Consider the following 115,343-nt stretch of genomic DNA (forward strand, 5'->3'; position numbering starts at 1 on the left):
AGCCGATATCCGGATCTTCGACAGCGAGCCGGCGCGCGCCGAAAAGCTGGCGGCCCTGCTCGCCCCGCGCGGCGGTGCCCGCGTTGTCGCCAGCGTCGAGGAGGCGCTCGATGGTGCGACCGGCCTCGTCAACGGCACGCCGGTCGGCATGCTGCCGAACCGGGACACGCCGGTGCCGGCGGGACTGCTCCGGGCCAATCTGTGGGTCGCCGACGCCGTCTATTCGCCGCTGATCACGCCGCTGCTTGCCGCAGCGCGAGAGAAAAGCGCCCGGATCATGACCGGCCGCGAGCTCGCGATCTACCAGGCCGCCGACGCCTTCGAACTGTTCACCGGCCTTGCCCCATCCACCGAGATCATGGGAGAGGCTTTCGACGCCGTGATGGCTGCGCGCAGCGCAGCCTATCAGGCAGCTTGAGGCGAAGCGGCCGGCACAAGGCCGCTTGCAAGATTTGAAACGGGAGGAGAGGACGATGAAATCAACGCTATTGGTGGGCGCGCTGCTCACCGCCATGACCGCAACGAGCGCCCTTGCCCAGGCGATCAAGCTCGCCAACGTCGCCGAGCTCTCGGGCGGCGGCGCCACCGTCGGCACCAATTGGAAGAACGGCATCGACCTCGCGATCGAGGAGATCAACGCCAAGGGCGGCGTGCTCGGCCGCAAGCTGGAGGTCACCCACGCCGACTCGCAGTCCAACCCGGGCGTCGCGCGCGCCCAGGTGCAGAAGGCACTCGACGCCGAGCCCTATGTGCTGCTCGGGCCCGGCTATTCCGGCTCCGTGAAGGTCACCGCGCCGCTCGCGGCCGAAGCCGGCATCGCGCAGATCATGGGCGGCGAGGCCGCCGAGCTGACGCAGACCGGAAACAAATTCCTGTTCCGCACCTCCTTCGGCCAGCAATCCTCGATGCCGAAAGTCGCCAAGTACATCCACGACGAGATGAAGGCGAAGACGGTTGCGGTGGTCTGGGTCAATAACGATTTCGGCCGCGGCGGGCGCGACGTCGTGGTCAAGGAGCTCGACCGGCTCGGCTCCAAGGTGGTCGCCGACCTCTCGACCGAAGCTGGCCAGGCTGATTTCGCCGCCGACGTCGGCAAGATCAAGGCTGCCAATCCCGACGCCGTGTTCGTCTATCTGAACGAAGAAGAGAGCGCGCGCATCCTCAAGGAGCTGAAGCGCCAGGGCGTCACCGCGCCGCTGATGGGCGAGACCACGCTGATCGGCCAGAAGGTGATCGAGCTCGCGGGCGATGCCGCAAACGGCGCCCGCGGCCATGTCGGCCTCACCACGGATGCGCCGGTCGACCTGATCAAGGCGTTCCGCGAGAAGTTCTCCAAGAAGTACAATTACGTCCCTGACCACAACGGCCTGAAGGGCTATCTCGCGGTCTACATGGTGAAGGCCACCACCGAGAAGATGGGCAAGGTCGATCCGAAGAAGTTCGCCGACACGCTGCACGGCCTCACCATCAAGGCCGCGGACGAGCCGGGCATCCTGATGGACGTCACCTTCAGCGAGACCGGCGACATCGACCGCCAGAGCTTCCTGGTCGAGGTGGTCGAAGGCAAGCAGGTCGTGAAGCAGGTGCTGCCGAAAGTGAAGTGATCTTCGCCTCTCCCCGCGTGCGGGGAGAGGTTGTCGACCATGCATTTTGATAGAGCGGAGCGAGCGCCGCTTCCTTCGAGACGACCGCTTTCAGCGGTCTCCTCAGGATGAGGCTGCTGCGGAGCGCGTGGTCCCGCAACCGCGTACTCCGCCCTCATCCTGAGGGCCCTCCGCAGGCGGGCGTCTCGAATGACGTGCCGCGACGAAGCTGTCGCAAGCCGTTGGTCGCAGCGGGCTGGGAGAGGAGTCGAAAGAGGTTTACCATGTCCAATCTGTTCGATCTTCTGGTCGCGGGACTTGCCACCGGCGCGATCTATGCGCTGGTCGCGGTCGGCTTCACGTTGCTGTGGCAGACTTCGCAGACCATCAATTTCGCGCAAGGCGAGTTCGTGATGCTGCCGGCGTTCCTGATGCTGGCGGCGATGCATGTCGGCGCGCCGTTCTGGCTCGCGATCATTCTCGGCATCCTCCTGTCGATGATCCTGCTCGGCCTCGCCTTCAAGCTGCTGCTGGTGGATCCGATGATGCGCCACGGCGTGCTGCCGCTCGCGATCGCGACGATGGCGCTGGCGATCGGCATCAAGGAATCCGTCAAGCAATTCTTCAGCGCCGAGGCCCAGCCCTTTCCATCGATCGTGCCGACCGGCGACGTCTCCATTCTCGGCCATGCGGTGTCGCTGCAAAGCATCGGCGTGCTCGTCGTCGCCATCCTCGCCGTGGTCGGCCTGACCACGCTGCTCAACCGCACCTCGCTCGGCCACCAGATGCAGGCCGCCGCGCAGAACCCGACGGTGGCGCGCATCATCGGCGTGCCGGTCGAGCGCATGATCATGCTGACCTTCCTGATCAACGCCTTCCTGGTCGCGCTGGCTTCGCTTTTGATCACGCCGATCTACCTCGCGAAGTTCTCGTCCGGCGAGGTGCTCGGCCAGGCCGCCTTCATCGCCGCGATCGTCGGCGGCTTCAACCAGGTGCGTGGCGCGATCGCCGGCGGCCTCCTGATCGGCGTGCTCGACAATCTCGCCGCCGCCTATGTCTCGACGCAGTATCGCGCCGCCGTGCCGATGCTGTTCCTGATCGCCGTCATCCTGTTCCGGCCGCAGGGCTTGCTCGGCCGCGCCGAGGAGCGCACCGTATGAGCGGCTTCGCCAGACCCCTGAAGATCGCGCTCGGTCTTGCTGTCATCGCCGCGCTGATCATCGTCCCCATGAACTTCAACCGCTATGGCCTGTTCATCCTGAGCCAATGGGCGGTGATGAGCATCGCGGCGATGGGGCTCAACCTCACGCTCGGCTATGCCGGCCAGGTTTCGCTGGCGCAAGGCGCGTTCGTCGGCATCGGAGCTTATGCCTCCGCAATCATGACCACGCATGGCTGGCCGCTGCCGGCAGCGATTCTGGTCGCGATCGTCCTGAGCTTTGCGATCGGCTGGGTGCTCGGCTATCCCGCGCTGCGCGTGCAGCACCACTATCTCGCCTTCGTCACGCTCGCGTTCTCCACGCTCGCCTTCCTGGTGTTCCGCAACGAGAGTTGGCTCACCGGCGGCATCTACGGCATCTCCAACATTCCGCGCCCCCACGTCTTCGGGTTCGCGACCAACAGACCGCTGCCGTTCTACTATGTCTGCCTCGGCTCGCTCGCGATCGTCTCGCTGGCGGTGTGGTGGCTGATCCGTTCGCCCTGGGGCCGCGCCTTCATGGCGCTGCGCGAGAATCCCTTGCGCGCGCAGTCCCTCGGCGTCGACACCCGTCGCTACACGTTGATGGCGTTTGCGATCGGCTCCGCGCTCGGCGGCGTCGCCGGTGCGCTCTACGCGCCGCTGACACAATATATCGACCCTGTTCCCTTCAACCTCTCGCTCTCGCTCGACCTGCTGATGATGGTGATCGTCGGCGGCGCCGGCTTCTATTTCGGCCCATTCCTGGGCGCGATGATCGCGGTGCTGCTGCCGGAATGGCTGCGCTTCACCGACGGCTATTATCTGATGCTCTATGCGGTCGCCGTGATGCTGCTCCTGATCTGGTCGCCGACCGGCATTCTGGGAATCCTCGACCGTTACCTCGCGGAGCGCCGCACCAAGGCGGCCTCCGCGCTGCGCGCCGTCGCTAAATCCCGCCTGGAGACGGCACAATGAGCGCGGTCCTCGAGGTCACCGACATCAAGAAGAATTTCGGCGGCATCAGCGCCGTCGACGGCGTCTCCTTCGACGTCCGCGAGGGCGAGATCCTCGGCCTGATCGGTCCGAATGGCTGCGGCAAGTCCACCCTGTTCAACTGCATCCTCGGCCAGCTCACCCCCAGTGGCGGCGAGGTCAAGCTCGACGGCAGGCTGGTCACGGGATTGCGCCCCGCCGAACTCAACAAGCTCGGAGTCAGCCGCACCTTCCAGCTGCTGCAGGTGTTCCCAAAACTCTCGGTGCGCGAGAACTTGATCCTCGCCGGACAGGAGCACCAGGGCAACATGGCCTCGCGCCTCGTCGGCCGCTCCGATGCGGGGCTGACCGAGGCCGCCAACCAGATGATCGGCTTCTTCAAGCTCGACCATCTCGCCGACGAGCCGGCCGGCGGCCTCTCCTACGGCCAGCAGAAGCTGCTCGACGCCGCCATGGCCTTCATGGGCGGTCCGCGCCTCGTGCTGCTCGACGAGCCCGCGGGCGGCGTCAATCCGTCGATGCTGGCCGACCTCAAGGACCGCCTGGTCGCGATCAACCGCGAGAAGAACGCGACCTTCGTAGTCATCGAGCACAATATGGAATTCGTGATGTCGCTGTGCTCGCGCGTGATGGTCATGGCGGAGGGCAAGGTGCTGGCAATGGGACGGCCTGACGAGGTCCGCAAGAACCCCGCCGTGATCGAAGCCTATCTCGGACATTAGGAGCGAGTGATGAGCGATCCGATCCTCTCGGTCCACAATCTCGTCGGCGGCTACGGCAAGATGACGATCCTGAACGGGACGAATTTCGCTGTGCCGCAGGCGACCATCACCACCATCATCGGCCCGAACGGCGCCGGCAAGTCCACGGTGTTCAAGGCGATCTTCGGCCTCTTGAAGCTGCGCGAGGGCAAGATCAGCTTCGCGGGCCGCGATGTCACCAACTTCAGCCAACGCGCGTTGCTCAATGCCGGCATCTGCTACGTACCGCAGGGCCGCAACATCTTTCCCGAGCTGTCGGTGCGCCACAATATCGAGCTCGGCGGCGTCGCCGCCGGCAAGGGCCTCGACCTGCCCAGGCGGATCGAAGCCGCGCTGGATCTGTTCCCGGCACTGCGGCGCAAGTCGACGCAACAGGCCTCTACGCTCTCGGGCGGCGAGCAGAAACAGCTCGAGATTGCGCGCTCGCTGCTGCTCGAACCCAAGCTGGTTCTCATCGACGAGCCCTCGATCGGGCTGTCGCCGCTGATGGTGCAGCAGACCTTCGACATCCTCAAGAGCCTGCGCAACCGCGGCGTTACGATCCTGATGATCGAGCAGAACGCACGCTCGGCGCTGGAGATCTCCGACATCGGCATCGTGCTCGAGCTCGGCCAGACCCGCATGGTCGACGACGCCAAGCGCATCCTGAACGATCCCCGCATCGGGCAGCTGTTCCTGGGCGGCGCCATGGAGGAGAGCGCGGCATGAACAAGCGTTCGATCGCCACCGTCTCCCTCTCGGGCGCGCTCGACGAAAAGCTCCGCGCCATCGCCGCCGCCGGCTTCGACCAGGTCGAGATATTCGAGAACGATTTGCTGTCGTTCGGCGCGGGCCCGCGCGACATCGCAAGGCTCTGCAAGGATCTCAGTCTCGAAATCTGCGCATTCCAGCCGTTTCGCGATTTCGAGGGCATGCCCGAGCCGCAGCGTGCACGCAATTTTGCCCGCGCGGAGCGGAAGTTCGACCTGATGCAGGAGCTTGGCACGGATCTGTTGCTGATCTGCTCCAACGTTTCGCCCGCCTCGCTCGGCGGGATCGACCGCGCCGCCGACGATTTTCGCGAGCTCGGCGAGCGCGCCGCGAAGCGTGGCTTGCGCGTCGGCTACGAGGCGCTGGCCTGGGGCCGCCATGTCAACGACTACCGCGATGCCTGGGAGATCGTGCGGCGCGCCGACCATCCCGCGATCGGAATCATCCTCGACAGTTTTCACGCGCTGGCGCCTAGCTTTCCGACCCGCGCCATGGCCTCGATCCCCGCCGACAAGATCTTCCTGGTCCAGCTTGCTGACGCGCCGAAGCTGGAGCTCGACATCCTGTCGTGGAGCCGGCACTTCCGCTCCTTCCCCGGCCAGGGCGATCTGCCGGTCGGCGAGTTCATGGCGGCGATCGCGGCGACCGGCTATGCCGGGCCGCTGTCGCTGGAGATCTTCAACGACCAGTTCCGCGCCGGCTCGGCCGCGCAGACCGCGGTGGACGGCCTGCGCTCGCTGATCCTGCTGGAGGACCAGCTTGCGCCGGATTGGCCCAAGCTCGTCCGCGAACCGCTGGCCCCAAGGGCCGGAAGCCACGGGACCGGCTTCGTCGAGTTCGCGGTCAACGAGACCAAGGCCGGCGAGCTCGCCCGCCTGTTCGCGCAGCTCGGTTTCCGCAGGAGCGGCAAGCACCGCAGCAAGGCGGTGGAGCGCTGGTCGCAAGGCAAGGTCGAGCTCGTCATCAATTGCGAGAGCGGCGGCTTTGCCCATTCGCATTACGTGACGCACGGCCCGGGCGTCTGCGCGATCGCGCTCGACGTCGACAATGCAGGCCTTGCCATGCAGCGGGCCGAGGCGCTGAAGGCCCGCACCTTCTACCAGCCGGTCGGGCCGGGCGAGCTGGAGATCCCCGCGATCCACGGCGTCGGCGGCAGCCTGCTCTATTTCCTGGATCAGGCAGGCAAAAACTGGGACACCGATTTCGAACCTGTTGCGAGCGACGCCAGCGGCGATGCGCTGCTCGCGGTCGATCACATCGCGCAGTCGATGCCCTATGACGAGATGCTGTCCTGGCTGTTGTTCTACACCGGCATTCTCGACCTGACGCGGCTACCGCAGATGGAGATCGCCGACCCCAGAGGCCTCGTGCAGAGCCAGGCCGTCGTCAACGGCGACCAGAGCCTGCGCTTCGTGCTCAACGGCTCCTCTGCCAACCGCACTTTGCCGTCGCGCTTCATCTCCGAGTTCTTCGGCTCGGGCGTCCAGCACGTCGCGTTCGCGTGCCGGGACATCTTTGCAGCGGTCGGGCAGATGCGCCAGCGCGGTGCGGATTTCCTGGATATCCCTGGCAATTACTACGACGACATCGAAGCCAAATACGACCTCGCGCCCGAGCTGATGGCGCAGCTGCGCGCCAACCACATCCTCTACGACCGCGAGGGCGACGGCGAATTCTTCCAGGTCTACACCCACATCTTCGACGAGCGCTTCTTCTTCGAGATCGTCGAGCGGAGGAACTATCAGGGTTTTGGCGCGGCCAATGCCGGCATCAGGCTCGCCGCGCAAGCCCGCGAGGTGCGCCCCGCCAGTGTGCCGCGGGTGTAGGGACCTCTCTCTCCGCGTCGTCATTGCGAGGAGCCCTTGCGACGAAGCAATCCAGAGTCTTTGCGCGGAGGGATTCTGGATTGCTTCGCTTCGCTCGCAATGACGATGTGGCGAGCGGTTGCGAACCCAACTTCTCTCGTCCCGCGGAGAGTCCCCGTCACCTCAACCCTCTCCCCGCAAGCGCGCTTGCGGGGAGAGGAGGAGGTTCAGCTCACTTCATCTTGCATTTCTCGTGGAAACGATCCTGGTCGTTCTCCACGATGGTGGCGACGGTCTTCAGCGCGAGCTGGCCTTCGGAATCCTTGACCACGTCCTGGAGATAGAAGCTCTGCACCGGGATGTGGTTCTTGCCGAACTTGAACGCACCGCGCAGCGACTTGAAGTTGGCCTTTTCCATCTCGGCCCGCATCGCGTCCTTCTTGCTGGTGTCGCCCTTCACCGCGACCACCGCGCTGTTGATGAGCTGGGCCGCGTCATAGGACTGCGCGCCGTAATAGGTTGGACGCAGGCCAGTGTACTTCTTGCGGTAGTCGGCGACGAAGCGCTTGTTCTGCTCGTTGGGGAGGTCGTTGACCCATTCCTGCGCGCCGGGCACCCCTAACGCGTTCTCCTTCTGGAGCGGCAGCGACAGCTCGTCGATGGTGAAGGCGGTGTAGAGCGGCATCGTGCTCTTCAGGCCGGCCTGGGCGTATTGATTGAGGAACTGCACCCCGGCAGCTCCCGGATAGAACACGAAGATCGACTCGGCTCCGGAGGCGCGCGCCTTGGAGAGCTCGGCCGAGAAGTCGAGCTGGCTCGGCCAGACCGTGTACTCCTCGCCCTTCACCTCGCCCTTGAAGGTGCTCTTCAGGCCCGCGAGCATATCCTTGCCGGCCGCGTAGTTCGGGCCGATCAGGAACACGCTCTTGACGCCCTTCTGGTTCATGTAGAGGCCCATCGCCTGCGGCGTCTGGTCGTTCTGCCAGGAGGTCGAGAACACGTAAGGCGAGCACAGCTCGCCCGCGAGCTGCGAGGGACCGGCATTGGCCGAGATCAGGAAGGTCTGCGAGTCCACCGCGGTCTTCAGCGAGGCCAGCAGCACGTTCGACCAGATGTAGCCGACGATGAAATCGACCTTGTCGGACTGCACCAGCTTCTCGGTCTTCTGCTTGCCGACGTCGGGCTTCTGCCCGTCGTCCTCGTAGATCACCTCGACCGGCTTGCCGTCCATCTTGCGGCCGAGATGATCGAGCGCGAGCTCGAAGGAGTTGCGCATGTCGTTGCCGATCACGGCGGTCGGACCGCTGAAGGTCGAAACGAAGCCGATCTTGATAGTGTCGCCGGCGGATGCCGGGCCTGCCAGCACCAGCGCCGCTGCGCCCGCCAGCCAGAATGCCGTCCTCATAACCACTCCCCTCCTTATTATTGGTCCCGGAAAACGGGGTGATTGCCGCCCCGGGCCTCTCTATTGAACGCAAAATCTATCGCGCCGCCAATGGCTCAGCGACCGTGCCTGCACCATATTTCGCCCCAATCGGCGATGGCAAGAAATATAATTCTACTTACTTCGACCAAGGCTGCGGCGCTTTTTCGCGCTGGATCGATATGTCCCGCCTATGCGCCCATTGGTGACGGCTATTGGACCGCGGCCCCTAATCCGCACTTAAATGAGCAGGCACAGCAGCGAGATTCGAGAGCGCACCATGACCGCTAAACCACACCGCGTCGTCATCGTCGGGGCCGGCTTTGGCGGCCTGGAGACGGCCTATAGGCTCGCGGGCGCACCGGTCGAGATCACGCTGATCGACCGCCGCAACCACCATCTGTTCCAGCCGCTGCTCTACCAGGTCGCGACCGCTTCGCTCGCGACCAGCGAGATCGCCTGGCCGATCCGCCATCTGATGCGCGACCGGCGCGAGGTGACGACGCTGTTTGCGACCGTGAGCGGCGTCGATGCCGACAGGCGCTGCGTGCTGATCGACGACGGCAGCGAGGTGCCCTACGACACCCTCGTGCTCGCCACCGGCGCGCGGCACGCCTATTTCGGCCATGACGAATGGGAGGCATGGGCGCCGGGCCTGAAGACGCTGGAGGACGCGACCACGCTCCGCCGTCACATCCTGGTGGCGTTCGAGCGCGCCGAGCGCGAGACGGATCCCGCGCGGCGCGCGGCGCGGCTGACTTTCGTCATCGTCGGTGCCGGTCCAACCGGCGTCGAGCTCGCCGGCACCATCGCCGAGATGGCGCATCACACCCTGCCCGCCGACTTCCGCAACATCGACACGACGAAGGCGCGCGTGGTGCTGATCGAAGCAGGCCCGCGCGTGCTCGCGGGTTTCGCCGATGATCTCTCCGCTTACGCGCAGGCTTCGCTGGAAAAGATCGGCGTCGAGGTCGTACTCGGGCAGGCCGTGACCGAGATCAATCGCGAGGGCGTGGTGTTCGGCGGCAAGCTGCTCGAGGCAAAGACACGGATCTGGGCCGCCGGCGTGCGCGCCTCGCCCGCTGCGGAATGGCTGGGCGCGCCAAGTGATCGCGCCGGGCGCGTGCAGGTCGAGGCCGACCTGACGATTCCCGGCCATCCCGAGATCTTTGCGATCGGCGATACCGTCAGCATCAATGCCTGGGACGGCAAGCCCGTGCCCGGCATCGCACCAGCGGCGAAACAACAGGGCCGCCACGTCGCCGAGACCATCAAGGCGCGGCTCCGTGGACAGACCAAGGGCGCATTCCGCTACAAGCACGCCGGCAGCCTCGCGCAGATCGGCAAGCGGCTCGCGGTGATCGATTTCGGCAAGGTCAAGCTGCGCGGCACCATCGCGTGGTGGATCTGGGGCATCGCCCACATCTACTTCCTGATCGGCCTCCGCCACCGCCTCAGCGTTGCCTTGAGCTGGCTCTGGATCTACGCGCGGGATCAGCGCGCGGCGAGGTTGATCACACAGGGATCAAGCAAGGTGGTGTGACGATGCTATCGTGTCCCAAACGCGGCGCGGCATGCAATGACGCGACGCAGAGCCGGGCCCCAGAAGTTCTGGGCCCCGGCTCTGCAGCGCAGCGCTCCGCGCCGCACTGCGTCCGGGGCACGAGCCCCTACTTCACCAGTTCGCACCCACCTTCCGCGAGCGGACGAAATGCCTGGTCCGCGGGGATCGTCGAGACCAGCTTGTAATAGTCGTACGGATATTTCGACTCGTCCGGCTTCTTCACCTCGAACAGGTACATCGGGTGGATGACGCGGCCGTCCTGGCGGATGGCAGTGTCGCCGAACAGCTTGTCCTTGCCCTTGAACTTCTTCATCTCGGGCACGACGTTCTTGGCGTTGTCGCTGCCGGTGGCGGCGACAGCGTTGAGATAAGCGAGCGTGGAGGCATAGACGCCCGCCTGGTTGCCGCTCGGCATCTTGCCGTTCATGCCGGGACGCGCGGCGAAGCGTTTCGCGAACGCGCGAGTGTCCTCGTTCATGTCCCAGTAGAAGGCTTCCATGAGCTGAAGGCCCTGAGCGACCTTGATGCCCATGCCGTGAACGTCGTTGATGAAGAGCAGGAAGGCGACGAGCTTCTGGCCGCTCTGCTGAATGCCGAACTCAGCGGCCTGCTTCACCGCGTTGATGGTGTCGCCACCGGCATTGGCAAGGCCGATCACCTGCGCCTTCGAGCTCTGCGCCTGCAGCAGGAAGGACGCGAAATCGGAGGTGCCGAGCGGATGCTTGGACGAGCCCAGCACCTTGCCGCCATGTCCCTCGATGTATTTCTGCGCCTCCGCCTCGATACCCTTGCCGAGCGCGTAGTCGACCGTCAGGAAATACCAATCCTTGCCGCCGCGCGACATCATCGCGGCCGCCGTGGTGTTGCCGGTGGCCCAGGCGTCGTTGACCCATTGGATGGTGTTGGGCGAGCAGGCCTTGCCGGTGAGATCCGAGCTCGCGGTCGACGACGCCAGGAAGGTCATGCGGCTGTCGCGCAGCAGTGAATTGATGGAGAGGCCGACGGCCGAGTTCGGCACATCCACGATGGCATCGACTCCCTCGACATCGAGCCATTTGCGCGCGATCGCATTACCGACATCGGCCTTGTTCTGGTGGTCGGCATAAACGATCTCGACCTTGATGCCCTTGCCGCCGCCGTTGAAATCCTCCGCCGCCATGCGCGCGGCCTCGACCGAGCCCATGCCGTTGGTGTCCTGGAAGATGCCGGAGATGTCGTTGAGCACGCCGACGCGCACGACGTTGTCGGATATCTGGGCGCTCGCCGCGCTGGTCATCAGGCTCGCAGCCAGTGCGAGCGTCCACTTCAGTTGCTTCATCATTCCCTCCCCTGTTGGATGTGTTGCCACGCCGATCGTTGCCGGTGCAGTTCGGACGTCACTAGCCGCTTTAGACTTTTCGCTTCAGACTTGCCGCTCCGGTAATCGCAACACGAGCCCGTCGAGCGCAGGCGTGAGGTGGATCTGGCAGGATAGCCGGCTGTTCGGCAGCCGCTCGCTTGCAGTGCCGTCGAGCAGCGCATCCTCGTCGTCGGCGATGTCGGGCAGGCGTGCGAGCCAGGCGTCGTCGACATAGACGTGACAGGTCGCACACATGGCGTTGCCGCCGCATTCGGCGAGAATGCCGTCGAGGCCGTGGCGCGTTGCGGCCTGCATGGCGCTCTCGCCGTCGATGGCCTCGACGCGGTCGGACTTGCCGCCCGGATGGATGAACGTAATGGCAGGCATGAAACTCCTCGTCAGGCCGGGGTGATGGTGACAGGCAGGCTATCGAGCCCGCGCAGCGTGTTGTTGAAGCGGCGCTTCGGCTCGCCCGTGATCTCGATCTTCGCAATGCGCCGCGCCAGCGCCGTCAGCATCACCTCGCCTTCGAGACGGGCGACGAGCTGGCCAACGCACATGTGAATGCCGGAGCCGAAGCCGACATGGCCGGAGGTGCGGCGGCTGATGTCGTAGTTGTCGGGCTTGTCCCAGCGGCGGGGATCGCGATTGGCGGCAGCGAGGAACATCAGCACCTTTTCGCCCTCACCTATTCTGGCACCTGAAAGCTCGACCTCCCGTGTCGTGGTGCGGAAGAAGGTCTGTACCGGGCTTTCGAAGCGCACGGCTTCCTCGAAGGCGCCGCGCGCGAGCGAAAGATCGTCGCGCAGGCGCTGCCATTGATCCGGAAAGCGCGCGAGGCAGTACACCGCGGCGCCGATACCGTTGACGGTGGTGTCGAGGCCGGCGGACAGCAGCGACCGCACCAGCAACGGCGCTTCGGTAGCTGTGATGGCTCCCTCGTCGACTTGCGCATGGATGCAGGCGCCGAAGCCGCCGGGCGCAAGATTTTCGCGCTGGCACTGCTCGGCGACATAGGCCTGGTGCGGCGCCGAGCGCTCGATCGCCTCCTGGCGCAACTGGTTGGGCGGACCGAACGCGTTGAACACCACGCTCGCATAGGGAATCAAATGCTCGCGCCCCTCCGGCTTCAGCCCAAGCGCATCCGGAAAGATCGAGAGCGGATAGGCTTCGGCAAGATCAGTGATCGCATCGAAGCTGCGCGTCTCCAGCAGCGCATCGACCCGCGCCTCGGCTGCGGCGGCGAAGCGGTCACGAACCTGCTTCATCACGGTCGGCGACAGCACTTTCGACAGCACGGCCCGGGTGCGAGTGTGCGCGGGGGGATCGGCTTCGAGGATGAGGCTCGGCGGCCGCCACGGTGTCTCCTTCTTGAAGTCGGAGAGGCCGACGCCGCGGCTGGAGCAGAAGGTCGCGGGATCGTTCAGCACGGCGTGGACCTCGGCATATCGCGCCACGCCGTAAACATTCCATTTGTCGAGATAGACCACCGGCCCGGCCTCCCGCAGCAGCCCGTGCGTGGGATAGGGGTCGGCAAAAAAGCTCATCGCGAAGGGATCGACGTCGAGATGCGGGACGGACGCGACACCGGTTGATTCGGGGGAGCCGGATGCGGTCATGGGAGACCTCTTTCATTTTGATCTTGTGAAAGGGCGGCGCATGCCCTTAGCTCACGGAGCCCGCCGCGAGCCAGAAGCCCGACATGCCCGTGCCTTCGACCAGATCCCGTCCTAAAGCTGCGCCCGCTGACACGGGACCGACGCTCGACCTTGATCGTTACGTCCCGGCGTTCGTCACCTTCATCGCCAACAAGCTCTCGAACAGCGCGACCGCGTTCTATCAGCGTGAGTTCGGCGTCAACGTCACGGAATGGCGGATCATGTCGCTGCTCGCGATCGAACCCGGCATTCCCGCCTCGCGCATCTGCCAGGTCATCGGCTTCGACAAGGGACCGGTGAGCCGGACGCTCGCCGGGCTCGAGAAGCGCGGGCTGGTCGCGATCCGCACCGATCCGAACGATGGCCGCACCCATTCGATCTCGCTCACCGCGAAGGGCCGCACCACCCATGACAAGGTGATCGCCGCCGCGCTCGAGCGCGAGCGGCGCCTGTTGTCCTGCCTCAGCAAGGACGAGCGCGAGGTGCTGATCGACCTGCTGCGCCGGCTGCACGAAAATCTCGGCGCGGTGACCGGCAGCACCGAGACCTGACGGACCGCGCGCGGCGCGCCACCCCCCGTCATTCCCAGTCATGCGCCGGTTTTTGCCGGCGGCACCCCTTCTGCCGTGCATTGCTTCCTCCAGAAAAGAACGCAGCGGTTCGCCCGCCGTCATCTCTGTCTGGAACGGTTCGCACAAATTAGTTGCTTAGGCAACAAAAGAATCGGCAAGATAATGCGGCAGGATTGTTGGCCCAATCCAGTTCCATCCTCATGTCCCGGACGCGGCGCGGCATGAAATGACGCGACGCAGAGCCGGGATCCAGCGGCGACGAGCACAATGAGAGATAGGCCCCGGCTCTGCAGCACATCACTGCGTGCTGCGCTGCGTCCGGGGCACGAGAGCCGTTAGGGCGCCACGGTTACAACCCGATCCACTCACCCGACGCATCATCATTCAACCGCCCCATCGCATCGGCGCGGCGCGTCAGCACGGCGCGCTGGTTGATGTAGCCCTTGTCGGTGATCTCGCCGCCGTCGACGGAGGCCGGCTCCGCCAGCAGCAGCGCGCGTGTGGCGTGGCCGGAGGAATTGCCACTCTGCTGCTTGAGCTTCACCAGACCCTGTGCGATCGCCGACCTGACCTTGTCATGCGCCAGCACCTCGCTCACAGCTGCCGCCTCCGGCAAACCGGCATGAGCGCGGCAAGCGGCGATATTCGGGAACACCAGGAAGCGGACCTCGTCGCCACCATGACCGGCGACGACGATGTCTTGCGCGAGCGGCGCCAGCGCAGCGATGCCGGCGACACGCAACGTGCCGACGCTGACCCAGGTGCCGGAATTGAGCTTGAAGTCCTCCGCGACGCGGCCATCGAAGAACAGGCCGCGCTCCGGCCTGTCCGGATCGGCAAGCTTCACGGCGTCACCGATGAGATAGAAACCCTCTTCGTCGAACGCTTGCCTGGTCAGCTCCGGCGCCTTCCAGTAGCCCGGCGTGACGTTGGGCCCACGCACGCGCACCTCCAGCTTGTCGCCGGAGGGGACGAGCTTGAGCTCCGTGCCGGGAATCGGCACGCCGATATTGCCCGAGCGTTCCGCGAGAAAGTGGCAATCGGTCGCGAGCGGGGACGTCTCGGTCGAGCCCCAAGCCGAGACCATCGGTAGCGGCCGGCCGACGGTCTCGATGGACAGCTGCTCCAGCGCATCCCAGAGATTTTGCGGCAATGCCGCACCGGCATAGAAGGCGAACTTCACCTCGCCGAAGAAGCGGCGGCGCAGTTCCTCATCGCCGCGCAGCGCCGCGATCAGCATGTCGAAGCCGCGCGGTACGTTGAAATAGACCGTCGGCATCACGCTTTTCAGGTTGGCGAGCGAGGTCGCGAACAGGCCGGGAGCAGGCTTGCCGCCGTCGATATAGAGCGAGCCGCCGTTGCGCAGCACGAGGTTGAAATTGTGGTTGGCGCCGAAGGTGTGGCTCCAGGGCAGCCAATCCAGGATCACGAGATTGCCGCGGCCCGGCGCGAGAAACGTCCAGGTCTGCGCCTTGGCTTGTTGACTGGACGTCAGCATGCGCTGGGTGTTGATGACCGCCTTCGGCGTGCCGGTCGAGCCCGAGGTGAACAGGAATTTCGCGATTGTGTCCGGTGTTATCGCGGCGAAGGCCTTTGCGACGTCAGGCGTCTCTGGCGTTGCCGCAAGGGTGCGGAAGGCAAGCGCATCGGCGTCGTCGTCATGGCCGCTGACGATCTGCGCATTGTGCAGCGGCTTGATCGCGGCCAGCGCCGAGGCGAAAGGTTTGATCGCGGAAACATAGATCGCGCCCGGTTCGAGCAGCGAAATCATGCTCTTCAGCTTGTCGAAATCTTTCGACATCAGCGAATAGGCCGGCGAGATCGCAGCCGAGGGCACGCCGACATGCTGCGCGGCGAGCGCGAGCAGCGCGTGATCGATGCTGTTGTCGGAGAGGATCGCGAGCGGGCGCGTGGCGCTGAGGCCCTGCGCGAGGATCCAGGAGGCCGCCCCACGCACCTGCCGCAGCGCCTGCGCATAGGTGACGGTGGTCCACGGCGCTTCGGCAGCACCGCGCTCGGCGAGAAAGATTGCATCAGGCGTTTCCCGCGCCCATTGCTCAAGCCAGTCGCCGATGCAGCGTGCACTCTCGCCGAGCGGCTCGGGTGAGCGCAGCACGATGCTGCCGTCGGCGCGGTGCTCCGCGATGGTCCTCGGCGTTGCGAACAGGCCTGCAACGTCACCGCGTGACGCGGGTGTCATGGTTTCCTCCTCGCCCGGAATCCGGATCGGCCGCAGCCTCGTTTCGGGCTGCTTCGGCCATAATGTTGGGCATGACAATTGTTGTCGTCAACAACAATCTTTTGTCCGACCCGCCAAGGCGCTAAGGTCGCGCCAAGGGAGACACGATGTGACAAGCAGCGCAGCCCAGCCGTCCCCACGCAAGCGCGCCGTCAACGGGAAGGCACCGCGGAATGACACCGACGAGGTCGGCCTCGACGCGCTGGTCGGGCACGCCGGCTATGCGGTGCGCCGCTTCCAGATCTGGATCTTCCAGGATTTCATCAAGACGCTCGCCGAGGTCGAAATCCGGCCGACGCAATATTCGGTGCTGACGGTGATCGGCGCCAATCCCGGCCTGTCGCAGATGGCGGTGGCCAAGCGCCTCGGCATCGAACGCGCCCGGCTGGTGCATCTGCTCGACAGCCTCGAGCAGCGCAAATATGTCAAGCGGATCAAGTCGAAGACCGACCGGCGCTCACACGCGCTGCACCTCACGGCGCAAGGTGAGACGGCGCTCGCCAGGTTCAAGCATCTCGCCGCCGAGCACGAGCGGAATGTCGAGGCCAGGATCGGCCGGGAGAACCGGCAGCACCTGCTCCGGATCCTCGCCGACTTCACTTGATACGTCCTGCTTATAATTTAGGCAGCTACCTGAGACGAGCCCTTGAGCTCGGTGTTAGCGGCTTCACCAAGCCACTGATTCCGCGAAGATATTGTGATCACCCAACGAATCTCACAACTGTACACAATGGCACATCGCTTGCTTCAATTCCGGTGAGGACATGAGGCCGGAGTTTTGTCGCCATGGGGGCTGAGCAGCCTGAAACGATCGCCGCGATTGTGGCCGCGCATCGCGCGGGCACGCTGACGCCAGCGCAGACGGTCGCGCGGACCTATCAGCGCATCCGCGATCGCAACGATCCCGCCATCTTCATCAGCCTGCGCGACGAGACGGATGCGATCGCGGAGGCCGAGAGGCTTGCGACGCGTGCGGATGCCGCGAGCCTGCCGCTCTATGGCGTCCCGGTCGCGGTGAAGGACAATATCGACGCGCTGGGCTTTCCGACCACTGCGGCCTGCCCGGCCTTCTCCTACACACCGACGCGCGATGCCACCGCCGTGGCGCGCCTGCGCGCCGCCGGCGCCATCATCATCGGCAAGACCAATCTCGACCAGTTCGCGACCGGCCTCGTTGGCGTGCGCTCGCCTTACGGCATTCCCAGGAATTCGATCCGCGACGATCTCATTCCCGGCGGCTCGAGCTCGGGCTCTGCGGTCGCTGTCGGCGCAGGGCTGGTACCGCTCGCGCTCGGCACCGACACCGCCGGCAGCGGCCGCGTGCCGGCCATGCTCAACAACATCGTCGGGCTGAAGCCGAGCCTCGGCATGATCTCGACCACAGGCCTCGTGCCGGCGTGCCGCACGCTCGACTGCATCTCAGTGTTTGCCTTGACGATCGATGACGCCTCGCTTGCGCTGTCGGTAATGGCAGGCCCCGACGAGGCCGATCCGTTCTCGCGCGAGCGGCCGCTTCAGCCGATCACGCTGTTCCCCCAGAACTTGCGCCTCGGCGTGCCCAGGAGCGGACAGCTGATCTTCTTCGGCGACAAGAAGGCGGAAGCCGCCTATGCCGATGCGCTGAAGCGCTGGGCGGCGCTTGGCGCCACACTGGTCGAATTCGACCTCGAGCCGTTCTACGAGACGGCGCGGCTGCTCTATGAAGGGCCGTGGGTGGCCGAGCGATATCTCGTGATCAAGGATCTGCTCGCGTCCGCACCTGAAGCGATCCATCCAGTGACGCGCGAGATCACGGCGGCCGGCGCGCGGCTGACCGCTCCAGACACCTTCTCGGCGCTTTATCGTCTGCAGGGCCTGCGCAAGATCGCCGAGCGGACCTTTACCGATATCGACGCGCTGGTGCTGCCGACGGCGCCGACCGCCTATACGACCGCGCAGGTGCTGGCCAATCCGATCGAGCTCAACAGCCGGCTCGGCACCTACACCAATTTCGTCAACCTGCTCGACCTCTGCGGTCTTGCGGTGCCGGCGTCGATGCGCGCGGACGGCATTCCGTTCGGCATCACGCTGCTCGCGCCCGCAGGACACGACGCGTTGCTCGCCAGCATCGGCCGCGTGTTCCATGCCGATACGAAGCTGAGCCTTGGCGCCAAGGGCGCGGAGCAGGCACCGCTCGCGCCGCTTCCCGCAAGCAGCAGTGACGAGATCCCGATTGCAGTGGTCGGCGCGCATCTGTCGGGCATGGTGCTGAACCGCGAATTGACGGCACTGAACGGAAGCCTGATCGAGGCGACGAGAACCGCGCCGGACTACAAGCTCTATGCGCTCAACACCACGCCGCCGAAGCCGGGCATGCTGCGCGTCGAAACCGGCAAGGGCGCCGCCATCGAACTGGAGATCTGGTCGCTGTCGCCGTCGGCCTTCGGCCAATTCGTCAACGCGATCCCCGCGCCGATGGCGATTGGAACGGTGCGGCTTGCGGATGGCCGCAGCGTGAAGGGGTTTCTGGTCGAGCCGGAAGTGCTGGGCGAAGCGCGTGATATCACGGCGTATGGCGGCTGGCGGAAGTATGTGGCGGAAGCTGCCAAGGCGTAAGGTGCCGTAGGGTGGGCAAAGCGTAGCGTGCCCACCACTTCCAACATCGCTTGCGGATGGACGGTGGGCACAGCGCTTCGCGCCTTTGCCCACCCTACGGCACTGCGCGCAGTGCCCTACACCGACACCGCGTAGATCTCGTACTCCCCGCGCACCAGCTCGATATGCGCGCGCATCGCGGCTGCCGCGCCCTGCTTGTCGCCGCGCATGATGGCGACGACGACGCGGTCATGCTCGGCTTGAGACTTGGCGAGACGGCCGAGATTGCGGAACTGGGCGCGGCGGAACGGCTGCACGCGAACGCGTGTCGCCAGCGTGATCTCGGCGATGTAGCCGTTCTGCGATCCGGCATAGATCGCGTTGTGGAAGCGCTCGTTGACCTCGTGAAAACGCTCGGGATTGCCGGCGTAGCTCAGCACCCGCAGCTCCTCGTGGATGGCCTCTAAACCATGCCGCTCCGCGGCCGACATCCGCTCGGCCGCAAGGCCGGCGCACATCGCCTCGAGCTCGGCCATCGCCTCGAACATGCTGGTGAGCCGCTCGATCGAGGGCTGTGCCACCACCGCGCCGCGATGGGCGCGCGCCTCGACGAGACCGCTGGCGACCAGCTGGCGCAGCGCCTCGCGCACCGGCGTGCGGGAGACGCTGAAGCGACGCGCGATGTCGGTCTCATCCAGCGCCGCACCGGGCGCCAGGGTTCCGCGCACGATTTCGTCGGCGAGGTGAAGCCGCAGCTCCTCGGCGCGCGTGACCTTGTGAAGGCTGGGTCGCGCTCGGTCGACCCGTGGCACCACCGGCTCGGCCGGCAGCGTCCCGGGCGGAAGATCGTCAAGCGTCATGCGGTCAGGTCTCTTTCGACTCGTCGATGATGCTGACATGGGCGGCGACGACGCGCCAGCCCTCCGGGAAGCGTATCCAGGTCTGCATCTGCCGGCCGACCTTGCCCGGCGCGGTGTCGCGATAGAACAGGGTGGAGGCCACGGCCGTATCGCGGCCGTAGCTCGATATCACGGTCTTCGCCGTGCGGCGGTTCAGCCCGACCGGCGAGCGGCCGGCGCGGAAGCCCGAAATCGCCTCATAGCCATAGAGGTTCTCGCCGATGCCGTAGCGTATCGTGCGGGGGTCGTTGCGGAAGAGCTCGCCGAGCACGGCGACGTCGTTGCTGACGAGGGCCTGCTCATAGCGGTCGAACGCGGCTTTGACTTCCGCGATCACGTCGGGGAGATCGATCTCCATCTCACAATCCTCTTGGGCCGGGCGCGGCAACGACGCCCATCTGTTCCAATGCATAGGCGACGCGCAGCGCGATGTCCTCGCGCCAGGGCGCGGCGATGATCTGCACGCCGATCGGCAGCGGCTCCAGCGGCACCGGCACCGCCACCACCGGCAGACCGACGAACGAGATCGGCTGGGTGTGGATGCCGATATTGGCGCGCACCGGCAGCTCGACGCCGTCAAGCGTGAAATTCACCTGGCCGAGCTTCGGCGCAGTGCAGGGCGTTGCCGGCGCGATCAGCACGTCGACCGACCTGAAGATCTCGGCGAGCTGGGCGCGATACCAGCGGCGGAATTTCTGGGCGCGGTCGACCAGCGGCGCCGGCACCATGGCGCCCGCGATCAGCCGGTCGCGCACCGCTGGATCGAAATCGTTCGGGCGTTTGCGCAGCCGATCGAGATGCAGCGAAGCGCCTTCCGTCGTGGTGATGACGTAAGCCGCGGCGCGTGCGCGCGAGGCCTCGGGCACGTCGACAACCTTCGTTGCGCCGAGCGCTTTGGCGACACGACTTACCGCCTCGACAGCTTCCGGAAACACGTTCTTCTGGAAGTAGCCCCCGGCAATGGCGATGCGCACATCCGAAACCGGATTGGCGAGCAGCGGCAGCGTCGGCTCCAGCCCGCGCGTCGTGCAAGCGCCGTCGTCGGCATCCGGCCCCTGCATCGCGTCATAGGCGAGCGCGAGGTCGGTGACGGAGCGCGCCAGCGGACCGAGATGATCGAGGCTCGCCACGAACGGAAACGAGCGCGCCCGCGACAGCCGGCCGTAGGTCGGCTTCAGGCCGAAGATGCCGCAGAAGGAGGACGGCACGCGGATCGATCCGTTGGTGTCCGAGCCCAGCGCGATCGGCACCAGCGCGCCGCCGACGGCACTGCCCGAACCGCCGGAGGAGCCGCCGGTCATCCGCGTGGTGTCGTGCGGATTGCGCGAGGGACCGTCATGGACGTTCTCGCCGGTGAAGTCGTAGGCGTATTCGCCCATGTTGAGCGCGCCGACCAGCACGGCGCCGGCGGCCTCCATTTTCTCGATCAGCGTGGCGTCACGCTTGGCGGGTGCGAGATCGCGGTTGATCTTGGAGCCGGCACGCGTGGAGAGGCCCGCTACGTCGAACAGGTTCTTCACGGCGAAGGGCACACCGGCGAGCGGGCCGACGTCCTTTCCCGCCGCGATGTCGGCATCGATCGCCCGCGCTTTCGCGCGGGCACGATCGGCGGTGACGTCGGTGAAGGAATTGAGGACGCTATCATGCTGCTCGATGCGCGCGAGCGCGGCTTCGGTGGCGTCGAGCGCGGACATCTTGCGGTTTGCGACCGCTTTCGCGATCTCGGCAGCATTCATCTCTGGCTTGGCGGTCATGGCAGCATCAGACCGTGAAGATCGGCGCCGGCTCGGTCTCGTCCGGCAGCGGAAATTCGTCGACGAGGCGGGCGAGCCGCAGCGAGACCTCGAGGTTGGCGCGCACCGCGGGCCTCCAGGCGTCCTCGACCGGCAGCGCCAGGGCTTTCGATACGGCGTCGATATAGTCGTCCAGAGGTTCGGCCATCACGCTCTCAAGCTGATCTCAGTGCAATCTTAGTGTGTCTGCAGCGGCGGATGCGGGATCGCCGTCAGCAGTTCCTTGGTGTAATCGTCCTTGGGATCGCTGAGCACCTGCTCGGAAGAGCCCTCCTCGACGATCCGTCCGGTCCGCATCACAATGACACGATCGCACAACAAGCGCACCACATTCAAATCATGCGAGACGAACAGATAGCTCATACCTAGCCGCTGCTTGAGATCCTGCAGCAGGTTGAGCACCACGGCCTGCACCGAGACGTCCAGCGCGGCGGTCGGCTCGTCCAGGATGACGAGCTTTGGATGCAGTGCGATGGCGCGGGCGATGCCGACGCGAGCCTTCTGGCCGCCGGACAACTGATGCGGGAAGCGGTCGAGCAGATTGTGCGGCAGGCCGACCATGGTGGCCAGTTCTTCACAGCGGGCGCGCAGCGCGTCGCGGCCCTTGATGTCATCGAGCTGCAGAATCGGATCGGCGATGGCGCGCGCGGCGGTGAAGCGCGGGTTGAGGCTGTCCGTGGGATCCTGGAACACCATCTGGATACGGCTGCGCTGCGGCAGCCGGGCGAACGACGCAGGCGCGATGCCGGAGATGTCCTCGCCGTCGAACTGGATCAGGCCCGAGGTCTGGTCAAGCAGGCGCATCACCATCATCGACGTCGTCGATTTGCCGCATCCGGACTCCCCGACGAGGCCGACGCTCTCGCCATGGCCGATCGAGAAGCTGATGCCGTCGACGGCGCGGAACACATCCGGCTCCACGGGCGGCTTGCGGCCGAACAGTTTTCCGAGCACGGCGGTGGCGCCCTGACGGGGATATTCCTTCACGAGCTTGTCGACGAGGAGGAGAGGCTTTGATGTGCCGTCCCCCCCGGGCTTGACCCGGGGGTCCGTCGATCGAGAGGAGTCTTGCGAGGCGTGATGGATGGCCGGGTCAAGCCCGGCCATGGCGGCTGAGGGCTGCGCGGCGCCTTCCTCTTCCGGCAGCAGATCCCGCAAGTTCACGCCGAGCCGCGGCGTCGCGCGCATCAGCTTTTTTGTATAGGGGTGCTGCGGGTTCGCGAAAATGTCGGCGGCGTTGGCGGTCTCGACCACGCGGCCCTTCTCCATCACGACGACGCGGTCGCAATAGGCGGCGGCGAGGCCGAGGTCATGCGTGATCAGGATCGTCGACATCGCGCGGCGCTTGGTCAGCTCGACGATCAGATCCATCACTGCCTTCTGCGTGGTGACGTCGAGGCCGGTGGTCGGCTCGTCCGCGATCAGGAGCTGCGGATTGCAGGCGAGCGCGAGCGCGATGACGACGCGCTGGCACATGCCGCCGGACAATTCGAACGGATAGGCGTGGTAGCGCTCGCGCGGACGAGCGATCTTGACCTGCTCCAGCGCCTCGATCGCCTTCTCGCCGTGATCTTTGACCTGGGCCTGCTGCACATGGGTGCGCAGCACGTCCTCGATCTGGTCGCCCACTTTCCGGATCGGGTTGAGCGCGGCGCGCGGGTTCTGGAAGATCATCGAGACCTCGCGGCCGCGCAGGTCGCGCATCTGGTCCTCGGTCGCGGCCTTGACGTCGATGCCGGAGAATATCACCGAGCCCTCGGCGATCTTGCCGGCGCGATCGAGGATGCGCATCACCGCATAGGATGTCACCGACTTGCCGGAACCGGACTCGCCGACGATGGCCAGCGTCTCGCCCTTGGCGACGGAGATGTTGACGTGCTGCACCGCCTTGACGACGCCGCGGCGGGTGGTGAATTCGACCGTGAGATCCCGGACGTCGAGCAGGGGCTGGGCGGTCATGCGGGCCTTCCGGCATTCGCGAGGTCGAAAACAACCCCATGCACAGTAGAGATGGCCCTGAAATTACTGACGAATTTTTGAAGGATCTTTGCAAGCGAGGGAGGCAGCGCCTTCTCACACCCGAAATGCTGGAGTTCGAACCCGACCACCATCACGTCCTCCGCTGGGGATCGACGATGTCGCGCAGGCCGTCGCCGAGGAGGTTGAAGCAGAACACGGCGATCATCAGAGCAAGGCCCGGGAAGAGCGCGATCCACCATTCGCCCGAGACCATGAAGCCGGCGCCCTCGGCAACCATGATGCCCCATTCGGCGGTCGGAGGACGGACCCCGAGGCCGATGAAGGAGAGGCCGGCGGCGTTGAGGATGGCGTAGCCCATGGTCAGCGACATCTGCACGACCATGATCGGCATGATGTTCGGCAAAATGTGCACCAGAAGGATGCGGAATTCGCCGTTGCCCGACAGGCGCGCGGCCTGCACGAAGCCGGCATTGCGGCGGACATTGGCCTCGGCACGTGCGACGCGGGCATAGAGCGGAAAATTCACGATGGCGGTGGCCAGGATGATGTTCTGCACGGTGTTGCCGAGGGCGGCGACGATGCCCATGGCGAGCACGAACAGCGGGAAGGCCATGATGGTGTCGGCGATGCGCCCGACGATGCGGTCGGTCCAGCCGCCGAAATAGCCCGCGGCGATGCCGGCAAGGCCGCCCATCAGGAACACCAGTGCGACCGAGGCGATCGCGATGAAGAAATCCAGCCGCGTTGCGACGATGACGCGACTGAAGATGTCGCGGCCCAACTGGTCGGTGCCAAACCAGTGCGCCGCCGACGGCGGCTTCAGGGTTGCAGCGGTGTCGGACGCGAGCGGATCGTAGGGCACCACGTAGGGACCAAAGATCGCCGCGAACACGATGATCAGGAGCAGCGCGAAGGCAAAGCCCGTGACCTTGTTCTCGCTGAGGACGTAGCGGGTCTGTTCAAGGATCGCGACGAGACCTGAGGTCCGCGCGGGACCGACAGGTTCAACGGCAGGCGCAACGGAGCTCATTTGATCCCCCTAGCCTTCAAGTCTGACGCGCGGATCGATCACGCCGTAGAGGATGTCGATCACGAGGTTGAGCAGTACGTACATCACCGCCATGGTCAGCACGAAGCCTTGCACCGGTGCGAAGTCCGACGAGATCAGCGCCTCGACCGCATAGGAGCCGATGCCGGGCCAGGCGAACACCTTCTCCACCAGCACGTTGGCGCCCAGCAGGAACGAGAACACCATGCTGAGCGTGGTGATGACCGGCAGCATGGCATTGCGGAAGGCGTAGGTGACGATCACGGTCGACGGCGACAGACCGCTGGCCCGGGCCGTTCGCACGAACTCCGATCCGAGCACCGCCAGCATCGAGGCGCGCGTCATGCGTGCGATCGGCGCCAGCGAGAAGATCGCGAGGGTCGTCGCCGGCAAAATAAGCTGGCTCAGCGCCGAGCGGAACGCCTCGACGTCGCGCGCGAGCAGGGTGTCGATCAGATAGAAGCCGGTCACTGTCGGCGGCGCGCTGTAGAACACGTCGAGGCGGCCAAGCGGCGCCGGCGACCAGCCGAGGCGGAAATAGAATACGTAGACCAGCACGAGGCCGGTGAAGAACACGGGCAGCGACACGCCGGCCGTGGTCGTGACGCGGCAGAGATGGTCGATCCATGATCCCGGCCGCGTCGCTGCGAGCACGCCCAGCGGAATGGCGATGACGATCGAGACGAAGAGACCGAGCAGCGTCAGCTCGGCGGAGGCCGGCAGGCGATTGCGGATCTCGGTCGCGACCGGCTGTCCCGTCGTAAGCGAGTTGCCAAAGTCGCCATGGGCGAGATCGTTGGTGTAGCGGAAGAACTGCTCGATCAGCGGCCTGTCGAGCCCGAGCTTCTTGCGGATCTGCTCGACGGCTTCTTTCGTTGCGGCGGGCCCGGCGAAATAGGCAGCGGGATCACCGGGCAGCGCCCGCGTCAGCAGGAAGGTGACGATGACGACGCCGATCAGCGAGGGAATCGCGAACATCAGGCGCTTGCCGATCATTGCTAACACGCGGCGAACTCCTCGTTCCGCTGCTCTCGCGCGAATAGTGAATAGCGAGTGGCAGTGGCGATACGCCCCAGTCGGTGGTCACCATTCGCTACTCCCTATTCGCTACTCGCCTCCCTCACCCCTTCGCCATCGCGCGATAATCCAGCCTCCGGTGGAACCAGTACTGATAGCCCGAGATGTTCTTCTGCATCGCGACGTTGACGAAGGGCTGGTACAGCGGGATGCGCGGGATGTCGGTGAAGGCGAGATCGACGAACCCCTTCACGTCCTTGTCGTAGGCCGTGGTGTCGCCGGTGGCGGCGGCGGTGCGCGCGCCGTCGATCAGCTTGTCCATCTCCGCCGACTTGTAGCTCATGGTGTTGAAGACGGAATTGTTGCCGTGATAGCACCAGTAGAAGAAGTATTCGGGGTAATCGAGCCAGCCCGAGAACACGTTGGTGAAGAGCGGCATCTCCTTCTTATTGAGCTCGGTGCGCCAGTTGGCGCCGGGCACCTTGTTGATGGTGGTCTTGATGCCGAGCTGGGCGAGGCTCTCCTGCACGAGCACGCAGAGCGGCTCGTTGACGCCGGCAAAGTTGAGGTCGAACGAGATCGTGGTCTCGAAGCCGTTGGCGTAGCCGGCCTCCGCCAGCAGCGCCTTCGCCTTCTCCATGTCGGTGTTGTATTTATGGGGCTGCGGCCAGGCGACTTCGGTCGGCTTGTCCTTGGCGGCGCCGAACATCGGGTTCGCGAGCCCGAACAGCACGGCGTCCATGATCTTCTGGTACGGCAGCGCATAGGCCACGGCCTGCCGCACCTTCGGATTGTCGAACGGCGGCTTGGTCACGTTCATGCCGATATACTGGATGCCGTTGGAGAACGGCAGCGACACCACGTTGAGCTTGCTGTTCGCCTTCATCTCCTGGAAATCCTTGAACGGCAGCTCATAGGAAATGTCGGCGTCGCCGCGCTCCAGCAGCGCACGGCGATTGCCGGCCTGCGGCACCATGCGCCAGATCACGCGCTTGATCTTGGGCAGGGGGCCGCCGACCCAATCGTCGTTGCGCTCCATCACGACTTCGGTGCCGGCCGTCCACTTCGTCACCTTGTAGGCGCCGGAGCCCGCGGTCTGCTGCTTGGTGAACTCGAGACCCCACGGATCCTTCTCGCTGGCGTGCTTCTTGACCAGCTCGGAATTGACGACGCAGGGCACGATGACGGCGAGATCGGGAATCGTCAGCTTGTCCTTTTTGAGGAAGTCGACGCGCACGGTGTGGTCGTCGATCACGACGAACTGCTCGGGCTTGGTCAGCGAGCCCGCGCTCATCTGGAAGGTCGGGAAGCCACCGACGCTGACCGCGCGGTCGAGCGACCATTTCACGTCTTTCGCGGTAACAGGCGTGCCGTCGTGGAATTTGGCGTTCTTCTTCAGCTTGAAGGTGACCGACATGTCGTCGATCTTGAAATCCTCGGCGAGCTCGCCCTTGAACTTGTCGCGGTCGTAATAGGGCACGCCGCCGGGGCCGCTCTTCATCTCGTGGCTGATCAGGCGGTCGTAGCAGTTCCAGGACACCTCGTAGCCGGGCACGTTGGTGCCGATGCCGTGGATGTCGAGATTGTTGGGGCCGCCTTCCGAGACGATCAGCAGCGTCTCCGAGCGGGCGTCGGCCTTGGCCGAGGAGATTACGGACGGCACGGCCGGAAGCGCCGCGCCAGCGGCCAATCCGGAAACGGACTTGAGGAAATCGCGGCGCTTCATGAAATAGCTCCAACACAAAGTTTTTGGTTGGAACCGGATTCGCAAGGTTCGTGCCAAGGGTTAAGGGAGCGTTATAATGTCTTTAAGCCACTGATCTCGCTCCATCTTCCCGGCAGATCCCGAAAACCACAAATATGGCCGCGGCTTCAGATTGCATACAAAGATCGGCATTTGCATATAAATTATGCAAGTAAAACTTGTCGCTCATGCGCGAGGCGGCTCAGAATGACCCTTTGAAGAACGACCCGCTGCAGCGGCACCATCGCTGTCATTCCGGGGCGATGCGCAGCATCGAACCCGGAATCCATCGGGCGGCAGTACGCGCGGGACAATGGATTCCGGGCTCGCCGCTTCGCGGCGCCCCGGAATGACGGTACCCCCCAGAGCGCTCAGCTGGCCCAGATCAGCTCCTGCAACTCGATCAGGTCGTTCGCCTGCTCCTGCCAGCCCTCGATACAGATGTGGCTGTTGAGGTCGCTGGCACGGTGCAGCAGCATCAGGGCCATCAGGCGGCGCTTCAGCGCGAAATCGAGACTTCCATAGCCAAAGCCTTCGAGCAGATTCTTCACCCGACCCGGCCGGCCCGCCGCCATGAAGGCGCTGGGGCCAAGCAGATCGTAGTCGCGCCACCCCGCCAGGACGTCGCCGAAGTCGAACAGGCCGGCAAGCGACCATTGGCCGTCATCGCAAGCGAGCAGAAAGTTCTCAGGGATGTATTCGCCGATCAGGATCACCGGCGGCGCATCCATCGGGATCAGCTGTTCCGCGTCACACAGGAGGTCGTCGAGGCCGGCGAGGAATTTGGGCGCGAGGCCGAGACGCGTATGCCGCGCCCTGCAGCCCTGCATCTGCCGACGCATGAAATCGTCCCAGCGCGGCTCGATTCTACCGAGCGCACCGAGCGGGACGCGCTGTACGGAAGCGATGGTCTCGCCGATCTGACGCAGCAGGCGCTCCTTCTGGTCTTCCGGCAGATGCGGCCAGACCTCGGAGCCGAGCGTGCCAGCAAGGCGCGTGATGATCAGGTAGGGCCAGCCGTCGCGCTCACCCTCCGCGACGATCTCGGGGATCGGCAGATGCAGGCGGCCGTTGAGCTGCGTCAGTGAGCCACGCTCGGAGACGAACTGCGCGCGCAAGAGCGGCGGGAATATCTTGAGGATCAGCTTGTCGCCGAGCCCGATCACGAGGTTGGTGCCGGTCGCAAAGACATGCGGCGCGTCGGCGTCGAAGCCGTGGCTGCGCGCGATGTCGAGCGCGATCGGCAGCCATTGCGCGGGCGTGGTGCGGAAGGCGCGGAAGCTTTCCGTATTGGTGAGGTGGGGCAGCGTCATCGACATCGCGACTTTGATTTGCATTGCAGGAGCAGTCTTCCTGCGGCCATCCTTCGAGACGCCCGCCTTGGCGGGCTCCTCAGGATGAGGACGGAGTGTGCGGCAACAATTTCGACAGGCACCGATGCTGCTTAGCCTCATCCTGAGGAGACCGCGTGAGCGGTCGTCTCAAAGGACGAGGCGCACGCTCAGGAGCCTACCGCTCCGGGCTGGCCCGCTCGAACTGGCGGAGGATCTTGTTGCCGCGCTCGACGGCGGAGTTGAGCGCTGATTGCGCGCTCTTCTGGCCGGAGAAGGCCTGCTCCAACTCGTCCTCGATCGCGCCGCGGATCAGCACGAAGGAGCCGAGCCTTATGCCCTTGGAGTTCTCCGTCGGCGGATTGAGCGTGATCTCCTCGAACGAGATCGCCGAGCCCGGATTGCGCTCGTAGAAGCCCTGCGAGCGCGTCAGCTCGAAGGCGGCGCGGGTCACGGGCAGATAGCCGGTGTTCTGGTGCCAGGCGGCCTGCACGCCGGGCTGGGAGAGATAGGCGAAGAACCGGGCCACGCCCTTGTACTCTTCGCGGGGCCGGTCGCGCAGCACCCAGAGCGTGGCGCCGCCGATGATCGAATTTTGCGGCGCGCCCTTCATGTCGGGCCAGTACGGCATCATGCCGTAGCCGATCTCGAATTTCGAATTCGCTCTGATGTCGGCGCGCGTCGCCGAGGAGCCGATGAAAATACCGCATTCGCCCTTCTGGAAGCGCGGCTCGGCCGATTGTCCCCGGCCGCTATAGTCGAACAGCCTGGTCTTCTGCCACTCGCTGAGCGCTGCGATGTGATGCACGAGCGACGGATTGTTGATGGTCAATTCCGCGTCCAGCCCTGCGAAGCCGTTCGCCCGGGTCGCCAGCGGCAGGTTATGGAAGGCAGAAAAATTCTCGACATGGATCCAGGACGGCCAGGACGTGGTGAAGCCGCAAGGCGCGCCGCGATCGCGCAGGCGCTTTGCTGCGGCGCCCAGCTCCGGCCAGGTCTTCGGCGGCACCTCGGGATCGAGGCCGGCGTCGCGGAACATGGTCTTGTTGTAATAGAGAATTGGCGTCGAGGAATTGAACGGGAACGACAACAGATTGCCGGCCGCATCGGTGTAGTAGCCGGAGACGGCGGGAAGGTAGTCGCTGAGCGAGAACGGCTCGCCCTGGTCGCGCATCAGGCTGAACACCGGATAGATCGCGCCCTTGGCCGCGGTCATGGTGGCGGTGGCGACCTCGTTGACCTGGACGATGGCGGGCTGGCTGCGCGAGCGGAAGGCGAAGATCGCCGCCGTCACGGTCTCAGTGTAGTTGCCCTTGTAAGTCGGCACGATCCGGTAGTCGGATTGCGAGGCGTTGAAGTCGGCGGCGAGTTTTTCCAATTGCCGGCCGAGCTCGCCCGACATGGCGTGCCACCACGCGATGTCGGTTGCCGCCTGTGCTTTCGAAATGAATGTGAGGGCTGCGAGGGCAACGACCGGCAAAAGGCGCAATGCTGAAATCACGATGGCTCTTCCGATCTGGCGGCGCTAAACGGCGACCGTCCCTGCTTAAGGCGCGGCCATTGCGGTTTCAACCGCGAATGCGCGCCGGCCGCGCCGCACAATCGATCCCTCGCCGGGAGCCGGGATAGCCTTCCATCAACCATCTGCTAGATTGCGTTGAACCTTTTCCTTCCGCCATAGACTCCACCACTGAGGGGTTGAGTGTGCCAGTGCTGAGCCGTGCCGAACTCTCGCGGACCGGGGTGATCTTCGTCGCGCTTTTGTTGACCGTCTGGACGACGGGCGCCCTCGCACGCGAATTTCGCGCCGCCGACACCCAGGCCGAGGATTATCCGACCGTCCAGGCGCTGCGCTACATGGGCGCCCTGATCGCCGAGCGCACCGGCGGCCGGCACGAGATCAAGGTGTTCCACTCCCGCCAGCTCGGCGAGGAAAAGGAGACCATCGAGCAAACCCGGGTCGGCGCCATCGACCTCAACCGGACCAACGTCGCCCTGATCGGCAATTTCGTCCCGGCGATGAACGTGCTGGCGATGCCGTTCCTGTTCCGGTCCATCGAGCACATGCAGAAGGTGCTGGACGGGCCGATCGGCAGCGAGATCCTCGGCAGCTTCGAGCCCTATGGCTTCGTCGGGCTCGCCTTCTACGATTCCGGCGCGCGCTCGATCTACAATGGGCTCCGTCCGGTCAGGAACGTCGCGGACCTCAAGGGATTGCGGATCCGGGTGCAGCAGTCGGAGTTGATGAACCAGATGATGCGCTCGCTCGGCGCCGAACCGATCGAGCTGCCCTACGGGCAGGTACTCACCGGGCTTGCCAACCATCTGATCGACGGCGCCGAAAACAACTGGCCATCCTTCGTGACCACAGACCATTACAAGCATGCCGGCCATTACACCCTGACCGCGCACACGATGAGCCCGGAGGTGCTGGTGATCTCGCTGAAGGCCTGGAACAGCCTCTCGGCGGAGGAGCAGACGATCTTCAAGGAGGCCGCGCAGCGCTCGGGCCGATTCATGCGCGAGAAATGGCGCGACCTAGAGGAGCAGTCGCAGCGCAAGGCGGAAGCGGCCGGCGTCACCATCATCAAGGACATCGACCGCAAGCGGTTCGAGGATGCCATGGCTCCGATCTATGCCAAGGCCGCGCGCGATCCGGCGGCGGCCGCGCTGATCGAACGCATTCGCAAGGTGGAGTAGGTCCAGTTGATCGCAGCCGGACATAGCGAGCACGCGGACAGGCCGGCCGGCCCGCTCGGGCGGCTGCGCGCGCGGCTCGTCGGCGTGCTGCGCGCGGTGCCGATCCGCTGGCGCATCCTGTCGATCGCGGCGCTGAACTCCGCCGTGGTGGTGGTGCTGGTCGCCATGATCTGGAACGGCGCCCATGTGCTGGGCTCGGCCTGGGACGACGTGCGCCAGGTGCGCGAATCCGACCGGATCCTGGCGCTATTGGAAAGCGAGACCGGGCGGCTGCAGAACCTGATCCACCGCTACATCAACCAGCCGAGCCCGGACCTGTTCGCCGAGATCCTCCTGCTGCGCGAGGCGGTGCTGGGCACGCTGACCAACCGCGCCACCAAGGACCCGATGCTGTCGGGCTCGGTCGAGGACCTCGAGCGCACCACCGACCGCTTCCTCAACGGCTTCGGCGAGCTGCGCGGCGTGCAGGCAACCATCGCCAAGACCTATGAGGAAGAAGTGCAGGGCCCGGCCAGGGACATGGCGGGCCTCTATTCCATCATCGAAGGCGCCACCGGCCATCGCGACGCGCTGATCTGGCCCTCGCTCGGCAAATCCCGCGAGGCTTTCACCGCGATGCTGGTCGCGGCCAATTCCTACTATCTGTCGCAGTCTGCGGGCGCGGCCGACGACGCCCGACGCCACACCGAGACGATCGAGAAGACCATCCCCGTGATGATTGATCTCGCCGACAACGATCTCCAGAGGATGGCCTTGCGGCGCCTCGGCGCCCGCACCGCTGCGCTGCGCGTCGGTTTCGCAAAACTCTCCGAGCAATTGGCGAGCCGCACCGAGCTGCTCCGCAACACCATCGACGCCAGCCAGGCCGAGGCGATCGGCGCCATCGACGATCTCTCGACCAAGATGCGCCAGCGCGAGCAGAAGGCGCAGGAGACCTTCGACCGCACCCTGGCCGACATTTCCCGCCGCGTGCTGTCGATCGCGGTGATCTTCCTCGGTATCATCCTCACCGCCGGCGTGATGATCGCGCTGTCGATCCGCCTGCCGCTGCAGCAGATCATGACCGCGATGCGCGCGATCACGCTCGGCGACCTCGACCGCGAGGTGCAGGGCACCAAGGCACGCGACGAGGTCGGCGCGATGGCGCGCGCGGTCGAGGTGTTCCGCGAGAACGCGATCGCGAAGCGCCAGACCGAGGACGAGCTGCGCGCGTCGAAGGAGAAGGCGGAGAGTGCGCTGCTCGAGCTCAACGCCGCGCAGCAGAACCTGATCGATGCCGAGCGGCTCGCCGCGCTCGGCGGCCTCGTTGCCGGCGTCGCGCACGAGGTCAACAACCCGATCGGCATCAGCCTGACGGTGGCCTCGAGCTTTGCCCGGCGCACCGAGATCTTCGAAGCCCAGCTCAAGGGCGAGGGCGGGCTGCGGCGCTCGCAGCTGGAGGAGTTCGTGCAATCCTCGCGCGACGCCTCGCAGCAGCTGGTCGCCAATCTCACCCGCGCCGGCGAGCTGATCCAGTCGTTCAAGCAGGTCGCGGTCGACCGCTCCCATGCCGAGCGGCGGCAGTTCAGCTTAAGCGAGGCCACCGACCAGATCATCGCCAGTCTGCGCCCGGTGCTGAAGCGCTCGCCGATCACGCTTCAGGTCGACGTGCCCGAGGGGCTGCTGCTCGACGGCTATCCCGGCTCCTACGGCCAGATCCTGACCAATCTGTTCCTCAATGCCGCCAACCACGCCTTCGCCGACGGCCGGGCCGGCACGATCGCGATCTCGGCGCGGCCGCGCGGGACTGAAGATATCGAGATCAGCTTCGCCGACGACGGGGCCGGCATGACTCCAGACGTGCAGCGCCAGGCCTTTGACCCATTCTTTACCACCCGGCGCAATGAAGGTGGCACGGGACTCGGCCTTCATATCGTCTATAACCTCGTGACCCAGCAGCTGGGCGGCCGCATGATGCTGGAATCCAAGCTGGGACAAGGCACTACTTTTCGCATTATCATGCCCCGCATCGCCAAGGGCGGCGCGCAAAGCACAGAAAGTGACGGGACTTCTCAATGGCCGAACAGGACGATGTCCTCCACCTGATCGACGATACCGGTACCGCGTCGGAGGATGCCAACGCCCGGAAATGGAAGATCGCCGTCATCGACGACGATCCGGCCGTGCATGACGGCACCCGTTTCGCTCTCTCGGATTACAGCCTGAACGGCCAGAGCCTGGAGATCCTGTCGGCCTATTCCGCGGCCGAAGGTCGCAAGCTGATGGCCGAGCACAACGACATCGCCGCCGTGCTGCTCGACGTCATCATGGAGACCGATGTCGCCGGCCTCGAGCTCGTCGAGTTCATCCGCAACGAGATCAAGAACGAGACCGTCCGCATCATCCTGCGCACCGGCCAGCCCGGCCAGGCGCCGGAGCGGCGCGTGATCGTGCAGTACGACATCAACGACTACAAGGCCAAGACCGAGCTCACCGCCGACAAGCTCTTCACCTCGCTGACCGCGGCGCTGCGCTCCTACCAACAGCTCGAGCGCATGGTGCAGACGCGGCGCGGGCTGGAGATCATCATCGACGCGGCCTCGACGCTGTACGACTTCAAGTCGATGCAGCGGCTCGCCGAGGGCGTGCTGACCCAGCTCGCCTCGCTGCTCAACGTCGACTGCGCCGGCATCCTGGTCCTGCGCGACAATGGCGGCATCGATCCCGAGCTCTCGGTGCTCGCCGGCAGCGGCTGCTACAGCCGCTTCATCGGCACCACGACGTCGAAGGCACTCGACCCCGATCTGCGGGCGATGGTGGAGGCGGCGTTCCAGCGCCGCAAGAACGAATTCGCCGACCATCGCAGCGTGATCTATTTGCGCACCGGATCCGGCCGCGAGGTCGTGGTGCTGCTGCAGGCCGAGCGCGAGCTGTCCGAGACCGACCGCTCGCTGGTCGAGATCTTCTCCTCGAGGCTCTCGATCGCCTTCGACAACGTCATCCTCTACCAGCAGCTCCAGGACGCCAACACGCAGCTGGAGGACCGCGTCGCCCAGCGCACCCGTGCCTTGATGCAGGCCAATCGCCGCCTGTCCGCGCAATGGCTGCGGCTACAGCGCGCCAACGGCTTCAAGAACGAGATTTTGGGCACCGTCGCGCACGACCTGAAGAATCCGCTCGGCGTCATCCTCGGCCGCACCGAGATGCTGAAGGAGCTGATCTCGACCGGCGCCTCGGAAAACGGCGTGGTCGCCCAGGTCGACCACATCCGCGACGCCACCAAGCGGCTGACCACGATGGTCGATCACCTGATCTCGGACGCGATGGCGGATGCCTTCGACATCACCATCCGCCGCGAGCCGGTCGACGTCGCGGCCCTCGTCAAGGAGGTCGCCGACGCCAACCAGCCGCTCGCGGTCAACAAGCAGCAGACGATCAGCGTCACCGCGCCGCCCAACATCGTCACCATGTGCGACACAGACCGCATCCGCGAGGCGATCGACAACCTCATCAGCAACGCCATCAAATACTCGCCGATCGGCGGCAAGATCGACGTGGCCGTGACCCATGAGGGCAGCGAAACCATCGTCCGCGTCAGCGACGAGGGCGCCGGCCTGTCGCCGGAGGATCTCGGCCGCCTGTTCGGCCGGTTCCAGCGGCTGTCGGCAAAGCCGACCGCCGGCGAGAGCTCGACGGGGCTTGGGTTATCCATCGTCAAGCGTATTATCGACATGCATGGCGGCGAGGTGACCGCCGACAGCGACGGCCCCGGCAAGGGCTCGACCTTCACCATCACCCTCCCCGCGACCGAAATGCCGACCTAGTGCCATGACCCAAAGCCAGCACATCATGATCGTCGACGACGAGGCCCCGGCCCGGGAGATGGTCGGGGATTACCTCAAGATGCACGGCTTCACCGTGACGCTGTGCGACGGCGGCAAGAGCTTGCGCGCCGCAATCGACGGCAGCATGCCCGACCTCGTCGTGCTCGACCTCAACATGCCCGAGGAAGACGGCCTCTCGATCATCCGCGACCTCAAGAGCCGCATCAACGTGCCCGTGATCATGCTGACGGCGACCGCGAGCCCGATCGATCGCGTGGTCGGGCTCGAGCTCGGCGCCGACGATTACGTGGCCAAACCCTGCGAGCTGCGCGAGCTGATGGCGCGCATCCGTTCGGTGCTGCGCAGAAGTGCGCCGGCCAAGGCGGCCGCGCCGGCGGCTGCCGCTGCGAAATCCGACAAGGACCAATTGGTGCGCTTCGGCACCAAATGGCTCGATCTGGAAGCGCAGGCCCTGCGCGACGACGAGGGCAACGAACATCCGCTGACCGCGTCGGAGTTCGGGCTGCTGAAAGTGTTCGCTGCCAATCCAAAGCGCGTGCTGTCGCGCGAGCGCCTCCTGGAGCTTGCGAATGCGCGCGACGCCGAAGCCTTCGACCGCGCGGTCGATCTCCGCATCATGCGCATCCGCCGCAAGATCGAGCCCGATCCGGCCAAGCCCGCCGTGATCCGCACCATCCGCGGCGGCGGCTATCTGTTCTCGCCGGCGGGCGAGAAGGCGTAAGGGCGCGCGCCACCAACCGCCGTCGTTCCGGGCTCGCTTGGCGCCCCGGGACGACAGCGGTGTATCTGGCGCGACCGAACGCAAGAGCTGGAAAAACGTTCCAGCCCCGCCAAATCCGCACCCCCGCATCTTCCGTACATTGAAATTCCTCGCCTTTTCGCCCCGAATGTTTCGTCGCGGCGATTCCGACGAAACAATTTGGCGGCGCACGAAACCATTTTCTCCTTTTCGTGCAGACGTCCCGAAACGTTGGCTCATTAACACTTTGGCTCAAGGAAACGCCGCTCGGTTGCGGCGCTACGGGGAGCCAAGTCCATGCCGAACGTCATCGCTATCAACGCCCAGGCCAGCCAGAGCATCATTGCCGCTCAGGCGACTTCGGACGACATGCTTCTCGAAAGCATTGCCGGCGGCAACCGGACGTCCATGCACATTCTCTATTGCCGGCACAATGTCCGGGTGTACCGCTTCATCCTGCGCATCGTGCGTGACGCCACCACGGCGGAAGACCTGGTCAGCCAGGTGTTCCTGGACGTGTGGCGGACCGCCGGCCAGTTCCAGGGCCGCTCGCAGGTCTCGACCTGGCTGCTCTCGATCGCCCGCTTCAAGGCCCTGACCGCGATGCGCCAGCGCCGGTTCGAGGACATCGACCAGGAAGACGTGCGCCAGATTCCCGACGATGCCGAGACGCCCGAGACCTCGCTCGACCGCACCGACACGAGCGCCATCCTGCGCGCCTGCGTGCAGAAGCTGTCGCCCGCGCATCGCGAGATCATCACCCTCGTCTACTACCACGAGAAGTCGGTGGAGGAGGTCGGCCAGATCATCGGGATCCCCCAGAGCACGGTGAAGACCCGGATGTTCTACGCCCGCAAGCAGCTCGCCGAATTGCTTAAGGGCTGCGGCGTCGAGCGTTTCGCCGCCTGATCTCAACGAATTCAACGGGATAGGGTTGGCACTCTGACCCTTTCCCCGGACACGGAAGTGTTACCGCCGACGAAACAATTGAAACAAAGCACAACATCAGGCGGAAAAACTTCCCTCCTATAAAGCTCACATACAGTTTCGTTAAACCTCCCAAGGACCTCCAGCGACCCGGACGGGATGCCCCCCCTCCGGGTCGTTTTGTGTTTGGGGCCCGACCGGACGCGACCGCTGGGACACTGTCGCTCCACATCGTCATGGCCGGGCCTTGACCCGGCCATCCACGTCCAGCCCCACGACAAAGAACGTGGATGCCCGGGACAAGCCCGGGCATGACGACCTTTGCAAATTCCCCTCCGTCACGAAGCCGTGACGCTGCGTAACGCGCCGCGCATCCGTTCCGAACTGCCCTCGTGACCTCCTTCACGAGTGCCCCATGCTCGAATTGTTCTTCGCCGTCCTCGCCGGTGTCCTCACCATCGCCGCGCCCTGCACGCTGCCGATGCTGCCAATCCTGCTGGGTGCCTCGATCGGGCGCGCAGGGCATTTGCGCCCGGCGATGATCGCACTCGGCTTCGTCATCTCGTTTTCCGCGACCGCGCTGCTGCTCGGCGCGATCACGCGCTTGTTCGATTTCGATCCGAACGTGCTGCGCGAGGCGGCCGCGATCCTGCTGCTCGGCTTCGGCCTGCTGATGCTGTGGCCGGCGCCGTTCGAATTTCTGTCGATCCGGCTCAATGGCTGGCTCGATTTCGGCAATGCCACCGCCACCCAGCGCGAGGGCGCGCTCGGCGGGCTGGTGCTCGGCACGACGCTCGGCCTGGTCTGGACGCCCTGCGCCGGCCCCGTACTCGGCTCGATCCTGACGCTGGTTGCGACCTCGAAGAACCTGTCATGGGCCGGCACGCTGCTGATCGCTTACGCCATCGGCGCCGCGATCCCGATGCTGGCAATCGCCTATGGCGGACAGGCCGCGACCACGCGGGTCCGCAGCCTCGCCCGGATCTCGCCGCGGCTGCAGCAGGGCTTTGGCGTCGTCGTGATCGCCTTCGCCGCCGCCGCCTATTTCCAATACGACACGCTGATCGTGGCGTGGCTTACCGGCTTCTATCCCACCGGCCAGATCGGCCTGTGATCATCGATCCATTTCACCGGAGGACGCTTCCATGACTTTCAAACTGCTCACCGTGGCCGCCGCACTGATCGGCTTCACCGTCACCGGCGCCGTGATCCCCGGCATCTGCGACGAGGTATCCCGCGCAACACCGCTGCGCGTCGCGGCCGCAAGCCAGGAGAGCGCGCCAGACTTCACCGGCATCAACAATTGGTTCAACTCGAAGCCGCTGAGCATGGCCGATCTCCGTGGCAAGGTCGTGCTGGTCGATTTCTGGACCTATGGCTGCGTCAACTGCGTCAATACGCTGCCGCACGTCACCGAACTCTACGCCAAGTACAAGGACCGGGGTCTCGTCGTGGTCGGCGTGCACACGCCGGAATTTCCGTTCGAACGGTCCGCCTCGAACGTGCAAGCCGCGCTGAAACGCCACGGCATCACCTATCCGGTGGCGCAGGACAATGAGTCCAAGACCTGGAACGCCTACCGCAACCGTTACTGGCCGGCACAATACATCGTCGACCAGAGCGGCAAGATCGTGTTCCAGCACGAAGGCGAAGGCAGCTACGACCAGATCGACCGCACCGTGGCGCGACTGCTGAACGTGAACAGCTGATGCCGCACCGCCTGCGCGCGGCGGCTTCATCTGTCGCGCTTGTTGCTTGACTCCACGGACCCGTCCGTGGAGTTTCGCGGGCGACGGAATCAGCCGCCCGCGATGGACGACGCGACCACCAGCACCGACATCCGCCTTCGTGAAGGCTCCTCGATCGCGCAGCGGCTGATTGTGGCTGGCTGCGCGGCGGCGGTTGCGCTGTGCTTCACGCCGGGCCTGTTCACGCGCGACACCCTGGAAATCATCATCTCGGTGTTGGCGCTGCTGGTGGGGGCGGGATTCGTCGTCGGCATCATGATGGCGCCGGCGGTGGTATGGATCATCACGCCGAACGAGATCCTGATCGGGCAACAGCGTCCGTTCGGAAAGCTCCGCACGCGGGTCGTCCCTAAGGATGACATCAGCGGCTTACAGGTTCCCGGCAGCAAGCGCGTGAAAGCCCGTTTCCAGCTCGCCTTCACGTTGGCCTCCGGGGAACGCCTGACCTCTCCGCCGATCTCCGACGTCACCCATGTGCGCGACACCGTGGCCCGGATCGCCGCGCAATTCGGCGTTGCCAACGTCGAGGCACCCCGCAATCCGCTCGATGCCAGCAATCCGGAGATGCATCTCGGTGAACCGCTCGAGCCGTTTCCCGCGCGCGACATCCGCATCCTTGCGCTGATCGCCGTCGCATTGTGTGCCCTCCCCTATGCCTACAAGCTGTGGCGTGGGCTGCCGCCGAGCCATGTCGAGATCCTGCTGCTGCCGGTCGGCGTGATCGCCGCGTTCGCCGTGTACAGATATGCCAATCTCGTCACGGGCGCCTTCTGGATCATCCGGCCAGGCGATATCCGCGTCGAACGCCTGTGGGGCGACGGCACACCGCGCGCGGACCACATCGAAGGGCGGGTCGTGAAGACGATCACGGTCGAGCGCCGCGGCCGGTCCGAGGACGAGCACTGCATCGTCGTGATCCGGCTACACTCCGGAAAGCGGTTTCGCAGCCCCCGCATCGGCTCGCGGGTCGAAGCCCGCGCCGTGGGGGCCGAGATCGTGCGGCGACTCGGGATTCCCGCGGAGAGCAACAAGATCTAGCTGGGAGCCGCCAGCTCGCCTGTGGCCCATTCTTCGAGACGCCCGCCTGCGGCGGGCCCTCAGGACGAGGGCAGAGTGCGCGGCGGCAATGTCGATGAGCACCGCTGTTTCTCAGCCTCATCCTGAGGAGACCGCACAGCGGTCGTCTCGAAGGACGAGGCGTGCGCTGAGACCCCGCCAAATACCTCTCCCCGCGGGCGCGGCAGGGAGCGCAGCGAACCTGGCCGCCACAATCACTGCTTTTCGCGCCATCCCCCGTTTGTGGCATTGCCGGCTGCACGTCAAAAAACCAAAGCATTCTCGTGACATACCAGAGCGGCGCGCCATCAACTTGCCATGAACTTGCCCCTCAGGTTTGATGGTTCCTGATTGATTTGCGCTGTGGCAGCGGGGAGAGCTTTACATGACGGATTTTCGTCGCCTGACCGGGATGTTTCTGGCCGCGATCGGCCTGACCCTGTCCACACCGCAGGTCTTCGCGCAGCAGCCTGATCGCGGCGACGAGCCGGGCCTGATCGCCGATGACGGCTACCAGCTCGAGCCGGAATGGAAAAAGCAGGTGGTCTACTTCCGCACCACCGAGCCGCCGGGCACGATCATCGTCTCGACCGCCGAACGTCATCTTTATCTGGTGCAGCCCGGCGGGCGCGCGATCCGCTATGGCATCGGCGTCGGCCGCGACGGCTTCCAGTGGCAAGGGCTCGTGACCATCACCAACAAGAAGGAATGGCCGGACTGGACGCCGCCGCCGGAGATGATCCAGCGCCAACCCTATCTGCCGCGCTTCATGGCCGGCGGCCCCGGCAATCCGCTTGGCGCCCGCGCCATGTATCTCGGCACCACCGTCTACCGCATCCACGGCACCAACCGCCCTGATACGATCGGCACCAAGGTCTCCTCGGGCTGCTTCCGCCTCGTCAACGCTGACGTCGCCGATCTCTACGATCGCGTGCCTGTTGGCACCAAGGTGGTCATCCGGCAGAAGCCGGAGCTCTAAAGCCCCCTCCCTTCGACCACACTCCTTTCCTTTTCCCGATTTTTCGAGAGAGCAACATGATGCGCACTTTTCGTGGCGGCCTGCTGATCGGGCTCGCCGTCGCCGTGCTGGTCGCCGTTTCGGCCATCATCTATGAATTCTACGACACCCGCACGCTGAAGCGCACGGTGCGCCGCGGAGAGGTGCTTTGCGGCGTCAACAAGGGCCTGCCGGGCTTCTCGATCCCTGACGACAAGGGCAACTGGACCGGCTTCGACGTCGATTTCTGCCGCGCGGTGGCTGCGGCGATTTTCAACGATCCCGGCAAGGCGAAGTTCGTCGCGCTCGACGCCAATGAGCGTTTCAAAGAGCTGCAGACCCGCAAGGTGGACATCCTCTCGCGCAACACGACCTGGAGCATGGCGCGCGAGCTCGACTACGACCTCTACTTCCCGGCCGTGGCCTATTACGACGGCGTCGGCTTCATGGTGCCGCGTTCGCGCAACAAGGAGACCTCACTGGACCTCGCCGACAGCAAGGTCTGCGTCCAGACCGGGACCACGACGACTCTCAACGTCGCCGACTACTTCCGTGCCAACAACATGAAGTATGAAGAGGTGAAGTTCGACAAGCTCGACGACGTGGTGAAGGCCTACGACAGCGGCAAGTGTGATACGCTGTCGGCCGACGTCTCCCAGCTCTATGCGCTGCGGCTGAACCTGTCGAAGCCCGGCGACCACATGATCCTGCCGGACATGATCTCCAAGGAGCCGCTCGCCCCCGTCGTGCGCCAGCGCGACGACGACTGGATGATGATCGTGAAGTGGACGCTCTACGCCATGATCAACGCCGAGGAGCTCGGCGTCACCTCGGAGAACATCGACGAGGCCCTGAAGTCGAAGAAGCCGGAAGTGATGCGCCTCGTCGGCACCGAAGGCCGTTACGGAGAGCAGCTCGGCCTCACCAAGGACTGGGCCGCCCGCATCATCCGTCATGTCGGCAATTACGGCGAAATGTACGACCGCAACATCGGCGAGAAGTCGAAGCTGAAGATTCCGCGCGGCATGAACCAGCTGTGGAATGCGGGTGGTGTGCAGTACGCGCCGCCGATGCGGTAGGCGACGGTCCATCCGCGGTCATTGCGAGCGAGGGCCCGCGCTCCATCTATCAGCCATGCCCGGGCTTGTCCCGGGCATCCACGTTTTTGCAGCACCTGAGAACGTGGATGGCCGGGACAAGCCCGGCCATGACGGTTCGCGTTGCTGGCCGTAGCCCGGATCGTCTCTGCCGCTTCTCCTCAATACCCCCGCGCGCGCGCCAACTGCTCGGTGTGGTAGTTGGCATCGCCGAACAGCTCCTCGCATACCCGCGCGCGCTTCATGAAGAAGCCGATGTCGAACTGGTCGGTCATGCCCATGCCGCCGTGCATCTGCACGCCTTCCTGCACCGCGCGCGTGGCGGTGGTGCCGGCACGGGCTTTTGCGACGGCGACGCTGGATGCGGCCTTGGCGACGTCGGCATCGAGCGCCTGCAGCGCCTTCATGGTGGCGGCGCGGGTGATCTCGATGTCGACATAGAGCTCGGCGGCGCGGTGCTGCAGCGCCTGGAATTCGCCGATCAGCTTGCCGAACTGCTTGCGGCTCTTCAGGTACTCGACGGTGCGGTTGAAGACTTCGTCGCTGAGCCCCACCATCTCGGCCGCCACCGCGCCGCGGCCGATGTCGAGCACGCCCTCGAGCAGGCCGGCGGCCTGATCGACCTCGCCGAGCACGCCGTCGGCATTGACCTGGACATTGGCGAATTCGATCCGCGCCGCGTTGTGCGCGTCGACCATGATGGTGCGCTCGATCGCAACGCCCTTGGCCTTGGGATCGACCAGGAACAGCGTCAGGCCTTCGCGGTCACCGGCAGAGCCGGAGGTGCGCGCGGCGACGATGAGCAGATCGGCAACGTGACCATCGACGACAAGCGCCTTGGCGCCGGAGAGCTTGAAACCATTGCCGGCGCGCACGGCCTGCAGGCTGGTCTGCAGCGGACGATGCTTTGCGCCTTCGTCGATCGCCAGCGTCGCGAGCAGCGAGCCGCTCGCGATCTTCGGCAGGTATTCCGACTTCTGTACGGCGTTGCCGCCGCGATTCAGGGCGGAAGCCGCGACCACGCTGGTCGCAAGAAAGGGCGACGGCATCAACGTGCGGCCGATCTCTTCCATCACGATTCCGGCTTCGACATAGCCGAGGCCGCTGCCGCCGAACTCTTCCGGGACCAAAAGGCCGGCAAACCCCATCTCGGCGAAGGAGTGCCAGAGCTCTTTCGAGAAGCCAATGCGATCCTTGCTGTCGCGCAAATGGCGCAAATGCGACACCGGCGCCTTGTCGCTGATCAGCCCGCGCGCGCTATCGCGGAGCATCGATTGTTCTTCGGTGAGGACGAGGGCCATGGTGCGTGTTTCCGAACTTCGAAGTTTATCTTGTCTCGTCATTCCGGGATGCGCCGTTAGGCGCAGGCCCGGAATCCATACTCCCGCTCGTGGTTATGGATTCCGGGCTCGCGCTTCGCACGCCCCGGAATGACGGTTGGTGAGAGTGCGGTCCTCACGCCCCCGGCAGATCCAGGATGCGCTTGGCGACGATGCCGAGCATCACCTCCGTCGTACCGCCCTCGATCGAATTGGCCTTGGTGCGCAGCCAGGCGCGCGGACGGGCGCCCTGCTTGGAGCGCTCGCTCTCCCATTCCAACGCATCGACGCCGCCGGCCGACATCAGGATCTCATGGCGGCGCTTGTTGAGCTCGGTGCCGTAATATTTCATCGCCGAGGAGAACGCCGGATGGGCCTGGCCCGCCTTAGCGAGATCGACCGCACGCTCGGCACAGGCGGCGAGTGCAGCTTCGTCGACGTCGAAGCGCGCGATCTGGCCGCGCAGCATGGCATCGTCGAGCTTACCTTGCGCATCGGTGCCGACGGAGTCCGCCGCGATCTGACCCAGCGGGCGGCCGACGCCGCGCTCGCCCATGCCGGAGATCATCGCGCGCTCGTGCTGGAGCAGATATTTTGCGACGTCCCAGCCGCGATTGACCGTGCCGACCACATGCGATTTCGGCACGCGCACGCCGTCGAAGAAGGTTTCGCAGAATGGCGAATAGCCGGAGATCAACAGGATCGGCTTGGTCGAGACGCCTTTCGAGGCCATGTCGAACAGGATGAAACTGATGCCGTCATGCTTCTTCGCGGCAGGATCGGTGCGCACGAGGCAGAAGATCCAGTCGGCGTAGTTGGCATAGGACGTCCAGATCTTCTGGCCGGTGATGATGAAATCGTCGCCGTCGCTTTCGGCGCGGGTCTGGAGCGAAGCGAGATCGGAGCCGGCATTCGGCTCGGAATAGCCCTGACACCAGCGGATCTCGCCCGCGGCGATTTTTGGCAGATGCTCTTTCTTCTGGGCCTCATTGCCGTATTTTAGGAGCGCTGGCCCAAGCATCCAGATGCCAAAGCTCGACAACGGCGGACGCGCGCCGATTTTCGCCATCTCCGCACGCAGCACCTTGTGCTCGGCAGCGCTTAAGCCCCCGCCGCCATATTCCTTAGGCCAATCCGGCACGGTCCAGCCCTTGTCGCGCATGCGCTCGAACCAGATACGCTGCGGCTCGGACGAGAATTTTGCGTTGCGTCCGCCCCAGTAGACGTCGGCATCCGACGTGGCGGGCTTGCGCATTTCCGGTGGGCAATTGGCTTCCAGCCAGGCGCGCGTCTCGTTGCGGAATGTTTCGAGCTCGGCGTTTTCAGTTTCGCTCATGGTCGTTTCCATCATCTAAGTTTGGCAGCGACTCTGGGCCAAGCTCCCGCGGAATTCAACCACTTCCGCGAACCGCATTCGGCTATAGTCGCGGCGACGACGGTGCTTGAAAACAAAGAGGAAACGACCATGCGCCTAACACTTCTTTCGCCTGGCGAAATGAACGAGAGCCAGCGGCAGACCTATGATGAGTCCATTGCCGGCAAGCGCGGCAAGCCGCCGGCGCCGATGATGGCTTGGCTGAGCAGCCCCGAGATGGCGCGGCACGCCACGCGGCTCGGCGAAGTCCTGCGCTTCGACACGATATTTCCCGCCAAGCTATCGGAGATCGCGATCCTGGTGACGGCGCGGCACTGGACTGCCCATTACGAATGGTACGCGCATAAGCGCCTCGCGCTCGCCGGCGGCATGAACCCCGGAATCATCGAGGCGATCCGCGATCGCCGCACGCCCGAATTCGAGGATCCCAAGGGGAAGATGATCTACGATCTCGCGAAGTCGCTGCACGAGGGCCACGGCGTCGAGAAAGGTCTCTACGACGAGGCCGTAAAGCTGCTCAGCGAGCGCGGCGTGGTCGAGGTGATCGGGCTGTGCGGCTATTACACGCTGGTGTCGATGACGCTGAACACGTTCGAGTTCGGACTTCCCGAGGGCGAAGTGTCGGAGCTGGCCTAGCTCCCATCCGGAAACGATGGGTTTCGGGATGGGCGATGGCACCGTCGCGGGACCCTCCATATGTGGAGCTCAGCAACGGAGCATTCACATGTCGCAACACCAGCCTGTCCATGCCGGCACACGGATCGGTCATGTCCATCTCAAGGTCGCCGACCTCGATCGCGCACTCGGCTTCTATTGCGGCGTGCTCGGCTTCGAGCTGATGCAGCGGATGGGCTCGGGCGCGGCCTTCATCGCGGCCGGCGGCTATCATCACCACATCGGGCTCAACACCTGGGAAAGCAAGGGCGGCTCGCCGCCACCGCCGGGCACGACAGGACTGTTCCACACCGCGATCCTCTATCCGACGCGGCCAGCGCTGGCGGATGCGTTGCACCGGGTGCTCACGGCGGGGATCGCGCTGGATGGGGCGAGTGATCACGGCGTCAGCGAGGCGCTGTACTTGCGCGACCCGGATCAGAACGGCGTCGAATTGTATTGGGATAAGCCGCGGGAGCAATGGCCGTTCGGGCCGGATGGGAAGCTTGCGATGTTCACCAAGCGGCTGGATGTGGAGGGGTTGTTGCGGGAGCGGGAAACGTGATGCCGTAGGGCGGATTAGCGGAGCGTAATCCGCCATGCCTCAGCGAATGCGGAGCCAAATTGGCGGATTACGCTTCGCTAATCCGCCCTACGAAACGTTTCCCCCGAACCATGATCAACGCCGCGGCCGCCAGCTCCAGGGCGATGCAGAGATAGAACGGCAGCGCGTAGCCGCCGGACCAATCGCGCAGCGCCCCCACGATTCCCGGGCCGAAGGCGTAGGTGACCTGGTTGATCGCGGTGTTGAGGCTGATCAGCACGCCGAACGAGGCGCTGTCGAACTCCCGCTGCACGATCAGCGACGGCAGCGTGATGAGATTGCCGACAGAGAAGCCGAACAACGCGCAGGCGGCGATCAGCACGTAGTCATTGTGCAGGTTGATGACGACGACAAGCGCCACCGCCTGGCTCAGGAACGACAGCGCCGAGGCCAGCCGCTGGTTGAGGCGGTCGATCACCAGCGAGAACAGCACGCGGCCGATCACGGCCATGGCCGTGAGCACGGCGACGGCGACCGCTGCCCGCTCGCGGCCGATCACGGGATCGAGAAACGAGATCAGGTGCACGATGAAGCCGACCTGCGCGAACAGCACCAAGGCAAAGGCAATCGTCACTGTGAGGAAGCCGACATCACGTAGCGCCCAGGCGCGAATCTGCGTCGACGATTGCGGCCTTGCTTTCGCCGACGCCTTCCAGCCGTGAAGATCCGGCGGGCGCCCGACGAGAAGGAGGATCACCGGCAGCAGCAGCACCAGCATGGCGCCGGCCGTGGCGTACATCGCGCTGGCGAAGCCGATATGGCCGATCAGCATCACCAGCACCGGCACGCCGACGATGCCGCCGAAGCTGGCGCCGTTCAGCGCGAGGCTGATCGCCATGCCGCGCTTGGTGTCGAACCACAGGCTGATCGTGTTGGTGATCATCGCAAGGCTGGTGCCGGCCCAGCCAAAGGCGAGCACGGCATTGGCGAGGTAGAGCTGCCAGGGCTCGCGCACCGCGCCGATCGCGATCGCGGCCGCCGCCATCGCCAGCGTACCGGCGATCAGGCTGAGACGCGGACCGTATTTCCTTACCGCCTCGCCGACGAAGACGACAAGCAGCGCGCCGAACAGATAGAAGAACGTGGTGCCGGCGGAGATCAGCGAGGTGGGCCAGCCCCGCGCGCGCTGGAGCTCGGCGACATAGACGCTCTGCCCGTAGAAGCCGAGCCCCCAGCCGAAGGTCGCCAGCAGGAAGCAGACCGCGACGATGCGCCAGCCTTCGTAGCGGAGGGAGGATTCGTCGATCGGCGCGGTGGCGCGGGGATTGTCGAGCATTTGCGCTGGTCCTTCGTTGCCCCCACGAGCGGCGTGCGTCACGCCCGTCTGTTGATGACGAGCATCATGTAACAACCGTGCGTCCGAAAATCACTTCGACCGCGGTCGAAGCATCAACGTTGCTGACAGGCTCCTGCCAACCTATCGAGCATGATCTTATCGGAAAACCGCTGCACACTTTTCCGGATCATGCGTCAAATCGCATCCGGGAACTCGCCCATCGCCGCGTCGAACCGTTCCTTGCGGCGGCGGGCCCAGGAGGCCAGCGAGAGCACGGCAAGGCCCAGCACGACCGGCGGAAACACTACCATGTTCACCGCGGACCAGCCGTAATTGGCGAGCAGCTGCCCGGAGGAGAACGAGCCGATCGCCATCATGCCGAACACCAGGAAATCGTTGAAGGCCTGGACCTTGTTGCGTTCCTGCGGACGATGCGTCTCCAGCACCAGCGCGGAGGCGCCGATGAAGGAGAAATTCCAGCCCACGCCGAGCACGATCAGCGTCGCCCAGAAATGCATCACGGTGATCCCGGACAGGCCGATGCCGGCGGCGCCGGCCTCCAGCAGCAGGCCTGCGGCCACGACCTTCGGCGCACCGAAGCGCGCGATCAGCGCACCCGTGAAGAAGCTTGGTCCGTACATCGCGACGATGTGCCATTGGATGCCGAAATTGGAATCGGAGACGCTGAGGCCGCACATCTTCATGGCGAGCGGCGCCGACGTCATCACCAAATTCATCATGGGATAGGAGATGACGCCGCACAAAGCGGCTCCGATGAAGCGCGGCTGGGTGACGATGTCGAGCAGCGGCCGTCCGCCATGCAGATCGGCCGGCGCAGGCTTAGGCATGTCGACGCCGGCAACGATGCCCATCGCAGCCAACGCCACCGCGGCCTGCACCAGGAAGCTGAAGGCGAACAGATATGGCTGCCAGACGTCCATGGTCCATTGCACGAGCTGCGGACCGAGCACGCCGGCGAACACACCGCCCGCCATCACCAAGGACACCGCCTTCGGCCGATAAGCCGCGCTGGCGCCGTCGGCGGCGGCGAAGCGATAAGATTGCGCGACTGCGCCGTAGAGACCGCCGAGGAAGGTCGCGATGCAGAACAGCGCGAACGAGCCATGCAGGATCGCGTAGGACCCCAGAAGGCCGGTGAGCATGCCGAGTCCGGTGCCGACGACGAAGGCGGCGCGGCGGCCGAAGCGGCGCGAGATCGCACCTGTTGGCAATGTGCCGGCGGCGAGCCCCAGCACGTACATCGACAGCGGCACGGTCGCGAGCGACATGTCCGGCGCGAGCGTCGCGCCGACGATCGAGCCGGTAGCGAAGATCACGGCCGAGTTGGCTCCGGTCAGCGCCTGCGCGGCGGCGAGGCGCACCACATTGGCGCGCACGCGCGAATCGTCGGTGATTTCGGCGGTTGAGGTGACGTCTGACATCGGCATTTCCGCCCCAAGGGGCTCACGGGGCTTTGTTGATTCCCGGCACTATGGAGGGGCGCGGGAGGGCGAGCAACCGGCGCAAACGGACGCGGGCCATGCCCGTGACGCAATCGGACAAATGATAGCGGGCCGCAGCCTTGACGGCTTGCGCTCGATCAAATCCTATCCGCCGTGCTTTTCGGAGTTTCGCCCATGACCGTCGACGACAGGCCCACGCTCAGCGCTCCCGACGACGATCCCTGGCTCTGGCTGGAGGAGATCGAAGGCACACAGGCGCTCGATTTCGTCACGCGGCAGAATGAGCTGACGTTCGCGGCGTTCGGCGGCAAGGCCTACGAGCACGACCGCGATCTGCTTGCCGCGATCTACGACCGAGCGGACAACATTCCCTATGTCAGCCGGCGCGGCAATGACCTGCACAATCTCTGGAAGGACGCAACCAACCCGCGCGGCCTGTGGCGGCGAACGACGCTTGCCGAGTTTCGCAAAGCCAGTCCAGCGTGGGAGATCATGCTGGATATCGACAAGCTCGCGGCGAGCGAAGGCGAGGACTGGCTGCTGAGCGGAATCGCCAGCGCGCCGGGAAGCTCGCGCGCGATTTTGAGCCTGTCGCGCGGCGGCAGCGATGCGGTGACGCTGCGGGAATTCGATCTCGTGACGAAGAGCTTCGTCGCCGACGGCTTCACGCTTCCGGAAGCCAAGGGCGGCGTCGACTGGCTCGATGCCGACACGCTGCTGCTGTCGAGCGCTCATGGCGAGGGCATGGCCACGAGCTCGGGATATGCGCGCACCGTTCGGCTGTGGCGGCGGGGCCAGCCCGTCGACCAGGCAGAGGTCATCGCGGAGACGGCGGCCGATCACATGGTGATCTATGGCATGGCCGACGACACTGGGCCGGCGCCGCGGGTTTGGATCGTCGACCAGATCGACTTCTTCAATCACGCTGTCTGGCTGCGCGATGCGACGGGCACCATGACGAAGCTCGATCTGCCGACCGGTGTCTGGATGCAGGCCCATGGCGACTGGTTCACAATGAAGCTGCGCAAGGACTGGGCGGCGGGGGGGGCGGACCTACGCCACCGACACCGTGCTCGGTATCTCGCTTTCGGCGTTCCTGAACGGCAATCGCGACTTTGCCGTGCTGTTTGAGCCGGCGCCGCGGCGCGCGCTGCAGGGACTGTTCTGGGCGGCGGGCAAGCTCGTGCTGTCGATCCTCGACGAGCTGCGCCCGCTCTTCGAGATCTGCACGCCATCCGCCAACGGCTGGAGCCGCGCGACGCTTCCCGGCCTGCCGCAGATTGGCGTCGTCGACGTCTGGCCGCTGGATCGGCATGCGAGCGAGAGCAATGGCGACCTGCTTGCCAATGTGCAGGACCCGCTCACGCCGCCTTCGCTGCTGCTGATCGAACGGGCCGTCGCGAGCCCGACCGTGCTGAAGCAGGCGCCGAAGACATTTACCGCCGATGGCCTCGTGGTGACGCAGCATGAGGCGGTCTCGAGCGACGGCGAGCGCATTCCCTATGTGCGGACCGGCCCTGCGGTCGAGAGCGGCGATGCGCCCGTTTACATGAGCGCCTATGGCGGCTTCGCCCACTCGGTGAAGCCGTATTACAACGCTTCGCTCGGCAAGCTGTGGCTGGAGCGGGGCGGCACCATTGTGCAGGCGAATTTGCGCGGCGGCGGCGAGTTCGGCACGCGCTGGCACGATGCCGGGCGGCTGGCCGGCAAGAAGCTGTCGCATGACGATTTCGCGGCCGTCGCGGCCGATCTCGTCCGCCGCGGCGTGACGCGCGCGAAGCGCATCGCCGCGCAGGGCGGATCGAACGGCGGCATCCTCATCACCAACATGCTGGTGCGATATCCTGAGCGGTTCGGCGCGCTGTTCTGCACGATCCCGCTGGTCGACATGCGCCGCTACACCAAGCTGCTCGCGGGCGCGAGCTGGATCGCGGAATATGGCGACCCCGACAAGCCGGAAGACTGGGAGTGGCTGCAGACCTATTCGGCCTATCACAACGTCAAAGCCGGCCAGCCCTATCCGCCGATCCTGATCGCGACGACGCGGCGCGACGACCGCGTCCATCCCGGCCACGCGCGCAAGATGGCCGCCAAGTTGCAAACGATGGGCTACGAAGCCTGGTTCTACGAGCCGGAAGCCGGCGGCCACGGTTACGGCAAGGACAACAAGGAGCGCGCCGGCTTCGAGGTGCTGGGCTATCGGTTCTTGAAGGAGAAGATCGGGTGGACGGATGGCGACTAGCTTTTGCGGCGCGGACGTCTCCACATCGTCGTGGCCGGGCTTGACGATCTCCTAACGCGCAAACACCAGCGTGAGATTGTTCGCAGGCATCTCGATCGTATCGACGAGGCCGAGGCCCGCCGCGCGCGCAAGCGTCTCGACATCGGCGATGTCGCGCACGCCCCAGTCCGGATTGCCCTCGCGCAAGGACGTGTCGAACACGGCGTTGCTGAGCGCGGTGTGCTTGCCGGCTCGCTTGAAGGGGCCGTAGAGGAACAGTTTGCCGTCGGCGCGCAAGTAGCGGCCGGCGCCGGCGAACAGGCCCTCGGCCACGCTCCATGGCGCGATGTGGATAACGTTGGCGCAGAACACGGCGGCAAGACTCGTCGGGCCCTGCCCGCTTCGCATCTCCGGACACCAGTCCGGATCGGTCAGATCGATGCGCAAGGGACTGCGGACATTGGGCAAGCCGGCATGAGCGCGCCAGGCCTCGATGCTCTTGAGGTGGCGCTGGTTGAGGTCGCTCGGCCACCAGGTCAGGCCGGGCGTGTGGCGGGCGAAATGAACCACGTGCTGCCCGGTTCCGCTGCCGAGCTCGACCACGTTGCCGGTCGCGTTGGCGAGATGTTTCTCCAGCGCCGCCCAGATCGGCTCGTGATTGCGATGGAACGCTGGCGCATCGAGCCGCCCATCCGGCTCCACCCGCCCGCCGTCCCTGCCAAATTCGACGACATATTCAGCCAAGTGAGGTCCCCTTGAAAAAACGAGAACGCATTGAAAACAGGATGAGCGCCAAAACGCCCGGAAACAGCCGGCCCCGCGCCCATTGTGCTTGTTCTTGGGCCAAATCGGTCGAACAAATAATCTCTTCAATTGCAATGCGGAAGATATTAACTCCATTTTGCCCGGTGCATAGTCGCGATTGTCAGGCGATGCCCTTTGTGCTTTGGAACGCGTCTATTTTCCACCGTTTGCGACATCACCATATGCTCGGAATGACGCCTTGACTGCCTTGTCCCGGACATCAGTCCTGTTCCTTCTGCTGACCATTGCCGCCGGCCTCGCCAGCCTGGCGCGGGCGCAGTCCGCGGTGGACGAGGGCCGGAAGCTCGCCTTTGACCGCAGCAAGGGCAATTGCCTGACCTGCCACGTCATCAAGGGCGGCGACCTGCCGGGGACGATCGGACCGGAGCTGAAGGACATGACGGCCAGATACCCCGACCGCAACGAGCTGGTCGCGATCATCTTCGACGAGACCAAACGTAATCCGCAGACCGTGATGCCGCCGTTCGGCCGGAACCGGATTTTGACCGACCAGGAGATCAGCGCGATCGTTGATTTCCTGCAAACGCTGTAACGGCCGGCACCCCAGGAGACTTTCGATGACCACGACCACCGGCCTCCTTGCGACACGGCGCCTGATTCTTCAGGGCGCGGCCTCTGTCGCGCTGATCGGCCTTGGCAACCTGCCGTTCGCAGCCAGCCCGGCTCGCGCGGCGGCGAACGACAAATATCCGGAAGAGGCATTCAAGCAGAAGAGCGAGGCCGACGCGATCAAGGCGCTCTACGGCAAGACGGCCGAGCCCTCCGACAAGGTCAAGCTCGATGCGCCGGAGATCGCCGAGAACGGCGGCGTGGTGCCGGTCTCGGTAACGACGACGCTCGACAAGGTGGCCTCGATCTCGTTCTTCGTGGCCGAGAACCCGTTGGCGCTGGCCGCGTCCTACAAGATCGCCGACGGCACGATTCCTGGTGTCGCCAACCGGCTGAAGATGGCCAAGACCACCAAGCTGGTCGCCATCGTCGAAGCCGACGGCAAGCTCTACAGCGCGACCAAGGAAGTGAAGGTCACCGTCGGCGGCTGCGGCGGTTAAGCGAGGCAATTCGACATGGCATCCAGCATTCGCGTGCGCGCAACGTCCAACGGCGACATCACCGAGGTGCAGGCACTGATCCAGCACCCCATGGATACCGGCCTGGTCAAGAATCCCAATGGCGAGCTGATCCCGGCGCACTACATCCAGGAGCTGAAGTTCGAATGTAACGGCAAGGACGTCTTCCTCGCCAATTGGGGCACCGCGGTCTCCAAGGATCCCTACGTCAAGTTCAGCTTCAAGGGCGCCAAGAAGGGCGACGAGCTCAAGATCTCCTGGACCGATAACAAGGGTGGCTCGGACACGACCACCGCGAAAATCGCGTGATGAAGACCCGATCTGCCCTCCTGCTTGGCTCGCTCAGCGCCGCGCTCGTCGCGTTCGCCCTCACCTCTCCGCGCGTGGCCGCGGCCGACAAGGTCGATCCCGCCACCGACGCCAAGGCGTTCCAGAATTTCTTCTTTCAGAAGTTTCCGAACGTGAAGCACGAGGACTTCGTCAACGGTCCTTATTCCATGAACGAGGATCTGAAGCGGCAGTGGCAGGACAAGGAGGAATTCCCGCCCTACGAGTTCGCGCTCGAGGCCGGCAAGGAGATGTTCTCGACCCCGTTCAAGAACGGCAAGACCTACGGCGATTGCTTCCCGAACGGCGGCATCGGCATCCGCCAGAACTATCCGTATTTCGACGAGAAGGAAGGCAAGGTCGTCACGCTGGAGCTCGCGCTGAACCGCTGCCGCGAAGCCAATGGCGAGGCACCCTATTCCTACGTCAAGGACGAGATGGCCTCACTCACCGCCTACATGGCCTACACCTCCCGCGGCAAGCTGATGGACATCAAGATTCCCGATGATCCCCGCGCGCTCGCGGCGTACGAGAACGGCAAGCGCTACTTCTACACCCGCCGCGGCCAGATGAACTTCTCCTGCGCGAGCTGCCATGTGCAGAGCCCGGGCGAGCGCATCCGCGCCGAGATCCTGGCGCCGGCGCTCGGCATCGTCAACGCGATGCCGATCTACCGGTCCGAATGGAGCGGCATGGGCACAACCAGCCGCCGCTTCGTCACCTGCAACAGCCAGACCCGCGCGGTTCCGCTGGAGCCGCAGGCGGACGAATATCGCGACGTCGAATATTTCCTGTCCTATGTCGCCAACGGCCTGCCGATCTCGGGACCGGGAGCACGGCCATGACGCGGACGGCTCTCCTCGCCATGTTGCTCGCGCTGGGCCTCGCGCCGGCGGCACGCGCAGCCACCGAAGCCGACTATAAGGCAGCCTACGCTGCGGCGGAGGCCGCCGCGAAGGAGGCTGCCGGCCTACGCAACCAGTGGACCGTCACCGTCTCGGCGCTGGCGGCGGCCAGGAAGGCGGCCGATGGCAGCGATTTCGACCGCGCGACCGCGGCAGCCAAGGAGGCAGAGGCGCTGGCTAAGGCCTCCATCTTCCAGGCGACATCCGAAAAAGAAGCCTGGAAGGCCATGGAAATCCGCTAAATTGACCGAGCGGGCGAGAAAAATCGCGCTCCAAGTTGCTCTTTGAGCATGATCTTGTCGGAAAACTGCTGCACATTTTGCGCTAAAGGCCCTTAGGGTCTGGACCATGCCTGTGGAACAGTTGCGTTGTCGAGAAGAGGCGCGGAGAATTTGAGATGGCGATCCGCCGCCGCGATTTCCTGAAGAGCGCAGGCCTTGCCGCCGCATCGCTCGGACTGCCGCGGCTCGCGCGCAGCGCCGACACCGCGAGCATCTACGACGTCGAGCGCTTCGGCAATGCGCGCATCCTGCACATCACCGACACGCATGCGCAGCTCAATCCGGTCTATTTTCGCGAGCCCAGCGTCAATATCGGCATCGGCGAGATGGCGGGGCGGCCGCCGCATCTGGTCGGGCGGGCGTTCCTGGAGCGCTTTGGCATCCGCTCCGACAGCGCGGATGCGTATGCCTTCACCTGCTTCGAGTTCGAGAAATCAGCGGGCCGCTTCGGCAAGCTCGGCGGCTTCGCCCATCTGAAGACGCTGATCGATCGCCTGCGCAGTGATGCCGGCGAGAAGCATTCCTTGCTGCTCGACGGCGGCGATCTATGGCAGGGCACGGGGTTAGCCAACGTCACGCAAGGCCGCGACATGGTCGAGGTCGCCAACCTGCTCGGCATCGAGGCCATGACCGGGCATTGGGAGTTCACCTATGGCGAGCAGGCGCTGCGCGACAATCTCGAGCGCTTCAAGGGCGAGTTCCTGGCGCAGAACGTTTTTCTGACTGAGGAGGCGGCATTCAACGACGCCCCCGCCTTCGACAAGTCCAGCGGGCGGGTGTTCAAGCCGTCCATCATCAGGGAGCTCGGCGGACATCGCATCGCGATCGTAGGTCAGGCCTTTCCCTATGTGCCGATCGCCCATCCGAAGCGGTTCACGCCGGACTGGACCTTCGGCATCCGCGAGGAGGAATTGCAGAAGCATGTCGATGCCCTGCGCGGCACCGACAAGGTCGATGCCGTCATCCTGCTCTCGCACAACGGCATGGACGTGGATCTCAAGCTCGCGAGCCGCGTCACCGGCATCGACGTCATCCTGGGCGGCCATAGCCATGACGCCGTACCGCAGCCGATGCCGGTGAAGAACGCCGGCGGCACCACGCTCGTCACCAATGCCGGCTCCAACGGAAAATTTCTTGGCGTGCTCGATCTCGCCATCGGCAAGGGCAAGGTCACCGACGTCAAATATCATCTGCTGCCAGTCTTTTCCGAGTTGCTGAAGCCGGACCCGGCCATGGCCGAGCTGATCGGCCGGCTGCGCGCGCCGCACGTGACCGACTGGTCGGAGAAGATCGCAACGCCCGACCGCCTGCTCTACCGCCGCGGCAATTTCTCCGGCCCCGTCGACGAGCTGATCTGCACGGCGCTGCGCACCGAGCTCGATGCCGAGATCGCGCTGTCGCCGGGCTTCCGCTGGGGCGTGACCGCGCTGTCGGGCCAGGTGCTGACCATGGAGGATCTGCTGGCAGAAACCGCGATCACCTATCCCGAGACCTATGTGCAGGAGATGACCGGCACACAGATCAAGGACGTGCTGGAGGACATCTGCGACAACCTCTTCAACGCCGATCCCTACTACCAGCAGGGTGGCGACATGGTGCGCGCCGGCGGCCTCAGCTACACCTGCACGCCGGACGCTGCGATTGGCAGTCGCATCTCCGAGCTGAAGCTCGGCAACGGCAAGACGCTCGCCGCCAACCACCGCTACAAGGTCGCGGGCTGGGCCTCGGTCAACGGCCAGCACGGCGCGCCGGTGTGGGATGTGGTCGGAAAATATCTGCGCTCGGGCCGGATGATGCCCGAACGGCTCGGCGCCGGCGTTACGCTGAAAGGCGTCGACGGCAATCCGGGCATTGCAGGACAGGGATGATGCGGCTGCCGATCCTATTCGCGCTTCTGCTGGCGCTGCTCACGTGGACGGCGATGCCGCCGGCGCTTGCGCAGCAAGTACCGCTTCAGGACAAGCCGTTTGCCGAGCACAAGGTCGTGCTCCAGCTCTCCGATGGCGATGCGAAGAAGCAGGCGCTGGTGCTCAGCGTCGCCAACAATCTGTTGAAGGCCTACGACCCCGACAAGATCGCGATCGAGGTGGTGGCGTTCGGTCCCGGCATCGACCTGTTGCTATCAGGCAGCGAGCGCCGCAAGCAGGTCGAGAGCCTGATCGCACAGGGCGTGCGCTTCGACATCTGCCTCAACACGGTCGACACGATGGAGCGCGAGACCGGCAAGCGACCGGAGTTCATCCCGGGCGCGACGCCGGTGCAGGTCGGGGTCGGGCAGATCCTGTTCCTGGTGCAGAACGGTTACACATTGGTCCGGCCGTAGGGTTTGGAGCACGACGTTGCCCCTACTCGATGTCATTCCCCGCGAAGGCGGGGAATCCAGTACGCCGCGGCCCCTCCGTATCCCACGACGGCCTCTGGAATACTGGATCGCCCGCCTTCGCGGGCGATGACCGTGCGCAACAACAATCTTCTATATTTTACTAGCCATGCAGCAAAATACTTCTCCTCTGAACCCATATGGTAGTAGAATCGTCGAAACCAGTCTGCGCCGGGTCCCGCCATGATCTTCCGCCAGCTCTTCGACAGCGTTTCGGGCACTTACAGCTATCTTCTGGCCAGCCGCCCCGGCGGCGAGGCGCTGATCCTCGATCCCGTGCTGGAGAAAGTCGATCGCTACTGCCAGCTGCTGCGCGAGCTCGACCTCAAGCTGGTCAAGGCGGTCGACACACATCTGCATGCCGACCACGTCACCGGGCTCGGCGAGCTGCGCGACCGCACCCATTGCATGACCGTGATGGGCGACCAGACCAAGGCCGACGTCGTTGCCATGCGGGTCGCGGACGGCGACAAGGTGACGATCGAAGGCCTGTCGCTCGACGTGATGTACACGCCGGGCCACACCGACGATTCCTACTCCTACCTGATGGGCGACCGCGTCTTCACCGGCGATACGCTGCTGATCCGCGGCACCGGCCGCACCGATTTCCAGAACGGCTCGTCGCGCGCACAGTACGAGTCGATTTTCAACCGCCTGCTCAAGCTGCCGGACGAGACGATGGTCTTCCCGGCGCACGACTACAAGGGCGACACCGTCTCCACCATTGGCGAGGAGAAGCGTTTCAATCCGCGGCTCCAGGTGCGCTCGGTCGACGAATATATCGAGCTGATGGCCAATCTGAAGCTGCCCAATCCGAAGATGATGGATGTCGCAGTGCCCGCCAACATGCATGTCGGCCTGCATCAGGAGGAGCTCGAGAAAGAGGGCCGCGCACTGAGCGCGACCGAGGCGATCCGCATCCTCGGCCGGCCCGACATCCTGCTGGTCGATCTGCGCGAGAGCAACGAGCGGATGAAGCACGGCATGCTCGAAGGCGCGCTGCACACGCCCTATCAATCCGTCGAGGAGAGCCTCAAGCCCGGCGGCATGCTGCGCGAGGTCGCAGCCGCCACCGGCCGCCGCGTCGTGTTCTTCTGCGCCTTCGGTGAACGCTCGGCGATGGCTGTGGCCGCCGCCAAGGCGGCTGGCCTCGCCAACACTGCCCATATCGCTGGCGGCCTCGACGCCTGGAAAAAGGCGGGCGGGCCGGTGCTGCACTGAACGGCTTGCGCCAGATCAGGTCCTGCACATATGTCCCTGATAGGATCGGATGCAGCATCACCATCCGGGAATGATCATGGCCAAGACCGGGAAGCCGAGCGAGCCGCCCAAGATCATCGAGAGGAAGGCGGAAGATAAGACGACGAAGCCTCCGCCGCCGCGCGAGATCGACGACGACGATTACGAAGACGGCGACATTGCAACGCCAAAGCGCGATCGCTATGGCCCGGATGACGAGCCGTTTTGAGGGGGGTGGCGGACGGGTTGAGTTTGACGGCGCCCTGGCGCCCCACCCTCCGCCGTCGTCCTGTCGAAAGCCAGGACGACGATGTACAGGGATAGCGCCCCTTACGCCCCACCCGCGCTACCTGCCATGCGCCTGCGTTCATGGACAAATAACCGCCCTCCCCGATAGTTTGCGCGTCCATCGGGAGTGAAACGGAACTGCAATGGTCGACGTTCTCGCCGCACCGCAGCAAGGCAAGGCGGACAGCGCCCTACGCACGCTGACGGGAATCTCGATCGCGCATTGGGTCAGCCATTTCCATCTGCTGGTGCTGCCGATGCTGTTCCCGTTCCTCAAAGGCCAGCTCGGCGTCGGCTATATCGAGCTCGGCTTCTCACTCACCGTGTTCGCGGTGGTGTCGGGATTGACCCAGGCGCCGACCGGCTATCTCGTCGACCATTATGGCGCGCGGCGCATTCTCTTGGCCGGGCTGGCGCTCGGCGGCTGCGCGCTGATCCTGCTCGGCCTGCATCTCAGTTATGCCTCGCTGATCGCCTGCGCCGTGCTGCTGGGCCTCGCCAACAGCGTCTATCATCCCGCCGATTACGCGATCCTGGCCGAGCACATGGACGAGGCGCGAATGGGCCGCGCCTTCTCGATCCACACCTTTGCCGGCTTTCTCGGCGGCGCGGTCGCACCGGCGATCGTGGCCGCGCTAGTCACGCTGTCCGGCGGCACCGGCGCGCTGATCGCCTCGGGCGCGATCGGTGTCGCCGTGGCGCTGCTGCTGATCGTCATGAACATTCCCGATGCCGGCGCGCACAAGAAGAAGCCCGGCAACGAGAACGCGCCCAAGCAGGCCGTGATCACGCCGGCGCTGATCACCCTGACCGCGCTGTTCATGCTGCTGAGCCTGTCGGTTGCCGGCATCAACAATTTCGGCGTGGTCGCGCTGATGAGCGGCTACGGTGCCTCCTACTCCGCCGCCAACATCGCGCTGACGGCCTTCCTTGGTGCCAGTGCCCTTGGCGTGCTCGCAGGCGGCGTCCTCGCCGACCGGACCGAGCGTCACGGCCAGGTCGCCGCGGCCTGCTTCGCGGTCAATGCGGCGATCGTGCTGCTGATCGCACTGGTCACGCTGCCGGGCTGGGCGCTCACCGCCGCCATGTCGGCCGCGGGCTTCCTCTCCGGGGTGATCGCCCCCTCGCGCGACATGCTGGTGCGCAACGCGGCGCCTGCCGGCGCTGCGGGCCGTGCCTTCGGCATCGTCTCCACCGGCTTCAATCTCGGCGGCATCGTCTCACCGCTGCTGTTCGGCTGGATCATGGATCACAGCGCGCCGCACTGGGTGTTCGGCGCGTCCGTGATCTTCATGGTCGCGACGGTGGTGCTGTCGCCGTTCACGGAGCGGCGGGCACAAGCCAAGACGTAGTTTGACATTCAGGCGGCGTCCCGGCGAAGGAAACAACAACAAACGGGAAGAAACACCATGAGCACTCCTGATCTCGTGATCCGCGGCGGCATCGTCGCGGATGGGCGCGGCGGCGAATTGTTCGAGGCCGACGTCGCCATCATCGGCGGCAGGATCAGCCAAGTGGGGAAGGTCTCGGCCAAAGGAGCAGAGGAGATCGACGCGCGCGGCAAACTTGTGACGCCGGGCTTCGTCGACGTGCACACGCATTATGACGGCCAGGTCACCTGGAGCCAGGACATCACGCCGTCCTCGCAGAACGGCGTCACCACCGCGATCATGGGCAATTGCGGCGTCGGCTTCGCGCCGTGCAAGCCGGCCGATCACACCCGCCTGATCCAGCTGATGGAAGGCGTCGAGGACATTCCCGAGCCGGTGCTGAGCGCCGGCATTCCCTGGGCCTGGGAAAGCTTTCCGGATTACATGGACTGGCTGTCGAAGCGCGATTTCGACATCGATGTCGGCGCGCAGCTGCCGCATGCCGCGCTACGCGTCTACGTCATGGGCGAGCGTGGCGCCCGCCGCGATCCCTCGACCGCGGAGGACAACGCGGCGATGGCGAAGCTCGCCGGCGAGGCGGTGCGCTCCGGTGCGCTCGGCTTCTCGACCTCGCGCACGCTCAATCACCGCACCTCGACCGGCGATTTCACCCCGACCTTGAAGGCGGGCGAGGACGAGCTCACTGCGATCGCCGGTGCGATGCATCGGCAGGGCCGCAGCGTGCTGCAATTCGTGCTGGATCTGTCGACCATCCACGAGGACCTGCCGATGATGCTGCGGGTGGCGGACACAACGAAGTGCCCGATCTCGTTTTCGATCACTCAGAACGACAAGGCGCCGCAGCGCTGGCGCCAGACGCTGGAGGCGATCAATGCCGCCGCGCGGCGCGGCCTCTCCATCACCGCGCAGATCGCGGCGCGCCCCGTGGGTCTGCTGCTCGGGCTCGAACTGTCGCGCAATCCTTTCCAGACCCATCCGAGCTACCAGGCGATCGCGCATCTGCCGTTGCAGGAGCGCCTGGCGCGGCTGCGTCAGAGCGAGGTGCGCAAGGCGATCCTGAGCGAGACGGCGACCGCGACCGACGATCCGCTGTTCTTCCGTCCGAACTACGACAAGATGTTCCTGCTCGGCGATCCCCCCGATTACGAGCAGCCGCCGGAGAACGCGCTCGGGCCGCAGGCGCGCAAGCAGGGACGGCAGCCGGAAGAGCTCGCTTACGACGCGATGCTGTCGGACGACGGCCGCGGCATGCTCTACGTGCCGTTCCTCAACTATGCCGAAGGCAATCTGGATGCGACGCGCGAGATGCTGATCGATCCGCAATCGGTGCCGGGCCTCTCCGACGGCGGCGCGCATTGCGGCATCATCTGCGATGCCAGCTTCCCCACCTACCTGCTGACGCACTGGACGCGCGACCGCAAGCGCGGCGAGAAATTGTCGATCCCGTTCGTGGTGGCGGCGCAGGCGCGCAAGACCGCGCTTTCGGTCGGCCTCACCGATCGTGGCCTGATTGCACCCGGCTACAAGGCCGACGTCAACGTGATCGACTATGACCGGCTGCACCTGCATCCGCCGAAGGTGCACTACGATCTGCCTGTGGGCGGGCGGCGGCTGCTGCAGGACGTCGACGGCTATGACACCACCATCGTGTCCGGGGTGGTGACACGGCGGCAGGGCGAGGCCACGGGCAAGCGGCCGGGGAAGCTGATACGGGGCGCGCAGGGGGTGGCGAACTAGCGCGGCGTCGCCGCTTACCCTCCCCTGGAGGGTAAGACGGAGGCCACTCCTAACTACGTCGGCGATACCGCGCTCTTCATCCGTGCCGCCTGCGCCGTGGCACCGCCCGTCAGCCTGGCGCGTTCGGTGTTCGGCCAGAGCAGCAGGAGGCCGAGCAGGCCGGAGCCGACCATGATCGCGGCGTTGATGGTGAAGCCGGTCATGTAGCCTTCGAGCGTGCTGCTGGCGTGCTGGATCACGGTGCCCATCACGGCGGGCGCGATGATGCCGGAGAGCGTATAGAGCGCGCCGTAGATCGCGAGGATGGCGCCGCGCTGCGAGGCCGGCGTGAACTCGCCGAGCATGGGCGGGCAGACCACATAGATCGCGCCGCACAAGCCGGTGCCGACCACGAGCAAAGTAAGCTGGAGGCCGGCGCCCTGGACGTGCGGCATCATCGCAAGGATCAGGCCGCCGATGACCAGCGGCACGGAGCCGAGCACGCCGCGCGCGACGCGCGTAGTCGCGCCGCGGGCCATCATTAATTGCGAGATCCAGCCGGTGAGCAGCACGATGGTGGCGCCGAAGACCCAGGGCAGAACGGAGATCCAGCCCGCCTGGCTCTGCGAGAAGCCAAGGCCCTTGATGATGAAGGGCGTGAACCAGGTCAGCCCGAGCGACAGCGCCCAATAGGCGCCGAAGGTCGCAGCGACGCAGCCAAGGAAGGTGCGCGAGGTGAGCAGCTGTACGTAGGGAATTTTCGTCTCGCTGACAGCGAGGGCCTGCGTGTCCTCCAGCGGGCCTTCCTTGCCGAGCGCAAGCCAGGCACAGACCCAGATCAGGCCGACGATGCCGAGCGCGCCGAAGGCATAGTGCCAGGAATGGTTGACGATGATCCAGTTCAGCGCCGGCACCGCGATGATGACGCCGAAGGCCGAGCCTTGCGACAGGATCGCGGTCGGCAGCGTGCGCTTCTCGTCGGGGAACCATTTGTAGATCGCGTGCGCGGCGACCGAGAAGGCCGGGCCTTCGCCGGCGCCCAGCACGATGCGGCAGATCAGCAGCGTGGTGAAGGAGACGGTGCCGACCATCGGAAACTGCGTCACCGCCCAGATCACTGCGAGCGCCAGCAGCACCCAGCGCGTCGGCACCTTGTTGACGATGAAGCCGACCACGATGGCGGAGATCGAGAACAGGAAGAAGAACGAGGAGCCGAGCAGGCCGAATTGCTCCGGCGTCAGCTTGAGCTCCGTCATGATCGGCACGCCGGCGAGTCCCACGACGATCTTGTCAGCGAAGTTCACCAGCATGAACAGGAACAGGAGAAAAGTGATCGTCCAGGCGCCCTTCGGCGTTTCGATCGTCTTGCCCGGATTGGGCGTTTCCTGAGCGCTCATCATTCTCCCCGCAGGTCCTTTCGGCACTTTTTTGATTTGGCCGGCTTGGAAGCTAACAACGGCTTCGGGAGCAACGCAACCCGGCATTTCCGGAGCAAGTGTGCTAGCAACACATTCCATCAATTTTGTTCGGCGCCATTCATCGTGCTGAGTATCAAAGATCTCTCAAAGACTTTCGTCTCCGCCGGCGAGCCGGTCCACGTGCTGCGCGGCGTCAATCTCGACCTCGCGGCCGGCGAGCGCGTCGCGCTAACCGGTGAATCTGGCAGCGGCAAGAGCACGCTGCTGCACCTGATCGCAGGGCTCGATGCCGCCGATGGCGGCACGATCCGGCTGGCGGAGGTCGAGGTCACCAAGCTGTCCGATGCCGGACGTGCTGAGCTGCGACGCGATCGGATCGGCCTGGTCTTTCAGCAGTTCAACCTGATCCCGAGCCTGTCGGTTGCGGACAATCTCGCCTTTCAGGCCCGGATCGCAGGCCGGCACGATGCAGCCTGGACCAAGGAGCTGACCGAGCGACTCGGACTCGGCAGCCTGCTCAAGCGTTATCCAGAGCAATTATCAGGTGGACAGCAGCAGCGCGTCGCGATCGGCAGGGCACTGGCGACGAAGCCTGCGCTGCTGCTGGCGGACGAGCCGACCGGCAATCTGGACGAAGCCACCGCCGAGGATGTGCTGGCGCTGACGCGCGACCTCGTCGCCCGCACTGGCTGCGGCTTCCTGATGGTGACGCATAGCCTGCATCTGGCAGCGACGCTCGACCGCCACCTCACCTTGCATGGCGGGCGCATCGCATGAGGCGCGCGCTGTGGATCCTCGCCGTGCTGCTGAGCCATTGGCGGCGCCACAAGATGCAGTTCGCAACGCTGCTGATCGGACTGATCGCGGCGACCGCGCTGTGGAGCGGCGTGCAGGCGATCAACCAGCAGGCCCGCAGCGCCTACGACCGCGCCGCGGCGACGTTTGGCGGCGTGCGCACGGCGATGCTGGTCGCGCCTGATGCGGCGACTTTCTCGCAGGAGCTGTTCGTCAAGCTGAGGCGTGCCGGCTGGCCGGTCTCGCCGGTGCTGGAGGGGCGGGTCCAGATCAACGGGCGCTCGCTGCGGCTGCTCGGCATCGAGCCGGTGACGATGCCGGCGGACGTCGGCGACGCTCCGCGCCTTGGCGCTGCGGATCTGAGCAGCTTTGTGACGTCGCCGGGCCAGACGCTGGTGGCGCGGGAGACGCTGACCGATCTGCACGAGAAGGAAGGCGCGACGCCGGCGATCAGCGATGGCGCAAAACTGCCGCCTCTGCGCGTGCTGCCACAGCTCGTGCCCGGCGTTCTGGTGGTCGATATCGGCGTGGCACAGCGGCTCCTCGACAAGCCGGATCAGCTGTCGCGGCTGCTGATCGGCAAGGCGAAGGGCAAGCCCGCGCCGCTGCAAAGCGTCGTCGGTGAGCAATTGCAGCGGGTCGAGCCCGACGCGGAAACGGAGCTGGAGCGACTCACCGACAGTTTTCACCTCAATCTCACGGCGTTCGGCCTGCTGTCGTTCTTCGTCGGGCTCTTCATCGTCAACTCGGCCGTCGGCCTCGCCTTCGAGCAGCGATTGCCGATGCTGCGTACGCTGCGCGCCTGCGGAGCCTCGGCGCGGCTGGTCAACACCGTGCTGGTCGTCGAGCTGGTCGTGCTGGCGCTGGTCGCCGGGCTGATCGGCCTGGTCTGCGGCTATTTCATCGCGGCCGCGCTGCTGCCTGATGTCGCGGCGTCCCTGCGCGGGCTCTACGGCGCGCAGATTCCGGGGCAGCTCGTGCTGCGGCCTGAATGGTGGCTCGCCGGCATCGGCATCAGCATCGCCGGCGCGCTGGTCGCGGCCGCGACCAGCCTGATCAAGGCGATCAGGATGCCGGTGCTGGCGACTGCGCAACCACGCGCCTGGCAGCAGAGGCAGCACCGCTGGCTGCTTCTGCAAAGTGCTGCCGCATGCGTGGTGTTCGCGGTCGCGCTGCTCTTGTTGCACTATGGACAGACGCTGATCGCAGGCTTTGGCGTACTGGCCGCGCTGATGCTGGGCGCGGCGCTGATCCTGCCGACTTTCCTCGAGATCATCCTCCTCGCAGGCCAGCGCGTGGCGCGAGGGCCGCTCGCGCTGTGGTTCTGGGCCGACAGCCGGCAGCAGCTCTCTGGCCTGTCGCTGGCGCTGATGGCGTTGCTGCTCGCGCTCGCTGTCAATGTCGGGGTCTCCACCATGGTGGAGACGTTCAGCCGGACCTTCATCGGCTGGCTCAATGGACGGCTGGCGCCCGACGTCTACATCAGCGCCGCCGACAATGCGCAAGGCCTTGCGATTCGAAACTGGCTGCGTGAGCGCGGCGAAGTCCAGGCGGTCCTTTCGGGCGGACGTGCCGAAGCGCAAGTCCAGGGACAGCCGGTGGAGCTCCTCGGCCTGCCCGACCATGCGCTTTACCGCGAACGCTGGCCGCTGCTGGAAGCCGCGCCCCGCGCCTGGACCCGGCTCGTGCCAGGAAATGCCGCCTTCATCAGCGAGCAGCTGAGCCGCCGGCTGAATATCCGTCTCGGCGACGTCGTCGCGGTGCCGGCGCCGGGTGGGACCTGGGAGCTCGACATCGTCGGCATCTATGCCGATTACGGCAATCCCAAGGGACAGCTCGCGGTCAATGTCGCAGCGCTGATCCGGCATTTTCCGCAGACGCCACAGACGCGCATCGGCCTGATCGTCGCCAAGGAGAATATCCCCGGCCTGATCGCAGCCTTGCAGAAGCAGTTCGCGCTGGACGACCGCAGCGTCGCCGACCAAGCAACGGTGAAGGCGGAATCGATCCGCATCTTCAACCGCACCTTTGCGGTGACCTCCGCGCTGAATGCGTTCACGCTCGGCGTCGCCGGCATCGCGCTGCTCACCAGCCTGCTGACGCTGGCGAATTCACGCCTGCCGCAGCTCGCGCCGCTGTGGGCAATCGGCCTCACCCGGCCGCGCCTGGCCGCGATCGAGCTGACCAAGACGCTATCGGTCGCACTGTTCACCGCGCTGCTGGCGGTGCCGCTCGGCCTCCTCGTGGCATGGTGCCTCATCGCGATCGTCAACGTGAAGGCGTTCGGCTGGCGGCTGCCGTTCCACGTGTTTCCGCTGCAACTGGTCGAGCTGGTCGCGGTCGCGCTGCTCGCTTCGCTGATCGCCGCGCTGCTGCCGATGATCCGGCTGGCGCGGATGCAGCCAGCGAGCCTCGTCAAGGTGTTCGCCAATGAGCGCTGACGCGATTTCCCGACGTGCATTCGCCGGCGCCCTTGCCGCGCTCGCCCTTTCGCGCCGCGCAGGCGCGCAGGGCTATGCCGGTCTCGGCGCGACCGCCGACGGCTTTGCCAAAGTGACGCCGGGAAAGCTGTTCAGCTTCCCCGGCGATCACGGGCCGCATCCGGAGTTTCGCATCGAGTGGTGGTATCTCACGGCGAATCTCGTCGATTCCAGCGGCGCGGCATGCGGTCTGCAGTGGACGCTGTTCCGCCAAGCGGCCCAGCCGGGGCCGCAAGGCGAAGGCTGGGCCAATCAGCAAGTGTGGATGGGACATGCGGCGGTGACGCGTGCCGACACGCACCGCTTCAGCGAGACATTTTCGCGTGGCGGCGTGGGACAGGCCGGCGTCATAGCCAAGCCGTTCGAGGCCTGGATCGACGCCTGGGAAATGAAGTGCGTCGAGCGCACCGATGATCGCACACTGGCCCCGTTGACACTGAAGGCGTCCGGTGCCGATTTCAGCTACGCGCTGACGCTGGAGACGGAGCGGCCGGTGGTGCTGCAAGGCGACCGCGGCTACAGCCGCAAGTCGGAGCGCGGACAGGCGTCCTACTATTACAGCCAGCCGTTCTACCGCGCGCGCGGCACGCTCAGCATCGACGACAAGGCGGTCGATGTCTCGGGCCAGGCCTGGTTGGACCGCGAATGGAGCAGCCAGCCGCTCGAAGCCGACCAGACCGGTTGGGACTGGCTGTCGCTGCATCTGGCATCCGGCGACAAGCTGATGCTGTACCGGCTGCGGCAGAAGGACGGCCAAAACTATCCGTTCGGCAATTGGATCAGCGCCGCGGGCGACACGCAGATGATTGCGGGCGGCGATATCCAGATGAGTCCCAAGGCGACGGTGGACATTGCGGGGCGCAAAGTGCCGGTGGAATGGCAGATCGCAATTCCCTCGCGATCGTTCTCGATCGCCTGCAAGCCGCTGAATCCGAAGGCCTGGATGGGGACCGGCTTCTCCTATTGGGAAGGGCCGATCAGCTTTGCCGGCACGCATGACGGCGTTGGCTATCTCGAGATGACCGGCTATTGAAGCGCGATCTCTTCGAGGGACTTGCGATGTATCATCTCACCGCTCTCGTCACGCTGCTGGCGATCGCATTTTACTTCTTCACCGCCGTCAACGTGTCGCGCTTGCGCACCAAGACCGGTGTCAAGGTGCCAGCGATGGCGGGACATCCGGATTTCGACCGCGCCTTCCGCATCCAGACGAACACGCTGGAATGGATGCCGATCTTCCTGCCGGCGCTCTGGCTGTTCGCGGCCTATATCGGCGATGCCATGGCCGCCGGCATCGGCGCGGTCTGGATCATCGGCCGCATGGTCTATTTCATCGGCTATTCGCAGGCGGCCGCCAAGCGCGGCACGGGCTTTGCGATCCAGGTCCTCGCTGCGCTTGTCCTGTGGGTCGGTGCACTGGGGGCGGTGGTGTTGCGGCTGGTGAAGTAAACCACGGCATCACACGGCTCGTGTCCCGGGCGCGGTGCAGCGTGGTAACGCTGCGCCGCTGAACCGGGACCGAGTCTGGCCTTCACGCCCGGAGAGGCGTGGGTCCCGGCTCTGCGCAGCAGCGTTTCACGCTGCAGCGCGTCCGGGACACGAGAGCCTCACTTCGTCAGCGGGCAGCCGCTCTCCTTGGCGGTGAAGAAGGCCTTGTCGCCAGGGACGGTGGCGAGCAGCTTGTAATAGTCCCAGGGCTTCTTCGATTCGGAAGGCTTCTTGACCTCGAACAGATACATGTCGTGGACCATGCGGCCGTTCTCGAGCACCTTGCCGCCTTGCGCGAAGTCGTCGTCGACCGGCAGCTCCTTCAGCTTCTTGGCGACGGCATCCGGATCCTTGGTGCCGGCGGCCTTCACCGCCTTGAGATAGCTCAGCGTCGCCGAATAGGTGCCGGCCTGGATCATGTTCGGCATCCGCCCCGTGCGCTTGAGGAAGCGCTCCCCGAGATTGCGCGACCTGTCGTTGACGTCCCAGTAGTAGGCTTCGGTCAGCACCAGGCCCTGCGCGGCCTGCAAGCCGAGGCCGTTGACCTCGGCAAGCGTCATCAGGAGGCCCGCGAGCTTCTGGCCGCCGGCGACGATGCCGAACTCGGAGGCCTGCTTGATCGAGTTGGTGGTGTCGAGGCCGGCATTGGCGAGGCCGACGATCTTCGCCTTCGAGCTCTGCGCCTGGAGCAGGAAGGAGGAGAAGTCCGAGGAGTTGAGCGGCACGCGCACCGAGCCGACCACCTTGCCGCCATTGGCGGTGACGATCTCGCTGGTGTCTTTTTCCAGCGCATAGCCGAAGGCGTAGTCGGCGGTCAGGAAGAACCAGGTGTCGCCGCCGGCCTTGGTCAGCGCACCGCCGGTGCCGACGCCGAGCGCGCGGGTGTCGTAGGCCCAGTGGAAGCCATAGGGCTGGCAGGCATCGCCTGTCAGACGCGAGGTCGCGGCGCCGACGACGATGTCGATCTTCTTCTTTTCCTTGGACAGCTCGTGGATCGCGAGCGCAACCGAGGAGGTCGTCAGCTCCGTGATCATGTCGACGTTCTCGACGTCGTACCAGCGCCGCGCGATCGAGGCGGCGAGATCCGGCTTGTTCTGGTGGTCGGCGGTGACGAGCTCGATCTTCTGGCCGAGCACCTCGCCGCCAAAATCCTCGATGGCCATCTTGGCGGCCTCGACCGACCATTTGCCGCCGTAATCGGCATAGACGCCGGACTGGTCGTTGAGGATGCCGATCTTGACGCCCTGCGCCGAGGCGGGAACCGCAATCAATACGGCTGACGCCGCTGCGGCCCAAAGTGCTGATTTCATATGTTTAACTCCCAGCAGTCTTCTGTGAAATCGCGCGGATAGTAGTGAAGAACCCCGCACGTGCCCATCGATTTCATGTTGGTCGTTAGTATGGAGGGTGGCGCTTAATTCTCGGCTGTCGTTCGGGACAAGCGCGGGCCGATCCGAGACGACGGCGGAGAGTGGTGCGCGATTGTGGCCGTCTGACCGTCGTCACCCTACCGCCGCCGGCTTGTCCCTGCGCCCCTCGGCCAGGTTCCGCACCACCACATAGAAGATCGGCGTGAACAGCAGCCCGAACAGGGTGACGCCGATCATGCCGAAGAACACCGCGACGCCGACCGCCTGTCGCATCTCGGAGCCGGAGCCGCTCGAGATCACCAGCGGCAGCACGCCGAGGATGAAGGCGAAGGACGTCATCAGGATCGGCCGCAGGCGCAGGCGGCAGGCCTCGATCACGGCCTCCAGCCGGGACTTGCCCTCGTTCTCGATGTCGCGCGCGAACTCGACGATCAGGATCGCGTTCTTTGCCGCCAGCCCTACCAGCACGACGAAGCCGATCTGGGTGAGGATGTTGACGTCCTGGCCCATGATACGCACGCCGACGGTGGCGGCCAAGAGGCACATCGGCACGATCAGGATCACCGCGAACGGCAGGGTCCAGCTGCCATATTGTGCGGCGAGCACGAGATAGACGAACAGCACACAGATCGGGAACACGAGCAGACCCGCATTGCCGCCGGTGATTTGCTGATAGGACAGATCGGTCCATTCAAAGGTGAAGCCGCTCGGCAAGGTATCGTTCGCGAGCTGCTTGATGGTGTTGAGCGCGGTGGTCGAGCTGGTGCCCGGCGCGGGCTCGCCCTGCAATTCGGACGCCGCATAGAGATTGTAACGCGCGACGCGGTCGGGGCCCGAGACGTCCTTGAACTCGACCACGCTGCCGAGCATCACCATGTCGCCGGAGGCGTTGCGCGTGCGCAGCCGCGCGAGGTCGCTCGGCTCCTTGCGGTAGGGGAAATCGGCTTGCGCCGTGACGTGATAGGTGCGGCCGAACAGGTTGAAGTCGTTGACATAGTTCGATCCGAAATAGGTCTGGATCGTTTCATTGATGTTTGAGATGGGCACACCGAGCTTCTGCGCCTTGGTGCGGTCGATGTCGACGAAGAGCTGCGGCGTGTTGGCCGAGAACGGCGAGAACACCGTGGGGCCGAGCAGCAAGGGCGATTTGCGCGCCGCGGCGACCAGCTCGTCGGTCGCGGCCGCGAGCATTTCGGGCCCGCGACCCTGGCGATCCTGGATGCGGATGGTGAAGCCGCCGCCGGTGCCGATGCCGGGCACGGCCGGCGGCGGAATCACGATGATGAAGGCGCCCTGGATCGCGGACAGCCGCTTGCGCAGCTCGACCGTGATGGCGTTCGCAGACAATCCCTTCTTCATTCGCGCCTCGGGCTCGTCGAACACCGGAAACAGCGCGGCCGCGTTGCCGGCCTGGGTGCGCGTGGCACCGGAGAAGCCGGCAAAGGCCGCGACGCGGACGATGCCCGGCGTATCCAGCGAGATCCGCTCGATCTCGCGCACGACCTCGGTGGTGCGCGCCAGTGACGCTGCGCCCGGCAATTGCACGGATATGATGACGTAGCCGCGATCCTGCGCGGGGATGAAGCCCTGCGGCGTGGTTACGAGCAGCCAGCCGGCGCTGCCGATCAGAACGACATAAACCAGGAGCATCACGACGGAGTGCCGGATCACAAAATTGGCGAGACTCGCATAACCGTGCGCCAACCGATCGAACACACGGTTGAACACGCCCGTGAACGCATTCCAGCCGCGCGCAATGACATTCCAGGCGGCGGGCGGTCTCTTCTCCTCGTGCGGGGTGAGGATCAGCGATGCCAGTGCCGGCGACAGCGTCAACGAGCAGAAACAGGAGATCGCGGTCGCAACCGCGATCGTGACGGCGAATTGCTGAAAGAACTGCCCGGAAATGCCGCCGAGGAACGCGGTCGGCACGAACACCGCGCAGAGCACGAGCGCAATCGAGACCAGCGCGCCGCCGACCTCTTCCATCGTCTTCAGCGCGGCGTCGCGCCGGCTCATGCCGTGCTCGAGGTGGCGCTCGACATTCTCCACCACGACAATGGCGTCGTCGACCACGATGCCGACGGCGAGCACGAGGCCGAACAGCGTGAGATTGTTGATGGAGAAACCCAGCGCCGCCATCACCGCGAACGTGCCGACCAGCGAGACCGGGATCGCGATGATCGGAATGATCGCCGGCCGCCATCCCTGCAGGAACACCAGCACGACAATCACCACGAGCAGCATGGCCTCGTAGATGGTCTTGATCAGCTCGTGGACGGACTGCGCGATGAACTCGGTCGGGTTGTAGCCGATATTGTAGTCGAGACCCCTGGGGAAGCTCTCCTTGAGCGTCGTCATGGTGTCCGAGATATTCTTGGCCGTCGCGAGCGCGTTCGACCCCGGCCGCTGCGTCACCAGCATGGCAACCGCGGATTTCCGCAGCAGGAAGCTGTTCGTGCTGTAGGACAAGGCCCCGAGCTCGATGCGGGCAACGTCGCGCAGGCGCACGATACGGCCGTCTGAGCCCGCCTTGATCAGGATGTCCTCGAACTGCTTCTGATCCTTCAAGCGGCCCGTGAAGGTGAGGTTCGGCTGGAAGGCGCGGTCGGCGATCGGCGGCTCGGCGATCTGGCCGCCCGCGATCTGCACGTTCTGGGCGCGGATCGCCGCCAGCACCTCGGCCGATGTCAGGCCGAGGTTGGCGATGCGGTCAGGATCGAGCCACAGCCGCATCGAATAGTCGCGCGCGCCGAAGATCTGGATGTCGCCGACACCGTCGAGGCGCAAGAGCTGGTCGCGGACCTGAAGCAGCGCATAGTTGGAGATGTAGAGCTGGTCGAAGGTGTCGTCCGGCGACAGCATGAACACGACCATCAGGATGTCGGGCGAGTTCTTGCGCGTGGTGACGCCGTTGCGCTGCACTTCCTCCGGCAGGCGCGGCTGCGCGATGGCGACGCGGTTCTGCACCAGCACCTGGGCCTTGTCGAGATCGGTGCCGAGCTTGAAGGTGACGGTGATGGTGAGCTGGCCATTCGAGGTGGCCTGGCTGTAGAGATACAGCATGTCCTCGACGCCGTTGATCTCCTGCTCGATCGGAGCTGCAACCGTATCGGACACGGTCTGCGCGGAGGCGCCGGGGTATTGCGTGGTGACGACGACCGTCGGCGGCACCACTTGCGGATATTCGGAGACCGGCAGCGTGGTGTAGGCCAGCGCACCGACGATCAAGAGCACGATCGACAGCACCATCGCCAGGATGGGCTGGTTGATGGAGAGACGGCCAAGATTCATGACTTGCCACCGGCCGGGGCTTGCGCGGTCTGCGGGGCGACCTTGGCGCCGACCCGGGCGCGCTGGATGCCGTTGACGATGACGCGGTCCTCCGCCTTCAAGCCTTCGCGGATCACGCGCAGGCCGTCGTCGAGCGGCCCGAGCACCACGGGACGCGCCTCGACGGTGTCGTCAGGTTTGACCACGAACACGATCTTGCGGGACTGATCGGTCGCGATCGCAGCGTCGGGGATCAGCAGCGCCTCGTAGGGCGCGCTGCCGATCAGACGGACGCGGCCGAACTGGCCGGGCAGGATCGAGAGATCGGTGTTCTTGACCACGGCGCGGCTGCGCAACGTGCCGGTCGAGACGTCGAGGCGGTTGTCGAGGAAGTTAACGGCGCCCTCACGCGACGGCTTGGTTTCGCCTGCCAACGTTACCTGCACCGGATTTGCGGTGTCGCGCGAGCTTGGGCGCCGTCCCTCGAACCATAGCTTGCTGTATTTGATGAAGGTCGCCTCATCCATGTCGAAATAGATGTAGATCGGATCCAGCGTGACGATCGACGTCAGCAATGTCGACGTTCCGCTGTCGCTGCCCTGCACGAGATTGCCGGGGCTGACGAGATGGCGGCTGACGCGGCCGGTCAGCGGCGCCGTGACATGCGTGAACTCGATGTTGAGCTTGGCGGCCTTCAGCGCGCCCTCTGCCTGCTTCTCGGCAGCGTGCGCGGCCTGCAAGGCCTGGCGGCGCTGATCGACGACCTGTTCGGAGACCGCACTGGTCTGCACCAGGCTGAGGCCGCGATCGAGCTCGCGCTTGGCAAGCTCGACCCGGGCGCGCGCGTCGGAGAGCTGCCCTTCCGCCTGCGTCGCCACCGCCTCGAACGGACGCGGGTCGATCACGTAGAGCAGATCGCCCTGACGCACGATGGCGCCGTCCTGGAATTCGACCGAGTTGACGAAGCCGCCGACGCGGGGGCGCACCTGCACCTCCTCGACCGCCTCGAAGCGGCCAGTGTATTCGTCCCAATCGGTGACGGTGCGCTTGACCGGCTGGGCGACAGTGACTGGCGCCGGCGGCGGGGCGGCGGCCTGTGAGGCCGGTTTGTCGCAGCCCGCGAGCGCGAATGCCGCGATGAGGAGCCCGGCCATGGCGCCATGCCGCCACTGGACGAAGTCGTGCTTTTTGACAGGTCGCTCGCTTCCGTCCGGTCCGCCCATCCCTGTCCTCGCATCAAAAGCCGCGGCAAATGCAGGGTACGCGCCTGCTCGCGGGCGACACAAGATGGGCGGCAATGATGAACACTTCAAGACCAATGCGCGTGCAATGCTCCGCCGGGGCGCCTGACCGGATGACGGGTTGACACGACTTGTTCGCCTCTCCTCGCCTGCGGGGGGACGGGCGGAGGAGAAGGAAGGGCGGATCAGCGTCTTCGCACATGACGGGCAAGGCGGCCTCGGCTAGGATACTCCAACAAAAACAAGAGGAATTGTCCGGGGAGGACAGGCGTGCACCAGGGACGTGTCGTTTACGGCGCGATCGAGGAGGTCGTGTTCGGCCATCCCGCAGCCGAGGCCATCGTGGCGCAGATGGACCGGCTGGGAACGCGCCGCGCCTTCCTGATGGTCTCCGGCACGCTCAACCGGCAGACCGACGAGATCACAAAAATCAAGCGGGCGCTCGGCGCACGCTGCGCCGGACTGTTCGACGCGATGCCGGCGCACACGCCGCGCGAAGCGGTGATCGCCGCCACTCGCGCCGCGCGCGAAGTCGACGCCGATCTGATCGTCACCGTCGGCGGCGGCTCCATCACCGACGGCGCCAAGGCGGTGCAGCTCTGCCTTGCCAACGGCATCGACGATATCGAGGGCATCGACCGCATCCGCGTGCACAAGGGCGCCGCGCCGGAGATGAACGCACCGGTCGTGCGGCAGATCAGCGTGCCGACCACGATCGCCGGCGGCGAGTTCAGCGCGATCGCCGGCGTCACCGACCGAGCTGCGCATGTGAAGCAGATGCTGCGGCATCCGCTCACGGTGCCGCGCGCGACCATCCTCGACCCCGCCATCACCGTCCACACGCCGGAATGGCTCTTTCTGTCGACCGGTATCCGCGCCGTCGACCACTGCGTGGAAGCGATCTGCTCGCGCGAGACGCATCCCTATGCCGACGCGCAATCGGTCAAGGGCCTCGCCATGCTCGCTGACGCGCTGCCGCGGGTGAAGGCGGACCCCGCCGATCTCGACGCCCGCATGGACGCGCAGATCGGCACCTGGCTGTCGATGGGTGCGCTTTCGGCCGGCGTCCCCATGGGCGCGAGCCACGGCATCGGCTACGTGCTGGGCGGGGCCTTTGACGTGCCACACGGCTACACCTCCTGCGTCATGCTGCCGGCGGTGATGCGCTGGAACGAGCGCGACAATGCCGAGCGCCAGATGATCGTCGCGGCCGCCATGGGCTATCCCGGCCGGAATGCCGCCGATGTGCTCGATGCCTTCATCCGCTCGCTCGGCATGCCACGCAGCCTCGCCGAGGTCGGCGTGTCGCCGGAGCATTTCGATGGCATTGCGGAACAGGCGATGCGCACGAACTGGATTCCGCGAAATCCGCGCAGGATCGAGGGCCCCGGCGATGTGCGCGAAATTCTGCTTCTTGCCGCATGATCCCAAGCCGGAGGACTGATGTACCCAGGTCAGCATGCCCGCCTACGCCCGCTCCAGCCCGCCTTCGTCATGGCATCGACGGGCGAGGCCGTCACCTATCGCGAGCTGGAGGCGCGCAGTAACCGTCTCGCGCATCTGTTCCGGAAGCACGGCCTGAAGCGGCTCGATCATTACTCGATCTTCATGGAGAACAATGCGCGCTATCTGGAAGCCTGCGGCGCGGGCGAGCGGTCCGGCCTCTACTACACCTGCATCAACTCGTTCCTGACGCCGGGCGAGCTCGCCTATCTCCTGGTCAACAGCCAGTCCAGGATCCTGATCACGTCGGTGGCCAAGCTCGACATCGCGCGCGAGGCGATCCAGGCCTGTCCCGAGGTCAAGCTCTGCATCGTCGCCGATGGCCCCGGCGAGAGCGATCGCATCGTCGGCCTTGCCGAAGTGACCTCCGGCCTGCCGGCGACGCCGATCACCGACGAATGGCTCGGCACTGCCATGCTCTATTCGTCGGGCACGACCGGACGGCCCAAAGGCATTCTGCGGCCGCTGCCCGAGGAGCCGCCGAAGCACAATCTGCCGCTGTTCGATTTCCTGACCAAGCTCTGGCACTATCGCGAGGGCATGGTCTATCTGTCGCCGGCCCCGCTCTATCATTCCGCGCCGCAGGCGGCCGTGAATCTCACGATCCGCATGGGCGGCACCGTGATCATCATGGAGAGCTTCGATCCCGAGCGCTACCTTCAGCTCGTCCAGCAATGGGGCATCACCCACACCCAGCTGGTGCCGACGATGTTCTCGCGCATGTTGAAGCTGCCGGAGGAGGTGCGAAGCCGCTACGACCTGTCCTCGCTCGAAATCGCGATCCACGCCGCTGCGCCCTGCCCGGCCCTGGTCAAGGACGACATGATCAAATGGTGGGGACCGATCATCCACGAATATTACGGCGCGACCGAGGGGCTCGGCTTCACCGCCTGCAACAGCGAGGAATGGCTGGCCCATCGCGGCACCGTGGGCAAGGTGCTGCTCGGCGACCTCCACATTCTCGACGAGAACATGCAGGCGTGCCCGACCGGCACGCCCGGCCAGGTCTGGTTCAAGACCGCCACGCCGTTCGAATATTTCAACGATCCCGAGAAGACCAAGGAGGCGCGCTCGGCCGACGGCAGCATGAGCACGGTCGGCGACGTCGGCTATGTTGACCAGGACCGCTTCCTCTACCTCACCGACCGCGCCACCTTCATGATCATCTCGGGTGGGGTGAACATCTATCCGCAGGAGTGCGAGAATCTGCTGATCACCCATCCGAAGGTCGCCGATGCCGCCGTGTTCGGCGTGCCCAATCCCGACCTCGGTGAAGAGGTGAAGGCGGTGGTGCAGCCGATGTCCGGCGTTGTGCCGGGCCCCGCGCTCGCGGAAGAGTTGATCGCGTTCTGCGCTAAATCGCTGTCGCGACAGAAAGTGCCGCGCTCGATCGACTTCGAGAAGGAACTGCCGCGACTGCCGACGGGGAAGCTCTACAAGAGACTGCTCAGGGATCGCTATTGGGGGAACAAGGCGTCGCGGATCGTGTGAGGGCCATCAACAGATTCAGTGTGGTCTCGGCCTAGCGCGCAATTGCGCGCAGGGGCCGGGATCCATGCGTGATCCGCCCCTTCGCACCTGCACTCTCACATGACGGAAGCGTGAAACCCCGCGGCCATCCGTCATCCGAATTGTCGAGGCTTCCTGCGGACTTGCCCGTTGCCTCGCTCCACCTGTCTCGCTATCGTCTGACAAACAGGCCGGCAAAGGCCGTTGTCCAGGGAGGATGAGCATGCGGAGCGTGTGGGCGCTCGCCGCAATGGCGGCGCTATCTGTGCTGACGGCCTCGACCACCACGCTGGCTGGCGAGCCCAAGCAGGGCGGCATTATGCGGATGTATCACCGCGACAGCCCCGCCAACGCCTCGATCCACGAGGGCGCGACCTACTCGCTCAACATTCCCTTCATGCCTGTGTTCAACAACCTCGTCATCTACAAGCAGGACGTGGCGCAGAATAGCATGGACAGCATCGTGCCCGAGCTCGCCGAGAGCTGGGCCTGGGCGGGCGACAACAAGACGCTGACCTTCAAGCTGCGCCAGGGCGTGAAATGGCACGACGGCAAGCCGTTCACCTCGGCCGACGTGAAATGCACCTTCGACATGCTGATGGGCAAGGCGCAGCAGAAGTTCCGGCAGAACCCGCGCAAGACCTGGTACGACCAGGTCAACGACGTCTCGACCAGCGGCGACTTCGAGGTCTCCTTCAACCTGAAGCGGCCGCAGCCGTCGCTGCTGGCGCTGCTGGCCTCGGGCTACACGCCGGTCTATCCCTGCCATGTCCCGCCCGCGGAGATGCGCACGCATCCGATCGGCACTGGCCCGTTCAAATTCGTCGAGTTCAAGGCCAATGAATCCATCAAGCTGACCCGAAATCCCGACTATTGGCGCAAGGGCCGGCCCTATCTCGACGGCATCGAATTCACCATTATCCCGAACCGCTCGACCGCGATCCTCGCCTTCATCGCCGGCAAGTTCGACATGACCTTCCCGACCGAGGTGACGATCCCGCTGGTCAAGGACGTCAAGTCGCAGGCGCCGAACGCGATCTGCGAGATCGCGCCGACCAACGTTGCCACCAACATCATCGTCAATTCGTCCTCGCCGCCGTTCGACAATGTCGACATTCGCCGCGCCATGGCGATGGCGCTCGACCGCAAGGCGTTCATCTCGATCATGTTCGAGGGCCAGGGCGACGTCGGCGGCACCATGCTGCCGCCGCCGAACGGCCTGTGGGGCATGCCCAAGGAGATCCTGGAGACTATTCCCGGTTACGGCCCCGACGTGAAGGCCAACCGCGAGGAGGCCAAGAAGCTGATGCAGAAGGCCGGTTACGGGCCCGACAAGCATCTCGCCGTAAAGGTCTCCACGCGCAACATCCCGATCTATCGCGATCCCGCGGTGATCCTGATCGACCAGCTCAAGAACATCTATATCGACGGCGAGGTCGACGTCGTGGAAACCGCGAACTGGTTCCCGAAGGTCGCGCGCAAGGACTACATGATCGGACTCAATCTCACCGGCAATGCCGTGGACGACCCCGACCAGTCCTTCTACGAGAACTATGCCTGCGGCTCGGAGCGCAATTACACCAATTACTGCAACAAGGAGATCGAAAAGCTGCTCGACGTGCAGTCGCAGGAGACCAACGTCGAGAAGCGCAAGAAGCTGGTCTGGGACATCGACAAGAAGCTGCAGGAGGACGTCGCGCGGCCCATCATCTTCCACAGCCGCATGGGCAGCTGCTGGCAGCCTTACGTCAAGGGCATCACCATCATGACGAACAGCTCCTATAACGGTTACCGCTACGAGGACGCGTGGCTGGACAAGTAGGGCAGGCCACGGGCGGCTCGACGGGAGGCGGTGCATGTTTGCCTATCTGGTGCGGCGCCTGTTCCTGATGCTCGTGACCCTGTTCGGGATCTCGATCGTCATCTTCTTCCTGCTGCGCATCGTGCCCGGCAACATCGTCGACATCCTGTTTGCCGCCGCCGGCTATGTCGATCCCGCCGACAAGGCCAATCTGGAGAAGGAGCTCGGCATCGACCGGCCGCTGGTCGTGCAATATTGGCATTGGATCAGCGGTTTCCTGCGCGGCGACTTCGGCTACTCCTACGTCTCGGAAAAGCCGGCGCTGCAGGAGATCCTGCCGCGGATCCCGATCACGGCGCGGCTTGCCGGCCTCGCGCTGTTGTTCTCGGCCTCGATCGGCATCCCGCTCGGCGTCATCAGCGCGGTGAAGCAGGGCACGAAGCTCGACTATGCCCTGCGCGTCGTCAGCCTCAGCGGATTGTCGCTGCCCTCGTTCTGGCTCGGCCTGCTCATCCTCACCGCGTCGGTGGCGATGTTCGGCCAGATGCCGATCTTCAACCCGAATCCGCAGACCTGGCTCGAAGCGTTCGCCACCTATGCCGTGCCGGCTGCCGCGGTCGGCTTCCGCAGCGCGGCACTGACCATGCGCATCACCCGCTCCTCGATGCTGGAAGTGCTGCGGCAGGACTACATTCGCACCGCCCGCGCGAAGGGCGCCTCCGACGCCGCCGTGAACTATCATCACGCGCTGAAGAACGCGATCCTGCCAGTCATCACCGTGATCGGCATCGAGGCCGCGTTCCTGATCGGCGGCCTGATCGTGACCGAGACCGTGTTCAACATCCCCGGCGTCGCCCGCTACCTGGTCGAGGCGATCCGCTGGCGCGACTATCCGATCGTGCAGAACCTCGTGATGTTCATCGCCGTCGTGGTGGTGTTCGCCAATTTCATCGTCGACATGCTCTACGCGGTGTTCGATCCGCGGATCAGGTACACGGATTAGGAGATCAGCTTGGCCGCGATCGACTTCGACGTTGAACTGAGGCGCGCCGGCGCGCACGCGACCGGCGGGTGGCGGCGCGTGCTGTTCATGGCGCAGCGGCATGTGCTGGGCGCGGCCGGGCTCGTCATCATGACGGCATTCGTCCTCACCGCGATCTTCGCCGACTTCATCGCACGCTACGATCCGCTGACGGTCGATTCCGCCCGTGCGCTGGCCCGCCCGAGCCTGGCGCACTGGATGGGCACGGACTCCTTCGGTCGGGACGTCTTCAGCCGCATCATCCACGGGGCGCGGATCTCGCTGGCGGTCGGGCTCGGCTCGACCGCGCTCGGCGGCATCATCGGGGTGATCGTCGGGCTGACGTCGGGCTATCTCTCCGGCTGGGTCGATCTCGTGTTCCAGCGCGTCTCGGACGTGCTCCAGGCGCTACCGCTGCTGGTGCTCGCGCTGGTGATGACGGCGGCGCTCGGCCCGTCGCTGCCGAACGTCATCATCGCCATCGCGATTCCGCTGATTCCGACGGTCGCGCGCGTGATCCGCGCCAACACGCTGGCGCTGCGCGAGCAGCCCTTCGTGGAGGCCGCAAAATCGATCGGCATGAGCGAGATGCGGATCGCGCTGCGCCACGTGCTGCCGAACACGCTGGCGCCGCTGATCGTGCTCGCCACCGCGCAGCTCGGCTCGACCATCCTCACCGAAGCTTCCCTCTCCTTTCTCGGCCTCGGCATCCCCGAGCCTTATCCGTCATGGGGCCGCATGCTGTCGGAATCCGCCGCCGAATATGTCCGCACCGCGCCCTGGCTGGTGATCTTCCCGGGTATCGCCATCAGCCTCGCCGTGTTCGGCGCCAACCTGTTCGGCGACGCCCTGCGCGACGTCCTCGACCCACGGCAGCGCGGCTGATGATTGACAAATCCGATCTCGTGCTCGACGTGAAGAACCTGAAGACGGTGTTCTTCACCAATTCCGGCCTGTTCAAGGCCGTGGACGATCTCTCCTTCAGCGTAAAGCGCGGCGAGACGCTGGCGATCGTCGGCGAATCCGGCTGCGGCAAGAGCGTCACTGCCCTGTCGCTGATGCGGCTGGTGCCCGATCCACCGGGGCGCATCGTCGGCGGCACAGTCTCGCTCGAAGGCACCGATGTGCTGGCGCTGGATGAAGCGGAGATGCGCAAGATCCGCGGCAACCGCATCTCCATGATCTTCCAGGAGCCGATGACATCGCTCAATCCGGTGATGCGGATCGGGGACCAGATCGTCGAAGCGGTGCGGCTGCACCGGAACCTGTCGGCCAAGGAGGCCAGGGAGATTGCGGTCGAGATGCTGCGGCTGGTGCGCATTCCCGAGCCGGCGCGGCGTGCGCGGGAATATCCGCATCAGCTCTCCGGCGGCATGCGCCAGCGCGCGATGATCGCGATGGCGCTGGCCTGCCGGCCCGCACTGCTGATCGCGGACGAGCCGACCACCGCGCTCGACGTCACCATCCAGGCGCAGATCCTGGCGCTGATCCTCGATCTTCAGAAGGAGCTCGGTACCGGCCTCGTGCTGATCACGCATGATCTCGGCGTGGTCGCGCAGACCGCGCAGCGCGTGATCGTGATGTATGCGGGGCGGAAGGTCGAGGAAGCCAGCGTCGAGGCGCTGTTTGCCGCGCCAAAACATCCCTATACCCGCGGGCTGATGGCTTCGATCCCGGCGGTGCCGGCGTCCGGCGTCGCCGCGCAAGCGCGGCTCAACGAGATTCCCGGCACCGTGCCGTCGCTGGTGCGGTTACCGCAAGGTTGCGCCTTTGCGCCGCGCTGCAAGCTGGCAATCAAGCGCTGTGAGGCCGAATATCCGCCGCTGACGGATTGGGGCGGCGGCCATCTCGCAGCGTGCTGGCGCGCGGCGGAAGTTGCGGAGGTGGCATGACCGAAGCGCTGCTCGAGGTCACAGATCTCAAGAAGCACTATCCGGTGCGCGCAGGTGTGCTGCGCCGGCGCGTCGGCACCGTGCATGCGGTCGACGGCGTGTCGTTTTCGCTTGGTATCGGCGAAACGCTCGGCCTCGTCGGCGAGTCCGGCTGCGGCAAGTCGACGGTCGCACGCAGCGTGCTGCGGCTGGTGGAGCCGACCTCGGGGCAGATCCGCCTCGAAGGCGAGGACATCACCCATCTCTCGAAGTCCGATCTTCGTCCGCACCGCCGTTCGATGCAGATCGTGTTCCAGGACCCGTTCGCCTCGCTCAATCCGCGCATGACCGCGGGCGACATCGTCGGCGAGCCGCTCGCCGTGCATGGCCTTGCGACCGGAAAGGCGCTGGAGGCGCGCGTCGCAAGACTGTTCGAGCAGGTGGGCTTGAGGCCGGACCAGATGCGCAACTTCCCGCATCAATTCTCCGGCGGCCAGCGCCAGCGCATCTGCATCGCACGGGCGCTCGCCCTGGAACCACGCCTGATCGTCTGCGACGAGCCGGTCTCCGCGCTCGACGTCTCGATCCAGGCGCAGGTGATCAATCTCCTGATCGATCTGCAGCGCCAGCACGGCTTCTCCTACCTCTTCATCGCGCACGACCTCGCCGTGGTCGCTCATATCAGCCACCGCGTCGCCGTGATGTATCTTGGCCGCATCGTCGAGATCGCCGACAAGGACAAGCTATTCCGCAATCCACGCCATCCTTATACGCAAGCCCTGCTCGCCTCCGTGCCGGTCGCGAATCCGCTCGCGAAAAGACTTGCGCCGCTGGTCGATGGCGACGTGCCGAGCCCGGTCAATCCGCCCTCGGGCTGCGCCTTTCACACCCGCTGCCGGTTCGCGATGGAGCGGTGCAGGACCGAGCGGCCCGCGCTGGTGGACGCCGGCGATGGGCACCAGGTGGCATGTCTGCTCAATGAAGGGACGGGGCGGAGCCAGTAGGCCGGAGCGCCCGGATTATCGGCCAAGCCGCCAGCGCCGCGGCCAGATGCTTGAGCGTGTGGCCCGAGACGATGTGCCCGGTCGCTTCGAAGATCGCCGCGTCACCGAGCTCGAAGAGCTTGGCCAGCACGTAAAAGAAGAGCACGCCGCCGAGTGGCACGCCAATCGCGCCAGGCCGAGGCCGTGTCAAAGCCAGTCCGACTGCGAGCGCCATGCCGCCGAACTGCACGACCACCCAAGGCGTGAGATTCTCGCGTGCCACCCAAGCCGCGAGCAGGCCCGCAACCATCATCAGAACCAGCACCGCTTCGCCTGCGCGCACGCTGATGCGCTCGCTGGCCGCGATGCCCAGAAAGCCCGCGAACGCCACCGCCATGCCGAGGCGATCAGCCACGAGCCGCTCCGCCATGTCGGGATCCAGATGATAGAAGCCGGAGCCCAGGCAAGTGAGGATCAGTCCGACGAAGAACCAGCTCGCACCCACGGGCGCGTCCTTCCGGGCGCGCAGCCGCTCCGAGCCCCAGACACCCATTGCAAGAAAGGCGAGATTGCTCAGCACGTCGCCGGCGTTGGGCACGCCGAGCCAGGCGCGCGTGTCGACGAAATGCGGAATGTGCCAGCCGGCGGCCGGCAGCGCGGGCGCGAACAGCGCCGCGAGTGCGAGCACGAATAGCGCGACCGTCAGATATTTCTCGCGGACTTGCGGGGCGGCGAAAAAGGAGCGGCGCGACACCGAAGGGAGTATGGCATCGGTCGCTGGGGCAGGATTGTTTGCGCGGAACATGCGGTGGATTCCATGCATTGAACATCGTTCAATATTTGTAGCTCAGAAATGAACGAAGTTCAATCGAAATTGCGATCTCGCAGCCGACCAACAACTTATTGAAATCATAATTTTTTTTCGTAAGCGAGAGCTCGCTCGCTCAGAACACTCGTGAAGCGCGAGATGTTGATGCAACACAACCTTCAAACGGCATTGCGAGCGCAGCGAAGCAAATCCAGACCGCTCCCGCGGAGAGATTCCGGATTGTTTCGCTGCGCTCGCAATGACGTAGCGAAACGCTACCCCGCCCCGATCTCTGCGACGATCCTGCCGGTCGTGACCTGTTCGCCCTCGGCAACATCGATCGCGGCCACGACGCCGTCGACGCCGGCTTTGTGGACGTGCTCCATCTTCATCGCCTCCAGCGTCAGCACCGGCTGGCCGGCGGCAACGCGGTCGCCGGGTTTCACCAGCACGGCGACGACGCGGCCGTTCATGGCGGCACGCACCTTGCCGTCACCACCATTACTTGCCGCAGCCTTCGGTGCGGCAAGAGTGAGATCGGTCACCGCAAGCGGGATACCGCGGTGCTGGAGATGGAGCCGGTCGCCGTCGCGCAGGAATTTGGCGGCGTCCATGACGCCATCATGGCGAAAGCGGATGGCGTCGGCATCGAGCTGATCGATCTCAAACCTCTCCTGGCGACCATCGGCGGCAACCATGTAGCTGCCGTCGCGCTCGCGCGTGATTTCGAGCTCATGCGCATGGCCGGCGATCTCGATCTTTGCAGGCAGAGGAAATGTCGCCGACAAGCTCCGGCCGCTGCGCCATGACGGCGCGTGAGGATTGGTGACGTAGAGCAGCAGGCCCGCGAGCGCTGCATCGAATAGGCCATCCGTCCGCGGCGACAACAGCTCGTCCCGATGCGCGCCGATGAAGGCCGTCGTCGCCTCGCCCTTGGCGAACCCGGGATGACGCAAGCACGACATCAGGAACGCCTGATTGGTGGTCACGCCGAATGCCGTAAGCTGCTCCAGGCCGACGATCAGCCGTCCTCGCGCCTCCTCGCGCGTGGCGCCGTGGCTGATGACCTTGGCGATCATGGAATCGTAGAACGGCGGGATCTCCGTGCCCGATTGCAGCGCGTGCTCGACGCGGATGCCATCGGGCACCTGCCAGCGCGCCATGCGGCCGGACTGCGGCATGAAATCGCTTACGGCATCTTCGGAGCAGAGCCGCACCTCGATGGCATGGCCGGAGAATTTGATGTCCTGTTGCTTGACCGGCAAAGGCTCGCCGCGCGCGACGCGCAGTTGCAGCTCGACGAGGTCGAGCCCGGTGATCGCCTCGGTCACGGGATGCTCGACCTGGAGCCGCGTGTTCATCTCCATGAAGTAGAATTCGCCGCGCTCATCGAGCAGGAATTCGAGCGTACCGGCACCCTCATAGCGCAGCGCCCTGACGGCGGAGACCGCGACCTCGCCCATTTTCGCGCGCAGCTCCGGCGTCACCGCAGGCGACGGCGCCTCCTCGATCAGCTTCTGGTGACGCCGCTGCACCGAGCAGTCGCGTTCGCCGAGATGGATGGCATTGCCGTAGCTGTCGCCGAACACCTGGATCTCGATGTGGCGTGGATTCTGGATGGCGCGTTCGATGATCACGGTGGGATCGCCGAACGCGGCCTTTGCTTCCGATCGCGCACTGCGCAACGCATCGGGAAAGGATGGCCCGTCAGTGACGAGCCGCATGCCGCGACCGCCACCGCCGGCGACGGCCTTGATCATTACCGGAAAGCCGATCTTCCTGGCCTCCGCGAGCATGACCTCCTCACCTTGATCGGCGCCCTGATAGCCTGGCACGATGGGCACGCCGGCCTTCTTCATGATCTCCTTGGCGCCGGCCTTGTTGCCCATGGCCTCGATCGCCTGCGGTGACGGGCCGATGAAGACGAGATCGGCCTCCTTGCAGGCCTGCGCGAACTCCTCGTTCTCGGCGAGGAAGCCATAGCCGGGATGGACGGCGTCGGCCCCGCTGGCCTTGGCCGCTTTGATGATCGCGGGAATATTGAGATAGGACTGCGCCGGCAAGGCTTCGCCGATGCGCACGGCCTGATCGGCTTGCTTGACGTGGAGCGCATCGCGATCCGCATCCGAATAGACTGCGACAACGCCGAGGCCGAGCTGCCGCGCGCTGCGCATGACACGCAGCGCGATCTCGCCGCGATTGGCGACCAGGACCTTGAAGAACGGCCGGTGCTGCACTGATCCGTTCCTCATGGGCGCGCCACCGAGAATTGCATGCGCTGCGGCGTGCGCGCGTCGCCCTCGCGGCAGATCGCGAGCACTTCGGACAATACCGCGCGGGTGTCGCGCGGATCGATGACGCCATCGTCAAGCACACGCGCGCTGGTGGAGAACACGTCCATCTGGCCGTCGAACACGCCGATGATCTGTGCCTTCATGGCCTCTAGCTTGTCCTTTTCGATCGGCTTGCCGCGGCGCGCGGCGGCGGCTTCGGTCACGATGGCCATGGTCTCCGCGGCCTGCTCGCCGCCCATCACCGCGGTCTTGGCATTCGGCCATGAGAAGCAGAAGCGCGGATGGAAGCCCCGCCCGCACATGCCGTAATTGCCGGCGCCGAAGGAAGCGCCGCAATAGATCGTGATCTGCGGCACTGTCGCCGACGTCACCGCCTGGATCATCTTCGAGCCGTGCTTGATCATGCCGGCTTCCTCATAGGCCTTGCCGACCATGTAGCCGGTGGTGTTGTTCAAATAGAGCAGCGGCGTACGGGTCTGGCAGCAGGCCTGGATGAAATGCGTCGCCTTGTTGGCGCCGGCAGGATCGAGCGGGCCGTTGTTGGTGATCATGCCGATGGCCTGACCCTCGATGCGGGCGTGGCCGCAGACGGTGGCGGGTCCGTAGTTCGGCGCCATCTCGGTGAAGTCGGAATCATCGACGATGCGGGCGATCACCTGCTTCATGTCGACGGGCCGCTTGTGGTCCATCGGCATGATGCCGAGCAGCTCGTCCTGGTCGTAGCGCGGCGGCTTGAATTCGGAAGGCGCCCGGCCTGGCCTTTCCCATTCCATCGCAGCCATGATCTCGCGCGCGATGCGCAGCGCGTCGCGGTCGTCTTCGGCGAGATAATCGCCGAGGCCGGAGACCTGGGTGTGCATCTCGGCGCCGCCGAGCTCTTCCTCCGTCGCGACCTCGCCGGTCGCGGCCTTCAGCAGCGGCGGGCCGGCGAGGAAGGCGCGGGTACGGCCGCGGACCATCACGATGTAATCCGAGAGGCCCGTCTGATAGGCGCCGCCGGCGGTGGAAGAGCCGTGCGTGACGGTGACGACCGGCAAGCCGGCGGCCGAGAGCCGGGCCAGGTTGCGAAAGATGTTGCCGCCGCGAACAAAATCCTCGACGCGGTAACGCAAGAGATTGGCGCCGGCGCTTTCGACGAGTTGCACGTAAGGCAGCTTGTTCTCCAGCGCAAGCTCCTGCACCCGCAGCGTCTTGTCGAGGCCGTAGGGTTGCAGCGCACCGGCATCGATGCCGGCGTCGTTGGCGCTGACCATGCAGCGGATGCCCGAGACGAAACCGATACCGGCGATGACACCGCCGCCCGGCACGCTCTTGGCCGCATCCGGTACGTCGAACATGTAGCCGGCGAGCGTCGACAGCTCGATGAAGGGCGCGCCGGGATCGAGTACCAGCGCGACGCGCTCGCGCGGCAGCAGCTGGCCACGCTTGTGGAAGCGGTCTTTGGCGGCCGCCGAGGCCGCACGCGTGCGCTCCTCCAGCGCGCGCATGCGGTCGATCAGACCGAGCATGCCGTCGCGGTTGGCTTGGTAGGCGGCACTGCCGGGGGAGATGGTGTTTTCGATGGTGGACATGATCTGATCCTGCTCGTCATTGCGAGGAGCGAAGCGACGAAGCAATCCAGACTGCTTCCGCGGAGAGATTCTGGATTGCTTCGCTTCGCTCGCAATGACGGGTGAGGCGATACTTTACCGATTCGTCCCGAAGATCTTCCGCGCCTCGGCAGGGCTTGCGATCTCGCGGCCCGCGCGTCTTGCGCAAGCAGCGACGGCCTCGATGAGCTGCCCGTTCGACGTCACCTTCTTGCCGTCGGCGAGATAGAAAGTATCCTCCAACCCCGTGCGCAAATGGCCGCCGAGCTCGGCGCAGCGCTGATGCAGCGGCCAGATCTCCTCGCGGCCGATCGCCGTGACCTGGAAATGCGCTTCCGGACGCTTCAGCTTGATCAGGATCGGCAGCAGCTCGGGATCGGCCGGCATGCCGGAGGCGACGCCCATGACGAAGTTGTATTCGAGCGGGCCTTTGTACATGCCGACCTGGTGGTACATGCCGACGCAGCGGACGATGCCGACGTCGAAGCATTCGAACTCGGGAATGGTGCCGACGGCGTTCATGACGTCGAGATAGTCCTTCACCTTCTCGACCGCGTTGTCGAACATCATCGGCGGCCAGGCCCAGGTGTTGTCGGCCTTGACCTTGAGGTAATTCAGCGAGCCGGCATTGCAAGCTGCGATCTCGGGCTTGGTCTCGCGGATGCAGTCGAGCGCGCCCGAGTAGTTCGGACCTGAGACGCCCGAGGTGTGGTTGATGATGACCCCGGGGCAGGCCTCGCGGATCGCCTGCTGGATCTCCCTGCTGACCGCGACCTCCCAGGACGGCAGGTGCCCCTTGTTCGGCGCCTGCTGGCGCAGATGGATATGCATGACGGACGCGCCGGCATCGAATGCAGCCTTGGCCTCGCGTGCCATCTGCTCGGGCGTCACGGGCACGTTGTGCTGCTTCGGGTCGGTGAGCACGCCGTTCAGCGCGCAGGTGATGACGGCCTTGTCGCTCATGCCAAAAATGTCTCGCACGTTGAGAATTCAACGGTTGCGATCATGTGACGCGCGGGGATGCGGCTTCTTGCGCGGAGAAGCTGAGTACAGGATAGGAAATCGTAGGGTGGCCAAAGGCGCTCTTGCGCCGTGCCCACCATTTTCCGTGTCTAGCAAAGATGGTGGGCACGCTTCGCTTTGCCCACCTACAAGAACGGCGCTAGCTCGCCTCCGCCAGCCGCACCGTCTCGGTGCTGCGATAGATCGCAAGGTCGCGCGAGCCGACGAAGATCGCTCGCGGCTTCAATCCGTAGAAGCGGCGGATCGAGTGGCTGAAATGCGTGGAATCGGGATAGCCGATGTCTTGCGCGAGATGGGCAAGGTTGAGGTCCTGGTTGGCGAAGTGCAACAGATGCCGCGCGCGCTTCCAGGCGCGGAAGGAGCGGAACGAGATGCCGGTCTCTTCCTTGAACAGATGCAAGAAGCGCGAGGCGGACAGGCCCGCTTCGGCCGCGCAAGTGTCGGCCGTCACCGGCTCGCCGGAGAAGCGCTCGATGCGGGCGACCGCGCGCATCACGCGCGGGTCGAGCACGCGGCGCGGCAACGGCTCGCCAAAACACATCTCGTCGAACTCGGCGGTGGTGAGGTCGCCATAGCGGCGCTGGCGCAGCAGCGCATAGGCGGCGAGAATCTTGCGGGCATAGGCGGCCTTGTCCGGGCCCCGCAGCCGTTCGGCCAGAGCTTCGATCACGCCATCCGGCATGCTTTCCGGCTCCAGCGTCACGCTGATCGCAGTCCGGTAGTCGCTCGCAATCGAATGGCGCTGGTTAGGCAGGGTCACGATCAATTCGTCTGATGTGTGAACGTCGTCGATCGTCAGATGCAGGCTGCCCTTCACCGCGACATAGACATGGCAGCAACCGGGGGTCCGCTTGCGGGGCCGGCCAAGCAGGCCGGCATAGAACACGCGCTCCGGTGTGATCAGCATCAGATGGTCGGATTCGCGACCGATATATTCCATTGGGTTCCTCCTCGCGCGGCTCTCTGGCCGCTGCGGACGGAGGTCACCTTAGCGGAAATTTGGGCGCTGTCACGACGCGATAGCGCTGTCATGAGACGCAAACCGCTGGCATTCCAGCAGGATGAGTAGAGCTCGGAACCGTCCATCCCGTCGTTTGGACAAGCAAAGCGAAGCGGACCGCAGAGCCAGGACGACGGCGGAGATTATCCTCTCACCCTCGGCGCAACATTCTGCTGCTTTCCGGCCGCTTGCTCCGCAGCAACCGCGCGCTTGAAGCCTTCCCGCTGTTGCAGGCGCGCCCAATAGGCTGCGACATTTGGCCCGAAATCCTTGGAGAGGCCGATGTTATCGGCGAGGCGAAGCGCGTAACCGATGACAATGTCAGCGGCGGTGAACCGGTCTGCGCACAAAGTTTCGGCATTCGCGGTCGCTGCCTCGACGGCGCGCAGGCGTCCCAGGAACCATTTGGCATAGTCGCCGGCGACCTGCGGATTGCGCCGCTCCTCCGGCTCGAGCTGGGTGTATCGGAGCACCAGCGTCTGCGGGAAGGTTAACGTGGCATCGCTGAAATACATCCAGTTCAGGAACGCGCCATAGGCTGGATCTTCGGGGCCGACCATCAGCGGCGTCGGACCATGTTGGATGCCGAGATAATGGCAGATACCTGACGACTCCGTCATCCGCGTCTCACCGTCGATCAGGAAGGGGATGGTGCCGAGCGGATTGATGCCGAGATAGTCCTTGGCGTAGACCCGCGGCGGGAACGGCAGCATCTTCAGTTCGTACGGCAGCCCCATCTCCTCGAGCATCCAGAGCGGACGGAACGAGCGTGCAGCGTCGCAGTGATACAGCGTGATCATCAAGCACTTCCTTTGCTGCCGGGCAGCGTGCCCATCATCTTGCACAGGACCATCAGCATGACCTCGTCGGCGCCGCCGCCGATCGAGGTCAGGCGGCTGTCGCGATAGGCGCGGCTCACCGGCGTCTCGTTGGTAAAGCCCATTCCACCCCAATATTGCAAGCAGGCGTCGGTGAGCTCGCGCCCGAGCCGCCCGGCTTTCAGCTTGGCCATGGTCGCAAGCCGCGTCACATCCTCGCCGGCCACCAGCTGCTCCGCGGCGCGATAGATCAGCGCACGCAACAGCTCGACCTCGGTCTGCATCTCCGCCAGCTTGAAGTGCACGACTTGGTTATCGAGGATCGACTTCCCGAAGGCCTTGCGGTTGCGGGTGTATTCGATGGTCTGATCGATGATGTATTCATGCGCTTTCAGGCAGGCCGCCGCGCCCCAGAGCCGCTCCTCCTGGAATTGGATCATCTGATAGGTGAAGCCCTTGCCCTCCTCGCCGATCCGGTTGCGCTTGGGCACGCGGACATTGTCGAAGAAGATCTGCGCAGTGTCCGACGAGCGCATGCCCATCTTGTCGAGCTTTCGCGCCACCGTGACGCCCTTGCTCTTCATGGGCACGCAGATCAGCGACTTGTTGCGGTGAACGGGCCCGTCGCCGGTATTGGCGAGCAGGCAGATCCAGTCGGCCTGGGTGCCGTTGGTGATCCACATCTTGCCGCCGTTGATGACGTAGTCGTCGCCATCGGAGCGCGCATTGGTCTTGATCGAGGCCACGTCCGACCCGGCGCCGGGCTCGGAGACGCCGATGCAGGCGACGTAGTCGCCCGATATCGACGGCGCCAGGAATTCGCGCCGCACCTCGTCCGAGCCGAACCGCGCCAGTGCCGGGGTTGCCATGTCGGTCTGCACCCCGATCGCCATCGGTACGCCGCCGCAGGTGATGGCGCCGAGCTCTTCGGCCATCATCAGTGCATAGGAATAGTCGAGGCCTGAGCCGCCGAACTCCACCGGCTTGTTCAGGCCGAGAAAGCCGAGGCTGCCCATCTTCTTGAACAGCTCATGGGCCGGGAAGATGTCAGCCTTCTCCCACTCATCGACATGAGGATTGATCTCGTTGGCGATGAACTTTTGCAGGGAGCGGCGGATGTCGTCGTGGTCGGCGGTGAATAGCATTTTTTGTCAGCTCAGCTCTCGTATCTCTGATGTGCTCGTCATGGCCGGGCTTGTCCCGGCCATCCACGGCTTCGTCACCCGGCAAAAGAACGTGGATGCCCGGGACAAGCCCGGGCATGACGGAGAATGCGGCTACAATCCCATCTGCCGCGACGCCAGATCCTTCATGATCTCCTCGGTGCCGCCTCCGATGGCATTGACCTTGACCTCGCGATAGATGCGCTCGGCCTTGATGCCGCGCATAAAGCCGGCGCCGCCGAAGATCTGCACCGCCTCGGAGGCGCAGAAGGCCATGGTCTGGGTCGCCTGGTTCTTCATCATGCAGATTTCGGCGACCGGGCTCTCGCCCTGTTCGAGCCGCCAGGCCAGCATCTCCAGCATCGCTTGGGAGGCCGCAACCTTCTGCGCCATGTCGACGATCTTGTGCCTGATGACCTGATGCTGGGCGAGCGGCTTACCGAAGGTCTTGCGCTCCTTGGCGTAGGCGATCGCCTCGTCGACACAGACCCGCGCAAAGGCAGTGCAGCTCGCCGCCATGCCCATGCGCTCGCTGTTGAAGTTCTGCATGATGATCTTGAAGCCTTGACCCTCCTCGCCGATCAGGTTTGCGGCGGGCACGCGGCATTCGTCGAAATGCAAGGTCGCGGTGTCGGAGGCCCACCAGCCCATCTTCTTCAGCTTGGTCCGCGACAGGCCCGGCGTATCCCCTTCGATCAGGAGCAGGCTGACGCCGCCAGCGCCCTCGCCGCCGGTACGCACGGCAACGGTCAGATATTCGGCCCGCATCCCTGACGTGATGAAGGTCTTCTCCCCGCTCACGACGTAGTGATCGCCGTCACGTCGCGCCCGGGTGCGCAGGTTCGCGACATCGGAGCCGCCGCCCGGCTCGGTGATCGCGAGCGCGGATATCTTCTCGCCGGCCAGCACCTGCGGCAGCACGCGTGCCTTCACCTCCGGCCGCGCCGCGCGCGCGATCGGCGGCGAGCCGATGGTGTGGCTCATCAGGCTGGCACTGACACCGCCGGCGCCAGCCCGCGCGAGCTCCTGGCTGGCCACGATCTTCATGAACTGATCGGCGGCGATGCCGCCATATTCCTCGGGGAATCCGAGCCCCAACAGCCCGATCTCGGCCGCCTTGCGATAGAGCGCGCGCGGGAATTCACCGGCCTCGTCCCATTCATGGGCGAACGGGGTGATCTCCTTGTCGACGAAGCGACGCATGACGTCGCGGAAGGCGTCGTGCTCCGCGGTATAGAACGGGCTCTTCATGGCACTCGCGCCTCGGACGGATTTCGTCCAGCCACCATGGCCGGAACATTGTTGGTTCACTTGCGTGGAGTGGCTGATCCGGACCAGCCGGTCGCGCGGCCGATGCCCTAGCAACTGAACGCAAGACGATTTTCGCTCCTCGCAGGCCAACTCCGCATCAAAAAAAGACGTGGTGCACAGACTCCGGCTGGCCCCAGGGCCATGCCGGGCATGGTGCACGACAATGGACACGCGGGCGGCGCGAGGCCGCCGAGGGAGGACCTTTGGCCGTTCGTTATTATGACTGGATTGTCCATCATGGCCGCCGCACGCCTGATAAGGTCGCGCTGGTCGACCTCGCGAGCGAGCGCCGCTTCAGCTATGCGCAGCTCGATGCACGCGTCTCGCGCCTTGCCTCCTTCCTGCGCCACACGCTCAGCGTCTCGCGCGGCGACCGTGTCGCGGTGCTGGCGCTGAACACGACCGATACGCTGGAGGTGCAGTTTGCCTGCGGGCGGTTGGGCGCGATCTTCGTGCCGCTGAACACTCGCCTCACCGTTCCCGAGCTGCAGTTCATCACCGCTGACTGCGCGCCGAAGGTGATGATCCACGACACCGATCTCGCCGAGACCGCGCTCAGCGTCGCAAAGCTCTGCGGCATCCCGACCAGCCTGCTGCTCGGCCCCGGCGGCACCTATGAAGCCGGTATCGCCGCCGCAAGGCCGCTCGACCGCGCCGAAGAGGTCACGCTCGATGACGTCTCAACCATCATGTACACGTCGGGCACGACGGGACATCCCAAGGGCGCGACCATCACCCATGGCATGACGTTTTGGAATTGCGTCAATCTCGGCGGCCCCGCCTGCATCGGTCCGTCCTCGGTGCTGCTCACCGTGCTGCCGCTGTTCCACACCGGCGGGCTCAACTGCTACACCAATCCCGTTCTGCATGCCGGCGGCACCGTGATGATCATGCGCGCCTTCGATCCCGGCACTGCGCTCGGCCTGATCAATGACACTGCGCAGGGCATCAACGTGTTCTTCGGCGTGCCCGCGATCTACCAGTTCATGGCGCAGCATCCGGCCTTCGCCACGACCGATCTCAGCCGGCTGATCGTCGGCGGTGTCGGCGGCGCGCCGATGCCGGTGCCACTGCTCAAGGTCTGGGAGGCGCGCGGCGTTGCGCTTCAGCAGGGCTACGGCATGACCGAGACCTCGCCAGCCGTGCTGGTGCTCGACCGCGAGGACGCAGCGCGCAAGGCCGGCTCCGCCGGCAAGCCGGTGCTGCATACCGAAGTGCGTATCGTCCGCCCCGACGGCAGCGATGCCGATGTCGGTGAGCTCGGCGAGCTCTGGGTCAAGGGGCCCAATATCACGCCGGGCTACTGGAATAGGCCGGAAGCGAACAAGACGTCCTTCACCGACGGCTGGCTGCACACCGGCGATGCCACCCGCATCGATGAGGAAGGTTTCTACTACATCGTCGATCGCTGGAAGGACATGTACATCTCGGGTGGCGAGAACGTCTATCCGGCCGAGGTCGAGAACGTCCTGCATCAGCTCAACGCCATCGCGGAAGCCGCCGTGATCGGCATTCCCGATCCGCAATGGGGCGAGGTTGGCCTCGCCATCGTCGCGGTGAAGCCCGGCCAGAAGCTGACCGAGGCCGACGTGCACGCGCATTGCGCCGCCAATCTGGCCCGCTTCAAGTGCCCGCGCCAGATCCGCTTCGTCGAGGCGCTGCCGCGCAACGCGACCGGCAAGATCCACAAGCCGACCTTGCGCAAGGAGTTCTCGGTGGCTTCCGAGATCGACAAGAAAGCCGCCAACGCTTGATCGAGGCGCCCTTCGGGGCGCTTTTCTTTTTGACGTGCCTGCCCAACCCACAAGAAACGCCAAGGAATTTCCATGAAGAACAAGAAACTCGTCCTCCTCGCGGCCGCAGCTGCCCTGTCATTGCTCTCGGTTCAAGGCGCCTACGCGCAGAAGAAATACGACACAGGCGCCAGCGACACCGAGATCAAGATCGGCAATGTCGAGGCCTATTCCGGCCCGGCTTCGGCCTACGGCATCATCGGCAAGACCGAGGAAGCCTATTTCAAGATGATCAACGACCAGGGCGGCATCAACGGCCGCAAGATCAACTGGATCTCCTATGACGACGGCTATTCGCCGCCCAAGACCGTGGAACAAGTCCGCAAGCTGATCGAGAGCGACGAAGTGTTCCTGGTGTTCAACGCGCTGGGCACGCCGACCCAGACCGCCGTGCAGAAATATCATAACGCCAAGAAGGTGCCGCAGCTCTTCCTGGCCACCGGCGCCAGCAAATGGAACGACCCAAAGGGTTTTCCCTGGACCATGGGTTTCCAGCCGAGCTACCGCGTCGAGGCGCGAATCTTCGCCAAATATATCCTGCAGGCCAAGCCCGATGCCAAGGTCGCGATCTTCTATGCCAATGACGATTTCGGCAAGGACTACGTCGCCGGCATCAAGGAGATCTTCGGCGAAAAGGCGTCTTCACTGATCGTCGCGGAAGAGAGCTACGAGACCAGCGAGCCCTCGATCGATTCCCACATCGTCAAGCTGAAGGGCACCGGCGCCAATGTCTTCGTCAACATCTCGACGCCGAAATTCGCCGCGCAGGCGATCAAGAAGATCGCCGAGCTCGAATGGAAGCCGATGCATGTGATGACCGACGTGTCGATCTCGATCGGCGCGGTGATGAAGCCCGCGGGTCTCGAGGCCTCCGAAGGCGTGCTGTCGGCAAGCTATCTGAAGGACGCGTCCGATCCGCAATGGAAGGACGACGAAGGCATGAAGAAGTTCATGGCGTTCATCGACAAGTACATGCCCGGCGCCAACGTCTCCGACACCAACGTCGTCTATGGCTATGCCGCCGCGCAGACCCTGGTCCAGACCTTGAAGCAGTGCGGCGACGTGCTGACGCGGGAGAACGTGATGAAGCAGGCCGCCAGCTTGAAGGACTTCGCGCCGGATACGCTGATCCCCGGCATCAAGATCAACACCGGCCCCAACGACTTCGCGCCGATCGAGCAGCTCAAGATGATCCGCTTTAAGGCTGGTCAGTGGGAGCTGTTCGGCGACATCATCAGCGCGGAAACCGGAGGCTAGCCCGCATCAGCTGACCATGCTCAACGAGATGGCGGCCGAAAGGCCGCTATCTTTTTCGTGTGAGCGAAGTCGAAGCAAGGCTATGCGGGCAGGAAGAGCGCAAAGGACTCTCCCACCGTGCGGCGCAGATGCTTTCGATACAGGCCGTAGTTGGCGTCGTCGGGCGCGACGCGTCCCAAGGACGGCTTCGGGACGTTCTTGAGCGGCAAGTAGGCGATCGGCGCGGCGACCGGCGTGAGCTGCGAACCCGGGCCGGCGCGGAGCGTCGAGATGATGCCATACATTTCACCGGCAACTGTCGGCCGCGACACCGTGATCACACGATGCTGGCCGTGCTTGATGATGACGAGGTAGATGAAGCCGGACTGGTGGGGGACGGCGACCTCACCGGTATGTTCGTAGGCGGCATCGGTCCGTTCGCCCTCGCGGAAGACCAGCGAGGTGACTTTCGGCTCCCAGATGATCTCGGTGCGATAGGCGAAGATCGCGTCCTTGTCGCCGAACGACGGCCGCAGGGTGATGTAGACGTCCTCGAGCCAGCTCACCGCGCGGTGCGCATAGGAGCCGAGGCTGTCGGGTGCGACATCGTTTGCGGCCGGCGGCGTCACCACGACGGCGCTCTTGCGCAAGGAAACGCCCAGTGCCTGCTCCAGCCGGACCGTCGTCGCCAGCGTGAACGGCCGGCGGCCACCGAGCACCTTTTCTAGCGTCGACAGGCTGAGCTTGGCCTGCTCGGCCAGCGCCTGCCTCGAGATCCGCCGTCTGGCCAGCTCCTCGCGAATGGTCTCGGCAATCTCCCGGCTCTGCTCGTCCGAAAGCTGCTTGTCGGTGAGTTTATCCTGCGTCTGCATCAAGTCCCTGCTCCAGGACGGCCATTCTAGCAGGGCGGACAAACCAGCACAAAACCGCACACCACGCCGTGGCGGCGGCGCGGCCGGGCCGGCCAAGGCGGAACATTGCCGATCATTCTGCTCGCGAAATCAGGCCCTTCCGACCGATGCTCACGTCGTCAAACACCTTCGGGAGCAGGCCAGATGGACAATTGCGACACGGTCGACAACAACGAACACCCCTGGCTGGGCCGGCTGATCGTGGTCGGACTGTTTCTTCTGGCACAAGGCATCGCGGTAGTGCTGGTCGCCTTCGTCGCCCTGCTGGTCAGCTTCCAGCCGGGCTGGTCGGCGACGACGGAGCAGGCGAGCCTGCTCCAGCCCGGCGATGCCCGCTCCGGCACTCTCCTCCTGAAGCACGACGGCGCCACAACCGAAGCGATCCGCCTGGGCATCGACATTGACGTCACCGTGTCAGGTCCGACGCTGCGCACCAGGGTGACGCAGGTCTTCCGCAATCCGACCAAGAATTGGGTCGAAGCGACCTATGTCTATCCGCTCGCGACCGGCGGTGCCGTCGATACGCTGAAGATGGTGGTGGGCGATCGCATCATCGTCGGCGACATCAAGGAGCGGCAGCAGGCCCGCGTGATCTACGAGGAGGCGCGCCGCGCCGGTCAGAAGGCGGCGCTGACCGAGCAGGAACGGCCGAACATCTTCACCAACTCGCTCGCTAACATCGGGCCCGGCGAAACCGTGCTGGTGCAGATCGAGTATCAGGAGCCGGTGCATCAGTCCGGCAATGAATATTCGCTGCGCCTGCCGCTGGTGGTGGGGCCGCGCTACAATCCGGCGCCGATCGTGCAGAGCGTGGACTTCCGCAAGGACGGCTCGGGCTGGGGCGCGATCAACTCGGACCCTGTTCCGGACCGCGACCGCATCTCGCCGCCGGTGCTTGATCCCGCCAAGCACGCGCCGGTCAACCCGACCAGCATCACGGTGCGCCTGAAGGCCGGCTTTGCGCTCGGCGAAATCAAGAGCCATCACCATAACGTCAAGATCGAGAGCCCTGACGCCACGACGCGCGTGGTCACTCTCGCCGACGGTACCGTCGCGGCCGACCGCGACTTCGAGCTGACCTGGAAACCGGTAGCGGAGAAGGCGCCGTCGGTCGGCCTGTTCCGCGAGCGTGTCGGCGGTGCCGATTACCTGCTCGCCCTCGTCACCCCTCCCAGCGTGGATCAGGCGACGCAGAAGCCACTGCCGCGCGAGGTCGTGTTCGTGATCGACAATTCGGGATCGATGGGCGGCACGTCGATCGTCCAGGCCAAGGCCAGCCTCGCTTATGCGCTCTCCCGTCTCCAGCCGACCGATCGCTTCAACGTGGTCCGTTTCGACGACACCATGGACATGCTGTTTCCCGCCTCCGTGCCGGCGGATGCCGCGCATGTCGGCGAGGCGACCTCCTTCGTCAGCGCCCTACAGGCGCGCGGCGGCACCGAGATGGTGCCGGCGATGCGGGCGGCGCTGACCGACAAGCTCGGCGACACCGGCATGGTCCGCCAAGTCGTGTTCCTGACCGACGGCGCGATCGGCAATGAACAGCAATTGTTCGAAACGATCACGGCGATGCGCGGCCGCTCGCGCGTGTTCATGGTCGGGATCGGGTCTGCGCCCAATACTTACCTGATGACACGTGCCGCCGAGCTCGGCCGCGGCGCCTTCACCCATATCGGCTCCGTCGAACAGGTGGAGGAGCGCATGCGTGGTCTGTTCGCCAAGCTGGAAAATCCTGTGGTGACCGGGCTCACCGCAAAATTCTCCGAAGCCAAGGCCGACGTTACCCCGGCGATCATTCCCGACGTCTATCGCGACGAGCCTCTGGTGCTGGCGACCAAGCTCGACAAGCTCGCGGGCTCGGTCGAGATCAAGGGTCGCGTCGGCGATCGCCCGTGGTCGGTGACGCTGCCGCTTGAAAATGCCGCCGAAGGCAAGGGCCTGTCGAAACTTTGGGCCAAGCGCAAGATCGGCGATGCCGAAGTGGCGCGTACCTTGCGCGAGATGACGCCAGAAGATTCCGACAAGGCAATCCTGGCGCTGGCGCTCGACCATCAGATCGTCACCCGGCTGACCAGCCTGGTCGCGGTCGACAAGACGCCGAGCCGCCCCGAAGGCGAGCCGCTCAAGCTCAGCGAATTGCCGCTCAACCTGCCGGCCGGCTGGGATTTCGAGAAGGTCTTTGGCGAACGACAGCTGTTGCCCGAGCAGTTGCGCGAACGCCATGCGGATGCGCGCAACCAGCCGACCGCGCGACGACCAATCCCCTCTGCGCCTGACGCGATCCGCCTGCCCAAGACCGCAACCTCGGCCGAGCTGAAGATGATCGCAGGGCTGATCCTGATCATGCTCGCCCTGTTCCTGTTCGTGTTCAACCGGCGTCGGCCCTTGCTCACCGACGCCGCTTGAGAGAGGAGCCCCCCGACTCCTCTGCTTCAGCGCGCGCGGCTGCCCGTCCCACAACCAACGGCCGCGCGCGCCTTTTTTGTCAATCGCCATTGCGAGGAGCGAAGCGACGAAGCAATGACGGGAAGGACTTGTTTATGCCCCGCTTCATCCCTCCCCCGGTCCTTGCGCTAATCGGCCTGATCCTGTTCGGCGATGGCGCTTACGTCCATGCCAAGGCGTGGCTCGCGCAGATGTTGTTGGAGCGCGCGTTCGACAAAAGCATCGCGACGGGCCGGCCGGTCAAGCCATGGTCATGGGCCGACACCTGGCCCGTCGCGCGGATCGAGGTGAAGCGGATCGGCTCCAGCGCCATCGTGCTGGAGGGCGCCAGTGGCCAGGCGCTTGCCTTCGGTCCCGGACACATCCACCAAACGGCTGAGGTTGGCGAGCGCGGCGTTGCCGTCTATGCCGGCCATCGCGACACACACTTTCGTTTCTTGCGGGATGTGGCCATCGGCGATGTGGTCGATGTCACACGCAGCGACGGCAGACGCTTTCGTTATCGCGCGGATGCCTCCGCCGTGGTCCGCTTCGATGCATCGGGCATCGATCCTACGACGCGGGACGCAGAGCTCGTGCTTGCGACGTGCTGGCCGTTCGACGCGGTCACGTCCGGCCCGGAGCGCTATGTCCTGCATGCCATCTTGATCGCAGCCGATGAATAGCCGTTCGCAATCTGGAGCTCCTGAACTGGCGTTGACGGCCGGAGAGCTATAAGCATGGTCGATTGACCATCTTACGCTCCAATTGCAGGTAGAACGGTAATGGACGACGAGTTCAAGCTGCGCCTCGAACAGCGATTGGAGCAGCTCGAAAAATGCGTCGCGCTACTGGAACGCAATCTTGATCGCGTTGCCGCCGGACAAAGACGCTCCTCCCTGCGCAGCCTCTGGCGGCGTCCGCCGATGTGGACCTTCGAACAATATCCGCCACGCCTTCTCAACCTGGCGACATTCGCGCCGGCGCCCCCGGTCGACGCTAGTGCGCCGCGGATCGCAATGGTCACGCCCAGCTACAATCACGCGCAATATCTCGGTGCCACAATCGAGAGTATCGTGAGTCAGAACTATCCGAACCTGCATTATCACGTGCAGGACGGCGCCTCGATCGACGGCACGCTCGAGCTCCTGAAGGGCCGCGGCGACAGCATCAGCTGGAGGAGCGAACCCGACAAGGGACAGTCCAGTGCCATCAATGTCGGCTTCGCCGGCGTCGACAGCGAGATCATGGCCTATCTCAACAGCGACGACATGCTGTTGCCCGGCACACTCGCTTATGTCGCCCACTATTTCATGACGCATCCCCATGTCGACATCGTCTACGGCCATCGCGTCTTCGTCGATCGCGACGGGCTCGAGGTGGGGCGTGCCGTGCTGCCGCCTCACGACGGCCAGGCGTTGCAATATGCCGACTACATTCCGCAGGAGACGATGTTCTGGCGCAAGCGCGTGTGGGACAAGATCGGGCCGGTCGACGAAAACTTCCACTATGCGATGGACTGGGACTTCATCCTGCGGGCTCAGGCAGCCGGATTCAAGTTCGTGCGCGTGCCACGGTTTCTCGCCTGCTTCCGAATTCACGACGCCCAGAAGACGGCGTCGACCTACGCGGTCGGAGTCAGGGAGATGGGCGTCCTGCGGCGTCGCGTGCTCGGCTTCGATCCGACACACATGCAGATCCGACGCGCCATCGCTCCCTATCTCGCGAAGCAACTGGCCTATCATTACGCCCACAAGCTGCGCCTGCTGCGGTATTGAGCAGGCCGTGGTCAACGAGTTCGGGAGGAGCGGACGTTGTCTTCGAGCCAGATCCGCTCCAGACCGATGCCGAGTGGCCGCACGTCGGCGCTCAATCCAAGATCCGCGGGGGAGCGCGGATCTGACAGCGCCAGGTGGATGGTCACCGTTCCGTCGGCGGCGACGGCGGCGGGATCGAGCGTCAGACGGCGCTGGCCGGCGAACGCTCCCATCGAGAATGTCAGTTGCTGTGGCGTCCCGTCGCAGACGCGGCAGAAGGCATGCAGCCGCGGATTCCCGTCGGAGACGAAGGCCCGGCAGGCCAGCACGATCTCGACCGGCCGCGACGGAACGGGATCGAGCTCGAAGCGAAGCACACAGCTCCTGGCAATGGACCAGGTGCCCCATTCCTCCGGTTCGCTCCATCCCTCGATCAATGCAGCGACGCCGGCGTCACCGCGCGTGAACGCGAGCTTCTCCGTGCCCAGGCGCGGTGCGGATACGGGAAATTCCAGAGTGCTTGGATCGAACGGCTCCTGATCCGGCACGAACTGCGCGATCACACGCGCCGCATCCGCGATCGAGCCGAGCCCAAGCGCCGAACCGTCGAGCTCGTAAAGCATGCGGTTCGGCCCGCTTGGGCGGACACCTCGCCCGGGCGGCGGCCGGTCTGTGAGGCGCGCCGGAATGATGATGTCTGCGACGTCGAAACCATGCATACGAGCGAGCTCACCGATGGTCCGGACCGTGCGATCATACAGGAGCGGACGATCGTTGATATCGGTCGCGAGGGCCTGCGCCAGCGACTTGAAGTCGAGCCTCACATGATCGTCGTCCGCCAGCAGCAGACGCTTGAGGACGAGCATGTCCTTGGCGATGAAGAGCTGGAGCGCGTTGAGATCGGGAAGCTGCGGATCGTCGTCGATCGCTCCGAAATCGCGGGCGCCGCGCGAGGTCTGCAGCAGATCCGTGGTCTCGAAGAACAGGGCGTGACCGGTGCTGTGCCGCGAAAAGCCGGCCATGCCGAGCGGCCGCGAGAGGCGGACGAAGCTGTCGGTCAGCGCGGTATTGGCGATGCCCGATGCCACGTCGGGCGAAAGGCCGATGAAATAGCGGCCGCCGATCGCACGCATCCGATCGATGACATCGCGCCGGACGAACGAATTGTAGATCATCGGCAGATGCGCATAGTGAGCCTGAAAGCCGAAGATGCGGGCCAGTTCGCGGCGTGACGAAACGCGCTCCACGGACGAAGCAAGGTCGATTTCGGCGACCAGCCGGTTGCGAAATGCCGGATGGTGGTAGCTTGGCCAGTAGTAGCTGTAGGCGCGCCAGCTCAACAGATCGATGTTGCGGCCCGAGAGGATCTCGGACGCGGTGGCGCACGCATAGGGCATCAGTCCGTCGTCGTCGCCGATGAAGCCGACGTATTCGCCCGAGGCGTGGCCGAGCGCCGCCTCCCAATTGTCGGTCATGGTCAGGACGGTGTCGCTGGCAAAGTGCCTGAAGCGCGCATCCTTCAGACCCGCGACCATGTCCGCGATCTCGGGATTGCCGCCATTGTTCTGCACGATGAACTCGCAATCGACATGCGCGGGCTGACACGCCATGGTCGCCAAGGCGTGGCGAAGCGTATCGGGACGATCGAGAGTCGGCACCACGATTGACAGGAGCGGCATGATCACCATCGAGAGGACGAACGCCATGCACTCCTAGCATTTCGACGGATCGTTCGCACTTTCGCCAAAAGTCTGGCGATGCTAGCCTCGTCACGAAGTCCCGCTCATTCCGCCCCGCGGCATGGAGTCCATCCCGATCAATTCGCCGGAATCCCGCGCTCGACCGCGCGCAGCGAGGCCGGCAGGCCGCAGCAAGAACAGGCTGCAACAAGAACAAAAGTGAGGAAGTGCCATGGAAGCTCAGGTGCCTGTTGCGTCGGTCTCTCCGCGCCCATGGTCTCCTCCGCCCGACGCCGGCGATATCGTCAAGGGCATCCATGCCATGCTGCATCCGCACAACATTGTGCTGGTGGGCGCGACCGACAAGCCGGGCAACTATGCCGAGCGCATCTGGAATAATCTGGTCAAGTACGGCTACGAGGGCGGCCTCTATCCGGTCAACGCCAAGCGCGACACGATCTGGAACGTCCCGTGCTACAAGGACTTTGCCAGCCTGCCGGAAAAGCCCGATCACGTCCTGGTGCTGGTGCCGGCGCGCGCGGCCGTGCAGGTGATCCGCGATGCCGCCGCGGCCGGCGCACGTTCGGCCACCATCGTCACCTCGGGCTTCAGCGAATTGCAGGACGAGGAGAGCCAGAAGCTTGCCGCCGAACTTCAGGCGGCCGTGCGCGAGACGGGACTTGCGGTGACGGGGCCGAACTGCCTCGGTAATCTGAGCGCCGGCGAGAAGCTCTTCACCAATATCGACGATCGTATCGTCACCATGGAGCAGGGCGCGGTGGCGATCGCAGGACAATCCGGCGCGATCGTCATGGCGATCCGCCAGGCACTGGAGGATCGGGGTGTCGGCGTCGGCTACATGGTGACCACCGGCAACGAGGCCGGGCTCGAGACGCCGGACCTGATGCGCTATTTCGCCGAGGACCCGAGCATCAAGGTGATCGTCGTCTATCTCGAAGGCGTGCGCAACACCAAGGCGTTCCGCGATGCCTGCAAGGCGGCGCGCGCCGCCAGCAAGCCCGTGATCGCGCTCAAGCTCGGGGCATCCGAAGGCGGCCGCGCGGCAGCGATGGCCCATACCGGCGCGCTCGCCGGCTCGATCGAGACGTTTGATGCCATCGCAACGCGCGAAGGCGTCATTCGGGTCGGCGGGCTCGACGAGTTGATCGAGACCACAGAGTGCTTCGTCCACGCCGCAGCACCCAGAGGCGGCCGGCTCGCCGCGGTCACGCTCTCCGGAGGCAAGCGCGGCATGCTGATCGACGCTTTCTATGCCGCGGGCCTGAACTTCGCGCCGCTCAGCCCGCATGTCAGCGCGGAACTGGGGAAGATGCTCGGCCCCGGCTCGATCGTCGGCAATCCGCTCGACGCAGGCTTTGCCGCCGTGGTCGATCCCTCCGTCTACATGAAGTCGATCAAGCTGATGATCGACGATCCCGACATCGACGTCGTCATCATCGACGCCGAGCTGCCGAAGGCACCACACGAGCTGCGGGAGCGCAATTTGCGCATCGTCGACGAGATGGCGAGCAAGGCTTCGAAGCCCGTGATCTATATCAGCGCGATGTCGATCGGCTTCACCGAATTCACCAAGGACCTACGCAAGTCGCTGCCGCATCTCGCCGTCATGCAGGGCCTGGAGCGCGCCGTGACGGCGATCAAGTCGCTGCTCGACTACGCGAAGCTGCGCAAGGAAGTCCCCGACATCGCCTCGAGCTCGAAGCCGGCCGCACGGGCCGTGCTGGAGAAGGCGCTGACATCAGCCGGCGGCGCCGCACTCGACGAGGTCGCCTCCAAGAGGCTGCTGAAGGCCTACGGCATTCCGGTCTCGAAGGAGGCCATAGCGCAGACGGCGGCGGAGGCCGCGACGATCGCCAAGCAGATCGGATTCCCGGTCGTGGCAAAACTCGTCAGCGCCGAGATCCTGCACAAATCAGACATCGGCGGCGTGGTGCTGAACCTCAACAGTGCCGCCGAGGTGAAGAAGGCGTTCGCCGACATCACCGCACGAGTTGCGAAGCTGAAGGGCAAGCCAAAGCTCGACGGCATCCTGATCGCGCAGCAGGTCAAGGCCGAGCTCGAGCTCGTGGTCGGCGCCTCGCTCGATGCCGAGATGGGGCCGGTCGTGCTGTTCGGCACCGGCGGCATCGACATCGAGCTGATGAAGGACGTCGCACTCGCCGGCGCGCCGCTGGACGAAGCCGAGGCGCGGCTGCTGATCGGCCGCACCAAGGCCGGGATCAAGCTACGCGGCTATCGCGGCAAGCCGGCGCTGCACGAGGCCTCCGCGGTGAGGGCGCTGGTCGGCCTCTCCAACCTGATCGCCGATGCCGGCGATCGGATCGCCTCCATCGACATCAACCCGTTCCTGATCAACACCAAAACGGGCGTGGCGGTCGATGCGCTGATCGTGCTGAACAACGCTGCGGCAAAGCGCGCGGCTGGGCATTAAAGTCCGTAGCAGCGTAATCCGCCCCGTGCGACAGGCGAAGAAGGCAGCGGGTTACGCTTCGCTAACCCGCCCTACTTATCATCCGGCCTCCTTCCAACTCCCCCGCTTTGGCCGTAAAATCGCCCCTGCATGGCACGCGCGAGCAATCTGGTGATCGGAACAGCGACGCTGACGGCGATCGCCGTGGCGTTCGGTGGGCTGCTCGGTGTCCAGAAATGGCGTACCATCCAGAGCCGCAGCCAGTTGCGCGTGGTGTTCGAAGGCGGTTCCGCCAGCGGACTGCGGCGCGGCGGGCCGGTCAATTTCGACGGTGTGCCTGCCGGCCAGATCCTGTCGATCAAGCTGGACAGTCCCCGCAGGATCGTGGCGCTGGTGATGCTGGACAACGCCGCGCCGATCCGCAAGGACACCGTCGCCGGCATCGAGTTCCAGGGGCTCACCGGCATCGCGGCGATCTCGCTGATCGGGGGCGCCCCGACCGCGCCGCCGGTGCCGCTGGACTCGGACGGCATCCCGATCCTGACCACCGATCTCAGCGACGCCGAATCCATCGTGGAGACGCTGCACAGCGTCGACCGCGCGATCGTGAGCAACGCTCCAGCGATCAAGGAGGGCCTGCGCACATTCGAGAGCTACACCGCCGACCTCAGGAGCAAGGGCGGCGATATCGACGCCGTCATGGCCAAGGTCGACGACGCCTTCGCGGGCTTCGACAAGGCGGTCACGAAGATCGAGGGCGCGGTGCCGGGCTTCGTCGACGGCAAGGCCGACGAGCTGTTTGAGAAAATAAAAGGACTGCACGAGCTCGCCGATACCATGAAGAAGAAATCGGCGGGCTATCTCGAGGACATCCGCCGCTCGCTGCTCGACGTCAGCGAGACCGCCAACAAGATGGCGGGAACGCCCGTGGCGCCGCGACCGCCGCGCAGGCCGACGGAACAGAAGCGCTAGACTAGCTCACCACGTGTAGCGCACGAGGCCCTTGCCGGCATAGGAGCGGGTAACGTTCGAGAACTCGCCCTCGAAGGTCACCGACGCGGACCAGCCGTTCATCCAGTTCATCTGCGCCGATGCCGTGGTCAGCGCGGAATCGCGCGCCTGAGCGGCGCCGTTCACGACGAAGGCCGATCCGGGCAGGGTCTGAAACACCGCGCCGACGGTGCGATCCGGATTGTAATCATGCGCCCAGGCGAGGCGGCCGCGAACGGTCACCAGGCCCCCGGGCGCGGCAAACGAATTGTCCGCGCGCAGACCGAGCTCGGTGCGGGTGCTGGTTACATCCTTGGCGGCATAGTTGAGGGCGAAGACGTTGCTGCCTGCTACGGCGAACTCCGAATAGCCCGGAAGACTGAACATGGTGGCCTGGAGCGCTGCATAGGGCGTGACGCCGACCCACTGCATGGCGTAACGATAGCCGCCCTCGACGCGGCCCGAAAACGCGTTGGAATTGAACTGGGCGCGCAGCTGGTCGAACCCGGCGGCGGTGACGATGCGATTGGTGGTGACATCCTGCCAACCATAGGCCAGCGCAGCCGTGACATAGGCGGGACCAGCGGTGTGACGCACGAACGCGCCGGCCTGGAACAAGTCGGAGCGGCCCCAGCCGAGGCCGTTGACGCCGAAGCTGGTGGCCCCGCCGGCAAGCGCGAAACCGGCGACGGTCGACGGCGACAAGCGGTAGTCGAGACCGACGGCCGTGCCGTAGACGCTGCTGGTGGTGTCGTTCGAGCCGAGCGCTGCGTGGCCATCGGTGCTCTGCGAGCCGCCATAGCCGGCCGCCCAGACATCCCAGCGCTGCTGGAAAGTCGCGGCCGGCGCCTTGCGGTAGATCGAGGCGAAGGCGTCGCGGGCGTCCTTGCGATGTGCGGCGTATGCATCGGCGCTCGCATCATCGGCATAGGGCATCGCACCTGACATGCCGCTCCGTCCTGAATTGTAGACGTCGGTCAGCAGGCCGAGAAACAGGTTCATCGCGTTGAACGTCGTCTGCTGCGAGCCTGTCGCGGGTTCACCGGAAGCCTGCGTCAAGCCGTTGGGACCGAGACCCGCGAATTCGGCTCGCAGGAAGCCATTGCTGTTGAAGAAATTCTGAAGCGTGGTGGCGACGTTCTTCTGATTGATGTTGAGTGCGTACTTCGCACCATAGTCCAGCGTGAAATTGAGATGGACAGTGCCGCTGGGATCCACGGTGGTCGTGCCGATGAGACCACCGGGGGCGGTAACGCCGGTAAAATTGCCGGCTGCGGCGCCGGAAAACTGCATGATGGTGTATTGGGGCAATATGGTGCTGCCTGCGTAGAGCGAGACGCCGACATTGCCGTTCAGGGTCACGTTGCCGAAAACGTTGGCAAAACTCGCGGTGCTTCCGCTACCGACCTGAACGAGGTACAGCGCACCGGACTGGAAGGCGAGGTCGCCTTGAACCCACATGCTCGAACCCGGCCCACCATCGCCGGGCGCATAGATGCCGCCATTGGCGATGACGGTATTGCTGACGATTCCGGTACCGAACAGCGCGCCGCCCGCGTTCACGGTGGTGAGGCTCGACTGCGAGATGTTGCCGTCGACCCGCAGGATGCCGCCGTTCACGGTGGTCGTGCCGGTATAGGCATTGGTGCCGGAGAGAATCAACGCGCCGCTGCCGACCTTTTCCAGCGAGCCCGGACCAGCAGGACCGCAACTGCAGGGATCAAAATCGCCGATGACGCCGCTGACCTCGGTCGTGCGATTGTTGCCGCCGACGACGAGGGTATTGCCGCCGCCGATATAGTAGAAGCCGTTGCCTTCGATCGAGCCGGCCGTGATCCGGCCGTCGCCGTTCGGACCGATGCTGACGCCGAAATTGACGATGCCTGTATCGGTCGTGATGAAGCGCGCAGTGCCGCCGGTGGAATTATCGTAGAATTCGGTCTTGCCGCCGTCCTTGGTGACGATGGTGGCATTGCCCGCCGTGGTGAACGCGCCGAAATTGGTCCGCCCGCCGGACTCGTTGATGATCGTCGCGTTGCCTGCGGTCGCGGTGTCGGATCCGGTCATCGTACCAAAGACGGTTCCGCTGAGATCATTGTTCACGATGGTCGCCGAGCCCGCCGAGGATTGCTCGATGAACACGGTGCCGCCGCCATTGTAGTTGGTGATGCTGGCCATGCCCGCATTGGTGCGGCCAAAGAAGCCGGTCAACCCGCTATCGTTGATGATGGTCGCCCGGCCAGCCGTCGCGGTGTCGGTCCCGCCTCCGGTCAAATCGCCAAAGTACAGCTGGCCTCTGTTGGTGATCGCCATTGAGCTGGCGGAGGTCGCATTGCGAAACGTGGTCAGGCCGGAGAGCTCATTCAGGAGCACCGTAACTCCCGACATGTCGGCATTGACGACGTTGAAGAGACCCTCATTGGTGACAGCGCCTATGATGCTGGCGGTATGGGTCGCGTCGCCAAGCTCAAGCGAGCCGCAGTTGCAGATGAAAGTGCCACCGGCATATGTGTTCGCACCCAACAGCGCCAGGAAACCGGGCCCGTCTACGGTGATGCCGCCGCTGCCGGTGATGCGCGACGCGATCGCCGCCGACGGGTCCCCAGTCCCCGTGACATCGTTGGTGACGAACGTGGTGCCGCCCGGGGCGAGCCTGAGGTCGCCGCCCTGGATCGTATAGATCGAACCGTCGCCGGTGAGGTCGAAGCCCACGAGACTGGTCAGCTGCACGCCGGTCGGCGTGACGGTCACCGTCCCGCCCATTGCCGGCGTCGAAGGACCGCCGCTGCCGAACATCGTGCCGGCCGACAACGGATCGTAAGCGGTGCTGATCGAGCCGGATAAGTCGGTCCAGTTGGTGGTGGTGGCGTCCCAGACGCCGCCGCCGCCGTTGACGGCACCATTCGGTGTGGTCTGCGATCCATTGAAGTACTGCTGGGCTCCGGCCGGGGTCGTCACGACAGCCACGCCCAGGGCGAGGCTCACCCCAAATGCCGCGCGCATGGTCGTGCAGCTCCGGCGCGAGCAACCGAGCCCACTCGATGGCAACCAAGCCCCCACGCACTTCCCCCACCCGCGGCGCCCCCAGCGGCGCCGCGTGGAACTTAGGCCATGAGGACGGCCGGTAGAACTACGGTGCACCGAGAATCCGCCGAAGGGACCGCGTCTTGGGCCGATTCAACCGTCCATGTTGCAACCGCGCCACGGTTTGCCGCGCGCCATTCCCATTCCGCGCATGCGGAGATGTCTTCGACCCGCAATGCATATTGACGGCCATTCACATCAACGGCCGATCAGGCATCAGGCTAGTAGTTCGACGCCGCCGCCTCGTTCGGAATGCCGTCGATCGGGCACTCGTCGGTCCCCGGCGTCGAGCGCGTCATCGCTTCGACCATGTCGCGCGTGCCTTCGGGATCGGCGATCCAGTTCTTGTAGAAATCATACGGGCAGGCCGCGACGCCGCGCGGGTTGTCGCCGGAATTGATCATGCCGGTGTAGCCGCGGTGGACCAGCTTGTAGAGATGGTTCTGCGACTGGCCGTTGCGGCGCGCATCGCGGATCAGATGCTTCGACAGCTGGGCATACTGGATGCCGTAGTCCTCTTCGCCGCATTCGCCGAGCGTGCGGCCATCGAAGCCGATGATCGCGGAGTGACCGAAGTAGGAATAGACGCCGTCGAAGCCGGCCGCGTTGGCGACCGCGACATAGACATTGTTGGCCCATGCCATCGCCTTGGAGATCATGACCTGCTGCTCCTTGGCCGGATACATGTAGCCCTGGCAGCGCACGATCAGCTCTGCGCCCTTCATGGCGCAGTCGCGCCAGATCTCCGGATAATTGCCGTCGTCGCAGATGATCAGGCTGACCTTCAGGCCCTTCGGTCCGTCCGAGACATAGGTGCAATTGCCGGGATACCAGCCCTCGATCGGCACCCAGGGCATGATCTTGCGATATTTCTGCACGATCTCGCCCTTGTCGTTCATCAGGATCAAGGTGTTGTAGGGCGCCTTATGCGGGTGCTCCTCGTGGCGCTCGCCGGTGAGCGAGAACACGCCCCACACTTTCGCCTTGCGGCAAGCCTCCGCGAAGATCGCGGTTTCCTCGCCCGGCACCACGGACGCCGTCTCGTACATCTCCTTGGAGTCGTACATGATCCCTTGCGTGGAATATTCCGGGAAGATCACGAGGTCCATGCCGGGCAGGCCGACCTTCATGCCCACGATCATGTCGGCGATCTTGCGGGCGTTGTCGAGTACCTCGGCCTTCGTGTGCAGGCGGGGCATCTTGTAGTTGACGACCGCGACGCCGACCGTGTCGTTGCTGCTGGAGATGTCACCGTGAAGCATGTCGAGCGCTCCTGTACTCTATTTTGTTTGATGATGGCGTGTGGCGTCAGTGGCTGATCATCCAGGGACGCGCCGTTGGAAAACCCTTGGCGCCGCTCCTGGACTTGGTCATCAGCCGCGCGGGCTTCTTCCTGTCGGACGCGCCCTTGTCCTTGACGGTCTTGCCCGACGAACAGCAGCCGCAGCCGGGGCCGTGCGAGGCCTTGTATTGTGCGAGCGTCTGCGGCGCGTGCGAGCTGCGCTCGTTGACGGCGTGCGCCTTGCGCTTGTCCGCCGGCATGCAGAAGAAATTCGGAGCGGTCAGGATCACGCGCGGCGCCAGCGTCTCGCAATGCGGACAGCTTTGCGGATCGTCGCATTCCGCCATCGGGCGCATATCCCTAAAGGGACCGCAGTCGTCACAGAGATATTCATAGACCGGCATCGCATCACCCCTAATGCACGTTCAACAACAGCTCACTGCTACCCGCTCACGCGGAGAGAGCCCCTCTCCCCGTGAGAACGGGGAGAGGGAGCGCGGCGTCATTTGTCCGGCGAGATCGGCATCTGGATATCGCCCGTGATGTGCTTGATCGGCCCTGCCGCTGAGGGCATCACGTCGAAGTCGAAGATCTCCGTCGGCAGCCACAGCGTGGCGCAGGCATTGGGCACGTCGACCACGCCGGAGATGTGGCCCTGGCACGGCGCGGTGCCGAGAATGGAATAGGCCTGGGCGCCGGAATAGCCGAACTTCTTCAGGTACTCGATGGCGTTGAGGCAGGCCTGGCGATAGGCGATGTGGACGTCGAGATAATGCTGCTTGCCGGCCTCATCCACCGAGATGCCTTCGAAGATCAGATAGTCCTTGTAGTTCGGCGTGATCGGCGACGGCTTGAAGATCGGATTCTTGATGCCGTATTTCGCCATGCCGTCCTTGATCACCTCGACCTTCAGATGCAGCCAGCCCGCCATCTCGATGGCGCCGCAGAAGGTGATCTCGCCGTCACCCTGGCTGAAATGCAGATCGCCCATCGAGAGACCGGCCCCCGGCACGTAGACCGGGAAGTAGATCTTGGAGCCGCGGGAGAGATCCTTGATGTCGCAATTGCCGCCATGCTCGCGTGGCGGCACGGTGCGGGCGCCCTCCGCTCCGATCTTGGCTTTCACATCGCCCTTGGCGCGGCCGCCATGGGCGGTCGGCGCGAACGGCGGATTGGCAAGGCCGGGCACGCGGGTCGGATTGGTCGAGATCAGCTCGGCCTCGCGCTTATTCCAGGTGTCCAGCATCTTCGGATCGGGCAGACAGCCGATCAGCCCGGGATGGATCAGGCCGGCGAAGTTCACGCCGGGCACGTGCCGCGACGAGGTGTAGAGACCCGTGATGTCCCAGATCGACTTCTGCGCCAGCGGGAAATGGTCAGTGAGGAAGCCGCCGCCGTTCTGCTTGGAGAAGAAGCCGTTGAAGCCCCACAGACTCTCCTTGAGCGGACCGACGTCGAGCAGGTCGACCACGAGGAGGTCGCCGGGCTCGGCGCCCTTGACCCCGATCGGGCCGGACAGGAAGTGCACGATCGACAAGTCGATGTCGCGCACGTCGTCGGCCGAATCGTTGTTCTTGATGAAGCCGCCGGTCCAGTCATAGGTCTCGATGATGAAGTCATCGCCGGGATTGACCCAGGCCACGATCGGGATGTCGGGGTGCCAGCGGTTGTGCACCATGTCATTTTCATAAGCCGACTTGGTGAGATCGACCTTGATCAGTGTCTCTGGCATCGAGAGGCTCCCCTTTACTACGGTTGGTTAGACGGACAGATATTTCGAGACCTGCGCGGCATCGACGTCGTCGCGCGGATCGTCCCGCACGATCTCGCCGTTCTCGATCACCAGCACGCGGTCGGCGATGTCGAGCGCGAAGCTCAGGACCTGCTCGGACACGACGATCGAAAGTCCCTTTTCGTCGCGAATGCGCTTCAAGGTGCGCGCCATGTCCTTGATGATCGACGGCTGGATGCCTTCGGTCGGCTCGTCCAACAGCAGGACCTTCGGCTTGGTGGCGAGTGCGCGAGCGATGGCGAGCTGCTGTTGTTGTCCGCCGGAGAGATTGCCGCCACGGCGGCCCTTCATCTCCAGCAGCACCGGGAACAATTCGTAGATGTCTTCGGGCACCTCCGACCCGCCGGAGACCACGAGCCCGGTCTCGATGTTCTCCTTCACCGTCATGGTGGAGAAGATCATGCGGCCTTGCGGCACATAGGCGAGCCCCTTGGCCACGCGCTCAAAGCTCTTGAGGCCGCCGAGCTCTGCGCCGTCCATGGTTACCGAGCCGCTCTTCGCGGGCAGGATGCCCATCAGCGACTTCATCAGCGTGGTCTTGCCCATGCCGTTGCGGCCCATGATCGCCACGATCTCGTTGGGCGCGACCTTGACGTTGAGCCCGTGCAGCACCTCGCTCTGACCGTAGGCGACGTGGAGATCGGAGATTGCCAGCATGATGCGCTCCTAGGCTCGGTATACCTTCCTTCTCCCCTTGTGGGAGAAGGTGGCGCGGGCGAAGCCCGCGACGGATGAGGGGTCTGCATCTGCGAATGCGAATGGCAGTTTGCCTCGCGGAGAGATACCCCTCACCCGGATCGCTTGCGCGATCCGACCTCTCCCACAAGGGGAGAGGTGCACCGGCGTTGCCGCTACAGGCTCGCTTGACGACATCATTTGCTAGTGCCCCAGATAGACTTCGACGACCTTAGGATCGTTCTTCACCTTCTCCATCGTCCCCTCGGAGAGGATCTGGCCCTGGTGCAGCACGGTGACCTTGTGCGCGATGTCTTCCACGAACTTCATGTCGTGCTCGATCACGAGCACCGAACGGTTCTTGATGATGCGGTTGAGCAATTCGGCGGTCTTGGCGCGCTCGGACACGCTCATGCCGGCAACGGGCTCATCCAGCATCAGGAGGTCGGGGTCCTGGATCAGCAGCATGCCGATCTCGAGCCATTGCTTCTGGCCATGGCTGAGCTCGTCGGCATAGGTGTGGAGCTTGTCCTTGAGGAAGATCATCTCGGCGACCTCGGCTACCCGCTCCTTGACGAGCTGATCGCGCTGGAAGGTCAGCGAGCCGAACACGCTGCGGCCGCGGGGAAACGAGATCTCGAGGTTCTCGAACACGGTGAGGTCCTCGAACACCGAGGGCGTCTGGAATTTGCGCCCGACGCCGGTCTGCACGATCTCGTTCTCCTTCATCTTCGTGAGCTCCTTGCCACGAAACTGAATCGAGCCCGAGGTGGCCTTGGTCTTGCCGCAGATCAGGTCGAGCACCGTGGTCTTGCCGGCGCCGTTGGGGCCGATGATGACGCGGATTTCGTTCTCCTCGACGTAGAAGGAGAGATCGTTGACCGCCTTGAACCCGTCGAACGAGACAGTCAGTCCGGAGACCGCGAGCAGGAATTCCTTTGGTTGATGACCGATGAGCATGATGGCTTCCTCACTCTGCCGGGGCGCCGTCGGCGACCGAATTGTCGTTCCAGCCCGGCTTCGGCTTGCGCGAGGCGAACAGCCGATCGATGCGCGGCTGCACGTAATCGGCCCAGAGCCCGGACAGGCCGTTCGGGAAAGCGAGCACGACTGCGATGAACAGTGCGCCGAGACCGAACAGCCAGAGCTGCGGGAAAGATTCCGACAGGCTGGTCTTGGCGAAGTTGACCAGGATCGCCCCCCAGACCGCGCCGAAGATCGACATTCGTCCGCCGACGGCGGTGTAGATCACCATCTCGATCGACGGCACGATGCCGACGAAGGAGGGCGACATGAAACCGACATTGAGCGCGAACATGGCGCCGCCGATGGCAGCGAAGACCGCGGCCATGCAGAAGGCGAAGATCTTGAAATTGGCGACGCTGTAGCCGGAGAAGCGGACGCGATCCTCCTGCTCGCGCATCGCCACCAGGATGCGGCCGAGCTTGGTCAGGCGGATGAACTGCGCGATGCCGATGCAGGCGAACAGCAGCACCACCTCGACGAAGTACAGGATGACCTTGGCGTGGTCGGGCCGGATGTCCCAACCCTTGAGCGTGCGCAGATCGGTCATGCCGTTGATCCCGCCGGTATAGCCCTGTTGGCCGACGATCAGGATGGTGAGGATGGCGGCGACGGCCTGGGTGATGATGGCGAAATAGGTGCCGCCGACCCGGCGCTTGAACATCGCGGTGCCGATGATCAGGGCGAAGAGGCCGGGCACCAGGATGATGGCGAGGATGGTGAAGGTGAGGCTGTGAAACGGCTGCCAGAACAGCGGCAGCGACGTGATCTGATTCCAGTCCATGAAATCAGGAATGCCCGGCGTCGACTGAATCTTGGTGTTCTCGACGCTGGAGGCCTCGAGCTTAAGGAACATCGCCATGCAATAGCCGCCGAGGCCGAAGAACACGCCCTGCCCCAGGCTCAGGATGCCGCCATAGCCCCAGCACAGCACGAGGCCGAGCGCGACAAAGGCGTAGGTCAGATATTTCGCGACCAGGTTGAGGCGGAATACATCCAGCGTCAGCGGCAGGATCACGAACAGCACGGCCGCCAGGGCAATGAAGCCCATGAGCTCGGATCGATTGAAGAAGCGTGAGTTGATCATGACTTGCCTGCCTCTCGTTATTTACGGACCTTGAGGGCGAAGAGACCCTGCGGCCGCAGCATCAGGATGCCGACGACGGCGAGCAGCGTGAGCACCTTGGCCATCGAGCCCGACATGAAGAATTCGAGCGTCGATTGCGTCTGCGAGATCGAGAAGGCGGAGGCGATGGTGCCGAGCAGGCTGGCGGCGCCGCCGAACACGACGACGAGGAAGGTGTCGACGATGTAGAGCTGGCCCGACGTCGGCCCGGTCGAGCCGATCATGGTAAAGGCGCTGCCGGCGACACCGGCGATGCCGCAACCAAGGCCGAACGTGTAGCGATCCACCTTCTCGGTGTTGATGCCGACCGCGCCGGCCATGATGCGGTTCTGCACGACCGCGCGCACCTGGCGGCCCCAGCGCGACATGTAGAGAACATAGGCGACGGAAATGGTGATCAGCACGGTGAGACACATCACGAAGACGCCGTTGATCGGCACCTCGATGCTGTCGGTGACGTGCAGCGAGCCCAGCATCCATTGCGGCAGCTCGACGCCGACCTCGCGCGCGCCGAACACCGAGCGATAGGCCTGCTGCAGCATCAGGCTGAGGCCCCAGGTCGCGAGCAGCGTATCGAGCGGGCGCTTGTAGAGGTGCCGTATCAGCCCCCATTCCACCAGCATGCCCAGCGCGCCGGATGCGAGGAAGGCCAATATCATTGCAAGGAAGAAGTAGCCGCTGAACAGGCTCGGCAAATAGGCCTGGAAGAAATTGGAGGTCATCCAAGTGACGTAGGCCCCGAGGATCATGAACTCGCCATGGGCCATGTTGATGACGCCCATCTGGCCGAAGATGATGGCGAGGCCGAGTGCCATCAGGACATAGACGGAGAACAGGATCAGTCCGGCAAACCCCTGCATGACGAAGATCGAGCCGAGGTCGCCAATCGAATAGTCGCCGAACATCCATGTCCTCCGTCGGTAAAGGGTCCCGCGTCGCGAGCAGGTTCGCGACGCGGGGGCTTGAGGCATGGACTTGCGATCCACGCCAGGGAGCGGTTTTGCCTTGAGGGAAAGTGCGACGGGCGCCGCGACTTACTGGTAAGGCTTCTTACTGGTAGCCCTTGGGGAACGGATCCGGCTCGACGAGATCGGCGGTCTCGTAGATCAGCTCGAACTGGCCATCGAGCTTGGCGCGGCCGACGCGGGTCTTCGACCAAAGATGATGATTCTCGTGGATGCGCACATACCCTTCCGGCGCGCCCTTGAACTCGACACCCGTAGAGGCCGTGGCGATCTTGTCGACGTCGAAGGACCCGGCCTTCTCGACCGTCAGCTTCCACAGCCACGGGCCGAGATAGGCAGCCTGGGTGACGTCTCCGATCACGGTCTTCTCGCCCCACATCTTCTTGAAGGCCGAGACGAAGGCCTTGTTGTTGGCGTTGTCGAGCGACTGGAAGTATTTCATGCAGGCATAGGCGCCTGCGATGTTCTCGCCGCCGATGCCGTCGATCTCGTCCTCGGTCACCGAGATCGTGAGCAGCGCCTGCTTGGAGAGATCGATGCCGGCAGCCTTGAGCTGCTTGTAGAATGCGACGTTGGAGCCGCCGACGACGTCGGTGAAGATCACGTCCGGCTTGGTCAGCTTGATCTTGTTGATGACCGAATTGAACTGGGTGCTGCCGAGCGCGTAGTACTCCTCGCCGACGACCTTGCCCTTCAGCACGTTCTCGACGTGCTTGCGCGCGATCTTGTTCGAGGTGCGCGGCC

The 115,343-nt window shown here is 64.8% G+C and carries 94 protein-coding genes and 2 pseudogenes (1 of these 96 running past the window's edge); 53 read left to right on the forward strand and 43 right to left on the reverse strand.

Features of this window, described 5'->3' with window-relative positions; translation table 11 throughout:
* From SE91_RS33735 to SE91_RS33765, 7 genes and pseudogenes are all read left to right on the forward strand, one after another.
* A pseudogene (locus SE91_RS33735) lies at positions 1 to 418 on the forward strand (shikimate dehydrogenase); the annotation flags it as partial.
* 55 nt (positions 419 to 473) lie between these two features.
* Positions 474 to 1,604, forward strand: coding sequence for an ABC transporter substrate-binding protein (locus tag SE91_RS33740; RefSeq protein WP_061850703.1), 1,131 nt, complete (start codon positions 474 to 476; stop codon positions 1,602 to 1,604).
* A 263-nt stretch (positions 1,605 to 1,867) separates the two neighbouring features.
* Positions 1,868 to 2,743: a branched-chain amino acid ABC transporter permease gene (locus SE91_RS33745; protein ID WP_061850704.1), complete on the forward strand. Its 876-nt coding sequence runs from the start codon at positions 1,868 to 1,870 to the stop codon at positions 2,741 to 2,743.
* Positions 2,740 to 3,738, forward strand: a complete 999-nt coding sequence (locus SE91_RS33750) for a branched-chain amino acid ABC transporter permease (RefSeq protein ID WP_061850705.1) — start codon at positions 2,740 to 2,742, stop codon at positions 3,736 to 3,738. Before SE91_RS33745 ends, SE91_RS33750 begins: the two co-directional genes overlap by 4 nt.
* Positions 3,735 to 4,478, forward strand: a complete 744-nt coding sequence (locus tag SE91_RS33755; protein WP_061850706.1) for an ABC transporter ATP-binding protein — start codon at positions 3,735 to 3,737, stop codon at positions 4,476 to 4,478. Before SE91_RS33750 ends, SE91_RS33755 begins: the two co-directional genes overlap by 4 nt.
* A gap of 9 nt (positions 4,479 to 4,487) precedes the next feature.
* Positions 4,488 to 5,225: an ABC transporter ATP-binding protein gene (locus tag SE91_RS33760; RefSeq protein WP_061850707.1), complete on the forward strand. Its 738-nt coding sequence runs from the start codon at positions 4,488 to 4,490 to the stop codon at positions 5,223 to 5,225.
* Positions 5,222 to 7,093, forward strand: coding sequence for a bifunctional sugar phosphate isomerase/epimerase/4-hydroxyphenylpyruvate dioxygenase family protein (locus SE91_RS33765; protein WP_061850708.1), 1,872 nt, complete (start codon positions 5,222 to 5,224; stop codon positions 7,091 to 7,093). Before SE91_RS33760 ends, SE91_RS33765 begins: the two co-directional genes overlap by 4 nt.
* A 211-nt stretch (positions 7,094 to 7,304) precedes the next feature.
* Here SE91_RS33765 and SE91_RS33770 read toward each other — a convergent pair whose 3' ends face one another.
* Positions 7,305 to 8,477, reverse strand: a complete 1,173-nt coding sequence (locus tag SE91_RS33770) for an ABC transporter substrate-binding protein (protein WP_060737335.1) — start codon at positions 8,475 to 8,477, stop codon at positions 7,305 to 7,307.
* 298 nt (positions 8,478 to 8,775) lie between these two features.
* Between SE91_RS33770 and SE91_RS33775 the strand changes: the two genes are divergently transcribed.
* Positions 8,776 to 10,038, forward strand: a complete 1,263-nt coding sequence (locus SE91_RS33775) for an NAD(P)/FAD-dependent oxidoreductase (RefSeq protein WP_061850709.1) — start codon at positions 8,776 to 8,778, stop codon at positions 10,036 to 10,038.
* A 127-nt stretch (positions 10,039 to 10,165) separates the two neighbouring features.
* Here SE91_RS33775 and SE91_RS33780 read toward each other — a convergent pair whose 3' ends face one another.
* The 3 genes from SE91_RS33780 to SE91_RS33790 all read right to left on the reverse strand — a co-directional run bounded on the left by SE91_RS33780 (position 10,166) and on the right by SE91_RS33790 (position 13,017).
* Positions 10,166 to 11,377, reverse strand: a complete 1,212-nt coding sequence (locus SE91_RS33780; protein ID WP_061851454.1) for an ABC transporter substrate-binding protein — start codon at positions 11,375 to 11,377, stop codon at positions 10,166 to 10,168.
* Between the two features lie 84 nt (positions 11,378 to 11,461).
* Entirely contained in the window at positions 11,462 to 11,785 is a 324-nt protein-coding gene (locus SE91_RS33785) for a 2Fe-2S iron-sulfur cluster-binding protein (RefSeq protein ID WP_061850710.1), read from the reverse strand.
* 11 nt (positions 11,786 to 11,796) lie between these two features.
* Entirely contained in the window at positions 11,797 to 13,017 is a 1,221-nt protein-coding gene (locus tag SE91_RS33790) for a cytochrome P450 (RefSeq protein WP_061850711.1), read from the reverse strand.
* A gap of 83 nt (positions 13,018 to 13,100) precedes the next feature.
* Between SE91_RS33790 and SE91_RS33795 the strand changes: the two genes are divergently transcribed.
* A complete protein-coding gene (locus SE91_RS33795; RefSeq protein WP_008540868.1) occupies positions 13,101 to 13,607 on the forward strand; it encodes a MarR family winged helix-turn-helix transcriptional regulator in 507 nt (168 codons plus the stop codon).
* A 370-nt stretch (positions 13,608 to 13,977) separates the two neighbouring features.
* Here the strand turns inward: SE91_RS33795 and SE91_RS33800 are convergent, their stop codons facing one another.
* On the reverse strand, positions 13,978 to 15,828 hold the full coding sequence (locus SE91_RS33800; RefSeq protein ID WP_061850712.1) for a feruloyl-CoA synthase: 1,851 nt from the start codon (positions 15,826 to 15,828) through the stop codon (positions 13,978 to 13,980).
* A gap of 148 nt (positions 15,829 to 15,976) precedes the next feature.
* Here SE91_RS33800 and SE91_RS33805 point away from each other — a divergent pair, with 148 nt between their 5' ends.
* Both SE91_RS33805 and atzF read left to right on the forward strand, forming a co-directional pair.
* Positions 15,977 to 16,471: a MarR family winged helix-turn-helix transcriptional regulator gene (locus SE91_RS33805; RefSeq protein ID WP_061850713.1), complete on the forward strand. Its 495-nt coding sequence runs from the start codon at positions 15,977 to 15,979 to the stop codon at positions 16,469 to 16,471.
* A 182-nt stretch (positions 16,472 to 16,653) separates the two neighbouring features.
* Complete coding sequence (gene atzF / locus SE91_RS33810; protein WP_061850714.1) at positions 16,654 to 18,462, forward strand: allophanate hydrolase; 1,809 nt, start codon at positions 16,654 to 16,656, stop codon at positions 18,460 to 18,462.
* A gap of 116 nt (positions 18,463 to 18,578) precedes the next feature.
* Here atzF and SE91_RS33815 read toward each other — a convergent pair whose 3' ends face one another.
* From SE91_RS33815 to ugpB, 10 genes are all read right to left on the reverse strand, one after another.
* Positions 18,579 to 19,301 carry a GntR family transcriptional regulator gene (locus SE91_RS33815; RefSeq protein ID WP_061850715.1) on the reverse strand — a complete coding sequence of 241 codons (723 nt, stop codon included), beginning with the start codon at positions 19,299 to 19,301 and terminating at the stop codon, positions 18,579 to 18,581.
* Between the two features lie 4 nt (positions 19,302 to 19,305).
* Positions 19,306 to 19,698, reverse strand: coding sequence for an oxalurate catabolism protein HpxZ (gene hpxZ / locus SE91_RS33820; RefSeq protein ID WP_061850716.1), 393 nt, complete (start codon positions 19,696 to 19,698; stop codon positions 19,306 to 19,308).
* A gap of 1 nt (position 19,699) precedes the next feature.
* Positions 19,700 to 21,094, reverse strand: coding sequence for an AtzE family amidohydrolase (locus tag SE91_RS33825; RefSeq protein ID WP_061850717.1), 1,395 nt, complete (start codon positions 21,092 to 21,094; stop codon positions 19,700 to 19,702).
* A 7-nt stretch (positions 21,095 to 21,101) separates the two neighbouring features.
* Positions 21,102 to 21,281, reverse strand: a complete 180-nt coding sequence (locus SE91_RS33830; RefSeq protein ID WP_008540837.1) for a DUF4089 domain-containing protein — start codon at positions 21,279 to 21,281, stop codon at positions 21,102 to 21,104.
* Between the two features lie 29 nt (positions 21,282 to 21,310).
* A complete protein-coding gene (locus SE91_RS33835) occupies positions 21,311 to 23,092 on the reverse strand; it encodes a dipeptide ABC transporter ATP-binding protein (protein ID WP_061850718.1) in 1,782 nt (593 codons plus the stop codon).
* 151 nt (positions 23,093 to 23,243) lie between these two features.
* Entirely contained in the window at positions 23,244 to 24,143 is a 900-nt protein-coding gene (locus SE91_RS33840; RefSeq protein WP_061850719.1) for an ABC transporter permease, read from the reverse strand.
* Between the two features lie 9 nt (positions 24,144 to 24,152).
* On the reverse strand, positions 24,153 to 25,166 hold the full coding sequence (locus SE91_RS33845) for an ABC transporter permease (RefSeq protein ID WP_061850720.1): 1,014 nt from the start codon (positions 25,164 to 25,166) through the stop codon (positions 24,153 to 24,155).
* Positions 25,167 to 25,281: 115 nt separating this feature from the next.
* Positions 25,282 to 26,904, reverse strand: coding sequence for an ABC transporter substrate-binding protein (locus SE91_RS33850; protein WP_061850721.1), 1,623 nt, complete (start codon positions 26,902 to 26,904; stop codon positions 25,282 to 25,284).
* 389 nt (positions 26,905 to 27,293) lie between these two features.
* Positions 27,294 to 28,241 carry an aminoglycoside phosphotransferase family protein gene (locus tag SE91_RS33855; RefSeq protein WP_197489586.1) on the reverse strand — a complete coding sequence of 316 codons (948 nt, stop codon included), beginning with the start codon at positions 28,239 to 28,241 and terminating at the stop codon, positions 27,294 to 27,296.
* A 190-nt stretch (positions 28,242 to 28,431) separates the two neighbouring features.
* Positions 28,432 to 29,769 (reverse strand): sn-glycerol-3-phosphate ABC transporter substrate-binding protein UgpB, encoded by a 1,338-nt coding sequence (gene ugpB / locus SE91_RS33860; RefSeq protein ID WP_060737345.1) that lies wholly within the window; start codon positions 29,767 to 29,769, stop codon positions 28,432 to 28,434.
* 188 nt (positions 29,770 to 29,957) lie between these two features.
* Between ugpB and SE91_RS33865 the strand changes: the two genes are divergently transcribed.
* From SE91_RS33865 to SE91_RS33910, 10 genes are all read left to right on the forward strand, one after another.
* Positions 29,958 to 30,953 carry a TRAP transporter substrate-binding protein gene (locus SE91_RS33865; protein WP_060737346.1) on the forward strand — a complete coding sequence of 332 codons (996 nt, stop codon included), beginning with the start codon at positions 29,958 to 29,960 and terminating at the stop codon, positions 30,951 to 30,953.
* Positions 30,954 to 30,959: 6 nt separating this feature from the next.
* Complete coding sequence (locus SE91_RS33870; RefSeq protein WP_060737347.1) at positions 30,960 to 33,038, forward strand: sensor histidine kinase; 2,079 nt, start codon at positions 30,960 to 30,962, stop codon at positions 33,036 to 33,038.
* Positions 33,008 to 34,756: an ATP-binding response regulator gene (locus SE91_RS33875; RefSeq protein ID WP_061850722.1), complete on the forward strand. Its 1,749-nt coding sequence runs from the start codon at positions 33,008 to 33,010 to the stop codon at positions 34,754 to 34,756. Before SE91_RS33870 ends, SE91_RS33875 begins: the two co-directional genes overlap by 31 nt.
* Before the next feature lie 4 nt (positions 34,757 to 34,760).
* Positions 34,761 to 35,498, forward strand: a complete 738-nt coding sequence (locus SE91_RS33880; protein ID WP_061850723.1) for a response regulator — start codon at positions 34,761 to 34,763, stop codon at positions 35,496 to 35,498.
* Between the two features lie 315 nt (positions 35,499 to 35,813).
* On the forward strand, positions 35,814 to 36,425 hold the full coding sequence (locus SE91_RS33885) for a sigma-70 family RNA polymerase sigma factor (RefSeq protein WP_008540804.1): 612 nt from the start codon (positions 35,814 to 35,816) through the stop codon (positions 36,423 to 36,425).
* A 433-nt stretch (positions 36,426 to 36,858) separates the two neighbouring features.
* Entirely contained in the window at positions 36,859 to 37,557 is a 699-nt protein-coding gene (locus SE91_RS33890; protein WP_061850724.1) for a cytochrome c biogenesis CcdA family protein, read from the forward strand.
* A 31-nt stretch (positions 37,558 to 37,588) separates the two neighbouring features.
* On the forward strand, positions 37,589 to 38,152 hold the full coding sequence (locus tag SE91_RS33895; protein ID WP_061850725.1) for a thioredoxin family protein: 564 nt from the start codon (positions 37,589 to 37,591) through the stop codon (positions 38,150 to 38,152).
* Positions 38,153 to 38,254: 102 nt separating this feature from the next.
* Positions 38,255 to 39,229 (forward strand): hypothetical protein, encoded by a 975-nt coding sequence (locus tag SE91_RS33900; RefSeq protein WP_061850726.1) that lies wholly within the window; start codon positions 38,255 to 38,257, stop codon positions 39,227 to 39,229.
* Positions 39,230 to 39,632: 403 nt separating this feature from the next.
* Positions 39,633 to 40,226, forward strand: coding sequence for a L,D-transpeptidase (locus SE91_RS33905; protein ID WP_060737353.1), 594 nt, complete (start codon positions 39,633 to 39,635; stop codon positions 40,224 to 40,226).
* Between the two features lie 59 nt (positions 40,227 to 40,285).
* On the forward strand, positions 40,286 to 41,323 hold the full coding sequence (locus tag SE91_RS33910; RefSeq protein WP_061851456.1) for an amino acid ABC transporter substrate-binding protein: 1,038 nt from the start codon (positions 40,286 to 40,288) through the stop codon (positions 41,321 to 41,323).
* A 179-nt stretch (positions 41,324 to 41,502) separates the two neighbouring features.
* Here SE91_RS33910 and SE91_RS33915 read toward each other — a convergent pair whose 3' ends face one another.
* Complete coding sequence (locus SE91_RS33915) at positions 41,503 to 42,642, reverse strand: acyl-CoA dehydrogenase family protein (RefSeq protein WP_061850727.1); 1,140 nt, start codon at positions 42,640 to 42,642, stop codon at positions 41,503 to 41,505.
* A 154-nt stretch (positions 42,643 to 42,796) separates the two neighbouring features.
* On the reverse strand, positions 42,797 to 43,996 hold the full coding sequence (locus SE91_RS33920) for an acyl-CoA dehydrogenase family protein (protein WP_060738019.1): 1,200 nt from the start codon (positions 43,994 to 43,996) through the stop codon (positions 42,797 to 42,799).
* Between the two features lie 129 nt (positions 43,997 to 44,125).
* Here SE91_RS33920 and SE91_RS33925 point away from each other — a divergent pair, with 129 nt between their 5' ends.
* Together SE91_RS33925 and SE91_RS33930 are read left to right on the forward strand one after the other, a co-directional pair.
* Entirely contained in the window at positions 44,126 to 44,671 is a 546-nt protein-coding gene (locus tag SE91_RS33925; RefSeq protein ID WP_061851457.1) for a carboxymuconolactone decarboxylase family protein, read from the forward strand.
* A gap of 88 nt (positions 44,672 to 44,759) precedes the next feature.
* Positions 44,760 to 45,254, forward strand: coding sequence for a VOC family protein (locus SE91_RS33930; RefSeq protein ID WP_008540790.1), 495 nt, complete (start codon positions 44,760 to 44,762; stop codon positions 45,252 to 45,254).
* A 67-nt stretch (positions 45,255 to 45,321) separates the two neighbouring features.
* Here the strand turns inward: SE91_RS33930 and SE91_RS33935 are convergent, their stop codons facing one another.
* Positions 45,322 to 46,569, reverse strand: coding sequence for an MFS transporter (locus SE91_RS33935; RefSeq protein ID WP_061850728.1), 1,248 nt, complete (start codon positions 46,567 to 46,569; stop codon positions 45,322 to 45,324).
* 194 nt (positions 46,570 to 46,763) lie between these two features.
* Complete coding sequence (locus SE91_RS33940; RefSeq protein WP_061851458.1) at positions 46,764 to 48,011, reverse strand: MFS transporter; 1,248 nt, start codon at positions 48,009 to 48,011, stop codon at positions 46,764 to 46,766.
* Between the two features lie 195 nt (positions 48,012 to 48,206).
* Here SE91_RS33940 and SE91_RS33945 point away from each other — a divergent pair.
* Positions 48,207 to 50,274, forward strand: a pseudogene (locus SE91_RS33945) (prolyl oligopeptidase family serine peptidase).
* 51 nt (positions 50,275 to 50,325) lie between these two features.
* On the opposite strand, the gene SE91_RS33950 reads toward SE91_RS33945, so the two are convergent.
* Entirely contained in the window at positions 50,326 to 50,997 is a 672-nt protein-coding gene (locus tag SE91_RS33950) for a DUF938 domain-containing protein (RefSeq protein ID WP_061850729.1), read from the reverse strand.
* Between the two features lie 259 nt (positions 50,998 to 51,256).
* On the opposite strand from SE91_RS33950, the gene soxX reads away from it, so the two are divergent.
* The 11 genes from soxX (at position 51,257) to SE91_RS34005 (ending at position 60,693) form a co-directional block, all read left to right on the forward strand.
* Positions 51,257 to 51,610: a sulfur oxidation c-type cytochrome SoxX gene (soxX, locus tag SE91_RS33955; RefSeq protein WP_061850730.1), complete on the forward strand. Its 354-nt coding sequence runs from the start codon at positions 51,257 to 51,259 to the stop codon at positions 51,608 to 51,610.
* 25 nt (positions 51,611 to 51,635) lie between these two features.
* A complete protein-coding gene (soxY, locus tag SE91_RS33960) occupies positions 51,636 to 52,127 on the forward strand; it encodes a thiosulfate oxidation carrier protein SoxY (RefSeq protein ID WP_061850731.1) in 492 nt (163 codons plus the stop codon).
* 15 nt (positions 52,128 to 52,142) lie between these two features.
* Positions 52,143 to 52,454 (forward strand): thiosulfate oxidation carrier complex protein SoxZ, encoded by a 312-nt coding sequence (gene soxZ / locus SE91_RS33965; RefSeq protein WP_061850732.1) that lies wholly within the window; start codon positions 52,143 to 52,145, stop codon positions 52,452 to 52,454.
* On the forward strand, positions 52,454 to 53,317 hold the full coding sequence (gene soxA / locus SE91_RS33970; RefSeq protein ID WP_061850733.1) for a sulfur oxidation c-type cytochrome SoxA: 864 nt from the start codon (positions 52,454 to 52,456) through the stop codon (positions 53,315 to 53,317). The genes soxZ and soxA overlap by 1 nt, the downstream gene beginning before the upstream one ends.
* Positions 53,314 to 53,619, forward strand: a complete 306-nt coding sequence (locus tag SE91_RS33975) for a hypothetical protein (RefSeq protein ID WP_008540765.1) — start codon at positions 53,314 to 53,316, stop codon at positions 53,617 to 53,619. Before soxA ends, SE91_RS33975 begins: the two co-directional genes overlap by 4 nt.
* A gap of 155 nt (positions 53,620 to 53,774) precedes the next feature.
* Positions 53,775 to 55,526 (forward strand): thiosulfohydrolase SoxB, encoded by a 1,752-nt coding sequence (gene soxB, locus SE91_RS33980; RefSeq protein WP_061850734.1) that lies wholly within the window; start codon positions 53,775 to 53,777, stop codon positions 55,524 to 55,526.
* Complete coding sequence (locus SE91_RS33985; protein WP_060737356.1) at positions 55,523 to 55,981, forward strand: DsrE family protein; 459 nt, start codon at positions 55,523 to 55,525, stop codon at positions 55,979 to 55,981. The genes soxB and SE91_RS33985 overlap by 4 nt, the downstream gene beginning before the upstream one ends.
* Positions 55,982 to 56,221: 240 nt before the next feature.
* Complete coding sequence (locus SE91_RS33990; protein WP_060737357.1) at positions 56,222 to 57,259, forward strand: MBL fold metallo-hydrolase; 1,038 nt, start codon at positions 56,222 to 56,224, stop codon at positions 57,257 to 57,259.
* Positions 57,260 to 57,335: 76 nt separating this feature from the next.
* Positions 57,336 to 57,506 (forward strand): hypothetical protein, encoded by a 171-nt coding sequence (locus SE91_RS37325; protein ID WP_060738021.1) that lies wholly within the window; start codon positions 57,336 to 57,338, stop codon positions 57,504 to 57,506.
* Positions 57,507 to 57,708: 202 nt separating this feature from the next.
* A complete protein-coding gene (locus SE91_RS34000; protein WP_061850735.1) occupies positions 57,709 to 58,917 on the forward strand; it encodes an MFS transporter in 1,209 nt (402 codons plus the stop codon).
* A gap of 57 nt (positions 58,918 to 58,974) precedes the next feature.
* Positions 58,975 to 60,693 (forward strand): N-acyl-D-amino-acid deacylase family protein, encoded by a 1,719-nt coding sequence (locus SE91_RS34005; protein WP_061850736.1) that lies wholly within the window; start codon positions 58,975 to 58,977, stop codon positions 60,691 to 60,693.
* Positions 60,694 to 60,746: 53 nt separating this feature from the next.
* On the opposite strand, the gene SE91_RS34010 is transcribed toward SE91_RS34005, so the two are convergent.
* On the reverse strand, positions 60,747 to 62,069 hold the full coding sequence (locus tag SE91_RS34010; RefSeq protein ID WP_061851459.1) for an MFS transporter: 1,323 nt from the start codon (positions 62,067 to 62,069) through the stop codon (positions 60,747 to 60,749).
* Positions 62,070 to 62,213: 144 nt separating this feature from the next.
* Here SE91_RS34010 and SE91_RS34015 point away from each other — a divergent pair, with 144 nt between their 5' ends.
* Genes SE91_RS34015 through SE91_RS34030 form a run of 4 tightly spaced genes read left to right on the forward strand, consistent with a single transcriptional unit; the run spans position 62,214 to position 66,814 of the window.
* Entirely contained in the window at positions 62,214 to 62,867 is a 654-nt protein-coding gene (locus SE91_RS34015; protein ID WP_061850737.1) for an ABC transporter ATP-binding protein, read from the forward strand.
* The gene (locus tag SE91_RS34020; RefSeq protein WP_061850738.1) at positions 62,864 to 65,326 is read left to right on the forward strand and encodes an FtsX-like permease family protein; all 2,463 of its coding nucleotides are present in this window, start codon (positions 62,864 to 62,866) and stop codon (positions 65,324 to 65,326) included. Before SE91_RS34015 ends, SE91_RS34020 begins: the two co-directional genes overlap by 4 nt.
* Positions 65,316 to 66,398 (forward strand): lipocalin-like domain-containing protein, encoded by a 1,083-nt coding sequence (locus tag SE91_RS34025; RefSeq protein ID WP_061850739.1) that lies wholly within the window; start codon positions 65,316 to 65,318, stop codon positions 66,396 to 66,398. The genes SE91_RS34020 and SE91_RS34025 overlap by 11 nt, the downstream gene beginning before the upstream one ends.
* Positions 66,399 to 66,424: 26 nt before the next feature.
* On the forward strand, positions 66,425 to 66,814 hold the full coding sequence (locus SE91_RS34030; protein WP_061851460.1) for an MAPEG family protein: 390 nt from the start codon (positions 66,425 to 66,427) through the stop codon (positions 66,812 to 66,814).
* Positions 66,815 to 66,972: 158 nt separating this feature from the next.
* On the opposite strand, the gene SE91_RS34035 is transcribed toward SE91_RS34030, so the two are convergent.
* The 3 genes from SE91_RS34035 to SE91_RS34045 all read right to left on the reverse strand — a co-directional run bounded on the left by SE91_RS34035 (position 66,973) and on the right by SE91_RS34045 (position 72,719).
* The gene (locus tag SE91_RS34035; protein ID WP_060737359.1) at positions 66,973 to 68,163 is read right to left on the reverse strand and encodes an ABC transporter substrate-binding protein; all 1,191 of its coding nucleotides are present in this window, start codon (positions 68,161 to 68,163) and stop codon (positions 66,973 to 66,975) included.
* Positions 68,164 to 68,355: 192 nt separating this feature from the next.
* Entirely contained in the window at positions 68,356 to 71,517 is a 3,162-nt protein-coding gene (locus tag SE91_RS34040; protein ID WP_061850740.1) for an efflux RND transporter permease subunit, read from the reverse strand.
* The gene (locus SE91_RS34045; RefSeq protein ID WP_061850741.1) at positions 71,514 to 72,719 is read right to left on the reverse strand and encodes an efflux RND transporter periplasmic adaptor subunit; all 1,206 of its coding nucleotides are present in this window, start codon (positions 72,717 to 72,719) and stop codon (positions 71,514 to 71,516) included. The genes SE91_RS34040 and SE91_RS34045 overlap by 4 nt, the downstream gene beginning before the upstream one ends.
* A 288-nt stretch (positions 72,720 to 73,007) precedes the next feature.
* Between SE91_RS34045 and SE91_RS34050 the strand changes: the two genes are divergently transcribed.
* The 7 genes from SE91_RS34050 (at position 73,008) to SE91_RS34080 (ending at position 81,446) form a co-directional block, all read left to right on the forward strand.
* Positions 73,008 to 74,162: an iron-containing alcohol dehydrogenase gene (locus SE91_RS34050; RefSeq protein ID WP_061850742.1), complete on the forward strand. Its 1,155-nt coding sequence runs from the start codon at positions 73,008 to 73,010 to the stop codon at positions 74,160 to 74,162.
* Between the two features lie 18 nt (positions 74,163 to 74,180).
* Positions 74,181 to 75,731, forward strand: a complete 1,551-nt coding sequence (locus SE91_RS34055) for an AMP-binding protein (protein WP_061850743.1) — start codon at positions 74,181 to 74,183, stop codon at positions 75,729 to 75,731.
* A gap of 241 nt (positions 75,732 to 75,972) precedes the next feature.
* Entirely contained in the window at positions 75,973 to 77,571 is a 1,599-nt protein-coding gene (locus SE91_RS34060; protein ID WP_061851461.1) for an ABC transporter substrate-binding protein, read from the forward strand.
* A gap of 34 nt (positions 77,572 to 77,605) precedes the next feature.
* Positions 77,606 to 78,553 (forward strand): ABC transporter permease, encoded by a 948-nt coding sequence (locus tag SE91_RS34065; protein WP_061850744.1) that lies wholly within the window; start codon positions 77,606 to 77,608, stop codon positions 78,551 to 78,553.
* Between the two features lie 9 nt (positions 78,554 to 78,562).
* A complete protein-coding gene (locus tag SE91_RS34070; protein ID WP_061850745.1) occupies positions 78,563 to 79,456 on the forward strand; it encodes an ABC transporter permease in 894 nt (297 codons plus the stop codon).
* Entirely contained in the window at positions 79,456 to 80,463 is a 1,008-nt protein-coding gene (locus tag SE91_RS34075; protein WP_061850746.1) for an ABC transporter ATP-binding protein, read from the forward strand. Before SE91_RS34070 ends, SE91_RS34075 begins: the two co-directional genes overlap by 1 nt.
* On the forward strand, positions 80,460 to 81,446 hold the full coding sequence (locus SE91_RS34080; protein ID WP_061850747.1) for an ABC transporter ATP-binding protein: 987 nt from the start codon (positions 80,460 to 80,462) through the stop codon (positions 81,444 to 81,446). Before SE91_RS34075 ends, SE91_RS34080 begins: the two co-directional genes overlap by 4 nt.
* Here SE91_RS34080 and SE91_RS34085 read toward each other — a convergent pair.
* The 8 genes from SE91_RS34085 to SE91_RS34120 all read right to left on the reverse strand — a co-directional run bounded on the left by SE91_RS34085 (position 81,418) and on the right by SE91_RS34120 (position 91,371).
* Positions 81,418 to 82,230, reverse strand: a complete 813-nt coding sequence (locus tag SE91_RS34085) for a hypothetical protein (RefSeq protein WP_061851462.1) — start codon at positions 82,228 to 82,230, stop codon at positions 81,418 to 81,420. The genes SE91_RS34080 and SE91_RS34085 overlap by 29 nt on opposite strands.
* A 278-nt stretch (positions 82,231 to 82,508) precedes the next feature.
* Positions 82,509 to 84,485 (reverse strand): acetyl/propionyl/methylcrotonyl-CoA carboxylase subunit alpha, encoded by a 1,977-nt coding sequence (locus tag SE91_RS34090; RefSeq protein ID WP_061850748.1) that lies wholly within the window; start codon positions 84,483 to 84,485, stop codon positions 82,509 to 82,511.
* On the reverse strand, positions 84,482 to 86,098 hold the full coding sequence (locus SE91_RS34095) for an acyl-CoA carboxylase subunit beta (protein WP_061851463.1): 1,617 nt from the start codon (positions 86,096 to 86,098) through the stop codon (positions 84,482 to 84,484). Before SE91_RS34095 ends, SE91_RS34090 begins: the two co-directional genes overlap by 4 nt.
* A 114-nt stretch (positions 86,099 to 86,212) precedes the next feature.
* Positions 86,213 to 87,079: a beta-keto acid cleavage family enzyme gene (locus SE91_RS34100; RefSeq protein ID WP_061850749.1), complete on the reverse strand. Its 867-nt coding sequence runs from the start codon at positions 87,077 to 87,079 to the stop codon at positions 86,213 to 86,215.
* A 199-nt stretch (positions 87,080 to 87,278) separates the two neighbouring features.
* Complete coding sequence (locus tag SE91_RS34105; protein WP_061850750.1) at positions 87,279 to 88,079, reverse strand: helix-turn-helix domain-containing protein; 801 nt, start codon at positions 88,077 to 88,079, stop codon at positions 87,279 to 87,281.
* A gap of 203 nt (positions 88,080 to 88,282) precedes the next feature.
* Positions 88,283 to 88,939: a glutathione S-transferase family protein gene (locus SE91_RS34110; RefSeq protein ID WP_061850751.1), complete on the reverse strand. Its 657-nt coding sequence runs from the start codon at positions 88,937 to 88,939 to the stop codon at positions 88,283 to 88,285.
* Positions 88,939 to 90,102, reverse strand: coding sequence for an acyl-CoA dehydrogenase family protein (locus SE91_RS34115; RefSeq protein ID WP_061850752.1), 1,164 nt, complete (start codon positions 90,100 to 90,102; stop codon positions 88,939 to 88,941). Before SE91_RS34115 ends, SE91_RS34110 begins: the two co-directional genes overlap by 1 nt.
* 132 nt (positions 90,103 to 90,234) lie before the next feature.
* Entirely contained in the window at positions 90,235 to 91,371 is a 1,137-nt protein-coding gene (locus SE91_RS34120) for an acyl-CoA dehydrogenase family protein (protein WP_061850753.1), read from the reverse strand.
* Positions 91,372 to 91,634: 263 nt separating this feature from the next.
* Here SE91_RS34120 and SE91_RS34125 point away from each other — a divergent pair, with 263 nt between their 5' ends.
* Together SE91_RS34125 and SE91_RS34130 are read left to right on the forward strand one after the other, a co-directional pair.
* Positions 91,635 to 93,185: an acyl-CoA synthetase gene (locus tag SE91_RS34125; protein WP_060737368.1), complete on the forward strand. Its 1,551-nt coding sequence runs from the start codon at positions 91,635 to 91,637 to the stop codon at positions 93,183 to 93,185.
* Positions 93,186 to 93,257: 72 nt separating this feature from the next.
* Positions 93,258 to 94,481: an ABC transporter substrate-binding protein gene (locus tag SE91_RS34130; RefSeq protein WP_008540650.1), complete on the forward strand. Its 1,224-nt coding sequence runs from the start codon at positions 93,258 to 93,260 to the stop codon at positions 94,479 to 94,481.
* 80 nt (positions 94,482 to 94,561) lie between these two features.
* Here SE91_RS34130 and SE91_RS34135 read toward each other — a convergent pair whose 3' ends face one another.
* Positions 94,562 to 95,332: a helix-turn-helix transcriptional regulator gene (locus tag SE91_RS34135; protein WP_061850754.1), complete on the reverse strand. Its 771-nt coding sequence runs from the start codon at positions 95,330 to 95,332 to the stop codon at positions 94,562 to 94,564.
* Between the two features lie 183 nt (positions 95,333 to 95,515).
* Here SE91_RS34135 and SE91_RS34140 point away from each other — a divergent pair, with 183 nt between their 5' ends.
* The 3 genes from SE91_RS34140 (at position 95,516) to SE91_RS34150 (ending at position 99,573) form a co-directional block, all read left to right on the forward strand.
* A complete protein-coding gene (locus SE91_RS34140; RefSeq protein WP_061850755.1) occupies positions 95,516 to 97,777 on the forward strand; it encodes a marine proteobacterial sortase target protein in 2,262 nt (753 codons plus the stop codon).
* A gap of 134 nt (positions 97,778 to 97,911) precedes the next feature.
* On the forward strand, positions 97,912 to 98,481 hold the full coding sequence (locus tag SE91_RS34145) for a class GN sortase (protein ID WP_061850756.1): 570 nt from the start codon (positions 97,912 to 97,914) through the stop codon (positions 98,479 to 98,481).
* A gap of 99 nt (positions 98,482 to 98,580) precedes the next feature.
* Entirely contained in the window at positions 98,581 to 99,573 is a 993-nt protein-coding gene (locus SE91_RS34150; protein WP_061850757.1) for a glycosyltransferase family 2 protein, read from the forward strand.
* 11 nt (positions 99,574 to 99,584) lie between these two features.
* Here the strand turns inward: SE91_RS34150 and SE91_RS34155 are convergent, their stop codons facing one another.
* Complete coding sequence (locus SE91_RS34155) at positions 99,585 to 101,258, reverse strand: glycosyltransferase family 2 protein (protein WP_245318582.1); 1,674 nt, start codon at positions 101,256 to 101,258, stop codon at positions 99,585 to 99,587.
* A 205-nt stretch (positions 101,259 to 101,463) separates the two neighbouring features.
* Between SE91_RS34155 and SE91_RS34160 the strand changes: the two genes are divergently transcribed.
* Both SE91_RS34160 and SE91_RS34165 read left to right on the forward strand, forming a co-directional pair.
* Positions 101,464 to 103,683 (forward strand): acetate--CoA ligase family protein, encoded by a 2,220-nt coding sequence (locus SE91_RS34160; protein ID WP_061850758.1) that lies wholly within the window; start codon positions 101,464 to 101,466, stop codon positions 103,681 to 103,683.
* 129 nt (positions 103,684 to 103,812) lie between these two features.
* Positions 103,813 to 104,634, forward strand: coding sequence for an MlaD family protein (locus tag SE91_RS34165; RefSeq protein ID WP_061850759.1), 822 nt, complete (start codon positions 103,813 to 103,815; stop codon positions 104,632 to 104,634).
* A gap of 6 nt (positions 104,635 to 104,640) precedes the next feature.
* Here SE91_RS34165 and SE91_RS34170 read toward each other — a convergent pair whose 3' ends face one another.
* From SE91_RS34170 to urtA, 9 genes are all read right to left on the reverse strand, one after another.
* Positions 104,641 to 107,655, reverse strand: coding sequence for an autotransporter outer membrane beta-barrel domain-containing protein (locus SE91_RS34170; RefSeq protein ID WP_063921332.1), 3,015 nt, complete (start codon positions 107,653 to 107,655; stop codon positions 104,641 to 104,643).
* Between the two features lie 302 nt (positions 107,656 to 107,957).
* Positions 107,958 to 108,998 (reverse strand): aliphatic amidase, encoded by a 1,041-nt coding sequence (locus tag SE91_RS34175; protein WP_061850761.1) that lies wholly within the window; start codon positions 108,996 to 108,998, stop codon positions 107,958 to 107,960.
* 46 nt (positions 108,999 to 109,044) lie between these two features.
* On the reverse strand, positions 109,045 to 109,422 hold the full coding sequence (locus SE91_RS34180; RefSeq protein ID WP_061850762.1) for an FmdB family zinc ribbon protein: 378 nt from the start codon (positions 109,420 to 109,422) through the stop codon (positions 109,045 to 109,047).
* A gap of 98 nt (positions 109,423 to 109,520) precedes the next feature.
* Positions 109,521 to 110,750: a formamidase gene (gene fmdA, locus SE91_RS34185; RefSeq protein WP_061850763.1), complete on the reverse strand. Its 1,230-nt coding sequence runs from the start codon at positions 110,748 to 110,750 to the stop codon at positions 109,521 to 109,523.
* A 27-nt stretch (positions 110,751 to 110,777) separates the two neighbouring features.
* Positions 110,778 to 111,467, reverse strand: a complete 690-nt coding sequence (urtE, locus tag SE91_RS34190; protein WP_061850764.1) for an urea ABC transporter ATP-binding subunit UrtE — start codon at positions 111,465 to 111,467, stop codon at positions 110,778 to 110,780.
* 222 nt (positions 111,468 to 111,689) lie between these two features.
* On the reverse strand, positions 111,690 to 112,445 hold the full coding sequence (gene urtD / locus SE91_RS34195; RefSeq protein WP_008540626.1) for an urea ABC transporter ATP-binding protein UrtD: 756 nt from the start codon (positions 112,443 to 112,445) through the stop codon (positions 111,690 to 111,692).
* A 10-nt stretch (positions 112,446 to 112,455) separates the two neighbouring features.
* Complete coding sequence (urtC, locus tag SE91_RS34200) at positions 112,456 to 113,595, reverse strand: urea ABC transporter permease subunit UrtC (RefSeq protein WP_008540625.1); 1,140 nt, start codon at positions 113,593 to 113,595, stop codon at positions 112,456 to 112,458.
* A 17-nt stretch (positions 113,596 to 113,612) separates the two neighbouring features.
* A complete protein-coding gene (gene urtB, locus SE91_RS34205; RefSeq protein WP_008540623.1) occupies positions 113,613 to 114,539 on the reverse strand; it encodes an urea ABC transporter permease subunit UrtB in 927 nt (308 codons plus the stop codon).
* Positions 114,540 to 114,684: 145 nt separating this feature from the next.
* Positions 114,685 to 115,343 carry the 3' portion of an urea ABC transporter substrate-binding protein gene (gene urtA, locus SE91_RS34210; RefSeq protein WP_061850765.1) on the reverse strand. 601 nt of this gene lie beyond the right edge of the window, so 659 of the gene's 1,260 nt are visible here — the last part of the coding sequence; its start codon lies beyond the right edge, outside the window; its stop codon occupies positions 114,685 to 114,687.

This window comes from Bradyrhizobium sp. DOA1, assembly GCF_001593325.1.
Taxonomy (GTDB): Bacteria; Pseudomonadota; Alphaproteobacteria; order Rhizobiales; family Xanthobacteraceae; genus Bradyrhizobium.

What these genes read in the sequence shown, in the direction of transcription:
- fmdA (WP_061850763.1), bottom strand. Translation starts at nt 110,750, where the DNA reads ATGCCAGAGACACTGATCAAGGTCGATCTCACCAAGTCGGCTTATGAA.
- soxA (WP_061850733.1), top strand. Translation starts at nt 52,454, where the DNA reads ATGAAGACCCGATCTGCCCTCCTGCTTGGCTCGCTCAGCGCCGCGCTC.
- atzF (WP_061850714.1), top strand. Translation starts at nt 16,654, where the DNA reads ATGGGGGCTGAGCAGCCTGAAACGATCGCCGCGATTGTGGCCGCGCAT.
- SE91_RS34110 (WP_061850751.1), bottom strand. Translation starts at nt 88,939, where the DNA reads ATGATCACGCTGTATCACTGCGACGCTGCACGCTCGTTCCGTCCGCTC.
- SE91_RS33915 (WP_061850727.1), bottom strand. Translation starts at nt 42,642, where the DNA reads ATGGCCCTCGTCCTCACCGAAGAACAATCGATGCTCCGCGATAGCGCG.
- SE91_RS34080 (WP_061850747.1), top strand. Translation starts at nt 80,460, where the DNA reads ATGACCGAAGCGCTGCTCGAGGTCACAGATCTCAAGAAGCACTATCCG.
- SE91_RS34090 (WP_061850748.1), bottom strand. Translation starts at nt 84,485, where the DNA reads ATGAGGAACGGATCAGTGCAGCACCGGCCGTTCTTCAAGGTCCTGGTC.
- SE91_RS34180 (WP_061850762.1), bottom strand. Translation starts at nt 109,422, where the DNA reads ATGCCGGTCTATGAATATCTCTGTGACGACTGCGGTCCCTTTAGGGAT.
- SE91_RS33840 (WP_061850719.1), bottom strand. Translation starts at nt 24,143, where the DNA reads ATGAGCTCCGTTGCGCCTGCCGTTGAACCTGTCGGTCCCGCGCGGACC.
- SE91_RS34130 (WP_008540650.1), top strand. Translation starts at nt 93,258, where the DNA reads ATGAAGAACAAGAAACTCGTCCTCCTCGCGGCCGCAGCTGCCCTGTCA.
- SE91_RS34035 (WP_060737359.1), bottom strand. Translation starts at nt 68,163, where the DNA reads ATGAAATCAGCACTTTGGGCCGCAGCGGCGTCAGCCGTATTGATTGCG.
- SE91_RS33930 (WP_008540790.1), top strand. Translation starts at nt 44,760, where the DNA reads ATGTCGCAACACCAGCCTGTCCATGCCGGCACACGGATCGGTCATGTC.
- SE91_RS34115 (WP_061850752.1), bottom strand. Translation starts at nt 90,102, where the DNA reads ATGCTATTCACCGCCGACCACGACGACATCCGCCGCTCCCTGCAAAAG.
- SE91_RS34150 (WP_061850757.1), top strand. Translation starts at nt 98,581, where the DNA reads ATGGACGACGAGTTCAAGCTGCGCCTCGAACAGCGATTGGAGCAGCTC.
- SE91_RS33895 (WP_061850725.1), top strand. Translation starts at nt 37,589, where the DNA reads ATGACTTTCAAACTGCTCACCGTGGCCGCCGCACTGATCGGCTTCACC.
- SE91_RS34145 (WP_061850756.1), top strand. Translation starts at nt 97,912, where the DNA reads ATGCCCCGCTTCATCCCTCCCCCGGTCCTTGCGCTAATCGGCCTGATC.
- SE91_RS34055 (WP_061850743.1), top strand. Translation starts at nt 74,181, where the DNA reads ATGTACCCAGGTCAGCATGCCCGCCTACGCCCGCTCCAGCCCGCCTTC.
- SE91_RS34030 (WP_061851460.1), top strand. Translation starts at nt 66,425, where the DNA reads ATGTATCATCTCACCGCTCTCGTCACGCTGCTGGCGATCGCATTTTAC.
- SE91_RS34000 (WP_061850735.1), top strand. Translation starts at nt 57,709, where the DNA reads ATGGTCGACGTTCTCGCCGCACCGCAGCAAGGCAAGGCGGACAGCGCC.
- SE91_RS34160 (WP_061850758.1), top strand. Translation starts at nt 101,464, where the DNA reads ATGGAAGCTCAGGTGCCTGTTGCGTCGGTCTCTCCGCGCCCATGGTCT.
- soxY (WP_061850731.1), top strand. Translation starts at nt 51,636, where the DNA reads ATGACCACGACCACCGGCCTCCTTGCGACACGGCGCCTGATTCTTCAG.
- SE91_RS33850 (WP_061850721.1), bottom strand. Translation starts at nt 26,904, where the DNA reads ATGAAGCGCCGCGATTTCCTCAAGTCCGTTTCCGGATTGGCCGCTGGC.
- SE91_RS33770 (WP_060737335.1), bottom strand. Translation starts at nt 8,477, where the DNA reads ATGAGGACGGCATTCTGGCTGGCGGGCGCAGCGGCGCTGGTGCTGGCA.
- SE91_RS33880 (WP_061850723.1), top strand. Translation starts at nt 34,761, where the DNA reads ATGACCCAAAGCCAGCACATCATGATCGTCGACGACGAGGCCCCGGCC.
- SE91_RS34135 (WP_061850754.1), bottom strand. Translation starts at nt 95,332, where the DNA reads ATGCAGACGCAGGATAAACTCACCGACAAGCAGCTTTCGGACGAGCAG.
- SE91_RS34075 (WP_061850746.1), top strand. Translation starts at nt 79,456, where the DNA reads ATGATTGACAAATCCGATCTCGTGCTCGACGTGAAGAACCTGAAGACG.
- SE91_RS33900 (WP_061850726.1), top strand. Translation starts at nt 38,255, where the DNA reads ATGGACGACGCGACCACCAGCACCGACATCCGCCTTCGTGAAGGCTCC.
- SE91_RS33890 (WP_061850724.1), top strand. Translation starts at nt 36,859, where the DNA reads ATGCTCGAATTGTTCTTCGCCGTCCTCGCCGGTGTCCTCACCATCGCC.
- SE91_RS33785 (WP_061850710.1), bottom strand. Translation starts at nt 11,785, where the DNA reads ATGCCTGCCATTACGTTCATCCATCCGGGCGGCAAGTCCGACCGCGTC.
- SE91_RS33780 (WP_061851454.1), bottom strand. Translation starts at nt 11,377, where the DNA reads ATGAAGCAACTGAAGTGGACGCTCGCACTGGCTGCGAGCCTGATGACC.
- SE91_RS33835 (WP_061850718.1), bottom strand. Translation starts at nt 23,092, where the DNA reads ATGACCGCCCAGCCCCTGCTCGACGTCCGGGATCTCACGGTCGAATTC.
- SE91_RS33975 (WP_008540765.1), top strand. Translation starts at nt 53,314, where the DNA reads ATGACGCGGACGGCTCTCCTCGCCATGTTGCTCGCGCTGGGCCTCGCG.
- SE91_RS33940 (WP_061851458.1), bottom strand. Translation starts at nt 48,011, where the DNA reads ATGTCAGACGTCACCTCAACCGCCGAAATCACCGACGATTCGCGCGTG.
- SE91_RS34020 (WP_061850738.1), top strand. Translation starts at nt 62,864, where the DNA reads ATGAGGCGCGCGCTGTGGATCCTCGCCGTGCTGCTGAGCCATTGGCGG.
- SE91_RS33745 (WP_061850704.1), top strand. Translation starts at nt 1,868, where the DNA reads ATGTCCAATCTGTTCGATCTTCTGGTCGCGGGACTTGCCACCGGCGCG.
- SE91_RS33815 (WP_061850715.1), bottom strand. Translation starts at nt 19,301, where the DNA reads ATGACGCTTGACGATCTTCCGCCCGGGACGCTGCCGGCCGAGCCGGTG.
- soxZ (WP_061850732.1), top strand. Translation starts at nt 52,143, where the DNA reads ATGGCATCCAGCATTCGCGTGCGCGCAACGTCCAACGGCGACATCACC.
- SE91_RS33925 (WP_061851457.1), top strand. Translation starts at nt 44,126, where the DNA reads ATGCGCCTAACACTTCTTTCGCCTGGCGAAATGAACGAGAGCCAGCGG.
- SE91_RS33825 (WP_061850717.1), bottom strand. Translation starts at nt 21,094, where the DNA reads ATGACCGCCAAGCCAGAGATGAATGCTGCCGAGATCGCGAAAGCGGTC.
- SE91_RS33905 (WP_060737353.1), top strand. Translation starts at nt 39,633, where the DNA reads ATGACGGATTTTCGTCGCCTGACCGGGATGTTTCTGGCCGCGATCGGC.
- SE91_RS33910 (WP_061851456.1), top strand. Translation starts at nt 40,286, where the DNA reads ATGCGCACTTTTCGTGGCGGCCTGCTGATCGGGCTCGCCGTCGCCGTG.
- SE91_RS34165 (WP_061850759.1), top strand. Translation starts at nt 103,813, where the DNA reads ATGGCACGCGCGAGCAATCTGGTGATCGGAACAGCGACGCTGACGGCG.
- SE91_RS34005 (WP_061850736.1), top strand. Translation starts at nt 58,975, where the DNA reads ATGAGCACTCCTGATCTCGTGATCCGCGGCGGCATCGTCGCGGATGGG.
- SE91_RS33985 (WP_060737356.1), top strand. Translation starts at nt 55,523, where the DNA reads ATGATGCGGCTGCCGATCCTATTCGCGCTTCTGCTGGCGCTGCTCACG.
- hpxZ (WP_061850716.1), bottom strand. Translation starts at nt 19,698, where the DNA reads ATGGAGATCGATCTCCCCGACGTGATCGCGGAAGTCAAAGCCGCGTTC.
- urtC (WP_008540625.1), bottom strand. Translation starts at nt 113,595, where the DNA reads ATGATCAACTCACGCTTCTTCAATCGATCCGAGCTCATGGGCTTCATT.
- SE91_RS33935 (WP_061850728.1), bottom strand. Translation starts at nt 46,569, where the DNA reads ATGCTCGACAATCCCCGCGCCACCGCGCCGATCGACGAATCCTCCCTC.
- SE91_RS34010 (WP_061851459.1), bottom strand. Translation starts at nt 62,069, where the DNA reads ATGAGCGCTCAGGAAACGCCCAATCCGGGCAAGACGATCGAAACGCCG.
- SE91_RS37325 (WP_060738021.1), top strand. Translation starts at nt 57,336, where the DNA reads ATGGCCAAGACCGGGAAGCCGAGCGAGCCGCCCAAGATCATCGAGAGG.
- SE91_RS33795 (WP_008540868.1), top strand. Translation starts at nt 13,101, where the DNA reads ATGCCCGTGCCTTCGACCAGATCCCGTCCTAAAGCTGCGCCCGCTGAC.
- urtE (WP_061850764.1), bottom strand. Translation starts at nt 111,467, where the DNA reads ATGCTGGCAATCTCCGATCTCCACGTCGCCTACGGTCAGAGCGAGGTG.
- urtB (WP_008540623.1), bottom strand. Translation starts at nt 114,539, where the DNA reads ATGTTCGGCGACTATTCGATTGGCGACCTCGGCTCGATCTTCGTCATG.
- SE91_RS33740 (WP_061850703.1), top strand. Translation starts at nt 474, where the DNA reads ATGAAATCAACGCTATTGGTGGGCGCGCTGCTCACCGCCATGACCGCA.
- SE91_RS33790 (WP_061850711.1), bottom strand. Translation starts at nt 13,017, where the DNA reads ATGACCGCATCCGGCTCCCCCGAATCAACCGGTGTCGCGTCCGTCCCG.
- SE91_RS34040 (WP_061850740.1), bottom strand. Translation starts at nt 71,517, where the DNA reads ATGAATCTTGGCCGTCTCTCCATCAACCAGCCCATCCTGGCGATGGTG.
- SE91_RS33920 (WP_060738019.1), bottom strand. Translation starts at nt 43,996, where the DNA reads ATGAGCGAAACTGAAAACGCCGAGCTCGAAACATTCCGCAACGAGACG.
- urtD (WP_008540626.1), bottom strand. Translation starts at nt 112,445, where the DNA reads ATGCTCATCGGTCATCAACCAAAGGAATTCCTGCTCGCGGTCTCCGGA.
- soxB (WP_061850734.1), top strand. Translation starts at nt 53,775, where the DNA reads ATGGCGATCCGCCGCCGCGATTTCCTGAAGAGCGCAGGCCTTGCCGCC.
- SE91_RS34155 (WP_245318582.1), bottom strand. Translation starts at nt 101,258, where the DNA reads ATGGCGTTCGTCCTCTCGATGGTGATCATGCCGCTCCTGTCAATCGTG.
- SE91_RS33750 (WP_061850705.1), top strand. Translation starts at nt 2,740, where the DNA reads ATGAGCGGCTTCGCCAGACCCCTGAAGATCGCGCTCGGTCTTGCTGTC.
- SE91_RS34065 (WP_061850744.1), top strand. Translation starts at nt 77,606, where the DNA reads ATGTTTGCCTATCTGGTGCGGCGCCTGTTCCTGATGCTCGTGACCCTG.
- SE91_RS33855 (WP_197489586.1), bottom strand. Translation starts at nt 28,241, where the DNA reads ATGTCGATGACGCTGCCCCACCTCACCAATACGGAAAGCTTCCGCGCC.
- SE91_RS33875 (WP_061850722.1), top strand. Translation starts at nt 33,008, where the DNA reads ATGGCCGAACAGGACGATGTCCTCCACCTGATCGACGATACCGGTACC.
- SE91_RS33800 (WP_061850712.1), bottom strand. Translation starts at nt 15,828, where the DNA reads ATGACACCCGCGTCACGCGGTGACGTTGCAGGCCTGTTCGCAACGCCG.
- SE91_RS33755 (WP_061850706.1), top strand. Translation starts at nt 3,735, where the DNA reads ATGAGCGCGGTCCTCGAGGTCACCGACATCAAGAAGAATTTCGGCGGC.
- SE91_RS33775 (WP_061850709.1), top strand. Translation starts at nt 8,776, where the DNA reads ATGACCGCTAAACCACACCGCGTCGTCATCGTCGGGGCCGGCTTTGGC.
- SE91_RS34060 (WP_061851461.1), top strand. Translation starts at nt 75,973, where the DNA reads ATGCGGAGCGTGTGGGCGCTCGCCGCAATGGCGGCGCTATCTGTGCTG.
- SE91_RS34140 (WP_061850755.1), top strand. Translation starts at nt 95,516, where the DNA reads ATGGACAATTGCGACACGGTCGACAACAACGAACACCCCTGGCTGGGC.
- SE91_RS34170 (WP_063921332.1), bottom strand. Translation starts at nt 107,655, where the DNA reads ATGCGCGCGGCATTTGGGGTGAGCCTCGCCCTGGGCGTGGCTGTCGTG.
- SE91_RS34175 (WP_061850761.1), bottom strand. Translation starts at nt 108,998, where the DNA reads ATGCTTCACGGTGACATCTCCAGCAGCAACGACACGGTCGGCGTCGCG.
- SE91_RS34105 (WP_061850750.1), bottom strand. Translation starts at nt 88,079, where the DNA reads ATGGAATATATCGGTCGCGAATCCGACCATCTGATGCTGATCACACCG.
- SE91_RS34100 (WP_061850749.1), bottom strand. Translation starts at nt 87,079, where the DNA reads ATGAGCGACAAGGCCGTCATCACCTGCGCGCTGAACGGCGTGCTCACC.
- SE91_RS34095 (WP_061851463.1), bottom strand. Translation starts at nt 86,098, where the DNA reads ATGTCCACCATCGAAAACACCATCTCCCCCGGCAGTGCCGCCTACCAA.
- SE91_RS33885 (WP_008540804.1), top strand. Translation starts at nt 35,814, where the DNA reads ATGCCGAACGTCATCGCTATCAACGCCCAGGCCAGCCAGAGCATCATT.
- SE91_RS33990 (WP_060737357.1), top strand. Translation starts at nt 56,222, where the DNA reads ATGATCTTCCGCCAGCTCTTCGACAGCGTTTCGGGCACTTACAGCTAT.
- SE91_RS33765 (WP_061850708.1), top strand. Translation starts at nt 5,222, where the DNA reads ATGAACAAGCGTTCGATCGCCACCGTCTCCCTCTCGGGCGCGCTCGAC.
- SE91_RS34045 (WP_061850741.1), bottom strand. Translation starts at nt 72,719, where the DNA reads ATGGGCGGACCGGACGGAAGCGAGCGACCTGTCAAAAAGCACGACTTC.
- SE91_RS34120 (WP_061850753.1), bottom strand. Translation starts at nt 91,371, where the DNA reads ATGAAGAGCCCGTTCTATACCGCGGAGCACGACGCCTTCCGCGACGTC.
- SE91_RS34025 (WP_061850739.1), top strand. Translation starts at nt 65,316, where the DNA reads ATGAGCGCTGACGCGATTTCCCGACGTGCATTCGCCGGCGCCCTTGCC.
- SE91_RS33760 (WP_061850707.1), top strand. Translation starts at nt 4,488, where the DNA reads ATGAGCGATCCGATCCTCTCGGTCCACAATCTCGTCGGCGGCTACGGC.
- SE91_RS33830 (WP_008540837.1), bottom strand. Translation starts at nt 21,281, where the DNA reads ATGGCCGAACCTCTGGACGACTATATCGACGCCGTATCGAAAGCCCTG.
- SE91_RS34085 (WP_061851462.1), bottom strand. Translation starts at nt 82,230, where the DNA reads ATGTTCCGCGCAAACAATCCTGCCCCAGCGACCGATGCCATACTCCCT.